Origin of the sequence: Corynebacterium casei LMG S-19264 (genome assembly GCF_000550785.1) — a bacterium.
Taxonomy (GTDB): domain Bacteria; phylum Actinomycetota; class Actinomycetes; order Mycobacteriales; family Mycobacteriaceae; genus Corynebacterium; species Corynebacterium casei.
In genome coordinates this window covers 2412700-2528042 of record NZ_CP004350.1, presented here as the reverse complement: position 1 = coordinate 2528042, position 115343 = coordinate 2412700, and the positions used below count along the sequence as shown (strand labels likewise).

General features: G+C 56.9%; 89 protein-coding genes, 4 tRNA genes and 2 pseudogenes (2 of these 95 only partly in view). 57 read left to right on the top strand and 38 right to left on the bottom strand.

Annotated features, from left to right (window positions below; genetic code table 11):
- Positions 1-2387, top strand: the 3' portion of a protein-coding gene (locus CCASEI_RS11530) for a DNA polymerase III subunit alpha (protein ID WP_009885255.1). The gene continues 982 nt to the left of window position 1, outside the view; 2387 of the gene's 3369 nt are visible here — the last part of the coding sequence; its start codon lies off the left edge, out of view; the stop codon is at positions 2385-2387.
- A gap of 217 nt (positions 2388-2604) precedes the next feature.
- Here the strand turns inward: CCASEI_RS11530 and CCASEI_RS15735 are convergent, their stop codons facing one another.
- Entirely contained in the window at positions 2605-2721 is a 117-nt protein-coding gene (locus CCASEI_RS15735; RefSeq protein WP_180957271.1) for a class III lanthipeptide, read from the bottom strand.
- Between the two features lie 24 nt (positions 2722-2745).
- Positions 2746-5349 carry a class III lanthionine synthetase LanKC gene (gene lanKC, locus CCASEI_RS11525; protein WP_009885252.1) on the bottom strand — a complete coding sequence of 868 codons (2604 nt, stop codon included), beginning with the start codon at positions 5347-5349 and terminating at the stop codon, positions 2746-2748.
- Positions 5350-5511: 162 nt separating this feature from the next.
- On the opposite strand from lanKC (CCASEI_RS11525), the gene CCASEI_RS11520 reads away from it, so the two are divergent.
- Positions 5512-6426 (top strand): AvrD family protein, encoded by a 915-nt coding sequence (locus CCASEI_RS11520; protein WP_009885251.1) that lies wholly within the window; start codon positions 5512-5514, stop codon positions 6424-6426.
- Here the strand turns inward: CCASEI_RS11520 and CCASEI_RS14520 are convergent.
- From CCASEI_RS14520 to CCASEI_RS11485, 7 genes are all read right to left on the bottom strand, one after another.
- On the bottom strand, positions 6414-7094 hold the full coding sequence (locus CCASEI_RS14520; protein ID WP_009885250.1) for a ScbR family autoregulator-binding transcription factor: 681 nt from the start codon (positions 7092-7094) through the stop codon (positions 6414-6416). The genes CCASEI_RS11520 and CCASEI_RS14520 overlap by 13 nt on opposite strands.
- Positions 7095-7108: 14 nt before the next feature.
- Positions 7109-8053, bottom strand: a complete 945-nt coding sequence (locus CCASEI_RS14515; RefSeq protein WP_009885249.1) for an NAD-dependent epimerase/dehydratase family protein — start codon at positions 8051-8053, stop codon at positions 7109-7111.
- A 73-nt stretch (positions 8054-8126) separates the two neighbouring features.
- Positions 8127-9983 (bottom strand): prolyl oligopeptidase family serine peptidase, encoded by a 1857-nt coding sequence (locus tag CCASEI_RS11505; RefSeq protein ID WP_009885248.1) that lies wholly within the window; start codon positions 9981-9983, stop codon positions 8127-8129.
- 9 nt (positions 9984-9992) lie between these two features.
- A complete protein-coding gene (locus CCASEI_RS11500; RefSeq protein WP_196776657.1) occupies positions 9993-11303 on the bottom strand; it encodes an FtsX-like permease family protein in 1311 nt (436 codons plus the stop codon).
- A gap of 76 nt (positions 11304-11379) precedes the next feature.
- A complete protein-coding gene (locus CCASEI_RS11495; protein ID WP_009885246.1) occupies positions 11380-12114 on the bottom strand; it encodes an ABC transporter ATP-binding protein in 735 nt (244 codons plus the stop codon).
- Positions 12115-12373: 259 nt separating this feature from the next.
- Entirely contained in the window at positions 12374-14905 is a 2532-nt protein-coding gene (gene lanKC / locus CCASEI_RS11490) for a class III lanthionine synthetase LanKC (protein ID WP_025388061.1), read from the bottom strand.
- A gap of 97 nt (positions 14906-15002) precedes the next feature.
- A complete protein-coding gene (locus CCASEI_RS11485) occupies positions 15003-16790 on the bottom strand; it encodes an ABC transporter ATP-binding protein (RefSeq protein ID WP_025388060.1) in 1788 nt (595 codons plus the stop codon).
- Between the two features lie 1175 nt (positions 16791-17965).
- Between CCASEI_RS11485 and CCASEI_RS11475 the strand changes: the two genes are divergently transcribed.
- The 3 genes from CCASEI_RS11475 (at position 17966) to CCASEI_RS11465 (ending at position 24125) form a co-directional block, all read left to right on the top strand.
- Positions 17966-18595, top strand: a complete 630-nt coding sequence (locus tag CCASEI_RS11475; protein ID WP_009885244.1) for a hypothetical protein — start codon at positions 17966-17968, stop codon at positions 18593-18595.
- Positions 18596-19620: 1025 nt separating this feature from the next.
- On the top strand, positions 19621-21561 hold the full coding sequence (locus tag CCASEI_RS11470; protein WP_025388058.1) for an AAA family ATPase: 1941 nt from the start codon (positions 19621-19623) through the stop codon (positions 21559-21561).
- Positions 21558-24125 carry an AAA family ATPase gene (locus tag CCASEI_RS11465; protein ID WP_025388057.1) on the top strand — a complete coding sequence of 856 codons (2568 nt, stop codon included), beginning with the start codon at positions 21558-21560 and terminating at the stop codon, positions 24123-24125. The genes CCASEI_RS11470 and CCASEI_RS11465 overlap by 4 nt, the downstream gene beginning before the upstream one ends.
- A gap of 289 nt (positions 24126-24414) precedes the next feature.
- Here CCASEI_RS11465 and CCASEI_RS11460 read toward each other — a convergent pair whose 3' ends face one another.
- The 3 genes from CCASEI_RS11460 to CCASEI_RS11450 all read right to left on the bottom strand — a co-directional run bounded on the left by CCASEI_RS11460 (position 24415) and on the right by CCASEI_RS11450 (position 30224).
- Positions 24415-27915 (bottom strand): DEAD/DEAH box helicase, encoded by a 3501-nt coding sequence (locus CCASEI_RS11460; protein WP_025388056.1) that lies wholly within the window; start codon positions 27913-27915, stop codon positions 24415-24417.
- Positions 27908-28708, bottom strand: a complete 801-nt coding sequence (locus tag CCASEI_RS11455; RefSeq protein ID WP_196776656.1) for a Hachiman antiphage defense system protein HamA — start codon at positions 28706-28708, stop codon at positions 27908-27910. The genes CCASEI_RS11460 and CCASEI_RS11455 overlap by 8 nt, the downstream gene beginning before the upstream one ends.
- A 244-nt stretch (positions 28709-28952) precedes the next feature.
- The gene (locus CCASEI_RS11450; RefSeq protein WP_025388054.1) at positions 28953-30224 is read right to left on the bottom strand and encodes an integrase catalytic domain-containing protein; all 1272 of its coding nucleotides are present in this window, start codon (positions 30222-30224) and stop codon (positions 28953-28955) included.
- A gap of 802 nt (positions 30225-31026) precedes the next feature.
- Between CCASEI_RS11450 and ctaD the strand changes: the two genes are divergently transcribed.
- The 3 genes from ctaD (at position 31027) to CCASEI_RS11430 (ending at position 34450) form a co-directional block, all read left to right on the top strand.
- A complete protein-coding gene (gene ctaD / locus CCASEI_RS11440; RefSeq protein WP_025388052.1) occupies positions 31027-32724 on the top strand; it encodes an aa3-type cytochrome oxidase subunit I in 1698 nt (565 codons plus the stop codon).
- Between the two features lie 95 nt (positions 32725-32819).
- Positions 32820-33698, top strand: a complete 879-nt coding sequence (gene serB / locus CCASEI_RS11435; RefSeq protein ID WP_025388051.1) for a phosphoserine phosphatase SerB — start codon at positions 32820-32822, stop codon at positions 33696-33698.
- The gene (locus CCASEI_RS11430) at positions 33698-34450 is read left to right on the top strand and encodes an aminoacyl-tRNA hydrolase (RefSeq protein WP_006822125.1); all 753 of its coding nucleotides are present in this window, start codon (positions 33698-33700) and stop codon (positions 34448-34450) included. Before serB ends, CCASEI_RS11430 begins: the two co-directional genes overlap by 1 nt.
- On the opposite strand, the gene CCASEI_RS11425 is transcribed toward CCASEI_RS11430, so the two are convergent.
- From CCASEI_RS11425 to CCASEI_RS11415, 3 genes are all read right to left on the bottom strand, one after another.
- Complete coding sequence (locus tag CCASEI_RS11425; protein ID WP_025388049.1) at positions 34447-36399, bottom strand: ATP-dependent DNA helicase; 1953 nt, start codon at positions 36397-36399, stop codon at positions 34447-34449. The two genes, CCASEI_RS11430 and CCASEI_RS11425, sit on opposite strands and share 4 nt — an antisense overlap.
- Before the next feature lie 157 nt (positions 36400-36556).
- Positions 36557-37930: a nicotinate phosphoribosyltransferase gene (locus CCASEI_RS11420; protein WP_025388048.1), complete on the bottom strand. Its 1374-nt coding sequence runs from the start codon at positions 37928-37930 to the stop codon at positions 36557-36559.
- Positions 37931-38026: 96 nt separating this feature from the next.
- Positions 38027-38488: a CAP domain-containing protein gene (locus CCASEI_RS11415; protein WP_225868401.1), complete on the bottom strand. Its 462-nt coding sequence runs from the start codon at positions 38486-38488 to the stop codon at positions 38027-38029.
- A gap of 127 nt (positions 38489-38615) precedes the next feature.
- On the opposite strand from CCASEI_RS11415, the gene clpS reads away from it, so the two are divergent.
- The 7 genes from clpS (at position 38616) to rdgB (ending at position 43351) form a co-directional block, all read left to right on the top strand.
- Entirely contained in the window at positions 38616-38927 is a 312-nt protein-coding gene (clpS, locus tag CCASEI_RS11410; protein ID WP_006822121.1) for an ATP-dependent Clp protease adapter ClpS, read from the top strand.
- Positions 38928-38931: 4 nt separating this feature from the next.
- The gene (locus CCASEI_RS11405; RefSeq protein WP_025388046.1) at positions 38932-39468 is read left to right on the top strand and encodes a DUF2017 domain-containing protein; all 537 of its coding nucleotides are present in this window, start codon (positions 38932-38934) and stop codon (positions 39466-39468) included.
- A gap of 190 nt (positions 39469-39658) precedes the next feature.
- On the top strand, positions 39659-40330 hold the full coding sequence (locus CCASEI_RS11400) for a rhomboid family intramembrane serine protease (protein ID WP_006822119.1): 672 nt from the start codon (positions 39659-39661) through the stop codon (positions 40328-40330).
- Complete coding sequence (gene murI, locus CCASEI_RS11395) at positions 40331-41104, top strand: glutamate racemase (protein WP_006822118.1); 774 nt, start codon at positions 40331-40333, stop codon at positions 41102-41104.
- Between the two features lie 107 nt (positions 41105-41211).
- Entirely contained in the window at positions 41212-41979 is a 768-nt protein-coding gene (locus CCASEI_RS11390) for an MBL fold metallo-hydrolase (protein ID WP_025388045.1), read from the top strand.
- A 23-nt stretch (positions 41980-42002) separates the two neighbouring features.
- The gene (gene rph, locus CCASEI_RS11385) at positions 42003-42731 is read left to right on the top strand and encodes a ribonuclease PH (RefSeq protein ID WP_006822116.1); all 729 of its coding nucleotides are present in this window, start codon (positions 42003-42005) and stop codon (positions 42729-42731) included.
- Between the two features lie 5 nt (positions 42732-42736).
- Positions 42737-43351, top strand: a complete 615-nt coding sequence (gene rdgB / locus CCASEI_RS11380; protein WP_006822115.1) for an RdgB/HAM1 family non-canonical purine NTP pyrophosphatase — start codon at positions 42737-42739, stop codon at positions 43349-43351.
- 81 nt (positions 43352-43432) lie between these two features.
- On the opposite strand, the gene CCASEI_RS11375 is transcribed toward rdgB, so the two are convergent.
- Both CCASEI_RS11375 and CCASEI_RS11370 read right to left on the bottom strand, forming a co-directional pair.
- A complete protein-coding gene (locus tag CCASEI_RS11375; protein WP_006822114.1) occupies positions 43433-43786 on the bottom strand; it encodes a DUF3817 domain-containing protein in 354 nt (117 codons plus the stop codon).
- 71 nt (positions 43787-43857) lie between these two features.
- The gene (locus CCASEI_RS11370; RefSeq protein WP_006822113.1) at positions 43858-44289 is read right to left on the bottom strand and encodes a hypothetical protein; all 432 of its coding nucleotides are present in this window, start codon (positions 44287-44289) and stop codon (positions 43858-43860) included.
- A gap of 87 nt (positions 44290-44376) precedes the next feature.
- Between CCASEI_RS11370 and CCASEI_RS11365 the strand changes: the two genes are divergently transcribed.
- From CCASEI_RS11365 to CCASEI_RS11355, 3 genes are all read left to right on the top strand, one after another.
- A tRNA-Leu gene (locus CCASEI_RS11365) sits at positions 44377-44459 on the top strand.
- A gap of 221 nt (positions 44460-44680) precedes the next feature.
- Positions 44681-45370 carry a helix-turn-helix domain-containing protein gene (locus CCASEI_RS11360; protein WP_025388044.1) on the top strand — a complete coding sequence of 230 codons (690 nt, stop codon included), beginning with the start codon at positions 44681-44683 and terminating at the stop codon, positions 45368-45370.
- Between the two features lie 201 nt (positions 45371-45571).
- Positions 45572-46660 (top strand): SPFH domain-containing protein, encoded by a 1089-nt coding sequence (locus CCASEI_RS11355; RefSeq protein WP_025388043.1) that lies wholly within the window; start codon positions 45572-45574, stop codon positions 46658-46660.
- A 136-nt stretch (positions 46661-46796) separates the two neighbouring features.
- On the opposite strand, the gene CCASEI_RS11350 is transcribed toward CCASEI_RS11355, so the two are convergent.
- The 3 genes from CCASEI_RS11350 to CCASEI_RS11340 form a co-directional block, all read right to left on the bottom strand.
- Positions 46797-47729: a NaeI family type II restriction endonuclease gene (locus CCASEI_RS11350; RefSeq protein ID WP_025388042.1), complete on the bottom strand. Its 933-nt coding sequence runs from the start codon at positions 47727-47729 to the stop codon at positions 46797-46799.
- The gene (locus CCASEI_RS11345) at positions 47730-48761 is read right to left on the bottom strand and encodes a DNA cytosine methyltransferase (RefSeq protein WP_006822110.1); all 1032 of its coding nucleotides are present in this window, start codon (positions 48759-48761) and stop codon (positions 47730-47732) included. It abuts the gene before it with no gap.
- Between the two features lie 372 nt (positions 48762-49133).
- Positions 49134-49949, bottom strand: coding sequence for an HNH endonuclease family protein (locus tag CCASEI_RS11340; RefSeq protein WP_025388041.1), 816 nt, complete (start codon positions 49947-49949; stop codon positions 49134-49136).
- Here CCASEI_RS11340 and CCASEI_RS11335 point away from each other — a divergent pair.
- The 3 genes from CCASEI_RS11335 to acpS all read left to right on the top strand — a co-directional run bounded on the left by CCASEI_RS11335 (position 49948) and on the right by acpS (position 59887).
- Positions 49948-50163, top strand: a complete 216-nt coding sequence (locus tag CCASEI_RS11335) for a hypothetical protein (RefSeq protein ID WP_155894839.1) — start codon at positions 49948-49950, stop codon at positions 50161-50163. The two genes, CCASEI_RS11340 and CCASEI_RS11335, sit on opposite strands and share 2 nt — an antisense overlap.
- Positions 50164-50360: 197 nt before the next feature.
- The gene (locus CCASEI_RS11330) at positions 50361-59411 is read left to right on the top strand and encodes a type I polyketide synthase (protein ID WP_025388040.1); all 9051 of its coding nucleotides are present in this window, start codon (positions 50361-50363) and stop codon (positions 59409-59411) included.
- An 11-nt stretch (positions 59412-59422) separates the two neighbouring features.
- Positions 59423-59887 carry a holo-ACP synthase AcpS gene (gene acpS / locus CCASEI_RS11325; protein WP_038574697.1) on the top strand — a complete coding sequence of 155 codons (465 nt, stop codon included), beginning with the start codon at positions 59423-59425 and terminating at the stop codon, positions 59885-59887.
- An 84-nt stretch (positions 59888-59971) separates the two neighbouring features.
- Here the strand turns inward: acpS and CCASEI_RS11320 are convergent, their stop codons facing one another.
- Both CCASEI_RS11320 and bcp read right to left on the bottom strand, forming a co-directional pair.
- Positions 59972-60643 (bottom strand): TetR family transcriptional regulator, encoded by a 672-nt coding sequence (locus CCASEI_RS11320; RefSeq protein WP_006822105.1) that lies wholly within the window; start codon positions 60641-60643, stop codon positions 59972-59974.
- 47 nt (positions 60644-60690) lie between these two features.
- Entirely contained in the window at positions 60691-61161 is a 471-nt protein-coding gene (gene bcp, locus CCASEI_RS11315) for a thioredoxin-dependent thiol peroxidase (protein WP_006822104.1), read from the bottom strand.
- Positions 61162-61244: 83 nt separating this feature from the next.
- Between bcp and CCASEI_RS11310 the strand changes: the two genes are divergently transcribed.
- The 5 genes from CCASEI_RS11310 (at position 61245) to CCASEI_RS11290 (ending at position 65763) form a co-directional block, all read left to right on the top strand.
- Positions 61245-61520 (top strand): DUF3618 domain-containing protein, encoded by a 276-nt coding sequence (locus CCASEI_RS11310; protein ID WP_006822103.1) that lies wholly within the window; start codon positions 61245-61247, stop codon positions 61518-61520.
- 161 nt (positions 61521-61681) lie between these two features.
- The gene (locus tag CCASEI_RS11305) at positions 61682-62962 is read left to right on the top strand and encodes a glutaminase (protein ID WP_025388038.1); all 1281 of its coding nucleotides are present in this window, start codon (positions 61682-61684) and stop codon (positions 62960-62962) included.
- 50 nt (positions 62963-63012) lie between these two features.
- The gene (locus tag CCASEI_RS11300; RefSeq protein WP_006822101.1) at positions 63013-63771 is read left to right on the top strand and encodes a GntR family transcriptional regulator; all 759 of its coding nucleotides are present in this window, start codon (positions 63013-63015) and stop codon (positions 63769-63771) included.
- A 267-nt stretch (positions 63772-64038) separates the two neighbouring features.
- Complete coding sequence (locus tag CCASEI_RS11295; protein WP_006822100.1) at positions 64039-65175, top strand: extracellular solute-binding protein; 1137 nt, start codon at positions 64039-64041, stop codon at positions 65173-65175.
- Positions 65176-65271: 96 nt separating this feature from the next.
- Positions 65272-65763: a hypothetical protein gene (locus CCASEI_RS11290; protein ID WP_174401647.1), complete on the top strand. Its 492-nt coding sequence runs from the start codon at positions 65272-65274 to the stop codon at positions 65761-65763.
- A gap of 15 nt (positions 65764-65778) precedes the next feature.
- Here the strand turns inward: CCASEI_RS11290 and CCASEI_RS11285 are convergent, their stop codons facing one another.
- Entirely contained in the window at positions 65779-67008 is a 1230-nt protein-coding gene (locus CCASEI_RS11285) for an IS110 family RNA-guided transposase (protein WP_025387190.1), read from the bottom strand.
- 391 nt (positions 67009-67399) lie between these two features.
- Positions 67400-68743, bottom strand: coding sequence for an IS256 family transposase (locus CCASEI_RS11280; RefSeq protein ID WP_025388036.1), 1344 nt, complete (start codon positions 68741-68743; stop codon positions 67400-67402).
- Positions 68744-68857: 114 nt separating this feature from the next.
- Between CCASEI_RS11280 and CCASEI_RS11275 the strand changes: the two genes are divergently transcribed.
- The 6 genes from CCASEI_RS11275 (at position 68858) to CCASEI_RS11250 (ending at position 74011) form a co-directional block, all read left to right on the top strand.
- The gene (locus CCASEI_RS11275; RefSeq protein ID WP_025388035.1) at positions 68858-70096 is read left to right on the top strand and encodes an IS256 family transposase; all 1239 of its coding nucleotides are present in this window, start codon (positions 68858-68860) and stop codon (positions 70094-70096) included.
- Between the two features lie 113 nt (positions 70097-70209).
- Positions 70210-70500, top strand: a complete 291-nt coding sequence (locus CCASEI_RS11270; protein WP_025388034.1) for a hypothetical protein — start codon at positions 70210-70212, stop codon at positions 70498-70500.
- A complete protein-coding gene (locus tag CCASEI_RS11265; RefSeq protein WP_038574692.1) occupies positions 70485-71441 on the top strand; it encodes an ABC transporter permease in 957 nt (318 codons plus the stop codon). Before CCASEI_RS11270 ends, CCASEI_RS11265 begins: the two co-directional genes overlap by 16 nt.
- Entirely contained in the window at positions 71428-72495 is a 1068-nt protein-coding gene (locus CCASEI_RS11260; protein WP_225868400.1) for an ABC transporter ATP-binding protein, read from the top strand. The genes CCASEI_RS11265 and CCASEI_RS11260 overlap by 14 nt, the downstream gene beginning before the upstream one ends.
- Complete coding sequence (locus tag CCASEI_RS14510) at positions 72492-73169, top strand: HAD family hydrolase (protein WP_081748494.1); 678 nt, start codon at positions 72492-72494, stop codon at positions 73167-73169. Before CCASEI_RS11260 ends, CCASEI_RS14510 begins: the two co-directional genes overlap by 4 nt.
- Positions 73166-74011 (top strand): endonuclease/exonuclease/phosphatase family protein, encoded by an 846-nt coding sequence (locus CCASEI_RS11250; RefSeq protein WP_025388030.1) that lies wholly within the window; start codon positions 73166-73168, stop codon positions 74009-74011. The genes CCASEI_RS14510 and CCASEI_RS11250 overlap by 4 nt, the downstream gene beginning before the upstream one ends.
- A gap of 113 nt (positions 74012-74124) precedes the next feature.
- Here the strand turns inward: CCASEI_RS11250 and CCASEI_RS11245 are convergent, their stop codons facing one another.
- On the bottom strand, positions 74125-74442 hold the full coding sequence (locus CCASEI_RS11245; protein WP_006822094.1) for a hypothetical protein: 318 nt from the start codon (positions 74440-74442) through the stop codon (positions 74125-74127).
- Positions 74443-74698: 256 nt separating this feature from the next.
- Here CCASEI_RS11245 and CCASEI_RS11240 point away from each other — a divergent pair, with 256 nt between their 5' ends.
- From CCASEI_RS11240 to CCASEI_RS11225, 5 genes and pseudogenes are all read left to right on the top strand, one after another.
- The gene (locus tag CCASEI_RS11240; RefSeq protein WP_025388029.1) at positions 74699-75805 is read left to right on the top strand and encodes an RNA-binding domain-containing protein; all 1107 of its coding nucleotides are present in this window, start codon (positions 74699-74701) and stop codon (positions 75803-75805) included.
- A gap of 47 nt (positions 75806-75852) precedes the next feature.
- Positions 75853-77196, top strand: coding sequence for an IS256 family transposase (locus tag CCASEI_RS11235; protein ID WP_025388028.1), 1344 nt, complete (start codon positions 75853-75855; stop codon positions 77194-77196).
- A gap of 59 nt (positions 77197-77255) precedes the next feature.
- Positions 77256-77372 (top strand): annotated as a pseudogene (locus tag CCASEI_RS15625) (ATP-binding protein); the annotation flags it as partial.
- A 36-nt stretch (positions 77373-77408) separates the two neighbouring features.
- Entirely contained in the window at positions 77409-77660 is a 252-nt protein-coding gene (locus CCASEI_RS15485) for a hypothetical protein (protein ID WP_225868477.1), read from the top strand.
- 696 nt (positions 77661-78356) lie between these two features.
- Positions 78357-79541: an IS1249 family transposase gene (locus CCASEI_RS11225; protein WP_038574308.1), complete on the top strand. Its 1185-nt coding sequence runs from the start codon at positions 78357-78359 to the stop codon at positions 79539-79541.
- Between the two features lie 117 nt (positions 79542-79658).
- On the opposite strand, the gene CCASEI_RS11220 is transcribed toward CCASEI_RS11225, so the two are convergent.
- Positions 79659-79731: transfer RNA gene (locus CCASEI_RS11220), tRNA-Lys, on the bottom strand.
- A 478-nt stretch (positions 79732-80209) separates the two neighbouring features.
- Here CCASEI_RS11220 and CCASEI_RS11215 point away from each other — a divergent pair.
- On the top strand, positions 80210-81439 hold the full coding sequence (locus CCASEI_RS11215) for a L,D-transpeptidase (RefSeq protein ID WP_025388026.1): 1230 nt from the start codon (positions 80210-80212) through the stop codon (positions 81437-81439).
- 53 nt (positions 81440-81492) lie between these two features.
- The gene (locus CCASEI_RS11210; protein ID WP_006821902.1) at positions 81493-82458 is read left to right on the top strand and encodes an MsnO8 family LLM class oxidoreductase; all 966 of its coding nucleotides are present in this window, start codon (positions 81493-81495) and stop codon (positions 82456-82458) included.
- 3 nt (positions 82459-82461) lie between these two features.
- Here the strand turns inward: CCASEI_RS11210 and CCASEI_RS11205 are convergent, their stop codons facing one another.
- Both CCASEI_RS11205 and CCASEI_RS14825 read right to left on the bottom strand, forming a co-directional pair.
- Positions 82462-83496, bottom strand: a complete 1035-nt coding sequence (locus CCASEI_RS11205; RefSeq protein ID WP_006821903.1) for an FUSC family protein — start codon at positions 83494-83496, stop codon at positions 82462-82464.
- The gene (locus CCASEI_RS14825; protein WP_081748493.1) at positions 83497-83709 is read right to left on the bottom strand and encodes a DUF2867 domain-containing protein; all 213 of its coding nucleotides are present in this window, start codon (positions 83707-83709) and stop codon (positions 83497-83499) included.
- A gap of 147 nt (positions 83710-83856) precedes the next feature.
- Here CCASEI_RS14825 and CCASEI_RS11200 point away from each other — a divergent pair, with 147 nt between their 5' ends.
- Positions 83857-84507 carry a lipocalin family protein gene (locus CCASEI_RS11200; RefSeq protein WP_006821906.1) on the top strand — a complete coding sequence of 217 codons (651 nt, stop codon included), beginning with the start codon at positions 83857-83859 and terminating at the stop codon, positions 84505-84507.
- A 352-nt stretch (positions 84508-84859) separates the two neighbouring features.
- Here the strand turns inward: CCASEI_RS11200 and CCASEI_RS11195 are convergent.
- A tRNA-His gene (locus CCASEI_RS11195) sits at positions 84860-84935 on the bottom strand.
- Between the two features lie 49 nt (positions 84936-84984).
- Positions 84985-85632 carry an oligoribonuclease gene (orn, locus tag CCASEI_RS11190; RefSeq protein WP_025388024.1) on the bottom strand — a complete coding sequence of 216 codons (648 nt, stop codon included), beginning with the start codon at positions 85630-85632 and terminating at the stop codon, positions 84985-84987.
- A gap of 258 nt (positions 85633-85890) precedes the next feature.
- Between orn and CCASEI_RS11185 the strand changes: the two genes are divergently transcribed.
- Positions 85891-87441: an alanine/glycine:cation symporter family protein gene (locus CCASEI_RS11185; protein WP_025388023.1), complete on the top strand. Its 1551-nt coding sequence runs from the start codon at positions 85891-85893 to the stop codon at positions 87439-87441.
- Positions 87442-87583: 142 nt separating this feature from the next.
- Here the strand turns inward: CCASEI_RS11185 and cmrA are convergent, their stop codons facing one another.
- A complete protein-coding gene (gene cmrA, locus CCASEI_RS11180) occupies positions 87584-88384 on the bottom strand; it encodes a mycolate reductase (protein WP_006821909.1) in 801 nt (266 codons plus the stop codon).
- Positions 88385-88595: 211 nt separating this feature from the next.
- On the opposite strand from cmrA, the gene CCASEI_RS11175 reads away from it, so the two are divergent.
- Positions 88596-89687, top strand: coding sequence for an alkene reductase (locus CCASEI_RS11175; protein WP_006821910.1), 1092 nt, complete (start codon positions 88596-88598; stop codon positions 89685-89687).
- 32 nt (positions 89688-89719) lie between these two features.
- Here the strand turns inward: CCASEI_RS11175 and CCASEI_RS11170 are convergent, their stop codons facing one another.
- On the bottom strand, positions 89720-90421 hold the full coding sequence (locus tag CCASEI_RS11170) for a putative N-acetylmannosamine-6-phosphate 2-epimerase (protein WP_006821911.1): 702 nt from the start codon (positions 90419-90421) through the stop codon (positions 89720-89722).
- A gap of 62 nt (positions 90422-90483) precedes the next feature.
- Positions 90484-91428, bottom strand: coding sequence for an ROK family protein (locus CCASEI_RS11165; protein ID WP_006821912.1), 945 nt, complete (start codon positions 91426-91428; stop codon positions 90484-90486).
- A gap of 105 nt (positions 91429-91533) precedes the next feature.
- Between CCASEI_RS11165 and CCASEI_RS11160 the strand changes: the two genes are divergently transcribed.
- Complete coding sequence (locus CCASEI_RS11160; RefSeq protein ID WP_025388022.1) at positions 91534-92721, top strand: N-acetylglucosamine-6-phosphate deacetylase; 1188 nt, start codon at positions 91534-91536, stop codon at positions 92719-92721.
- Between the two features lie 111 nt (positions 92722-92832).
- A complete protein-coding gene (locus CCASEI_RS11155; RefSeq protein WP_025388021.1) occupies positions 92833-93753 on the top strand; it encodes a dihydrodipicolinate synthase family protein in 921 nt (306 codons plus the stop codon).
- 82 nt (positions 93754-93835) lie between these two features.
- Here CCASEI_RS11155 and CCASEI_RS11150 read toward each other — a convergent pair whose 3' ends face one another.
- Positions 93836-94558, bottom strand: a complete 723-nt coding sequence (locus CCASEI_RS11150) for a FadR/GntR family transcriptional regulator (protein ID WP_006821915.1) — start codon at positions 94556-94558, stop codon at positions 93836-93838.
- Between the two features lie 559 nt (positions 94559-95117).
- Here CCASEI_RS11150 and CCASEI_RS11145 point away from each other — a divergent pair.
- The 5 genes from CCASEI_RS11145 (at position 95118) to CCASEI_RS11125 (ending at position 102409) form a co-directional block, all read left to right on the top strand.
- Positions 95118-96704 (top strand): ABC transporter substrate-binding protein, encoded by a 1587-nt coding sequence (locus CCASEI_RS11145; protein WP_006821916.1) that lies wholly within the window; start codon positions 95118-95120, stop codon positions 96702-96704.
- 105 nt (positions 96705-96809) lie between these two features.
- Complete coding sequence (locus CCASEI_RS11140) at positions 96810-97757, top strand: ABC transporter permease (protein ID WP_006821917.1); 948 nt, start codon at positions 96810-96812, stop codon at positions 97755-97757.
- Between the two features lie 3 nt (positions 97758-97760).
- Positions 97761-99818 carry a dipeptide/oligopeptide/nickel ABC transporter permease/ATP-binding protein gene (locus tag CCASEI_RS11135; RefSeq protein ID WP_025388018.1) on the top strand — a complete coding sequence of 686 codons (2058 nt, stop codon included), beginning with the start codon at positions 97761-97763 and terminating at the stop codon, positions 99816-99818.
- 3 nt (positions 99819-99821) lie between these two features.
- Positions 99822-100655, top strand: a complete 834-nt coding sequence (locus CCASEI_RS11130) for an ABC transporter ATP-binding protein (RefSeq protein WP_025388017.1) — start codon at positions 99822-99824, stop codon at positions 100653-100655.
- Between the two features lie 17 nt (positions 100656-100672).
- The gene (locus CCASEI_RS11125) at positions 100673-102409 is read left to right on the top strand and encodes an alpha/beta hydrolase (RefSeq protein ID WP_025388016.1); all 1737 of its coding nucleotides are present in this window, start codon (positions 100673-100675) and stop codon (positions 102407-102409) included.
- Positions 102410-102488: 79 nt separating this feature from the next.
- Here CCASEI_RS11125 and CCASEI_RS11120 read toward each other — a convergent pair.
- Positions 102489-102562: transfer RNA gene (locus tag CCASEI_RS11120), tRNA-Arg, on the bottom strand.
- A gap of 184 nt (positions 102563-102746) precedes the next feature.
- Here CCASEI_RS11120 and CCASEI_RS11115 point away from each other — a divergent pair.
- The 5 genes from CCASEI_RS11115 (at position 102747) to CCASEI_RS11095 (ending at position 108925) form a co-directional block, all read left to right on the top strand.
- On the top strand, positions 102747-104801 hold the full coding sequence (locus CCASEI_RS11115) for a bifunctional copper resistance protein CopD/cytochrome c oxidase assembly protein (RefSeq protein ID WP_025388015.1): 2055 nt from the start codon (positions 102747-102749) through the stop codon (positions 104799-104801).
- 258 nt (positions 104802-105059) lie between these two features.
- Positions 105060-105635 carry a single-stranded DNA-binding protein gene (locus tag CCASEI_RS11110; RefSeq protein ID WP_006821922.1) on the top strand — a complete coding sequence of 192 codons (576 nt, stop codon included), beginning with the start codon at positions 105060-105062 and terminating at the stop codon, positions 105633-105635.
- 194 nt (positions 105636-105829) lie between these two features.
- The gene (ettA, locus tag CCASEI_RS11105) at positions 105830-107500 is read left to right on the top strand and encodes an energy-dependent translational throttle protein EttA (RefSeq protein WP_006821923.1); all 1671 of its coding nucleotides are present in this window, start codon (positions 105830-105832) and stop codon (positions 107498-107500) included.
- 182 nt (positions 107501-107682) lie between these two features.
- Complete coding sequence (locus tag CCASEI_RS11100; protein ID WP_006821924.1) at positions 107683-108165, top strand: acyl-CoA thioesterase; 483 nt, start codon at positions 107683-107685, stop codon at positions 108163-108165.
- An 85-nt stretch (positions 108166-108250) separates the two neighbouring features.
- A complete protein-coding gene (locus CCASEI_RS11095; RefSeq protein ID WP_006821925.1) occupies positions 108251-108925 on the top strand; it encodes a hypothetical protein in 675 nt (224 codons plus the stop codon).
- 64 nt (positions 108926-108989) lie between these two features.
- On the opposite strand, the gene CCASEI_RS11090 is transcribed toward CCASEI_RS11095, so the two are convergent.
- Positions 108990-110093: an HNH endonuclease signature motif containing protein gene (locus tag CCASEI_RS11090; protein WP_006821926.1), complete on the bottom strand. Its 1104-nt coding sequence runs from the start codon at positions 110091-110093 to the stop codon at positions 108990-108992.
- 325 nt (positions 110094-110418) lie between these two features.
- Between CCASEI_RS11090 and ald the strand changes: the two are divergent.
- Positions 110419-111504: pseudogene (gene ald / locus CCASEI_RS11085) on the top strand (alanine dehydrogenase).
- Positions 111505-111595: 91 nt separating this feature from the next.
- Here the strand turns inward: ald and CCASEI_RS11080 are convergent.
- Together CCASEI_RS11080 and CCASEI_RS11075 are read right to left on the bottom strand one after the other, a co-directional pair.
- Positions 111596-111988 (bottom strand): globin, encoded by a 393-nt coding sequence (locus CCASEI_RS11080; RefSeq protein WP_006821927.1) that lies wholly within the window; start codon positions 111986-111988, stop codon positions 111596-111598.
- Positions 111989-111995: 7 nt separating this feature from the next.
- The gene (locus tag CCASEI_RS11075) at positions 111996-113045 is read right to left on the bottom strand and encodes a mechanosensitive ion channel family protein (protein ID WP_025388014.1); all 1050 of its coding nucleotides are present in this window, start codon (positions 113043-113045) and stop codon (positions 111996-111998) included.
- A gap of 423 nt (positions 113046-113468) precedes the next feature.
- On the opposite strand from CCASEI_RS11075, the gene CCASEI_RS11070 reads away from it, so the two are divergent.
- Both CCASEI_RS11070 and CCASEI_RS11065 read left to right on the top strand, forming a co-directional pair.
- Complete coding sequence (locus CCASEI_RS11070; protein ID WP_025388013.1) at positions 113469-114632, top strand: cystathionine gamma-synthase; 1164 nt, start codon at positions 113469-113471, stop codon at positions 114630-114632.
- A 78-nt stretch (positions 114633-114710) separates the two neighbouring features.
- On the top strand, positions 114711-115343 hold the 5' portion of the coding sequence (locus tag CCASEI_RS11065; protein ID WP_006821930.1) for an SDR family oxidoreductase. The gene runs 69 nt beyond the window's last position; the window shows 633 of its 702 coding nt (coding positions 1-633); it begins with the start codon at positions 114711-114713; the stop codon falls past the right edge of the window.

Here is a 115343-nt window from a genome sequence, read left to right as displayed (position 1 = left end):
CCGCGATCACCGACAGGTACCCGCACGCGTACGGCACCGGCTTGCGCCGGGTGCGGGACCGGCTCAGTGATGAGCTCGCCACCATCGGCGGGTTCGGGTTCGAGAGTTACTTCCTCACCGTCGCCGATGTCGTCGACCTCATCCGAGACATGGGGGTCCGGGTACAGGCGCGCGGGTCCGGCGCCGGCAGTCTCGTCAACCACTTGCTGCGCATCTCCGCCGTCGACCCGATCGAACACAGCCTGCTCTCCGAGAGGTTCCTCGGCAACGCCCGTTCCACGCTGCCGGATATCGATATCGACGTCGAGTCCGCGCGCCGCCACGACATCTATCGGGCCGTGTTCGACCGGTACGGCCACCACCGGGTGACGCTGCTGTCGATGCAGTCGACGTACCGTGCCCGCGGAGCTGTTCGCGACGCCGGCGCCGCCCTCGGTCTCGACCTCGCACAGATCGACCGGATCGCGAAGAACATCTGGCGCTTTAACCCGGCGGACTTCCGACAAGCACTGGAGACGAAACCAGAGCTGCGGGATGTCGCCGCCCAGGTGAAGACTGATGCGCAGCTCGATCTGCTCGTCGACCTCACTGCGCGTCTCGATCGGCTCCCGCGGCACATCTCGATGCACCCCTGTGGAGTGATCCTCGGCGACAGCGACCTCCTCTCGCTGACCGCGACCCAGCCGTCCGGGATGGGGCTGCCCATGTCGCAGTTCGACAAGGACGACATCGACGACGCCGGACTCCTCAAACTCGATATCCTCGGCGTCCGGATGCAATCGTCCATCGCTCACACCCTCACCGAGATCGCTCGCGTCAACGGAGCGACCGCCGCGGTCGAAGGCAGGCTGCCCGTCGATGCTCCGTATGTTGCCGCCGATGGTCGAGTCGACCTCGAGCAGATCCCGCACGACGACGAGCCCACGTTCGAGCTCATCAGGTCCACGCACACGCTCGGGTGCTTCCAGATCGAATCACCCGGGCAGCGGGAACTCCTCGGCAAGATGCAGCCCGATCAATATGAGGACCTCGTCGCCGATATCTCCTTGTTCCGGCCTGGCCCAATTCAGGCGAACATGGTCGCTCCGTTCATTAACGCCAAACTCGGCTACGCCCCGATCATCTACCTGCACCCCAGGTTCCGGCCGTTTCTCGCCGAGACGTACGGGGTGCTGATCTACCACGAACAGCTGATGCGGGTTCTCGCTGACTGCATGGACATCAGTCTCGCCGAAGCTGACGAGATCCGCCGTGCTCTCGCCACCGACTCCGCCGCCATCGAAGCTCGCTTCCGCGCCCGGACCGCAGGCCGCGTCGATGAGAGGGGGCGGCGGTTGTTTCGGGATCGCGAGATCGACCGCATCTGGACCAACGTGGCCGCGTTCGGATCGTTCGGGTTCTGCAAAGCACACGGGGCCAGCTTTGCGCTGCCGACCTACCAGAGCGCCTGGTTGAAGCAGCACTATCCGGTCGAGTTCCTCACCGGCATCCTCGAACACGACCCGGGCATGTACCCGCGCCGGCTCCTCGTCGCAGAGGCCCGTCGCCTCGGGATCACGCTGCTGCCAATTGACATCAACGCATCCTCCGACCAATACCGGGTGGAACAGGTCTCGCCCGGGATCAAGGCGATCCGGTTCTCCTTCCGAGACATCTCCGGCATCACCGATGTCGAGCTCACCCGAATCCTGGACGGCCAGCCGTACACCTCCATCACAGACCTCTATGAACGTGCCCGCCCGTCGCGGCCACTGATGATGCGCCTGGCCCGCATCGGCGCGTTCGACAGCCTCACCCGCGACGAACACGGGCAAGCCCACCGCGGCGGCATCATCGCTTACGTCCGCCAACTCACGGCCCGCACCCATAAGAAGGCCGTAATGCCGCAGCCGAATCAGGTTCCGCTCTTCGGTGACGAGGTGCTCGTGGACGCGGCCGTTCCCGACCCGAGCGCTGAGGAGCGCATCGCCACTGACCTCGAGGTGCTCTCCACCGAAGTCGATGGCCACGTGATGGACCTGTACCGGCCGATGCTCGAGGGCCTCGGCCTCACCCACGCATCCGAGCTGCTGGGCCTTCGCTCAGGGACGGAGGTGCTCGTCGCTGGAGTCCGAGTCGCCACTCAGACACCTCCCATGCGCAGCGGGAGGCGAACGGTGTTCATCAGCCTCGACGATGGCACCGGATGCATCGACGTAACGTTCTTCCAAGAAGCCCAACAGGAGGCGGCCTCGGGCCTCTTCACTGCGCGCATGATGACAATTCGAGGTCGCACCCGACGCACAGGGGAACGAGGAATATCCATCCAAGCCGAGGAGGCATTTGATCTCATGAAACTTTGGAGAGATTGGAACCAATCGCGATCTCGCCCCGAGATGCAAGAGTAAATTCTTACGACCCCAAGGTGTGCCGAGTCATCCGCCTACTCGGTGTCTAGGTGCCGGATCATCTTGCCGTCGGTCGCGGGCAGCGCCAGGCTGTTCACGTCGACGGCCTGCCGGAGGGCCTCGTAGCCGTCCCGGGTAGCCTCCACGCCACCCCGCGAGTGTGGCGATGCCCTCTCGAACTATTGAACGGGAGGGCATCGCCACGCCTTGTGCTTACTCAGCCGCAATTGAGGAAGCTAATCGTGCTTTCAGTGCAGCTGAAGAGACTCGACGTCGAGATCGGATGTGCGGCCATGGCATGATCCTTCAGCTCCAACTTCTGGAGTTCGAGCACATTGTTCACCTTTCTCACCTCCTCTCATTCCGTTCGCTGTGGTTGATGGCCTGGAACTGCGGTGATCAAGGTTTCACCGCACAGCACTGGGAGCCAGCTGAGACGACGAGTTCCGATGTCATTGAGGACGCAGATCAACCCGCTGGCCCCGGTCGCGAGGTCGCACGACCGGCGGAGCATGAAGTCGCCGGGAGTCGCTATGCCGCTCTTGTCGTCGATAAGGTAGAGATCGAGCTCGTCGGCGAGGATTGACGTCAGATTCTCATCGCTGTTCGTCGCGCCAGTTGCCTCCAGCCAATTGGTAGCCCACTGCAGCCCCACGAATCCGCGGAAGAGCCCGAAGTTGGCGCAGGGCCGAGTTGTAGAGGCGTGCATGATGCCTGCGACCTCGTCAGCCCAGCGTTGATCGAACGCATCCGGTTCCAGCGCTGCCATCGGCAGGAGCAGTCCGGCGCTGCCCAAGGAGAGATATGACATCAGCCGCCCGTCGGGCGCTCTGATCAAGCGCGTCTCGTGATGGGCGTCTAGTCGGTCGAGTTCCTTGTCGAGGAACGACTCCGCTGCCTCTCGATGCTTCGTTGACCCGGTTTTACGTGACAGGCAGGAGAGGAACAGCGATGGGCCAGCCCACCCGTAGAACAGTCCTGTGGGAGTCACGTCAGTCTCGTCAAGTCGAAGCGCATCCTCTTCGGTTCCCTTCGCCATGATGAGGTCCGCCGTCTGGCAAGCGGCTTCGAGGTACGCCTCGGACGAGAAGTGCTCGGAAGCGCCGAGGAGACCGAGGCCGATTCCGGACAGCCCGGAGTCCAGATCGATGCCCAGCGATTGCGAGTCGCCGTGGCGCAGGCTGTCGAAAACCACCTTGGCCCGCTCCTCGTCGCCGACTTCGGCTAGAACGCATGCAATCCCCGCTCGACCGGCAAGCAGGCCAGGCGCTGTGTCCAGCAGATCCTCGACCGCCAAGTGCTCTGCCCATTGCTGGGGAAGGCGGGAGGAGAGCCCGCTGCGCCACAGGGCCATCGCGATGCCCGCACCGCCGTAGGCCACGCTGAGGTCCCCGCCGGCCCGCGTCCACTGCCTGACATCTCCGGGCGCAAGGCGCGTCGTCGTCGGATCGCAGTGGTCGATGACCATTCCTCCGAGCTGGTCTAGGAGGCTTGCCTGACGATCAGCATTCTGGGCGTCTCGGTTCCAGGCTCGGGGTTCGGTCTCCGGAAGATCCGTGATCGAGTAGCCCTCGTGCAGTGCGGCGTCGATCACCTGCTGCAAGCAGTCGTCGGCTGTTGCACCGAGATTTGCGCGTATCCAAGCGCGCATCGCCGGCAGTTTCTCGGGGGCCATGAATTCCATGGTGGCCATGGGCAGCAGCGCCATTCGGATCACGCGCAGCAGCCCGACCCAGTCCCTGTGCCCTAACGGGTCATCGAACCTGGCGAAATACCCCGGAGTGGCGAGGGCTTTCGAGCCCGGGCTGGAAGGGTTGCCGGCCGCCTCCAGGTCAATGAAGCACACGCGAGTCTCACTCTCGTCTTCGCGGATGATGATGTTTGTCGGCTGGACATCACCGAGAGCGACGCCGCGGGAGTGGATTGAGGTGAGACCCGCGACCGCATCTGCCACGATCTCCGTGATCGATTCGACGTAGTCACAGGGGTCCAGAGACCGCTGGAACGGGTAGTTCTCAGCAATGTACCTGCCCATGTGTGTGCCCTCGACGTGCGACATCACGAGGAATCGGTGCTCCCACTCCACGAAATCGTCGATGTTCCGCGGCACGTATGCGCAGGCTCCGAGCCGGTGAAACATGCGAGCCTCGTGCCCGATTCTGTCGAATGCGTCGACGAGGGTGCCGTCCAGACCCGCCCGTGGTCGGCCCTCCTTTAGCACCACGGATTCATCGGTCCTCTGGTCGCGGCCCGAGTACACGCCACCACCGTTACTGAAGTGCAGTGCCGATTCGATGCCATAGTTGATCAATCGCCCAGAGCCTTCTTCCTGGTCGCGGAATTGCTCCTCCTCGCGGACTTTGGCGGGGACGTTCACCCAGTCGGGGACGCTGTACCCGGGAACTCTCTGGTCCTCGACCATCTGGCCGGACTCGTCGGCGATGCCGAGAAGGGTCTTCCCTTCGTGTTCGAACTCCTGCCTGACGAATGCACCGTATCGGTAATAGACGTTCGAGTCTCTCCAACGACGGTCGGTGAGTATGTACGGACCGGGTCTGAAGTTCCTTGTGGACGCCTCGAGCAAATCGAGGTAAGCAACAAACTGGTTGTCGTCCGCCGGGTACACCGTGATGAGTTTGCCGGACCCCGCTCGGTTTCCGTACTTCGAATTCGACCGCACGTAGCGTTGCCGTGTGCGGCAAACCTTGAAGGGGGTTTCCTTGTCGAACAGGACGTCCGCGACCTGCTTGATGCAGGCAGCCGCGTCGTCCACGGTCGCCGTGACATGGATCTTCCAGCCCTGCCTCGGGCCCTCATGCCCGGCCGGCGCGAAGGCCAGCCAGTCGGACGACGCTCGCGACACCCAACCTGGCGGCATCGGCACGCCGAATGCATCGTCGGGTTCGGGCAGGGGTGCATAGAACTGCGGATCCCCAAGATGGAGGTAGTAGCTCTGGTCCATTGCCCTCCTATAACCTGCGCCATTGCATGGAAGCCCTCACTGCTCGAGCCACCGAGAGGTTCAGCTAGACTAACATGGGCACCTTAGTTAATCTAGAGATTGCGGCTTCGCGTGACCTGGCCAGCACCCGCTGGCGCTGCGAATCCGCAGAGGGGAGGAGTCGTGAGCCGTGCTTCGTTCGACGACATCCTTGGTGACCCAACCAAGCGGTACCTGTCGCATCGGTACAGACTGGTCACCCACACGATCCTCGCCGGCTCTTCAGCTGTCGACAGCCTGGCTGCCTCAGAGCGCCGCAATGTGATCGGCTCGGTGGCCTATCCAGACAACTGGTCGGAAAAACCTGGTGGCTCGATGCCTCCGCATCTCTCGTCGCTGGACGGTTTGACGCTCGGCGCCATGCTCACGTGTCTCCGTTCCCGGGCGGGCGCGCCTACTGATGATCCGGCCGGCCCGCCGGTCCTGACCGCGATCCGGATCAGGGCGGGAGCGTTGCCGGAGACCGACCTCGAAGCCGTTCCGGTCAAGTGGAATGAAGCCATCGGCTCCGGCAAGCGGCTCACCAACATGCGATTCGGACGTATGTCGGTGAGCACCGGTGTCGAGGCCGCTTCTGCGCTTCCTTCGCTGACTGACGCGGCCGTCGAGAGGATCGGCGTTCAGCGATGGTCCAATCCGTCGTGCAGCGAGGCGCGAGCAACAGAGATCAAATCGGAAATCGTCGGCCTCGACCCTGCGCAGGGCACGCTCACCTCTGAGCACAAGGCGGCCGAATCGAGCAACGAGCTCGCACTCGGGTATGACGACTTTCTTCGCCTCTCCGCCCAGGCGGCCCAGATCCTCATCTACTCATTCGACGGGGTCGATCGGGACGTGTCAACTAACGTTTGGATGAGGAGCGCCGACTTCGCGCTCAATCCCTTGGCCGAATTTCACGACGGACCCGCGCGCATGCGGTCGCGCATCGCCGGTTCCAGGTCGCTCGCCCGCGGCGACACGAGGTTCCGAACGTTCGACATGGAGTTCGAGCTCGACGGCCTCTTCGCCTGTACCGCATCACTCGCCTACTCCGCCTGAGCGAATCCGCCGAACATCGAGTCGAGCTCCGCTTTGTACCGCTCCCGGTGTGCCTCGGCGATAGCAGCGTTGATGAATACTCTCCACATGGTGCTGATGTAGTCGGTCATGTCAGCTCTCTGAGTCATCGCCTGGGACATGAGGTTCCCGCCGGTGAAATGGCTAACTAGCGAAGCACTTAGCCTGTCGACCGGGATGTCCGAGTTCAGCATGCCGTCCCGGTCGAGTTTGCCTAAAAGCTGACCGACGCCATCGACCCAGGTCGCGTACGAGCGCGCGCTGGCTTCCCGCAGTGAGCCTTGGCCGAGGGCGAGATTGATGCCCGCGCGCACGACGGAGTCCGTACGCAGTTGCTCACAGATCATCTTGGAGATCGCCATTAAACGGATGAGCGGATCGGCATGGTCGGCGATCGCCGGGTCCACGCCGGCGTAGATGCGATTGTGCTGCTCCTGGATGATCGCTAGAGCGATCTGTTCCTTGCTCTTGAAGTGGAAGTACATTGACCCCTGGGACACGCCAGAGGCCTCCTTGATATCCTCGAGACTCGCCGCCGAGTACTCCTGCTCCTCGAAGACTGCGGACGCTCCTTCGATGATCTGCGACTGCGTCTTGCGCCCGCGGTCCTGGCTCGCCGTGCGGCGTGTCGTCTGTCGTGCCTTCACCATTCGATCTCCTCTTGTCAGTTCGTGATGCCGAGCCACCGGCGATACCATGCGATGTCATTGGCGGAGAGAATCTGTGCCGGCCGCGACGTCTCCGGGAACTCCGTCCACAATCTCGAACAGTCGAGTACTGACTCTTCCAGTGCCAGGGCGACCGCGCGCCGCGGGACACCAATCTTGTCGGCTGCAATCAGGACTTCGTCGACGGAGACTCGACGTGGGGCCTCGCGAAACTCTCCTGTGCCTGTGAGAACCTGTTCTACCAGGTCACCCATCGACACCGGAACCGCAGTTCCGACGTTGTAGATCTGGTGCCGAGCAGACCCCGCGGCGACAATGCCGACGACGCTTGCCAGGCTAGACCGCCCGATTACCGAGGCGTGTGCCCCGCTCGCGACGCCTTGAGCACCGCATGCCCTAATCAGAGCGCTGAGCCGACTGAGGACCCAAGTGTCGCCGGCTCCGAGAACGAATTGCGGGCGCAGTGCGATGCCGCCGGCATCGATGACGATCCGCTCTGCCTCCAGGCGGAACTGGCTCAGCATTGAACGAGGAACAGGTGGCGTTGACTCATCGACCCCCGGCGCGAAGGCCGTTCCATAGACGCCAGCCGTACTGATGTGGACTATGCGCCTGATCGAGTGCTCAGCGGCTTGCTCGCACAGCGTGCGCGTGCCCGATATGTTCGTCGTTCGCTGGAGCTCCTCGTCCTCGCCCGTGTAACTGACGGCGTGAACGAGGACATCGCTGTCCGTGAGGAGCCGGTCGAGCGCCCGAAGGTCGGCGACGCCGTCCTGCGCGACGATCTCTTCGACCCCAGGGCTTGCCTTGCTACTGTGCCTGCGCAGTGCTCGAACCCGATGTCCCACTCGGACGAGTTCGTCAACAACGGCGCTGCCGATGAAGCCCGTCGATCCCGCAACCGCAACCGTCATCGGAACCTGACCGATTGTTGCGTTCATGATCGTTGCCCTCCTGGACCGTTTCTGGCTGTCATGACTAAGTGGTGCGCCTAACTCATCATCCCATGCTCGACTAATCGATGACAGCTGTTGGAGAGCTCGGGCCGGCCAGCAGCTCACGCTTGAGCCAGGCCATGGCGACCACATTTGCCTCGGAGGCGTCGTCGGCATTGGCATGCCCTCGGTGTCCATGGTCACCAATCTGCAGCACTGTATCCGACGTCCGATCCGGTTGTCGACCACGAAGTCGGTTCGCGTAGACGTCGAGCCAAAGCCTGATCTCATTGAGAGGAGCCCGATCGTCGTGGCTTCCTGCCCGGATCCAGAGCGGAGGCGTTGCCATTCCGGTTGCGGAACTACTCTCCAGCATAGCCAGTGGCGAGATGGACTCGACTCCAGCGCGATTCTTCGTCGGGTCGCCGAACTCCATCCAGTCGCTTGCGGCCAAAGGCGCGTGTGTATCGGCGAGTATTCGCTCCGGCGTCAGGAAAGGGTGGACGAGTTGAAGGACTGAGACCAGTCCGGGCTGCCGCAGGACGGCGCTAGTGGCGATGAGTGCGCCCGCGCTCGAGGCCAGGGCGCCGATACGCCCCGCATCGGCCATGTCGAGTTGCGTAATCGTCGACAAGCACGCCTCGTAGTCCGTGATCGACTTCAGTTTCGTAGATCCCCGTGCTGCATCGTGCCAACGTGGTCCGAAGTCGCCCCCGCCCCTGACATGGCATATGGCGATGACGATCCCGGCTCGCATGAGATGCTCCAGATATGGATCGTGCATCGCGTCGAGGGAAAGACCGTAACATCCGTAGACCATGGTGAGAACAGGGGATGGGCCGGTCGTGTCGACCCGTCCGCAGAGGGTGATAGGAATCCGCACCCCATCTTCCGCCACGGCCCACTCGGTCCAGCTGATCAGCCCAGGAAGGGCGGCGGCGTTCGTCGAGGGGACTGTCTTGCGCTCGACCGACACTGTTTGCGGGGAGTGGATCATGGAAGCGACCGCGAGGTCGATCGTCCGATCGGAGATCTGAGAAATCTCAATTACCCCTGCCTCGGGTGCGCTCCAGACGGCATCGGGCCCGTCAGCCGGGAGCCAGACTGCTGCTGTGTGGTTGCGCCGCCCGCGCACGTAGAGCTCGCCGTGTTGCTCGCCCAGATCAGTCGCTACAAAGTCGGGCGGGAGCTTGATCCCATGCGCCGATTCAGCCAGGTGCATCGTTACAGTCTGCGCCCGACGGTCGAGCACGGCGAGGCCGCCGGCTACGAGAAGCGCCATGGCGTCGTCCTCTGCGGATCGAGGCACAATCTCGACCGTCTTAGTGAGTGCGTCGTCTGTCAAGAAGATCGCTGACGAACCCGATCCCCGGCTGACGATGACCGCCCGGCCTTCTCGGACTCCCGCGATGAAAACCCGACGACGCGCTTCGGGCTCGTCGAACAATGTCCTGACAGCACCAGGATTCCAGCAGACGACGCATCTCGGGCGCTGCGAGGCATCCCTGCGTACCCAGATGAAGCCCTTTCCGAACGCCCAGACACCGGAAGAGACTCGTCGTTCGGTGTGCGTCACAGACGATGCTCCGACTTTCGTCCCGGCCGTGTAAATCGATAGCGAATAGTTGTCGTCGAGAGTTCGCGAGATCAGGGCCACGGACCGGTGGTCCGCAGCAGGCGCCCACGCCGCCAGATCGGTTGCCACGACAGCTGGCAGCGGCATCTCCTGCCAGCTCCGGTCGGGCATTGGGAAGCGCGCCACCAGGCCGCCGGTATCACCAACCCGAAGGTGAGCTCTGAGGTCTTCGTCGCTGGCGCCTAGTACCTCCGCGGTCGTCGTCTCCTTGACCTCGCGTAGCTCGTCGAGCCAGGGTTGCAGCCGTCTGCGCTCGACCTCATAGGCGAGTTCAGCGATTTCCGAGCCGGATAGCGCCATGCCGGTCCCTCACGCCGACCTTAGGCCGACGGCGACGTCAGCGCGTAGCGAGGCCCGGGCGGGCCACCACTGGACGAGGAAAAGGACGAGCCAGCTGACGACGAGTCCGAGGAGAAGTGTCGTCCACGGCACCGCGACGATCGGGTAGCCGACGTAGGCGGCCGAGCTGATGGCGGTCGTCGCCACCGTGACGATAATCGGCACGGCCGCGAGCAGGATGGCGGTCAGGGAGAGGAGGAGTGCCTGCCAGGCATACCAACCAGTGATGCGCCGGCTCGGCATCCCTGCGATCCGCAGCAGGGAATGCTCTCGCTCAAGGTCGCGCGAGACCAGCGAGACGACGGCGGCGGAAGTGACGAGGAGGACGAAGGAAATCAGGGCGGCCATCACCACGGTGTCGGCGAGGTTGGTCTCCGCCGAGCTGTCGACAACCCTGACCACGGCCGCCGCAGATTCGACGGAGGTGAGGATGACGCCGACCCCGCCGATGCCCGCGGCCAGCGGGGCGACGGTGTTCGCGCTGGTGCCTGCCCTCTCGACGGCAGCCCGAGCCGCGAGTCGGCCGGTGACGTTGCCAAACGTGCCCGCAAGGTGGCCGAGCCCTGCGAGGAGCCCAGGGACGCAGAGTGGGCCGACGATGTAGGCGAAGAACACGGCCGAAATTCCGGCGTTTAGGGCGAGATTGAACATCACCGCTACGCCGGCGGAATGTGCGCCGAGCGCAGCCGCTGTCACGACCATGCCGAGGGAAAACAGCAGCAGGAGCCCCGCCAGCGGGACTCGCCACCACCACCCTTTCCTGTGACGTCCGGGGATGTCGCGGAAGACCTCGATCGCCTGCGTCCGCGAGGCTCGGTGCGCCGGTCCGAACGCCCCGAGCAGGCAGGTGGCCACGCCGAGGACAAGAGAGGCCAGCCACGCGAGGATGGACGGCGGCAAGACCGGGGCGTTGAAGCCAGGGGCGGCCATCTGGTTAAAGGCGGGCACGACGACGTAGCTCAGGCCGATCCCCGCGAGGGAGCCGGGCACTGCCCCGATGAGCGAGGCGGTGGCGACGAGCGCCCAGGTGCTGCGGCGCACGTCGCCAGGACTGGCCCCGACGAGACGCCACTGGGAGAAAGTGCGCCGGGTCGACTCCACGGTCGCGGTGCCGACGACGGTGAGCGAGAACAACGCAAGGACGGCGACGAGCATGTAGATCGTCTCGGAGACGATGGTGAATTCGGTGATCGCGTGGCCCTGCGCCTGGGTGGCGGCGACGAAGCGGTCGTCATGGGTCCAGGCGAACTGCGCGGCGCATAGGCCGACGAGCGCAGTCACGGCGGCGACAGTGGCGATGGCCGGCCACCAGCTGCCGAGGTCGGCTAGGAGAATACGGCGAGCGTACCTGTACATACTACCGGCCTCCCAAGCGCGCCATGGTGTGGAGGATATCGTCGACGCCGAGCTGTCCGGTGACGTGGGCGATCGTTCCATCGCGCATGAAGACGATCCGATCGGCCAGAGCCGCGGACTCGACGTCGTGGGTGACCATGATGACGGAGCACTCCTGGGTGGCCAGTTCGCGCAAGACCCGCAGCACGACGGCGGTGTTGGCGGTGTCAAGGGCGCCGGTAGGTTCATCAGCGAAGATCACTGACGGCCGCATGAGGATCGCCCGGCACAGGGCGGCTCGCTGCTGCTCGCCCCCGGAGAGGGTGTTTACCCTCGCCGCCCTCTTCTCGAGCAGACCGAAGCGGGAGAGGATCTCCTCGACTGCGGCTACCTCGACTCGGTGTTTGGCCAGGGCGTGAGGGAGCCGGACGTTCTCCTCGACGGTGAGGTAGCCGATGAGGTTGTACTGCTGGAAGACGAAGCTCGCGGTCTGGCGCAGGAACCGGGTGCGCCTCTCGTCGCTCATCGCGTAGAGGTCGGTACCGTTGATGGAGACCTGGCCCCGATCGGGGCGATCGAGGCCGCTGAGGCAGTAGAGCAGAGACGTCTTTCCCGCGCCGGACGGGCCGACGACGGCGGTCAGGCCGCCGCCGAGGTCGACTGAGCAGTCGCGCAGGATCGGTAGCTGCTGCGCCGAGGCGTTGCCGCTGGGGAGCTTCACAATCTGCTCGGCATGGATAGTGGGTGCGGTGTTCATGTCATGTCCGTCGCTTTCGCTCTCGGGTTGCTCAATCGCCGATGCTGCGGCGACCTGTCAGGAAGCACGAAGAGGCGGCCGAAGCACACTTCGGCCGCCATCTCCGACGCGAAACTGCGTCAGCAGTTTCCGAACGTCACGGCGCTCGGCCAACCCGGGCACGGCGGAATCACGCTGACAGTGCTCACGCGCGCTCCGTCGTGGGTTTCGGTCTCACCGGCCATGCTCTGGAATGCAAGAATCTTGTCCACGATTAAAGTCACCTCCTCTCCATTCTCGATCCGTCCGTCCCAGGTAGGAACGGAACACCTGACCAGCGGCCCTGGACTGCGGACAGCCCACCGAGCACACCTGCAGAACCGGTCAGGAAATCACAGGACAACCGGAGATTCTGGTTCCCCCGGATGAGTAGGCCCTCCCCGAAGGGGACTGCGTGCAGCTGGAGCGATCGCATGTGAGATTCGAGAACCTCTCTCGCGCCAGAGTGCATCTCCGGGTAGCGGGCAAGCATTGTGATGAAGCCCGTGAGGCCGTGGGCGAAGCCGCCCTGGCCGCACTGAAAATACGTCGAGGCAAGGCGAAGCTTGTCGAGCTCCTGCGTGAATCTCGGCGACTCGCTGATGGCGTTGAGCTCTTCAATGGCCAGGGCTACGCCTGCCGAGCCAGTGCCCAGATAAGGCAGGGTGCGCCAACCCTCGTCGAGTTCAATGGTGCCGTTGAGAGTCTCGCCGCACGCACTGAGGTCGCGCTCGATCGCTCGTCTCGCAAGATCCTTGTACTCGGGTCGCTGAGCATGGCGTCGGAAAGCAGTTGTCCAGAAGAGCGCCGGGCCGCTCCAGCCGTGGAGAAGGCCTGCCACCGGGGTCTCAACGTCGGTCTCGAGCAGTCGGCTCAGTGCGTCGGACGCGGCCTCTATCTCCTTGGCATGGACACTGTCTCGGGACAGCGCGCCTAGCCCGACTCCTGCCCAGCCCGACCAATAGGTGTGGTCCGAGGGCGGCGCAAGGTCAAGCCGCTCCACCTCGGCGGCCAGAGCGTGGAAGCCGATCTGCTCGAGGCCGTACTGGATGCCTTCTCTTCCCTTGAAGCCGCTAGAGCGGATTTGAGAAAGCCGTTCACGAATCCATCCGGTGGAGCGGCGGATCAGTCGATCCTCCAGTGGTACTCCTGAGACGGTTAAGGCCGCCAGCACTCCGACGATCCCGTATGGATAGCCGATCCTGGCTTCGTCTCCTCCCTCCTCGAACACTTCAATGTCCGAGGGAACCGGGGCAAGCGGATTCTCGAGGTCGATCGTCGAGAGGATAGCCGTCGCAAACCGTCTCTGCAACTGGTCGATCTCCAGCGGCGGCATCGTCGGCCTAGCCGATTCAGAATGAGGGAGCGCCTCGACGGTGTTCCGGAGAATTCGGGCAGCGGCTGCCTCCGGAACTCCGAGCTCCTCCTGCCCGAACGCTACTAGATCTACGATCTTCTGGTGGTTCCCTTGGTCGGCGATCGTCGCCTGCGGGAGCACGAGGTCCAGCTCGACGATGCCCAGCGACCATCTATCAGCTGCAGCTCCCGTCAGGCCTTTGGATGGCTCGTATCCGGGTGCACCGTTTGTGCTCCGCCACCGCTCGTCCATCGCATGGGCGAACTCGAGGTCGATGAAGACGGGGTGCGCACCGTTTCTCATGATGATGTTCTTTGGATGGATGTCGCCGATGAGCCAGCCCTTACGATGGAAGGCACCGATGGCGGCCTCGAGGCGCCCGATCGTTCTCTCAAGCCATTTGAGGTAATCGGGCTCCTGCAGAGTCCAGGGTCGCGGTTTGAGCACCGGCGTCCGCTTCATCCACTCGCGCTTGAGGTCGAGCCCATCGACATGCTCTTGGACCAAGAACATGTGCTCCCAGTGCCGGAAGATTCCATGCACCTGCGGGACGAATCCGGTTGATGCGAGGTCCTGCAACACTCGGTTCTCGTGTGCTAGGCGGTCAACGGCGTCGAGGCCGTCGTCGTCGACGGCAGTGTGGGGTCGTGCCTCTTTGAGGACGACATCGGTCCCGGCTCCGACAAACTCGTTGGTCAGAGCCCGAGCCAGGTAGACTCCTCCTCCGTTGGAGAAATGCAGAGCCTTGACCATTTCGAACGGGAATTCAGGCCCACCCGCCTGGTCCCTCTGCTCGCTCAGGAACGTCGGGAAGTCGAGCCAGGCGGGGGGCGTGAAGGCAGGCTCCCTGGGATCCTCGACCTCTGTACCGTCGGGAGCAATGAGCGTCGTGACGAAGGTGGTCTCCGAGTTCGACTGTACGAACGCACCGTATCGATAGAAGATTGGGCCGGTTCCCCATCGTCGATCAGAGAGAATGTAGGGCCCCTCGAGGTGTCCGATGGTCGAGTCGAGGTCGCGCAGGGTCTTCTCGAACTGTTCGACGGATTCGGGATAGACGGTGACAAACTTCCCCGACGATGCCCGGTTCGCGTACTTGCTGTTCTGCGACTTGAAGTCCGCCTCGGTCGACAGGTGCTTGAAGGGAATGTCGTGGCGATAGCAATATTCAGAGGCTGCGCGGAGGACTGCTGCGCGATTACTTCTCGTCGCTGAGAGATGGATCTTCCAACCCTGGCGCGGCAATCGCCTATCGGACGGGACGTAGACGGTCCATGGCTGACTCCTGGTGACGGTCCACTCGGTGAGTTGGACGATGTCTGAGCCCAGCGCCGGGGACGAGCCCGCATTGTCAGCTGGCTGATAGAAGGGCTTCCCCGCCTGACAGTAGTGCAGGTAGCGAGTGTCGAGCGGCATCTGTCCGTCCTCCCCTCTAGGCGTAAGAGTAAGGTGACTACCCAACTTAGCAGCCGGATCGCATCTTGGCAACCCTCCCGTTCGTGGGAGCTCTGGTTCAGTCGGGATCGCTGGTGATGAACTGCGTGCGGGCGAGGCTGAGGTAGAGTTCCGACCGCCCGAGCAGCTCGCGGTGGGTTCCGGCATCCCGGATCCGACCCTCGTCGAAGAGAATGATGCGGTCCGCGTCGGCGATCGTTGACAGGCGGTGGGCGATGACGAGAACGGTCTGGTCGTCGCCAGACCGCATCACGTCTTGGATCGCCGATTCGTTCCTACCGTCCAGGTGAGAGGTGACTTCGTCAAGGAGAAGGATCTCCGCCTGGGAGAGTATGGCCCGCGCGAAGGCCAGGCGCTGGCGCTCGCCACCGCTGAGGCGCGACCCTAGCTCGCCGACGCTCCTGTCAAGCACTTCGCGTGCCTGTTCGTGCTCGGCTAGGAGGCCAACTTTCCAGAGAGCCTGCGCACAGGTCTCGTCGTCGGCCGATGGAGCGTTGAGGCGCAGGTTGTCGCGGATTGTGCCGGACAACGCTGCTGCGTCCTGGTCGACGTAGGCGACGCGCGAGCGCACCTCGTCGCGGGACATCGATCCCATGTCGCGCCCATGGATGCGAATCGTTCCCTCCGTGACGTCGTAGAATCGCTCGATGAGCGAGAAGACCGTGGTCTTCCCGGCCCCAGAAGGCCCCACGAGCGCCGTCACAGCGCCCGGAGCAGCGGCGAAACTTACGTTGTCGAGTGTCAATGCAACGGGCTGGTTCGACGCCCGCGTCAAGGAGTATGCGAACGAGACGGTGTCGAACTCTAACGCCGGCGAGTCCAGCCGAGGGCGGACGGCCGCCGCCGCTTCCTGGTCGGGACCTGGGTCTTCGATCGGCTCTCTCTGAAGCTCAAGAATTCGCGAGAGCGCCCCGAAGGCCTCACCCAGCGTGGAAACGATGGTCGCCATCATCGTGATGGGCGTGACGATCAGCATGAGATACATGATGAATGCGGCAAGATCGCCTGTTGACACGGCTCCCACGGAGACTCGGAGCGCACCGATGCCGACGACCACAACGATCAAGAGCTGAACTGCGACGCCGGTCGTGGCTTGGATGATCGCCCGCAGATTGGCGGCTTCAAGCCCGGCTCGCCGAACGGCCGCCGCCTGTTCCTGCGCTCCCAGTCCTTCTGCCTTGGTTGCTCTCGCCGCGCGGATCGTCTTGATGGAGCCGATCGCTCGAGAGAGGTGCCCGGCGAGCGTCCCGATCGAGTCCTGCATGCTCAGACCGATGGGGCGCGCCTTCTCGCCCAGTTTGTAGACGGCGATCGCCACGACGAGCACAGCGACGAGGGCGAGCGAGAGTAGGAGAGGGTCGATCGTCGCCATCATCACCACCGAGACGATAACAGTGGCGCCCCCCACCGCCAGGTCGATAATGCCGGACGTCAGAAGCATTCGCGCCGCAGTGACGTCGGAGGTGACTCTTGAGACGATGTCGGCTCTGTCGTGTTTCTCGAGTCTAGGAATTGGTAGGTTGTAGATGAGTTCGACGAGGGCTACTCGGGTGTCGTAGGCGAACCGCTCTCCGGCTCTCTCGATGAGCAGTTCCTTCATTCCTGTCAACCCCGCGCCGACAATAAGCAGGCAAACGATGAGCATGGGCAGACCGATGGTGATTCCGCCGCTGAACTCGTCGACGACCCTGGAAACGAAAATAGGTTGGATGGTGGAGATCCCCGCGGCGCATATTCCGATTAGCAGCGCCCACCATAGCACCGCCTGGTACGGTCTCATCACGCCGAATGCTTGCCGGAATCCTGCAACTCGTTTACGGTCGGCATTGGCTTTCCTCCTGCGCATATGGCTCCTTTTTCTACGAACCGGTCCTGGCAGTTTTTTGACCGCACTCCAAGCACAGGCCAAGACTCGCGTGTTGGCCCGGCATGTGAGCATCAGAAACACGGTGCCGCTGACCCCCGTGCGTTGGCAATCGATGAGCACGGGGAGTCTCGTAACGAGGGGGACCGGATCAGTCTTGCCAGACGATCATGTGGCCACGGTGGCCAAACGGCCGCGTCTAGAACCGGCACCGACACCTCTTCATTACGGCGGCACCGTGGTTGATGGCCATGGCGAGAGACGTCACCACCCAGTTGAGGTGCCTCTATATATTCGTGGGGCCCTAACGACTGGTCACTGGTCCTGGATAGTGGCAGCTTGTATCAATAGACTCGCGCGGAGGCCGTTCAAGAAGTGGGCACCTACAATGGCTAGACGAGCGAGGTAATGCCTCGTGCGGGCGTAGGCAAATAGCTGGATCGCACCTCCCATCAGGAAGTACGATCCAGCCACGCACGCGGTTTCTAGTGATAGAACTACCTGCGAACGAGGTGCCAAAGTCCATTGTCGCCCTTGATGCATTTCAGCTTGGGAAGATCTGGCCGAACTGATTCGTAAACGACCCTGACGGCGTTGCAGCTTCCCTGATCGTGAAATGTTCTAATTACCTCCCCCCAATCAATCTCAGGTTCGACCTCTGCCGGGGCGGCCACCGATGCAGGCGCAACGTGCGCTGTAACAGACTGAGCCGCGGGCTCTGATGCAAGGGCCGTCGAGCCGCCGAAGGTCACCAATCCAAGACTCGTAAAAGCTGAGATCAGGATCGTAGCGAGCCGTCTCATGTCTCCTCCTTGAGTGTGTGCTGAGTGCGATAAGTGAGGTGCCTCACTTAATCGAAGCCTACGATCGTGTAGAGTCCACGTCAAGGCCACCGTTCAGAGCAGACTTGCACGAGCCTCGCTCGCGCCAGGCGGGCGGTGGATCGTTTGGGACTGCGAGCAACAGTTCTTAATGCGACTAATTAGAATGCGTGAAGGTCTGCTCCCTGATGGACATGCAACGTCGATGTCAACCACGAAGGTCGCAAACTACCTGCGATCAAATACTCTAGGCAGAAGCTACTTTTGGCCATCCCGTACTTACGAAGACGGAGCGCCAGGCGAGGCTGGTGCGAGTGAGATGAAGGAGCGCGAAAGATGAAATCCAGCACAATGATCCTATCGGCACCAGCTACCTACGCCGACGCAAAGCTAGTTGCCGAGCAATTTCGTGAGGATGCATCGGTGTTTGCCACGGCGGTTCTAGGGCGAAACTCTGATGGGAAACTCGAGAAGGTATCTTGCACGGCGCCTCCAATCGTCGAACAGGCAATGAGGGGCGATCAAGATCCGGGCAGCATTAGCGAAATAGTCAAATCTGGTCTTGTAGGACCTTTTGTCGAACTCATGTCGGGTCCGCTAGGGCCGATATTCGGCTGGAGTGCGGCGCCCCTTATTGCGCCAGAGAAGCTCGATTCGCAGGATTTAAGGCAAGATTTTACTCAATTGGCTGGAACTATACAGCCTAATCAGGCTCTGGTTCTTGCCGAGTCGGAGGATCCCAATTTTGACATTCGTGGCTATGACTCAAGGATCAGGATTGCAAAAATTCCAAGCAATAGTGTCCTAATAGAGTTGAGCGCCATTCTGCTCCACGCAGATAAGGCAATTGCTGTAGCTCGAGAGAGCCTCAGGGAAGATAGGAGGATCCAGAGGTCGACCGAAGATCAGGGGTTTTTACCTACCTTCCGGATGCAAATTGATTCGTTGATAGAGTTGGGTTTCTAAAGCTCGTTGTGACCGGGGCTTGAGGCGGGGGCAAGCCTGCTCCAGGGTGGTGCTCGCGATGCTAGGATTGTCCGCCGCTTCGCTCTCGCTCATTAGTGACCACAGAACGTGCCGGATTGGTGAGCGTTGGCGATCGGACGTAAGCAGGTGGCTGAGGGTGGGTCGCCAGCGTCTTGAGAGCCAATTGGGTGGCTTCAACTGGAGCCTGTTTCTTGGCACAATGACCCTCGAGCGCGTCGGCCGACAGATGTTGGTCGACGTCCCTCGTTGCCGGATTCCCAGGCGCCGTCGAGTACGTCCCGTGACACGACTTGCGCAGCATTGAGACCACCACGTTGATAGACTTCCAGCGGCTTGGCTTAGCCGCGTACGTAGCGAGAGCAGCTCGGCTGATCGTCCTCCAACGTGCCTGTGTTTAATACTGAACGCGTTGAGTGTGCCGAGCGCCGGAGGTAAACTTGGGCTGTGCGACAACAGCGTTGGAGCCGGTGACCGTTAGCTTCGATCGCGAGTGGCACATAGATGGCACGAGCGGCCATTGGAGCTGGAGGAGCCGCAGGATTCTCCGCCTCTCATCAGGGAGGACGAGGACTGGGCGTTCTGAAAGATCAGAGCTTGCCCGAGGCCCGAAAAGGCTGATGGAAGGCCCGGACCTGCGGGTTTCTGCAGGTCCGGCCTCCTTTTCGTGTCTCCGTCCGAAGGACTGAGGACAGCACCGATGAACATCATTACCCGTTCGGTATGGCACGGGGTGTCACGAGCGCACCTTCCGGTCAAGCGCGGGGTCGGCCGGTCGAGAGCCTTGCCGTGCGGATGACTTGTCAGCGATGCCCATGCGGAACGACAGCACCGAGTGCGCAGAGATGCATCGCTGAGTCGGACCTAGCCGGTAGAGTTCGTCAATGAGCCACGAGGTTCCAGAGCCGACGCTCTGGGGGCACCCATCGAGGCTAGGACCAGCTGAGCGTCGACGCCGCCGATCGAGAGGATGCGACTGACCAGCGCAACGGATCGGGGGATGCTGCATGAGGCTTGTTTCTGCACGAGTGCGTGGTGCCGGCCGGCTCCTTGATACCACGATCAAGCTAGACCAGAAGCTTGTCGCAATCGTTGGGCCAAACGAGGCAGGTAAGACGACGCTCCTCAGGTCACTTGCCTATGTGGACGCCTCCGACGCTCTCGGACCCGCACAGCGGTCGCGCGCATCGACGGGCATCGCCGACTCCACCCCGGTCGTCAGCTTGCGTTACCGCGTCAGCGACGAGGACCGTAAGGAGTTGGAGGACCTTGAACTCGAGGACACTCCAATCGAATTCTTCGTTAGTCGTCGTGCCGACGGTGATGGACCCAACTTCACTGTCAAGCCCGCACCTCGCAAGTCCGAGGCGCAGCTGAAGCAACTGGCAGCCGACCTGGGTGAATCCCTGTCAGCAATCAGCGTCTTAGAACCGCTTCCCATCGAAATGGCCGAGGAAGACGAAATACCAGAGCCCCCGGATGGTTCGCCGTTGCTCGATGAACTTCGCCTGCTGCGACAAGATCTCGATACCCACCTCGCTAACCCGCTCGGGGAGCGAGAACCGATTGACGCCTTGCGCGAACGCGCTGACAAAGACGTCGAGGTATTGAGTGCATTCGCCGAAACCGACGTTCTGCAGCGACTGCTTCTCTCACTCGGAGCGTGGGTTGATCGTGAGGACCCCACGGAGAGGACCGAGAAGGCACTCTGGAATCTCACCCCCGACGTAGTCATGTTCACTGAGGCCGACCGCACGCTGGCTTCTGCCTACACCCTTGATGACGCACTGCTTGGCGACGTGCCAACAGCGCTTGCGAACCTGGCGCGATTGGCCGGACTTGACCTGAATGCTCTAACCCAGGCCGTGCAGACCGGACAGGTATCCCGACGAGACACAATCAAGAACAAGGCGAACATCACACTCGGCAACTACTTCAAGAACGCATGGCAGCAGTCCGACCTAAAGGTCGAACTCAACGTCGAGAACAAGCTTCTCCGAATTGGCATCGTCGAAGACGGTGTACACGCATCCGTGTTCGACGAACGAAGCGCTGGGTTGCGAATGTTCGTCGCTTTGAACTCTTTCCTTGCTGCGCGAAACAGTGGACGCGCGACGATCCTCCTGATCGATGAGGCGGAAACCCGCCTTCACATCGACGCGCAGGCCGATCTCGTGCAGATGTTCGCCAAACAGGACAAAGCCGACAAGATCATCTACACCACCCACTCGCCGGGCTGTCTACCCGCCGATCTTGGTGTCGGTATCCGAGCCGTCGTGCCCGACAGCGACGAGACGAGCCACGTAGAAAACAGCTTCTGGCGACAAGAGGGCGGCGGGTTCACCTCCCTGATGTTCGCGATGGGTGCCTCGGCCGCAGCATTTACACCAGCACGCTGCGCGGTCATCGCGGAAGGCGCCACCGACATGATCCTCCTCCCGACCCTAATGCGCGCCGCCATAGGACAAGACAGTCTGCCGTATCAGGTGGCACCTGGCCTCTCAGAGATGCCGAAGGACTCGTACCCGGAGCTCGACTTCCAGGCGGCTAGGGTCGCGTTCCTCGTCGACGGCGACGGCGGGGGACAAAGGCTCGCCGAGACGATCGGTCGCGCCATACCTGGTGACCGGATTGTCGCCCTCGACGTGCACGGCATTGAGAACACCCTGGACTCGGATCTCTACCTGCACACTTTTACCGCGCTGCTCCGCGACGTCAACGCCGGAGTCACCATAGGTGAACCACCAAGCCTGCCCGATGCGACGGCAGCACCGTGGTCCACGACTCTGGAAGCCTGGGCTGCCAGTCAGGGATGGCGGGCACCGACGAAGCAGGAGATCGCGAACCACCTCATTGAACTCGACGAGGTGGCCCTCAGACCGCAGGGTATCCTCGCCCTGAAACAGGCGCATGCTGCGCTACTCACCGCTTTGGGGATCACACCGTGACACTCGCGAACGACCTGGCGACCTGGGTGGCTGAACGCACCGACTGGCAGAAGGATGCCGTCGGGCGCTTTTGCCGGAACGAGAATCTGTCTGAAGACGCCGTCAACGAGATCGCCGATCACCTGATCGCAGGGACGTATCCATCCGTCGCCGCCATCACCGCTGCCGATGTCCCTGGTACCTCCGAGAGCGGAGAGTCGATACGGCTGTCAGCCGTAGCCGACGTGGAGGGCGTGAACGCGCTCATCACGGGCCAGCGGTTGACCTTCGCCAGCAAGGGCCTGACGATCATCTACGGCGACAATGCCAGCGGGAAGTCCGGCTACGCCCGTCTCATTCGGCAGGCCGTTACTGCCCGAATCAAGGGTGATCTTCTCGGTGATGTCTTCGCAAAGAGCGTGCACGATCAGAAGGCAGTCTTCGAGTACGTGGTTGGCTCTACGGCTACGACCTGGGCGCTCACACAGGGGACCAGCCGCGATCTGTCATCGGTACGGTTCTACGACGAAGAGTGCGGCGACGCCTATGTCACCACAGCCTCAGAGATCAGCTATCGCCCATCCGCGCTTACTCTGCTCGATCGGCTCTCGGCCGCGTGCGATCAGGTGCGGCAAGCTCTCTCACAGCGCCTGAGTGACAATGCGGCGCTCCGTATGGAACTTCCGCTCCTTGGGGAAGGCACGAAGGCAAAGCAGTTTCTTGATCAGCTCAGTGCTACCACCACGCGTGAGCAGATCGACGAGGCCACGACGCTGTCCCCGGATCACGACGTATCGCTCTCCGCCAAACTGCGGGAACTCACGCGCTTGCAAGCCAGCGATCTTAATGCAGAGAAGACACGCCTCGCTCAGCTCGCAGCCCATTGGGCGACAGTCAAGAGTCATAGCGATCAACTGGCTGAGGCCGTAACGAACCAGTCGTTCGACAATGTGGCCGCGCTCGCGAAAAGTGCAATCGATCTCCGAGGGGCGGCAAAGATCGCGTCAGCGAAGAACTTCGACGCCGAGCCATTGCCTGGTGTCGGGTCGGCGACGTGGCGGGCCCTCTGGGATGCGGCACGTCGGTATTCGACGACCGAGGCGTATCACGAACACGACTTCCCAGTCACTACCGATGACGCCGTGTGTGTTCTATGCCAGCAACCGCTGAGCCCGGATGGATCAAACCGATTGGGGCGATTCGATGCCTTCATAAAGGACACCACCTCGCGTGATGCCGATGCTGCCGAGCGTCGCGTCATTCAGCGTCGCGATGAGATTGCTCGTCTCCAGTCCGCGCCGGCGGCTGTGACTACCGCCTTGAGCCAGCTGCAGGCTGGTGGCGAGGATGTCACAGCAAGCCAGACATGGATGACCGAAGCGGCAACGGTCGCCACTGAGATAGTAGCGTGGGTTGACGGCACCAGAGAGGAGCGTCCGACGACCTCTGGAGTGGCTCCGGGCACAACCATCGGCGAGAGGCGACAAACGCTGATCACCGCCAGCGCGAATATTGATTCAACAAGCTTCAACGATTCTGTCCGAGCGCTGAAATCCGAGGTTGCCGATCTCCAAGCGGCAGAGCAATTTGCGAAGGCCAAAGATAATCTTGTCAAAGAATTGGTGCGGCTCCAGGCGAGAACCAAGATTGAAGAAGCTCGCCGACTCACTGACACTACTGGGATTACCCGCAAGGCAACGGCCTTAACCACGGCTTACGTGACGAGCATCGTTCGAGACCAGTTCACTCACGAGACTGAGCAGCTTTACTTGCGCCGGGTCACACTCGCTCCCACTAAAGGTAGACGCGACGTCACGCTCCAGCATCGGCCCCGTCTACTCGGAGCCATCTTGGACGCCGATATCGACGATGTACTGAGCGAGGGTGAACAGACCGCTCTCGGGTTGGCCGGATTCCTCACCGAAGTCGAGTTTGATGAGTCGAAGTCAGCCGTTGTGCTCGACGACCCTGTGTCGTCGCTCGACGCCAGCCGCCGTTCCCGCGTGGCCCGCCGCCTCGCGGAACTGGCACGGTCGAGACAAGTCGTTGTTTTCACGCACGAGGCAACTTTCGTGAACGCCCTTAACAAGGCGGCACGGGACCTTGGGGTCGACGTCGCTGAGCGCGCAATTCTACGACAGGGCGAGCGTCCAGGGCTAACTGCTGACAAGCATCCTTGGAGCGTCAAAGACATCCCGTCGCGGATCAACCACCTGGAAGCCGAGATCGCACGACTCAAGAAGGAGCGGGGCCAGCTCGACTCCGATGAGTACACGCGGCGTGCTCAGGAGTGGGGCGGGCGGTTGTCTCAAGCATGGGAACGCGTGGTCAACCTCGATGTTGTGAACGAGCTGGTGGATCGCGGTACTAACGAGGTGCGGCCACGCATGTTCAAGATGCTCGTAGGAATCACGGAACAAGACGACAACGACTACCAATCTGGCTACGCTAAGGCATCGGAGTGGGCGCCTCGCCACGATCAGGCCCCCGAGACCAACTTCACCGCACCGGAGCCCGACGAACTCGAAGCGGAGTTGGTCCGCTTCAAAGAATGGGTCAGAAGGATTAAGGGTTATAAGAAGTGAGACTTGGAGCATCCTCGTGCGCAGGTCGACTACCTGGCTCTTCGTGATCCGCTCGTGTACTCCTACACCGTCATTCGATGCGCACCGAACGGACGGGTGAATAGACACCATGCTCACGCTGCACGCTCAGGCAGCCCCATTCCTACTCCAGAGGCACCGCCCTGCGGCCCCGGACCAGGATCCCTGTCCAGATCCGCTGGGTAGTGGTGTCAGGCAAAGCATGTGGTATCCGTTGCAATCCCATTGTCCCGTAGAAATCCGAACATGATCTGAGAATCATGCAACACAGTTACGCATGAAGGTCGGATGGGCCTCGATAGCGGAGTTCGACGCTGTTGGCGGCGTTCGTCCCGGTGACTATGAGCAACCCGCGCCTTTTCGGATTGAGTGGTTCCTCAAGCGAACCGGCTCGTCGACCGTCCGCGGCTTGGAGGATGGTCTCACCGTTCGCAAGGGACACGGCTCGATAGGGAGTCCCGCTACTCGGCTGGTGATCGGGAAGCCACGTCACCGCGGCATCCTCGACTGTGTTGATCCAGGTTCTCTCCGGTGCAGCAGCGCCACGGCTGATGAAATCGACCCAGAGATCGTGCGATGACACGGTCGGCCAGTGCGGGTCGTTCGCATGTTGCCGCACCTCCTCCGAGTTCAGCCACTGGTGAAGCTCCGACACGGTTGTGAAGGTGCCGCGTCCGGCTGCGATGGCGGCGAGGGCACCGGCTCGGGAGGAGAATCCGGCCTGCATGAGCAGCGCGGCGGATCGGTTCAGCGTCCCTGTCTCTAGCGATGCAACTGCGAGCCCGTGCTCATCGGCGAGGAACGCCCAAAGACCGTTGACAGGCTCTTCGTGGGCGGTCGCTCGGACCCGGACCGCTTCCAGCGCCCATGGAAGCCGGTAGGCCAGCGAATCCTCGATGAATTCCAGCGTGTCCGTGACCTCCTCTCCCGCAATCTGCGTGGCATCCTCGCCGCGAAGCCATGCGGCGAGGATGCCTTCCCACTGCGGAGGAAGAGTGCGGGGCGCGAAGGGGTAGATGTCGAATGCGATCCCAGCGAAGCTGGTCAGGGCGTCGATTGCGGCACCGGGGTCGCTGATTCGGATGCCCTCGTCGGCGTCGCGCAGGTGCTGCTCCAAGATGCTGGCGTGCTCATCGAGTTGGCGTCCGGTCTCGAGACCGACCCCGGCAAGGAAGTACCCTCGGCGCTGCGCCGGGGTCGACTGGCTCCAGAGGAAGCGTGCACGCGCGGTCAGGCCGGCTCGAAGCGCTGTCTGAACGGGCTCCTGCCGTCGAGCCAAGCTTCTGGTCCAAAGAGACGAGGCGAGCACGTCATCGAGAGCCCCCTCGATTCCGTCCTCCGCTATCGCGGAGTCGTTGAGCAGACTGAGGAGGGCGTTGTCGAGGCTAGCGAGCTGCGAGCGCCACGCAAATCGGGAGCGCTCGGCTTCCTCCTCGCTCTCGGCGGCGACTTCTGGGTAATCCCACGCCGCTGCGCCGGCGACGTATTCCAGCAGCGAGTCCAGGTCCCGGAGACCGTGCTTGGCCTGCATCCGGGCAAACAGGTTCGCCACCAGTTGCAGTAGGCCGCTTTCCATGTCGCGCAGAGCGGTGTCCTTGACCAACTGCCCCCAGTTCCGCCTCCCTCGGGACACGTCCTTGAAGATTGGGTGGACGACGAGGCCGACGGAGTCTACGAACGCTCTGCCGGCTCTGCCGACGATGTTGCGGAACTCAGACGCCTTGATCAGTTCTCGGTTGCGCCAGAGGCTGTGCATTACGAGCGCGCTGGCTGAGAGATTTAGTCCCTGGGCGAGGGTCGGCGAAGAGACCGTGACCTTCAGCGCCCCTCGCTGCAGCAGCCTTTCGACCTCTCGTCGGTAGGGTGCGGGCAGCGATCCGTGATGAATCGCTACGCCGAGTCTCAGACAGGCGAGGATCGGGTGATCTCGGCCGAACCATTCCTCTCCGATCGTGATGGCCGAGGCGAGGTCGCCCGGATCTCCTTCGAAGACACTTCGCAGTGCTTCCCGTGTATGAAGGTCGACGATGACTCTGGCAAATGCGTTCACCGATAATTTGAGTGGGCAAAAGATCAGGACAGTCTGCCCGTCGTCGACGAGCCGCCAGGCGGTAGCCAGCGTCAGCTCCTGCTGATTCTTGGGGAAGGGCGTCTTCCTGCGACCGATCGGTGGAACTAAGGGTTCGAGGAACCGGGGCACGAAGGGCTCCTCGTCTCCCACGATGATGCTCAGGCGGGCTCGATCGCCTTGCCAGATCACTTCGCCATAGCGAAGCTTCGTCGGCCGCCACGAGCTCGCGATGAGACCGTCGGGCTGGTCATCGGTGAGCCAGTTGACGAAGTCCTCGACTTCATCTCCGTCTGGCAGTATCGCCGAGAGGCAGATGATACGTCTGGTAGCCGCATCCCCACGGCGCAGCAGTCGTTGGATCTGAACTTCGTATCGGACCTCACGTTCATCCGCCCCGATCATGTGCCCCTCGTCGAGGACGACAAGCCCTACGCTGTCGAGGAGTGTTGGGTCGTTGCGCAGGGCGAAGTCGAGCTTCTCGGGAGTAGCGACGACGATGTCCCTCTCTCGCAGCAAATCCTCGTCGGCGCTGCTGGCCCCGATCGCGCCGTATAAGGATGAGACGGTCTTCCCCAGAGGGGTGAAAGTGCGTTGCAGGGCGGTTTCGGTCTGAGCTGACAGCGCCCGCAATGGGGTTACGAACACAACCCGCCGGCCCTCGGCTAGGCATGCGAGGATGCAAAGCTCGGCAATCCGGGTCTTGCCGGCGCTCGTCGGAAGAGACAGCACCAAGTTCTCGCTGGTATTCAGCACCCGCTCTGCTGCGGCGAGCTGCGACGGCCATAGGTCGATCTCCGAGCGTCGCCTCCGGAAGAGGGATGCGATGAACGTCGCACGCAGTTGTGCCCAGTCGCCACCACCACCGTCGGTTGGGGCGTCCGGGAGCAGGCGATGGAAACTGGCCTCCCACAGACCGCGAAGCAGGTGAATCGCAAGTCGATGGCACCACCACTGCGGAACCATGTTCAGTTCGCCGGCGGCTCCTAGACCGACCTGCAGCGTGCTGAGGGCCTCATCCAGCAGCGCTTGCTCGCCCCGTTCGAACGCAAGCAGCGCCATGCTGATCGCACCGACGAACGCGTCCGTCAGTGCGAGGTCGACGACGTCAACGACATCGGTGTCGCCGCTGTCATCAGCCTGGTCCTCATCGCTCGTCGGCTCGAGGAGCCCGCGCAACGTCTCAACCAGGTTGGCGTCTGCTGCCGCGTCCTCGTAGCGGTGGCTCAAGATGAGCGCAGCCAGGGTGTCGAGTTCTCTGCGGATGATGTGGATGAGGGATCGCTCGCCAATCGTGACTTCACCGGAATCGAGCGCTGTCTGAAGCAGCGAGTATGCACGCGCGGAGTAGCCGCCGAGGTGGTAGGCGGCTGCCGCGACGACGCGGTGGAAGCCTCGTTCGCGCGAGTTGGGTCCCCTCGCGATCACTGATTCGATGGCTGTGGCTGCGCCCTCAAAGGCGCGTTGGGCGAGGCTGCGCGATCCATTCGCCTCCACGAGGCGCAGCCCCAGGCTTAGGAGCGAGTAGCCGTAGGAGAGAAGGTCGTAGCTGAGCAGCTGGTCGAATTCGGGCGCGTCCTCTGGCAGGACACCGTCCCGCCAGATCATCGACCGGGCTTCTCCTCGCGCGAGAAGCTGTTCACGAAATCCGGGTGCAGTCGCCTGCCCGATCGCTGCCTCAATCTCATCAACTGTTTCAGGCATCAGCGATCGCCTTGGAGTACACCTTCGCGATGAACGCCTGATGCTTTGAGACCTGCAGACCGACGGCGAGACGCTTTACACGTCCCCGGTACGCTGTCGTATTTGCGCGGAGGAGGGCCCTCGGATCATTACCAGTGAAGGTAAAAAGCAGTTGGACCACCTGCCGTTGACTGATTCCAGAAATTAACTGGGCGTCGTCGATGAGCTCCGCCAACGTGTGCTCACCGAGTTCGTGGAGTCGGTCAGCGACGAAGCTGAGAGCATGAGGTGATGGTCGTCCCCGATCGCGCTTAAGTGCATCATCTGCGTCCGTGACCGTTGCAGTTCCGAGCCTTGCACGGCTCTTTGCCTCACCCTTCAATAGTTCCAGCGTTCCGTTCGTACTCGCGCGCACACCAATCAAATCATCGCCACGCATCGACATCTCGCGGTGGTCCTTCCACCGCAGCCGCTCCACCACTCGAAAGCCCAGTTCAAGCGTTGCGTACTGCGCTCCGATGATCTCTCCGAGGTCGCCCGAGCGGGTGCGCTTGCTTGTAGGAAGCTTTCCCTTCAGGTACTTGGCTGCTTTAGGTTTCCCCAGCTTGGCGAGGATCGTGGCGACGCGATCCGGATCCGTGTATTGGTTTGGGATCTGTGACGCAGCCCAGTCGACTCCCGATCCGATGGTCGCCGATGGGGCAACCATGTGCACCATCGAGTGCCGATTAAGCGGCTCGTGTGTGGAAGTCGTCCACGATGAAAGTGGTGCCATGTCATCAATGGTGCCAGAGGTCTCAGTCTCTGAACTCAATGGTTGACCTTTGGGGCGAGGGGGACGCGAGCTTGCTGCTCAGCTGGCGAAGGGGTGGCAGACGCGGCATGTGGTACTCCGAACGATGGGACGAGCAACCGACCCACCTGGGAGGGGCACTTAACTGGAGGGAGAACGTGCGACGTGCTGCCTGTGGGCCGCGCAAGTTCCCCGGAGTGCCTCATGTCAATACCCCCGGCTAATGAGGGTCGTGCCTCACACAAATTATCCCCGGGAACAACTCTCACCCCACCCGACTCGGCCTGACCCGAATACCCGAGGAATCGGGCAATGCCTGCTTGGCCTCGATCTCACGTTTCATACGCGCGGTCTTCCCGGCAGCGAGCTTGATCAGCCTCTGCTGGATCCGATCGATCTCGGCCGCGATATGGACCGGGTCAAGACCAGCCTTGTAAGCCCTGAGCTCAGCGACTTGCTTTCTGTTGAGGATCCCGGAATCCAGCAGACGCACGAACGGGGTCCGCGGGGTGTCATAAACACGTTTGCGACGACCCACCGAATCAGTGGAATACCCGGTGGGTTTCTTCGTCGGAGTGAAGTAGTTCAACCGGTCATTGACCAGTGCCCAGAGCGTCGTCATGAGTCCGAGTTCGGTTGTCGTGTCGTAGCGGTAGTAGAACCCGTACCGACGCACGAGATGGTTGTTCTTTGACTCGATCGTGGCCTGGTCATTCTTCGTATAAGGCCTGCCGCGAGTGAAGAAGATCTTCCGCTGGGCCGCCCAGTCGATGAGGTCGTGATTGATGAACTCTGAACCGTTGTCGAAGTCGAGCCCGGTCACGAGATAGGGCACCGCTTCAACGAAATGAGTGCACGCGGCAACAATGTGTACGGCAGCATTGTTCTTGACTGCTCGGGTGTAGACCCACCCGGTGTGCATATCGGTGTAATTGACCGAGCGGATGAACTCGCCCTTCAACGTCGGTCCGCAGTGGGCAACGGTATCGACTTCGAAGAATCCGGGTTCGGCTTCGACTTCATCACCGGCCTTACGAACCTGGATCGAGTTGCGCAACAGTGTGCCAGGCTTCGTTGCCGACTTCCCACGCAGGGTGTCTCTAGCCCGGGCTGGTGCCAGGTATCGGTCGATCGTGGCTGGACTCATCGACACCAGCTCGTCGCGTACGTTCGTGCTGTAGCGGCCCTGGCCAGGCACGAGGTGGTTGTGGGCTTCGAGGGAGTTGAGGAGATCGACCATAGCTTGGGCGAGGTATTTGCCGCAGATTCCACCGGCAACTGACCACACATACTGCAGGATCTTGATCGCGTCGTAGGAGTACTTACGGGCCTTAGTCTTGCGTCGATCGATCACGGCCACGGTGGCGTTGGCTCTGCCCTTGGGCTGGCGAGTCCGACGCATGAGCTGTTGGCGAGCGTGGTCGCGGTTCCAGCCAGTGATGTCGGTGACGGCATCGAGGATGGCCGACTTTTGTTGCCTGCCGGCCTTGGCATACGCGGTGGCGTATTTCTTCGTGATCTCGATTCTGGTGTTCATGGAAACGTCCTTGTCGACCATGACCCCATCGTCGTCGTGTCTATGTCCCCGGGTGAAGAGTCTGGCGGGGAAATTTATGTGAGGCACGACCCTTGGCTACGCGGGGACTATCTATGAGTCTCGTCGTTCCCGTGCGGATGGAGCCGCCCGGCGGTAAGCTGGGCATGTGCGACGGCAGCGATCTTGTCGGCGAGAGGGGCTTCGATCGCGAGTGGCACGTAGATGGCACGAGCGGCCATTGGAGTTGGAGGATCCGCAGGATTTCCGCCTCTCATCAGGGAGGACGAGGACTGGGCATCCCGAGAGAACAAGAACTGGGACTTCTAAGCTTTCTCACAGGAATTTGCTTCAAGTAAGCCAAGCGGTGACTTATCCGGTTCAGGATTAGTCACCGCTTTTCTGTATCTATAGGGCTGGATCGGGAGCGAAATATCGTTTTGATCTGCGCCGATTCATGCGGTGGGTAAGTTGGCAGGCTTTACAATACGCGCGCCATAGTTCTAAAGGATGACATCAACTGGGGGTGCAGCGACCTGCGGTTTGTTAAAGTTTCGCCCCGGAATTCAAGTCAAAACTGTGGCGTATCCCACCTAAAACGATGGAACCGTTTTGAAGGTCAAATTGCTCGCCCCGTTCGTACTGGGGGAACGGTGTCACTCTAGTAACAAAGCCCTAATCAGGTGGGGGGAGTGAAGATTATGATGAGCTGGCAATAAGGGGGAAGAATGCCTAATATAAGGCAAGTAAACCTTTAAGCACTTCAGGTTTGGTTCTGTTGTGCTTTGTATTCAGGAGGAAAACAATGACCGCTGTGGCGCCACGGCTAGACGATTACGTCCAGCCAACTCGTCCAGAGCCTTCCGGTAATAGTAAGACCGGTTCCAAGGCTTGGATGATGCTAACCACCACCGACCACAAGCAGCTGGGCATCATGTACATCATCATGTCGTTCGGCTTCTTCTTCCTCGGTGGCTTGATGGCACTGCTGATCCGCGCTGAGCTTTTCACCCCGGGTCTCCAGTTCCTTTCTAACGAGCAGTTCAACCAGTTATTCACTATGCACGGCACCGTGATGCTGCTGCTCTTCGCAACCCCAATTGTTTGGGGCTTCGCTAACTACGTGCTCCCACTTCAAATTGGCGCGCCTGACGTGGCCTTCCCGCGTCTGAACGCATTCGGTTTCTGGATCACCTCCGGCGGCGGCCTCATCATGTTGTCTGGCTTCCTGACCCCAGGCGGCGCAGCTGACTTCGGTTGGACCATGTACATGCCTTTGGCTGACAGCGTTCACACCCCAGGCGTTGGCGCAGACATGTGGATCATCGGTGTCGGCGCAACCGGTATCGGTACCGTTCTTTCCGCTATCAACATGCTGACCACCATTTTGACCATGCGTGCACCAGGCATGACCATGTTCCGTCTGCCAGTATTCGTCTGGGGCATTTTCGTTACCGCGATCCTTGCGCTGATGATCTTCCCGCTGCTGCTTGCTGCTGCACTGGGTGTTCTCTACGACCGCAAGCTTGGCGGCCACATCTTTGACTCCGCTAATGGCGGCGCAATTCTGTGGCAGCACCTGTTCTGGTTCTTCGGTCACCCTGAGGTGTACGTCATTGCACTGCCGTTCTTCGGCATCGTCTCTGAGGTTGTTCCAGTCTTCTCCCGTAAGCCAATCTTCGGCTACACCGGCATGGTCTTCGCACTTCTGGCAATTGGTGCACTGTCCATGGCCGTGTGGGCACACCACATGTTCGTTACCGGCGCAGTTCTGCTTCCGTTCTTCTCGTTCATGACATTCCTGATTGCAGTGCCTACCGGTATGAAGTTCTTCAACTGGGTCGGCACTATGTGGAAGGGGCACATAACTTGGGACACCCCGATGATCTGGGCGATGGGCTTCATGGCGACATTCCTGTTCGGCGGTATGACCGGCGTCATGTTGGCTGCTCCAGCATTAGACTTCCACCTAGCTGAGTCTTACTTCCTGATTGCGCACTTCCACTACACCCTTTTCGGTACTGTTGTGTTCTCAGCATTCGCTGGTCTGTACTTCTGGTTCCCTAAGATGACCGGTCGTATGCTGGATGAGCGCCTGGGCAAGATTCACTTCTGGTTGACCTTCATTGGCTTCCACGGCACCTTCCTGATTCAGCACTGGGTCGGTAACATGGGTATGCCACGTCGTTACGCGGACTACCTGGAATCTGACGGCTTCACCGTCTTCAACCAGATCTCCACCGTCTTCTCCTTCGTCTTGGGTGCATCCGTCATCCCACTGATTTGGAACGTATTCAAGTCCTCCCGTTACGGTGAGATCGTTACCGTTGATGACCCATGGGGCTACGGCAACTCTCTCGAGTGGGCAACCACTTGCCCTCCTCCACGCCACAACTTCGATTCCATGCCACGCATCCGTTCTGAGCGTCCAGCCTTCGAGCTGCACTACCCTCACATGGTTAAGCGTCTGCGTGCAGAGGCACACGCTGGTGTAAATCACTAGAAGTGGATAGAAATAGTGCTTAAGCACTAATCATCCTCCTGACATAGAGCCACCTCCCGAGTAATCGGAAGGTGGCTTTGTCGTATCATGGCAACGTGACTTCCACTCATTTGTTAATCATTGTTGGCCCAACGCTCCCGCAAAATCTGGTTGCAGACTTGGAGGAACTAGGTGTTGTTGTAAACGAACAGCGCCCAGTCCCAACTGAGCATCTAGATGGCGTGGAGCTTTCCGTGCGCTATGAAGGATCTGCGGAGGAGCTCTCAAACCTCGCGGCTTCTCATGGCGTTGATATCGCCTTGCTGCCAGTGGGGGATTCTCCATCGCGCGGGCTGATTTGTTTGGATTGTGACTCCACGCTTATTACCGGTGAGGTCATTGAGATGCTTGCGGCGCACGCGGGTAAGGAAGCGGAAGTAGCTGAGGTTACTGACCGTGCGATGCGAGGCGAGCTTGATTTTGAGGAGTCCTTGCGCGAGCGTGTTGCTACTTTGGCGGGCTTGGATAAGTCCGTGATTGATTCGGTCTCGCAAGCGATTGAGCTGACCACAGGTGTCAAGGAAGCACTGGCTACATTGAAGGAGCAGGGCTACCGCGTAGCGGTGGTCTCAGGTGGCTTCATTCAGGTACTCGAGCAGCTCGCGCGCGAACTAGAACTTGATTACGTTCGTGCCAACACCCTGGAGATTGAAGACGGTCGCCTCACCGGCCGGGTTGCCGGCAAAGTAGTGGACCGCAAGGCCAAAGAAGAGTTCCTGCGTGAGTTCGCCGCAGACTCAGGCCTGGATATGGCACAGACGGTTGCTGTGGGCGATGGCGCCAATGACATCGACATGGTCACCGCAGCAGGTTTGGGCATCGCTTTTAACGCCAAGCCAGCATTGCGTGCGCATGCCGATGTTTCTATCAACTTGCCCACCTTGGCGGGGCTAGTACAGATTCTGGGAGCAACCACCCCTGGAGATATTCAGTAATGGGACTGGAAGACATCTCGCCGGAGTTTGAGCTGGCGCATAAGCGCCTGGTCGATGCTTGCACCGGGCGCTCTTGGCGTGACATCGATGAAGACCCGGAACATCCGGAAACCATTCAGGCAATGCAGATAGCCCTGAACATGCCGAAGCAAAACCCACCTGCGCGCACGGAGCTGCTGGAATCGGCAGCGCGTGCCGTCGTCGGAGTATGCCTCGATGAACGCGCCGGCGAAGAAGGAGCTTTCGCACAGGACTTGAGCCAGTGGTACGGGCACCGCATCCGCAAGGTCGCACGCCGAGCCCGCAACAAGGCCTGGGAGGACGTACAAGGCCTTCCAGGGGCAACGGTGAACAACCAAGCGCGTGCGTTTACTCCATCCGCTGTAAAAGACGTCCATCCGGCGATTGCGAAGCTGCAGATCGGGCACACAGATATTGCTTACGATGATCCGGGCGAGCCACGTGCCGGTGTGCCAACCGTCTACGTGGACCGGACTTTGGAGATGTCAGCAGGTAAGGCCGCTGCGCAAGTCGGGCACGGTTCCATGCTTTATGCCGCCGCATTGTCTGCGGAGCAGGCATGGCAATGGGCGCAGCAGGGCTTTGACTTAAGCGTGTGTGAAGTTGACCGCGAGCTCTTTAATAAAGCGCTCGCCGTGCCAGGCGCAGTGGTTATCCGCGACGCCGGCTACACCGAAGTCGCACCTGATTCGGCGACCGTGGTGACGCTGCCAGTACCTCTGGACGGCTAGGACGCCACCAGACGCTTGAGCGCCCCGCGCACCACCTTGGGGTCGGTGGTGGTCCAGAAACGTGGCATGGAGTTCTTCAGGAAGCTGCCATAGCGTTTCGTTTCCAAGCGGTTGTCTAGCACTGCGACGACGCCGCGGTCGGTGGTGGCGCGCAAAAGGCGACCGGCACCCTGCGCCATGAGTAGCGCTGCGTGGGTGGCGGAGACCTCCATGAAGCCGCTGCGCCCGGCAGCGTTGGCGGCATCGGTGCGTGCCTGCAGCAATGGTTGGTCCGGACGCGGGAACGGAATGCGGTCAATAAGTACCAATGAACACGCAGGACCAGGCACGTCTACGCCCTGCCACAAGGTGAGAGTGCCAAACAGACAAGAGTTCTCATGCTTGGAGAACTTTTCCACTAAAGCACCTGTGGTGTCTTGACCTTGGACAAAGATTTCAAAAGGTACTTGCATGCGCAGCTTTTCCGCGGCCTGCTCAGCAGCGCGACGAGAAGAAAATAGACCTAAGGTCCGCCCACCAGCTGCCATGATGAGGTCTTTCATCTCGGCGAGGGTTTCATCGGCAAGCCCATCGCGTCCTGGCGCTGGAAGATGCGATGCCACATATAGAATGCCTGACTTGGCCGGGTTGAATGGCGTGCCAGCATCCATGGAATCCCAGGTGCCCTTCGGCATGCCCCACTGCGCGGCCATGACATCAAAGCGCCCACCTAGTGCCAACGTCGCGGATGTGAGCACCACGGTGTTTTCACCAAACAGGTTATCGCGCAGCAAATCCGCCACCGACAGCGGTGCCACCGCTAGGGAAGTGTCATCCACCCACACCACGTCATCTTGCTCCGCGGCATCATCGGTGTCGAATACTTCCAGGATGCGGTGGATGGTCTCCGCCATCTCAGAAAGGTGATTGGTCAAATTCTGCCGCTCGGCGAACTTCTCCGGATCATTAGCGGCTTCACCCTCACTAGGACGGGATACGGCAGTCTTACAGTCGATGATCGCGGTGGCCAGGCCATCCAACTGGTTCTTGGAAGGCTCGTCCATATCCACCCAACGGCCGGACTCATAGGTGCCGATGAAAATCGCGAAATCATCCGCTAATTCGCCCAGGCGCACGTCCTTGCCCTCAGCGCCCAGGGATTTGGCGCGGTTAGCGGCCATCTTGATGGCGCGGGCATTAATTTCTGCCGTGGAAACCGAGGTGATGCGGGCATCCAGTTCATGTGCCTCGTCCACAATCACCACGTCATGTTCGGGCAGGATGTCGGTCTCGGCGGCGGCATCGATAGCCAAAAGCGCGTGGTTGGTCACCACGATGTCTACCTGTGCAGCCTTCTGCTTGGCCAGCTCCGCGAAACAATCCTCACCCTGTGGGCAGCGCGACGCCCCCAGGCACTCCCGTGAGGTGACAGAAACCTGCCGCCACGCCAGATCCGGCACGCCCGGGCTCAGATCATCACGGTCGCCGGTTTCGGTCTCATCTGCCCACTCAAAAACGCGCTTGACATGCTTGCCCGTCCAAGAAACCTCTTCATCTTCCAACAACGTCTCATCTGGCTCGAACCCTGCCTGCGCCACCTTATTCAGGCACACATAGTTGTTGCGGCCCTTCATAATGGCGAAGGTGGGTTTGCGCTCCATAATGGGCTCCAGCGCGTCCACCAGACGCGGAAGGTCACGCTCTACCAGCTGGCGCTGCAAAGCAATCGTCGCGGTAGAGACGATGATGGTGGATCCAGTGTTATGCGCATGCCGGATAGCAGGCACCAAATAGGCCAAAGACTTGCCGGTACCGGTGCCGGCCTGAACAGCCAAGTGGCGGTCGGACTCCAAGGCTTTGGTGACGGCCTGAGCCATAGCGTGCTGGCCGTCGCGGCGGGCACCTCCCAAGGCAGCCACGGCTTGATCAAGCAAAGTATCCGTCGTCTGATTGAGGGGTTCTTCGTTCACCTCACCGAGTCTAAGCCATGTATGGGGCTACTCCCGAACCGCCTGTGAGCATCGTTAGAACAACGATGCTCACAGGAATAGAACAGCGATGCCCGCGATAATAGGACAACGATGCACACAGTAAGCGGACGGCGATGCCCGCCCCGAAAGGAGTGCTTTATTCGAAGCCGACGTAGCGGGTGTGTACCGCCGGTTCGTCGCGGGTCAGCGCCAGGCCTTCCCACGGCAGGGTCTTGATGTTTTGCGCCAGGTACTCGCGGGATTCATCGAGAGTTGGCTGGCCCTCTACAATCTCACCGTCTCGAATCAAAGGAACGGTGAGCATCTTGGAGGTCAAGTGTCCGGTATCCGGTTCGTTTTCGTGGAATGGGAAGATGATTTCTTCTATCGCCACGCCCGAGGAACGGTAGGAGCGGATAGCGCGCTTGGCGCCGCCCACAGACTTTTTCGACTCGGAGCGCTTGGCCACTGGATGGCCGTCAACTTCGACAATCTTGTACACCATGCTTGCGGTTGGAGCGCCAGAGCCGGTGACCACGGAAGTGCCCACGCCGTAGACATCCACCGGGTCGCCGCGTAGACCAGCGATGGCAAATTCGTCCAGGTCGGAAGAGACCACAATCTTGGTGTTGTGTGCGCCCAAGTCATCGAGTTGCTTGCGCACTCGGCGGGTAATCGCCCCCAAGTTGCCGGAGTCAATGCGTACACCGCCGAGCTCAATGCCGGCTACTTCAATGGCGTTGTTGACGCCTTGGGTGATGTCGAAGGTGTCCACCAACAAGGTTGTACCCACGCCGTGTGCTTCAATCTGAGACTTGAAGGCAGCCTTTTCATTCGCGCTGCCATCATCGTTGACGTGCGCCAAGGTCCAGGAGTGCGCCGCGGTGCCAGAAGCCGGAATGCCGAAGCGGGCGGCAGCTTCCAGGTTGGAGGTGGATTGGAAACCCGCCAGGTAGGCCGCACGCGCAGCGGTCACAGCGGCTTGCTCGTGGGTGCGGCGCGAGCCCATTTCAATAATCGGACGGCCATCAGCGGAGACCACCATGCGCGATGCCGCCGATGCCACAGCCGAATCCGAGTTCATGATGGACAAAATGACGGTTTCTAGCAAAATAGCTTCGCCGAAGGTGCCGCGCACGGTCAGCAGCGGAGAATTAGGGAAGTACAGCTCGCCCTCACGGTAGCCATCAATCTGGCCGGAGAAGCGGTAATTGCGCAGGTAGTCCCGGGTGGCATCATCTAAGAACGTCAACGTTGCGAGTTGTTCTTCCGTGAAGCGGAAGTTCATCACCGCATCCAGCACGCGCGGAATTCCGGCCACGACACCGTAACGGCGCTCATTGGACAGCCGGCGTGCAAAGACTTCGCAGACTACCGGGCGTTCAGCCGTGCCGTCAGCGAGCGCTGCCTGCAACATGGTCAGCTCATACATGTCTGTGAGCAACGCCGTGGATTGTGGTTGATTCGTCTTAGGGTTCACAGCGAACAAGTCTAGCGCGCGACATGGCTTTTCTGTGCCATTCAGCTCCATTCAGGCTAAGCAGTCAGCCATGTCTAGCCTATGCAGTGCTTTTCGATGCCCCATCAGCGCCCCAAAGACTGCATTTAAATGGGCACTCGATATTTCTTATTCGAATTGCAGTACCAGCCACACCTTGTCATCGGATGCGGAATAAGCAACACCGACGGCCATATGCAGGTTTGTTGGTTCCATCATGACTGCCAAGTGAGATTCCGAGGTGCGAAGACGCTCAATAAATTCGTAGCCGCTGGCCTCATTAAGCTGCAGGTGTGCTTGCAGCATGCTGATGTTTTCATCGACATTGTCTTCTTTCCCCGTAACAGCATTGAGCTCAGCCTTTTGCTGGGCTGCTTCCTGACGGTCCGGGTATTCGAAGATCATGCTGAGGTTTTGCTTAGTGCGCATGTCATTGATGGCGTCGTAGACTTCAGTCTGGATGGTGTCCAGCTGCGCCTGAACGTGCGCTGGTGGCGCGGTTGTGGCCAGGAGAGTGAGCACCAACGTGATGGTGGTGATTCCGATGCGAGCAAGGTCTGCAGGGTTCTTGCCCGAGAAAATCTCATTCATTAAACGGGCAATAGGCTGTGGCAGTTGCATGGTCTTATGCTCTCTTTGGCTCGCATGTGAAAATCGTTTTGCCTAACTCTAGTCAAAATCTGCTACTAAAGAAATAAAATTAGTTAAGCTGGTTGGCATGTACGTGCAATTAAGTTCACCCATGGCTTCCCCGGAGCTAGATGAGGCAATTGACGTCTCGGTAGCTTCGGAAGAGAATCTGCCGTGGATGTGCGTTGTTTGGGACGATCCCGTAAACCTGATGAGCTACGTGTCCTATGTATTTCAAACCGTGTTGGGCTATGACAAAAAGCGCGCCAATGAGTTGATGATGCAGGTGCACACTGAGGGTAAAGCCGCAGTAAGCTCCGGTGAGCGTGACAAAGTAGAAGCCGACGTGAAAAAGCTGCAAGTAGCAGGGCTTTGGGCAACAATGCAGCAGGCAGGTTAATTAGATGCAACCTTGGAGAAGGAAAAAGGCTCTATTGCGCGGAGCGAAGTTTCAAACCGTGCTGGAGCCTATGGAACGTGAGGTTCTAGGAAATCTCACCTCCACCGTCAGTGAAGCCATCATCCAACGCGCACAATCAGCGCCAAAGGATGAGCTGGCAGAAATGATGGATATGCCCACCGGGCATAAAGAGGCCCCGAAAGATCCATCGCTGGCGCGACTTTTCCCAGACTTCTTTGCGGAAGGTGAAGAAGAATATGACGGTGATGCCGGGCTGATGCGCAGTCTGCACGAAAATGACATCGCCAAAGAAAAGCTGCGCAACCTTCAAGTCATCAACCATGCGCTTGGCCCAGTGGGTGGAGCAGAGGTCGCCATCGAAGAAGCGGACGCCCATGCTTTTCTAGCCGGCTTAAATGATCTGCGTCTGTATTTGGCTAGCGGTGACATCTTCAGCGAAGAAGATGAACAAAACCGCGACACCTTGGTGGAGTGGCTCGGCTACTGCCAAGACTCCCTCCTCGAAGCCCTCATTGGCTAATTGCCCGTGCGGGTGTGTTTGGCAGTTGTAGGCATTTGGCGTTTGCAAGCAGCAACGCCGCGTTGCGTTGCTGAAGCTGTGAAGCTACCGAAAGAACCCCGGATATAGCCGTTGAATTGTGCGCCTATGTGCATAGGCGACGTCTTCTTTGCGGCAGAGCTTGCTTGGCTGGGTTAAACTTGTCTGCACTATGACCTACCCAGCACCCATCCCGCAGCCCTCCGGAAAGTCATCGCGCAATAGTGGTATTTCAGCGAATTACACCAAGCGTGGACGTATTGCCACGGGGCTGACTTTCGCATTCGGGTACGTCGCGGTGCTGTGGATTGTGCACCTGGTTAACACGTTTATCTTCGGGAGCCGGCTGACATACTTCGGTATTCACCCGCTGGATTTCAACGGTCTGCTGGGCATCATTACTTCGCCGTTTCTGCACTCGAACTTTGAGCACCTGATTTCAAACTCAATCTCAGGTGCCATTTTCTGTTTCCTCGTAGGCCTTTCCGGGCGTAAAGCCTGGTGGGAAGTTACCTTGCTGGTCGTACTCATCGCCGGCATTGGTACATGGCTGCTGGGCGGCCCGGGTACCAACCACATCGGTGCATCGGGAGTTGTCTATGGCTGGTGGGCTTACCTGCTCATCCGCGGTATCTTCAACCGTTCCCTGAGCCAGATTGCACTGGGCATTGTCCTGGGCATTTTCTACTCCGGCATGATCTTCGGTGTGCTGCCCATCTATGAAGGCGTGTCCTGGCAGGCGCACCTCTTCGGCGCCGCTGGCGGTGTCGTGGCAGGTAGCGTGATTACCTCCGATGACACCAAAGCGCAGATCGCACGGCGCAAGCAAAAGGCGGTTAGATAAGTGGACAGTCTAGCTCCCATCGGTATCTTTGATTCAGGTGTCGGTGGTTTAACAGTCGCGCGCACCATCATGGAGCAGCTGCCACAAGAATCCATCATCTACGTCGGTGATACCGCGCATGCGCCATACGGCCCGCGGGAGTTGGAAGACGTGCAGAATCTTTCCCGCGCCATCGCCGATGACTTGGTGGAGCGCGGCTGCAAGATGTTGGTCATCGCATGCAACACAGCAACCGCAGCCTTCTTGGAAGAAGCGAGGGAGCGCTATGACATCCCGATTGTGGAGGTCATCCGCCCGGCGGTACGCCGTGCGCTGGCCACCACGCGTAACCACAAAGTCGGTGTCATTGGCACTGAGGGAACCATCAATTCCCAGGCCTATCAACACCTGTTCGCGCAGACGGACACCGTGGAAGCGCACGCCGTGGCTTGCCCGGACTTCGTGCCTTTCGTCGAACGCGGGATTACCTCCGGCCGGCAGATTCTCGGCGTGGCGGAAGCCTACTTGGCGCCGCTGCAGGCAGCAGGCGTGGATACCTTGGTGCTGGGCTGCACGCATTACCCGTTGCTGACCGGCATTATTCAGCTGGCCATGGGCGATAATGTCACCCTGGTGTCCTCGGCAGAAGAGACTGCGAAGGACGTGCTGCGCATCTTGACCGAACGTGATGAACTAGCACCTGTTGATAATGCGCCCACAAGACTTTTTGAATCCACCGGTGATGCAGAAACTTTCTCACGCCTTGCACAGCGCTTTTTAGGCCCTCAGCTGTAATTTTCACAGCCGGTGAGCATCCCCACATAAGGCTATGGTTAGTGTCTTTAACCGTGAATTCGCCTGTTATTAAAGAATTTTCGGCGAATTCGTGACAACATAGCCTCATGAAGTTGACCATTCTAGGATGCTCGGGCAGCGTGCCCAGTCCTAATAACCCTGCGTCGGGTTACTTGGTTTCTTTCCCAGACGCACCGTCCATCATTATGGACTTGGGCCCTGGTACTTTTGCTGCTTTGCAAGAAATCCAAGACCCCTGTGATGCCCATCTGACTTTCAGTCACCTGCATGCGGATCACTGCACTGATTTCCCTTCGTTGATGGTGTGGCGTCGTTTCCACCCGGAAGCCCCCGCAGCATCGCGAAATTTCATATTTGGTCCGAAGGATTCCCCGGTTCACCTGGGTCGCATGAGCGCGGATCACGTGGATGAAGTAGATGACTTCTCTGATTCCTTTGCGTTCTCTTCCTGGGAGAACGGTAAGCGTGAGCTCATTGATGATGTGTACATGACGCCGTTTCACGCCATTCACCCGATTGAGGCGTATAGCCTGCGCATGGAGCACGCCAAGACCGGCAAGGTTATTTGTTACACGGGGGATACGGCTTATACCGAGGACTTGGTGCCGGCAGCACAGAACGCGGATGTATTCCTCGCCGAAGCAGCTTGGGGTTGCGAGACCGAGGGCCGCCCACAGGGCATGCACATGTCGGGCAACCAGGCAGGGCGTTTAGCAAAGCTTGCCGATGTCAAAAAGTTGGTCCTCGTCCACCTGCAGCCTTGGAGTGATCCGCAGTCCACGTTGGATGCAGCACGCACTGAGTTCGATGGGGAAATTGTGTTGGGCGCGCCGGGCATGGAGTTTGAACTTTAAGCTGGCGCGGTACCCTTGAGGACATGACTGATTTTCAACGTGCTGATGGTCGTGACCTAGACCAGCTGCGAAGTGTCCGTATTACCCGCAATTTCACCACTAATCCTGCCGGCTCCGTTCTGGTTGAGTTCGGCAACACCCGCGTGATGTGCACTGCTTCTGTTCAGCAGGGCGTTCCACGTTTTAAGAAGGATTCCGGTGAGGGCTGGTTGACTGCGGAATACGCAATGCTGCCGTCCGCAACGCATGACCGCATGCCACGTGAATCCATGAAGGGCAAGGTCAAGGGTCGTACCCATGAGATTTCTCGTCTGGTGGGCCGTTCCTTGCGCGCGGCTATTGATTTGAGCCAGCTGGGGGAGAACACCATCCAGATTGACTGCGATGTGCTCCAGGCTGATGGTGGCACCCGCACCGCGTCGATCACGGGTGCATATGTTGCGCTTGCCGATGCCATTGCGGTTCTCAAAGACCAAGGCGTTGTACCGGGCGAGCCACTGTTGGATCCAATCGCCGCGGTATCAGTGGGCATCGTCGAGGGCAATGTCTGCTTGGACCTGCCTTATGAGGAAGACTCCCGCGCTGAGGTCGACCTGAACGTTGTGATGCAGGAGTCCGGAAACTTCGTGGAAGTCCAGGGCACCGGCGAGAACGGCTTGTTTGGCCGTGACGAATTGAACTCCATGCTGGATGTTGCGCAAAAGGGCTGCTATGAGCTGATTGCTGCGCAGCGTGCCGCGCTTGGAATCTAGGGCTTATGAAACTTCTTGTTGCATCGAATAACGCGAAGAAGCTGATTGAGCTGGAAAAGATTCTGGCTGATGCTGGCATCGATTCGGTTGAGCTGGTTCCGCTGCGCGATGTTGAGCCTTATGAAGAGCCCGTCGAAGACGGCCGCACCTTCGCCGACAATGCATTGTTGAAGGCACATGCTGGCGCGCGGGAAACTGGCCTTGCCTGCATCGCCGATGACTCCGGCATTGCTGTGGAAGAACTCAACGGCATGCCCGGTGTGCTCTCCGCGCGCTGGTCCGGCACTCACGGAAATGATGCCGCGAACAACGAGTTGTTGCTCGCACAGATGGCGCATGTGCCAGAACAACGCCGCCAGGCGGCGTTTGTCTCCGTTTGCGCGCTGGTTACTCCTGCCGGTCAAGAACACGTTGCCGAGGGCCGTTGGCCTGGAACCCTGCTCACCGCACCACGCGGCGAGGCTGGCTTTGGCTATGACCCACTGTTCCAACCTGAAGGCGAGACCCGCAGCTCCGCGGAGCTGACCCCAGAGGAAAAGAACTCGGCTTCACACCGTGGACGCGCACTGGCACAACTGGTGCCAGTGATTGAAAAGCTGGCTGCTGGAAACGCTAGCTAAATCACGCTTTCACACAAAAGTAGAAAGAGGAGGGGCGTGCAGTCAGTGCTGCACGCCCCTCCTCTTTCGGGATGACAAAGCCTATGAAAGCTGGAACATCTGCTTTACTTCGTTGCGGCGCTTGATCTCCATCCAGAAGGAGAAGAACGGGATAACACCCGCAAGGGCAGTGGTGAACCACTTGCCAACGGACCAGCGCGCCTTAGGCGCTAGGTTCAAAATGGACAGAAGATAGACCATGTACGCGAGGCCGTGAGCCTGTGCCACCAGAGTTGCCCAGTCCGGCATTTCCATACCGACGATGTATTCCAAGATCATGCGGATCACCAGGATGACCAGGAAGATACCGGTGATGGTGGCTGCGACGGTGAAAAATGTCAGTGCGGTGGAAACGCGCTTCTGGCGTTCTGGGTGAACCTGCTGCTGGGAGGTCATGGAAGAAGAATCCTTTAAGTTTCTGCGTGCTATTGGGAAAGAATTTCAGCCGAACTTTGACTGACTGATTCTTAAAAATCCGCGTGAGGGTCGGAAGAATGTGGCTCAGATGAGTTCTGCCCGCGTCTTTGTCGGTTCATGGCGTTGAATTCCTCAACGCTGATCTGCTTGCGCTGTGGCAGGAAGTCCTCGTCGATTTCAGTTACCTGATCATCGGTTTCTTGCGGCGCTTGGTACATGTAGTCATCACTGCCGACTTTGGCAGCTTCATTTTCTGCTTCGATACGCTCATTTTCGTACTTCATTGCGGTGCGGTAGGCGTAGATGACAAAAGCTGCGAACAATGGCCACTGAAAGGCATAACCAAGGTTCTGGAAAGTGCCAGAACCCGACTGGAAGCGGGACCATTGCCACCATGCGAGACCGATAAATGCGACAACAAAAACCGCGATGAGCACGATATGCCACCACCGTGTTTTAATTTTATTCCGCTTTTCACTCACATAGCCCACCTTACCTATCCATTTCGGAAAGCCCTATTTCCCCAATTATTAATTTTGACACGTTCTGTTGTAATATCAGTTGCGCAAGCGCCCGTGGCGGAATTGGCAGACGCGCTAGATTTAGGTTCTAGTGTCCAGAGGGCGTGTGAGTTCAAGTCTCACCGGGCGCACAGCATAAAGGCTGTACTTGGATAACCAAGTACAGCCTTTAAACATTTCCGCGATGTATTGCGATACTCCGTCCGAGTTCGTTCGCGCGCTGTGAATATAGGCATTGAATCTTTCAGTAACTCGGCATATGGTCAGGGACACCTAACCTTGTTCTCATTGATGGCATTCCGGGCGGGGTTTCAACCAGCGCATGAGGCGAGCGCTGAACAGGGGAGGCGTGATGCTGGACTATAATGAGCTATTTGAACCTCAAAGCGAAGATGCGTTGCGGGTGACTGTGCTGGCGGCGTCTGTTTCGGAAAGAGTTCACCAGGAACACCACATTCTCTTTTGGCAGGTGCGCGGTGGAAGCCATTTCAATATCAATGGCGAAGCAATACGTTTAATGGCTGGACAAGCTTTGTGGGTCCCAGTGGGAACGAGTCATGAGTTTCGCGTGGGGGACAAGTCTGTCTTGATCCCACTATTTTTCGAAGCGGAAGATGATTCCTATCCGTTGTTGGAGTTAACTGTGATCCGGGTAAGTCGCAGGTTACAGTCATTAATGCTGTCATATATGCAATGGCAAAGTTCCATCTTGCGGCCGACCGATGACGGCGGAGCAGAGATTCTTCAGCTCCTAGAGCACGCTTCAGCTATTGCGAAGAATCCTCCAGTGGCAGAGCAGAGCGAGCCCAGCGATGACGAAGTTTCACTTCCATCAGAAGCCTGTATCACCTTCGGGCAGTGGCGGATGCGTAACCGGATAGAAACCGCGGCCCTGTTGCTGCAGAGAAATGGCAGCATCAAAGAGGTTGCCAGCAGCGTGGGCTATCTGGATGTCGGATCCCTCGGGCGCTCTTTCAAAAACCACTTCGGTGTATCTCCTGAAGAATACGCAGAGCACTATGCGGCGCAGCGTGGCGCCTAAGACTGAAGCAAACTGGGACTTTGTGAGGCTTGCGTGAGGGTAGCTGTGTAATTGTTAACAGTTGGGGGAGAAAACGGGTGATGCGCATGTTGTAGTTTTGTGCAACGATGGAAACGAAACACTTTTTCATATTGTTCAGTACATAGTGTGATGTCTCGGTTTTAAAGGATGCATCCACGTCTATAACGGTCGGTGATAATTTTGGTAGCCCTCATAGTCCTCGCAGTATTCCTCCTCATAGTTTTGTTCACCATTTTTGATGGCTACTTTATTGTTCGTACGCGTGAGGCGGCCATCGTCGAGCGCCTCGGCAAGTTCAATAAGGTTGCTCATGCAGGTTTCCACTTCAAGCTGCCTTATATCGATCGTGTTCGTGACAAGATCTCTTTGCAGATCCACCAGCTCGACGTCATGGTTGAGACCAAGACCAAAGACAACGTCTTCGTTCAGATTCCAGTAGCTGTTCAGTATGAAACCGTTGAAGGCCGTGAGCGTGAAGCGTTTTACCGCCTGTCTGACCATGAGCAGCAGATTATTGCTTATGTCCAGGACAATGTTCGCTCTTCTGTTGCGAACATGAACTTGGATGATTCCTTCTCTTCCAAGGACACAATCGCACAAAACGTTGGTCTGTCCCTGCGTGACAACATGGCGGAGTACGGCTGGAACTTCGTGAACACCCTGGTTACCGATATTCGCCCGGATGCCCGCGTTCGTGAATCCATGAACTCCATTAACGCTGCTCAGCGTGAGCGTGAGGCAGCAGTTGCTCAGGCTGAGGCTGAAAAGATTCGTGTCATTAAGGAAGCAGAAGGTTCCGCTGAGGCTCGTAAGCTGCAAGGTCGCGGTGTTGCAGAACAGCGTAAGGAAATCGTTGAAGGTATCGCCGCACAGTACGAGATGCTGCGTGCTGCCGGTATTGAAGAATCCCCAGAGGCTCTGATGCTGGTTTCCCAGTATTTGGATGCAATGGTGGATGTTTCCTCGAACTCCAACTCCAACGTGCTGTTCATGCCTTCAAACCCAGGCGGCATGGGAGACATCTTTGACGGCATGCGCGACGTGCTGATGTCCACCCACACGCTGCAGGAAAATGGTGGCTCGCCCAATTCATCAAATAACAAGACACGTCAGATTTCGCAGGCGCAGCCGCAGCGCAACCCGGCGCAGCAGCCAGCGCCGCAGCGCCAGCAACAACCGCAGCCACGCCAGAAGCAGCCTGAGCAGGTTCAGTCCGCTCGCGACTACTTCAAGGAAATGCGTGACCAGCTCCGCGGAGAGGGGCAGTAGGCGCTAAAGTTCAATAGAGAATGCACTGAAGCCCACGATTATTCGGGAGCTTCAGTGCATTTTTTGTGGATCCCGTAAGTGTGCTCATTATTTTCTAGTGCGTGACTGGGATTTAGCGACTTTTATATCTTGACAATTATTTGTGAGTAATTTCAGGGGCCATAACTGGGGGATCATCACTCTCGGCAATTCGCCAGTGCTTTCCCTCTTCAAATATTGTTGGCCCAGTATATCCATTTTCAGCAGGATATAGTCTGACAGAAACTGTGTCTCCTTTGTCTGGAACAGGCAGATTCAATTTTCGTGCGATATTACGGTGCCGCTCGTATTGGCTAAGAATTACGATGCCTTCAGGTCGAAGTTTGGTCCGAGAACCTCCGTTAGAGCGGACTCTCTTCATGTAATCTTTCTGCATTGCAACCGTGGCGACAATGCCTCTAGGGATTCTTTGCTTTTGAGCCACTCGGAAAAGCATATCAAGTCGCGCAGCACCTGATTCCGGTTCAAGTACCTTATCCCGTAATTCGGGTTCAAGTTGCAGAAGTGTGTTTGGAGGGAAGGGATGTTCCGTGAATAGCCAACTAATAGCTTGTCGGCCTTTTGCGGAAATCGTGCGCTTACGATCCCGGTTTCCTCCAGCAGTGAGAATCTCGTCACGAATCATTGCGAATCCGACGTGAAAGGTGGCTGATTGATCATCCGCATGACAGAGCATGGCGTGGTTGCCAAGTGCCTCCATGGGTATCATCCACCCGAAACGGTGCTTCGAGTATTTGCAGTCTAAATCATGGCCAGCCGCGTCAAAGTCCATAACCTCTCCGTCTGTGAGAATGTCATCAAATTCTCTCCGGATGAGAATCTCTACGAGGGAACCCATGTGAGCGGATTCTGTTTTAGTGAGTTGTCCGATTGAGTAGCGACCGGTGTTCTGGCCATCATAAGCCATGTCAAATGCTCCGCGAAACACGCGTCCGAGTCTCTCGCCATCGGGGTCTGCTTCACGGAATAGCTCGGTGATTTCGAGCGAAATGGAATCAATACCCGGCTTCGAGTCGAATCTTGAAGTCATTTACACCACCAAGGTCCTGTGGCTCAGTGAAGATGCAGGAATTGTGTTTTTCACTCGCCGTTTTTCAAGAGCGTGTTTGATTGATAGCCCAAGTACTCTTGCTACTGGCGGTGGAAATGCGTTGCCAACCTGGCGCCACTGTGCAGTCTTCCCTCCGGCCCACATCCAATTTTCGGGGAATCCCTGAATTACCCCACCCATCTGTACCGTCAACCGGGGTAGGACATCGGTCAGATCTGTTGGGAAGTCAGCTGGTGGCGCTGATTCCGCAATCGAGGTTCCCTTAACTCCAAGTTTGCGCCATGCCTCTTTCGCACGAGTCGGTCCTACGTCAGCTCCACCATGTTTCTTTGAGCCGCCCACGAGCGTTGGTGCTACAGTGTTTGCCTTTTTAGCCCAGGTTGTTGCTCCGGGCCAGCCTTCTGCGCCCATTAGATGCTCAAGTGCTTCACCCACAGTGAGATGTTCGCTGAAAGATTGAGGCCATTCAAAGAAATCATCATATTCAGCCTTGAGCGCGACCAAAACAAAACGTGGACGGAGCTGGGGAACTCCGAAGTCAGCTGCCTGGATGTGCTTCCAATGAGTTGCGTAGCCTAATGCGTTCAGTTGGCTAAGAATTTGCTTTCGGTAGTCGTCGAACCGCTTTTGTCCGAGTCCTTTAACATTTTCTAGCAGTACCGCCCGAGGGTTGATTTCCTTAATAAGACGCAGAGCTTCAGGAAAGAGGTCACGGTCGTCGTCTGCCCCTAGTTGCTTTCCTGCGATCGAGAAAGGCGGGCACGGGACGCCTCCAGAGAATAGATCAATTTCGTCGCGGAAAGGTGACCCGTCAATACTATGAACGTCAGCTTCGTGAATTATGGACTCATTGGTAATTCCCATGGTTACACGGTTTAACCGAAGCGTTTCAGCAGCCCAGTTATCAATCTCGACTAGGGCTTGATGAGCGAAACCAGCTTGTTCAAGGCCCAGAGCCTGGCCACCTGCGCCTGCACAGATCTCGAAGGAAGTTAGTTTCGTCGGCGTCATTTAAGTTGATCTCCTAGCTTAAGAATGCAGTTATTAAAGCATCCAACAATACTGCAATAAAATCTGCTGTTCTTCGCATGATAGCGAACTATCTAGACAATAGACTTTATCCCTTGACACTGATGTTCGAATGATCGGGATAGAGCACTTTTCGCTCGAATGGAATAGGAATAGAAAATCGCAAATCACCCATGGATGATACTTATGGGGAAGCGAAGGGCGGACTTAGGTGTGTGGATATAGCAGATAGCCAATTCTTAGCGGCGAAAGATCTGTAAGGCTAGTAGAGGGTGGCTAATCTGTGCGGTTCCAGTTTCAGGTTCGAAGAGTAGTGAATCGTGAATGATGCCCGAACTATTCGGAAAGCTCAATCTAATTCGTACAGGTCTCGAGCTGTGTGTGAAGCGCTTCCTTTTCAGCGGCGGTGACCCACAGGCCGTATTCGGACTTTACATCGATGATGTCACGGGCGTATTCGCAGCGGTGCCCGCGCTGGGGTGGGAGCCAAGTTGCGGCGTCGCCCGCGCCCTTCTGCGAATTGAGTCGACCCTTGACGGCGCGAAGGTTACGCGGGTCGTTGGCAAAGTTGCGGCGGGTTTCTTCGTCCCACTGCTGGGCGCCTTTTTGCCAGGCATCGGAAAGTGCCACGATGTGGTCGATTTGAACCTCGGACGAGGTGGACTGGCCGCGAACAAAGTCAATGGTCTCACCGCTATATGGATCATGAAGTGTTCCCGTGAGGACAACGCAGCCGTAGGTGCCTTCTTTGATTTCCGTGTTCACAAGGTCGCGGCGCAGGATGTCATTGCGGGTATCGCAACCGTTGTGGCCAAACTCCACGGTGACGTCGTCGCTCCACGCCTGGCCGAAAAGCTCCCGCTCGTAGCCAGTCTTCGGTGCGCGTCCGGCAACGCGGAGGTCTTCTAAAGCTTCGGTGTAAAGGTCAGATGTGCCTGGTTGAGAAGTTGAAGCTTCCTGGGTGGCTGGCGGAGCTAGGGTATCAGGTGAGTCTGTAGTCGGCTCAGAGGAGGCAGTGGTGGCTGAGGGGGATTCTGTGAATGTTTCAACGGAGGTGGGCTGGGCATCGCGGGAATCGGCGTCGTTATAAAAGGCGACGCCAATGATGATTGCGAGAAGAATAAGAATTTGAACCGCAAAGGTTGCTACGCGCTTGATGCCTTTAGTCATGATGGATGATGATTCTAGACTGGGCATCGGACAAACCGAGAAAGGCTGTGAGATGAGCATTGATTACATGTTCGATGACTATCTGGAAGATGCCGGATTGGATCGGTCGGCGGAAGTGGTGCCGGATCATGCGTGCCAGGTCTTTGATGGTGAAGTGGCAAAAGATGTTGATTCGGTGAAGGAATCTTCCGAGTTTGGGCCAAGTATTGAGTAATGCATGTCGAACGCGGCATGGGCGAAAAGGTGATGGTTTCCTCATGATTTTGTGGCATGCTAGTAAACCAGCTGAAATTTTGGCCTGCCGTTTTCGTTTTGTAGATTTTGGATTCCTTAAGGAGTCCGTTGATTTTTCATAGCGCTTAAAACCCCCGCCATTGGTCAAAACCGATATCACTAGGAGTTAAACGAATCGTGACTATTGACATCTCTAACCACCGCTTGGTGAACCGACTAGAGACCGAGAACTTTGCCTTGAGCTTTTCCGGGCAGGGCTTTAGCTGGTTGCCAACGTTGCGCAACGTTATCGCCGGTGGCAATGGTGCCCAGGTGACGTCCGCGGTGGATGGAGCCAAGAAGCTGTTGGGGCCAGTCGCTGATGAACTGGCAGCTGCTCTTCCACACGGTTTTGATCCAATGTCATGGGCTGCAAACGCTGAGGATCCAGCGTGGGATCTGTCTGATTCTTCTATCTCTACCCCGGGTATCGTTGTGGCGCAGTATGGCCTGTTGGGGTCGTTGAAGACCCAGGGCTTGGATGTTGCTGCTGCCGTGGCGCACATTGGCCACTCCCAGGGTGCTTTGGCTACTTATATCTCTTCCGAGCGCGCACAGGCAGCGGAAGTTATTGCGCTGGCACAGCTGATTGGCGTTGCTATTTCTAAGACCGCGCGCGCCACTGGTCTTATCCGCACCGCAGCGGGTTCGCCGATGGTGTCCATCGCGGGTGTTAGCCGTGAGCAGCTGGATAAGGTCATTGCCAAGACTGGCGTGGGCAGCGTTGTTGGTCTGCAAAATAGCCGCAACACCTTCGTCATCGTGGGTACTCCGGAAGATAACAATAAGGTTGTTGAGGTTCTGGAGAAGCTGGCGGAGAAAGACGCCAAGACTATTGAGAACAAGGAGCGCGGCGGTAAGCCTTTCGCGCCGCGCATCAATGCTTTGGCTGTGCAGTCGGGCTACCATCACCCAGCCATGCAGGCAGCAGTGGAGATGGTCACCGCGTGGGCGCAGCAGATTGGGCTGGATGAGTCGCTCGCACACGATGGTGCGCAGGCTGTTTTGACCTCCATCGTGGATTGGCCGCAGGAGGTGCGGCAGGCGGTCAATGCCGGCGCGCAGTGGGTTTTGGAATGCGGCCCAGGCAAGGGCATGGCGGCGCTGACCAAGACCGTTGTGGCAGGCCAGGGCATCGGCGTGCAGGTTGTCTCCACGGATGAAGGCCAAGCAGAGCTTTTCGATGCCGGCCAGGCCCCGCAACTTCCATTGAACTTCGCGCAGTTTGCACCAAAGACTTTTGAAGATAATGGCGTTACCCGTTTGTCCACCCGTTTTACTGAGCGCACTGGCTATTCCCCAGTAATCCTGGCGGGCATGACCCCATCGACTGTAGATCCAGCGATTGTGGCAGCAGCAGCGAATGCGGGTTTCTGGGCAGAACTCGCCGGCGGTGGACAGGTCACCGAAGCCATTTTGAATGATTCCTTAGAGCGCCTGGAAGACATGCTGAACCCGGGCATCAACGCCCAGTTCAATGCCATGTACCTGTCGCCAAAGCAGTGGCGTACCCAGATTGAAGGACGTCGTCTTATCCCACGCGCGCGTGCCAATGGTGCTTCCATCAATGGTGTGGTGTGCTCCGCGGGTATCCCGCCACATGAGGAAGCTTTGGCGCTGGTACGCCAGCTGCACGAAGACAACATTCCATGGGTTGCGTTCAAGCCGGGTGCGGTTCGTCAGGTCAAGAAGATCCTGGACATCGCGGATGATCTGCCAGAGTCCACCATCATCATGCAGGTTGAGGGCGGCAAGGCAGGCGGTCACCATTCGTGGGAAGACCTTGATGACCTGCTGATTGAGACCTACGCATATATTCGTGAACGCGATAATGTGGTGCTCATGGCCGCTGGCGGTATCGGCGCTCCCGAGCGCGGCGCGCAGTACCTGACCGGTGAGTGGTCCAAGGTTTATGGACTGCCAGCTATGCCTGTCGATGCCATCATGATCGGCACCGCTGCTATGGCAACCCTGGAATCCACGGCTTCTGAATCTGTGAAGCAGGCGCTGGTTTCTACCCAGGGTCTAGAAGATATCCCTGGTGGCGGCTGGGTTCCAGCCGGTGGCGCACGCGACGGCATTGCTTCGGGTCGCTCCCAGCTGGGCGCGGATATCCACGAGATTGATAACACCTTCGCCAAGGCAGGTCGTCTGCTAGATGAGGTTGCGGGTGACGCAGAGGCGGTGGCCGCACGACGTGAGGAAATCATCGCGGCGATTGCTGGTACCGCCAAGCCATACTTCGGTGACCTGGAGTCGATGACCTATGCCGAGTGGCTGTCTCGTTACCTTGAGGTCTCTTACATGGGCTCCTGGGTGGATGCGTCCTGGGCACGTCGCTTTGAGCAGATGATTGCGCGCACCGAAGCGCGTTTGACTGAGGTTGACCACGGCGAGTTCGAAGCACAGGTGGTTGTTGATGCTGCCAAGCCAGAGCGCGGTATTACAGACCTGGTTGCGGCATACCCAGCTGCAGAAAAGCACACCGTTATTGCATCTGATGTTGCGTGGTTTATTGATCTCTTGCGCGGCAAGGGCAAGCCACCAGCATTCGTCCCAGTCATCGACTCTGATGTTCGCCGTTGGTGGCGCCAGGACTCGTTGTGGCAAGCGCACGATGAGCGCTACACCGCTGAACAGGTGGGCATCATCCCAGGTACCACCGCTGTAGCGGGCATTACCAAGGCAAACGAGCCAGTAGCTGAGCTCCTGGCACGCTTTGAATCCGCAGCCGTTAACGTCGTGCTGGCATCTGAGAACGCTGAGGACGCAGAGCCAGCCAACATCGCCGGCACAGCACTTGAGCGCGTTTTGGCCGCGAAGTCCGTGGAGTGGGCAGGACGCCAGCGTCCGAACCCAGTTGCTCAGGTTTCTGAGTCCTGGACTCTGGACGCCGATGGTACCTCGGCACGCGCGGCAGGTGCCGAGCTTGTCACCATCGATGCCGAAACCGTCGAGCTCACCGTCGCTTTGACCGGATCCGTTGCCGGTGCACAGCTAACCCTTCGCATCACCGTGCCAGTAGATGCACCACTGTCTTCCACCCCAATCATCACCGCGGAAGCTGCCGAAGAATCCATGGCTGCCCTCGCCGGTGTTGCAGCGGGAGGCACCCTGCCAGAGGTCACCGATGGCAAGGCCATCTGGAAGAGTTCCCTGAACCCAGCTGCCCTGGCTGATTATGCCGGTGCGACCACCGGTTATATTCCAAGCGCGGATGCCAACTCCGCTATTGCACCAGACGTTATCGTCGGCCGCGCCTGGCCAGCAGTATTCGCCGTCATCGCGAACGCTGTTGTTCCTGGCACCGATTCCGCACGCGTGGTCGAAGGCCTGCTGAACCTGGTACACCTTGAGCACAACCTGCGCCTGCACCAGGCACTGCCAACTGAGGCCGTAGAGCTGACTGTCACCGCCACCGGCGGCGAAGTCCGCGATACCCAGGTTGGTCGTGTTGTTGAGGTCACCGTATCGATCGACATTGACGGCGCAGCTGAGCTCAAAGATGCGCAGCTAGCAACCCTGCAGGAGCGTTTCGCGATTGTCGGACGCACCGGCGAGCAGGACCTGGAACCGGTCAACTCCACCGAGCACATCACCGATACCCCGGCTTCCTTCCGCCACCAGATGACCGTGACCGCCCCGGCATCCATGCACCCATTCGCAGTGGTCACCGGGGACCGCAACCCAATCCACGTCTCCGGCGCCGCCGCGCGCCTGGCTGGCCTGGACAACGGCGTTATCGTCCACGGCATGTGGACTTCCGCGATTGCGCAGCTTGTAGCCGGCTTCGATGGCGTTGCCGTTGCTGAATGGTCCGCGAATATGCTCAGCCCCGTACTGCCCGGCGCGAAGGTCGACTTCATCGTCGAGCGCACCGGCATCGATTCCCGCCCAGGCGCCGGCGAAGTTCGCACTGTTACTGCCAGTGTGGATGGCGACGTTGTCTTGCAGGCAACCGCCACCATGGCCGCACCACGTACCTTCTACGGTTTCCCTGGCCAGGGCATTCAGACCCCAGGCATGGGCATGGATTCTTATGCATCCTCGGCCGCCGCGCGTGACGTGTGGGAGCGTGCCGATGCCCACACCCGTTCCAAGCTTGGTTTCTCCATCCTGGAAATCGTGCGTAACAACCCCGACCGTGTCGTGGTTGACGGTGAGGAATTCACCCACCCGGATGGTGCTCTGTTCCTGACCCAGTTCACCCAGGTCGCCATGGCAACTTTGGGCTGTGCGCAGATTGCTGAGTTGGCTGAGGCCGGCGTGAAGTCGCAGGATACTTTCTTCGCAGGCCACTCCGTGGGTGAGTACAACGCCCTGGCAGCCTATGCGCAGGTTCTGTCACTCGAAGCCGTGGTAGAAATCGTCTACGCCCGTGGTCTGACCATGCACCGCCTGGTCGACCGCGATGCCCACGGCAACTCCAACTACGGCCTGGCGGCACTTCGTCCGAACAAGATCGGTATTCGTGCCGACGATGTCTTCGGCTACGTTGCCAAGGTATCTGAAGCCAGCGGCGAATTCCTCGAAATCGTTAACTACAACATTGCCGGTGTGCAGTACGCCGTCGCCGGTACCCGCGCAGGTCTCGCTGCATTGGCTGCCGATGCCTCCTCCCGCGCGCCGGGCCAGCGTGCCTTCATCATGATTCCGGGCATTGACGTGCCATTCCACTCCTCGCATCTGTTGGGCGGTGTGGACAACTTCCGCACGCACCTGGATTCACTGATTCCGCAGCAGGTTGACCTGGATATCCTGCGTGGCCGCTACATCCCGAACCTGGTGGCTCGTCCATTCGAGCTCACCCGCGAGTTCGTTGAAGCCATGGCGGAGGTCGTCGATTCCACCTACGTCAACGATATCCTCGCTGACTTCGACAAGGCCTCGGAAAACCCAGTTAATCTGGGCCGCACCTTGCTCATTGAGCTGCTCGCATGGCAATTCGCATCACCAGTTCGTTGGATTGAAACCCAGGACTTGCTGCTCTCCGATACCACCGAGACCGCCGGCGCTGGCACGCCTGGTTTGGGCGTGGAGCGCTTCGTCGAAATCGGCGTTGGTTCTTCCCCAACCCTGGCGAACATGCTGGGCCAGACCTTGCGCTTGCCGCAGTATGCCGGCAACCCAATTGAGGTGCTCAACGTTGAGCGCGACCGCGCGACCGTATTCGCCGAAGACGCCATTGTGCGCCCACAACCTGAAACCTCCAATGAAGTCGTCGAAGAAGCAGCTACCGCTACCGCGCAGGAAGTTGCCGCAGCAAACGCCGCACCAGCCGCTGCAGCACCCGCACCAGTTGCGGCAGCGCCTGCTGCGACTGCTCCAGCGGGCGGCGGAAGCACCCCGGATGACAAGGCCTTTAGTGCAGCCGATGCCACTGAGATGCTCATCGCTATCTGGACCAAGGTACGTCCAGACCAGATGGGTGCAGCAGATACCATCGAGCTGCTCGTCGAGGGAGTGTCTTCTCGCCGTAACCAGCTGCTTTTGGACCTCGGTGTGGAATTCGGCCTCGGTGCCATCGAAGGTGCAGCAGATGCCGAAATTGCTGCCCTAAAGGACCAGGTCGCTGGCATGGCGAAGGGCTACAAGGCATTTGGCCCAGTCCTGTCCGTGCAGGTTTCTGATTCCCTGCGCCGTATTACCGGCCCAGCTGGTAAGAAGCCTGCTTATATTGCGCAGCGCGTAACCGAGACCTGGGGTCTTGGTACAGGTTGGGTCGACCGCGTGACCGCTGAACTCGTGCTCGGTGCGCGTGAGGGCGCATCGATTCGCGGCGGCGACTTGGCGCTGCTGTCACCTGCAAACCCAGGCTCCACTGCTGAGCTTGACGCACTGATTGATGCTGCTGTCGATTCCGCTGGTGCGAAGGTCGGCATTGTCATCTCGAAGCCATCGGCAGGCGGTGGCGCAAATGTCGGGGTAGTGGACTCTGCTGCTTTGGATGCCTACTCGGAGAAGATGAACTCTGCGCTGGCAAACACCGCTCGCACCCTGCTTGCCCAGCTGGGACAGCAGGCACCGGTCACCGAATTTGCCGAGGCCGATGACAACCAGGCGATTGTTGACCTGGTAGCTGCCGAGCTCGGCGCGGACTGGCCACGCCTGGTCGCCCCAAGCTTTGATGCGGACAAGACCGTGCAGCTTGATGACCGTTGGGCTTCTGCGCGTGAAGACCTCGTGCGTTTGGCTCACGGCGAGCTGGATTCTCTCGACATCACCGGCGCCGGTGAAGAAGCAGCCGCCATGGCGGAATACCTGGGCTTGGAGGCACAGGCAGCACAGGCACGCGTTGCAGCTTCCACCTTGGAACACGACGGCGAAGTAGCTGTTGTCACCGGTGGCTCCCCAGGTTCCATCGCCTCGGAAGTTGTGGCGAACCTGCTGCGCGAAGGCGCAACAGTTATTGCCACCACCTCGCGTCTAGGCCATGACCGCCTGGAGTTCTACAAGAACCTCTACCGTACTTCCGCGCGCGGCAACGCCCAGCTGTGGGTGGTTCCAGCGAACCTGAACTCCTTCGCTGACCTGGATGCAGTCATTGATTGGATTGGAAATGAGCAAACCGCTACCGTTGGTGGTTCGTCCAAGCTGGTCAAGCCGGCTATGGTTCCAAACCTGATCTTCCCATTTGCGGCACCTCGCGTGCAGGGTACCCTGGCTGATGCTGGCGCACCAGCAGAAGCACAGATGCGCCTTTTGCTGTGGAGCGTTGAGAAACTCATCGCGGGACTTAGCCAGCTCGGCACCGGAACGCACGTGGGCCAGCGCTTGCACGTTGTTCTTCCGGGCAGCCCGAACCGCGGCCGCTTCGGTGGCGACGGCGCCTACGGCGAATCCAAGGCGGCACTCGACGCCCTGGTAACCCGCTGGCACGCTGAGCCAGTCTGGGGCGACCGCACTTCTATTGTTCACGCACACATCGGTTGGGTCCGCGGTACTGGCCTTATGGGTGGTAACGACCCATTGGTTGACGCAGTCGAAGCCAAGGGTGTTCGCACCTACTCCAATGAAGAGATGGCGCAGAAGTTAGTCGGCGAGGGGGCATCGGTAAGCAAGCGCGAAGAAGCTCGCACCGCACCTGTGACCTTGGACTTTACTGGCGGCCTGGGCCAGGCTGACATCAACCTGCCTGAGCTCGCACGTTCTTTGACTGCACAACCTGTAGCCGAAGAAGCTACTGAGGCTCCAGTCTTGCGCGCACTGCCGAATATCCGTGAGCGCATTGCGTGGACTACCCCAGACTTTGCTGGTGTGAACCAGAAACTTGATGACATGGTGGTCATTGTTGGTGCCGGCGAAATCGGCCCAGTGGGTTCCTCCCGCACCCGCTTTGAAGTGGAAATGACCGGCGATTTGAGCGCTGCTGGTGTGATCGAACTGGCATGGACCACCGGTCTGATTGCCTGGGACGATGCTGCCGGCGCGTGGTTTGATGCCGACGGCGAGGAAATCGCTGAAGAAGACATCTACTCCCGTTTCCACGACGAGGTCTTGGCGAATGTTGGCGTGCGCAAATACCACGATGACTACGGCCCGAACATGCCAATGGTGGACAACCTCGCACCTGAGCTGACCACCATCTACCTTGAGCGCGACATGACCTTTGCCGTGCAGGATGAAGAGACCGCACGTACTTTTGTTGCCGATGTGGAAGGCGCGACCGCGCACTTCGACGGTGAGGAATGGCAGGTCACCCGTCCAGCTGGTTCTGAGGTCCGTGTGCCACGTCGCGTTGCCATGACTCGCTTTGTCGGCGGTCAGGTACCGCAGGGCTTCAACCCTGGCGTCTACGGCATCCCGGCCGACATGATTGACAACCTCGACCGCGTAGCCTTGTGGAACCTGGTCTGTTCTGTCGATGCCTTCTTGGCAGCCGGCTTTAGCCCAGCTGAACTACTCAGCCATGTGCACCCAGCGCGCGTGAGCTCCACGCAGGGCACCGGCATGGGCGGCATGCAGTCCATGCGCTCGCTGTATCTGGATAAGCTGCTGGCGCAGCCTCGTCCAAACGACATTTTGCAAGAAGCACTGCCAAACGTTGTGGCAGCGCACGTCATGCAGTCCTATGTCGGCGGCTACGGCCAGATGGTGCACCCAGTTGCTGCGTGTGCAACCGCTGCTGTCTCCGTGGAAGAGGGAATGGACAAGCTGCGTCTGCGCAAGGCAGACTTCGTGGTTGCCGGCGGTATTGATGACCTGTCCATTGAGGGCATCACCGGTTTCGGCGATATGGCCGCAACAGCTGATTCTTCCGAAATGGAAGACAAGGGCATTGACCACAAGTACTTCTCCCGCGCGAACGACCGCCGCCGTGGTGGCTTCATAGAATCCGAAGGTGGCGGCACCATCTTGATGGCGCGCGGTAGCCTCGCTGCGGAACTCGGCTTGCCGGTGCTTGGCGTCGTGGGCTTCGCGGAGTCCTTTGCTGATGGTGCGCACACCTCCATCCCGGCTCCTGGCCTGGGTGCGTTGTCCGCTGCCCGTGGTGGCGCGGATTCCCGCCTGGCACAAGGTCTGGATGAGCTCGGCGTGGGTGTTAATGAAATCGCTGTGATTTCTAAGCATGACACTTCCACCAACGCCAATGACCCGAACGAGTCTGACCTGCATGAGCGTATTGCTGCCTCCATGGGCCGCGATAAGGGCAACCCGCTGTTCATCATCTCGCAGAAGACTCTGACCGGTCACGCCAAGGGCGGTGCTGCCGCATTCCAGCTGGTTGGCCTGACCCAGGTGCTGCGCAATGGTGTGCTGCCTCCAAACCGCTCCTTGGACTGTGTGGATCCGGTTCTGCGACGTCATTCGCACCTGACCTGGCTGCGCGAGCAGCTGGATCTACGCGCGACTCCACCAAAGGCTGGTCTGGTGACTTCCCTGGGCTTTGGTCACGTTTCCGCGTTGGTTGCTGTGGTTCACCCGGGTGCGTTCTTGCAGGCACTGCGCGCTGAGCGTGGTGAGCAAGCAGCTAAGCAGTGGCAGGAAGCATCCTCTGCCCGTGAGGCAGCAGGTTTGCAGCGTCTGACTTCTGCCATCTCCGGTGGTGCTGCGCTGTACGAGCGTCCCGTTGACCGCAACCTTGGCGGTTCCGGTGACGCGGTGAAGGAACGCGAAGCCGCAATCCTTCTGGACCACGATGCACGCCTGCACGGCAACCTGCTAGAACCAGGCGCGGACAGCAAGTAGGGACTCTATCGATGGCGAAACGTGAAGCAGTGACCGTGGGAGTGGACTTGGTCCACATCCCCGGCTTTGCCGAGCAACTAGCGCGGCCTGGCTCCACCTTTGACCAAGTATTCTCACCGCTGGAACGCCGTCATGCCCAGCAGCGCCGCGACGTGTCCGGTGTGACGTCGAATACTAGCCTTGCGGGTTCACGCACTGAGCACCTTGCCGGCCGATGGGCTGCCAAGGAAGCCTTTATCAAAGCCTGGTCACAAGCCATCTACGGCAAACCGCCCGTGATTGAACCGGACCTGGTGAACTTTGCTGAGATTGAAGTCTTGCCTGATCGCTGGGGCAGAATAGCGCTGCAGCTCAAAGGCGAAGTAGCTGCGAAACTTCAAGAATCCATCGGCGAGGTAGAGCTGAGCCTGACCATCAGCCACGACGGTGACTACGCCACCGCGCAGTGCCTGATGCGCTACCAACTACCGGAATAGACGTCCGAAATAGCCGCTGCAGGTAGACAATAACGCCGCATGATGAGCACTGTAAAAGTGCAAATCATGCGGCGTTGTTTCGGCTTATTCCAACCCGCCCGTGAGGTGCTCGACCGGAAGGTGTGCGCCCTGGGCAACGCTGAACAAGTATGCAATCAACATGCGCTTGATTTCTGCAATCACAGCATCAATGGACTCTGGATCATCACTGCGGATGGCGTAGTTCAGTAAAGACACCACCGTGTGGACTAAGAAACCGGCCAACTCCATGCGCTGTTCTTCAGACATGCCTTGGGCCAAAGGCCGCAAGATTTCTGACAGCGGCTCCAACATTTCCCGCTCAGTGGCCGCGGCCGTATAACGGGTTGCTGGCGTGGACTGGACAGCATGCCACACGGCGCGACGCGACGGATCTTCCCGCCACATACGCGCTAGGTGGTCAATAAACTCATCCAACAAATCCGGCCACTGGAGTGCTGGAACTTGCTGGGAGAACTTATTGAGTTCTTCAACGTTGGCTGCTGTATCTTCCCGGTCTAGCTCGCAAATCAGAACATATTTATTGGCGAAGAACTGATACAACGTACCAATTGGAACTTCAGCGCGGCGCGATACTTCATCAAAAGTAAAGGACTCAAAGCCAAGGTCCACCAGTACGTCACGAGCCGCCTTCAAAATGCGCTCAAAGCGCAGCCGACTACGCGCCTGTGCGGGGCGCCGCCGGGGTACAAGCAACTCTGGGTTCTTATCGGTCATCTGTGAAAAATGCAGACTCTTCTTAGTCTCGGTGGAAAGAGAAACTCCTAATCGAGTTCCTTGATGATACGGGCAACGTGGCCGGTGGCCTTCACGTTGTACTTAGCAACGCTGACCTTGCCGTCTGGTTCAACCACGAAGGTGGAGCGGATAACGCCCTGAACCTTCTTGCCGTAGTTATTCTTCTCACCGAATGCGCCATAAGCGGTCAGCGTTTCCTTCTCCGGGTCAGAAAGGAGAGGGAAGTTGAGGTCATGGTCCTCACGGAACTTCGCCAAAGCCTCTGGCTGATCCGGGGAGATACCAAGAACTACAACCTCAGAATCATTGAGCTGCTCCATCGCATCACGGAAGTCACAGGCTTCAGTGGTGCAACCTGGGGTGTTTGCGCGTGGGTAGAAGTAAACTACAACGCGCTTTCCTGCGTAATCTGACAAGGAGACAGTGTTTCCTGCGTCATCTTTCAAAGAGAATGCGGGTGCGGTGTCTCCAACTTCTAATCTGTTCTGCTCAGTCATGCCTTTTACTCTATCGTAAAGTAAGTCGCGCTAGACTAGGTGCGAACCTTATATCCAATGTAACTTTTCAGGAGACTATTAACGTGGCACGCAATATTGATGACATTCAGCGAGACATCGAGCGCACCCGTCGCCAGCTCGCAAGCACTTTGGATGAGCTCGCAGATCGCTCCAAGCCAGAGAACTTGGCCAATGATGCCAAGGCAGCTGCAACTGAAAAGCTTTCACAGCAAAATGTTCAGATTGCCCTGGCGTCTGTCGCCGCACTCGTTGTTGGTGCGATTGCGTTTAGCGTTGTGCGCTCCCGTCGTCGCAGCAACGACCTCAAGGAAGTACAGCGTCTGCTGTCCCAGCGCTAAAACTGCGCGCTAGTTTTCCTTAGCGTTAGATTTTCAACTTTATAAATTCCGGGTCCCACACCCACGTGGGTGCCCGGAATTTGGCGATCTTAGATTGAGGCTTTAGATTCAAGCGCTGAGTTTTAGTCCGTACACAATGACGATTAGCTAGGCTGGTGCAGGTGCAAACACCTATTCCTTTTTATCTTGATGAAATCTTGGAGAAAGTTCGCTACCAAGACGGCGGCGCAGTCGCGGATTACATTCCGCAACTAGCAGCCGCCAACCCGTCCTATCTTGGTGCTGCTCTGTGCACTACCACGGGCCACCTTTATAGCGCTGGTGATGATGAGGAAGAATTCACCATGCAGTCCATTTCCAAGCCTTTCGTGTATGCCTTGGCGTTGCAGGAACTGGGTTTGGACGAGGTCCGCTCCGTAGTGGGCATGGAACCATCCGGTGAAGCCTTTAATGAGCTTTCGCTCAACCGCGATGACCACCGCCCGGTCAATCCGATGATTAATGCTGGTGCGATGACGGTGACGCAGCTGATTAACGGCGTGGACTCCGGTGTTGATGAGCGCGTTGAGCGTATCCGTCAGTACATGTCACGGTTGGCTGGCCGTGAGTTGTTTGTTGATGAAGACACTTGCGATTCTGAGCTTGACCACGCGGAACGTAACTTGTCCCTGGCGCACATGCTGCGCAATTACGACATCATCCAAGACGACGCCCATGATGCCGTGTTGACCTATACCCGGCAGTGCTCCATCAAGGTCAACGTCAAAGACCTTGCGGTTATCTCCGCGACCTTGGCTAATGGTGGTCTGCAGCCTGTCACCGGTGAACGAATCCTTGACGCGGATGTCTGCCGCCTGACCCAGGCCGTGATGAGCTCAGCTGGCATGTATGACGGTGCTGGCCGATGGATGGCGGAAGTGGGCATTCCTGCTAAATCTGGTGTATCCGGTGGTTTGCTTGGAACTCTTCCTGGCCAACTGGGTATTGCGACGTTCTCCCCACGCCTAAACGCCGAAGGTAACTCCGTGCGTGGTGTGGAGGCATTCAAACGTCTGAGCCGCGAGATGGGTCTGCACTTGATGTCCACTGACCAGCGCTACGGCATCGCCCCAATCCGTGAAGTTGAAACCATCGACGACACCGCGATTGTGCGCCTGCAGGGTGTCATGAACTTCTCCGCCGCGGAGTCCATCCTCTTCCGCTTGGAGGACTACGAAATCACCGCCGAGCAAGTTCTCCTCGACTTCAGTCAAGTCACCTCCGTCAACCGCATTGCTCGCGTCATGCTCAAAGAAGGCCTGCGCCGCATGCGCGATGCAGGTTTCCAGATTGGTGTGATTGACCCAGATGAACTGGTTAAGGACCGCACCATGCGCGACGGCACACAAGTGCGCCGCGACGACACCGAGGACTACATGATTGACGGGGAAGAGTTCTGGTAATTCTTAGGTAGTTGTATTCCAGCGGTCAATCAGTCACAAGAAAGGTCACAATGCCTCGGTATCTAGAGATTGCGGAGATTATTCGCGGTGAGATTGATGCTGGTACGTGGGGCTTGGGGGAGTACTTGCCGCCGGAGTCGAAGCTGGCGCAGCGCTTTGAGGTAGCACCAGGAACGGTGCGTCAGGCGCTGAAAGAACTTGTTGCTGAGGGCACATTAAGTGCGCGGCGCGGAGCTAAGAAGATTGTTATGAGAGAGCCCCGGCAGACGAAAGATGTGCCGGAGTTTCGCAGCTTTGCACAGTGGGCTTTGAGCGAAAAACGTAAGCCTTCTGGTCTCGTGATTGAGTCTGAATGGGTGGAGGCATCTGAGGTGGACCTGCGAAAGCTGAATCTTAGCCGCGGAGAGAAAGTATTTCGGGTACTGCGCCTGCGTACCATAGATGACCAGCCAGTAATGGTGGAGCGTACGCACTACCCGCCAGCAGTTGGGGTGCAGGTAGAAACATTGCCTGCCGATGCAACCTCAGTGACCAATGAGCTGAAAGTACGTTTTGGCATTGAGTTCGTGGCCGCAGAGAACTCCTTCACTACTGCAGCTGCAGGCGATGTTGACCAGCGCCTACTGAAAGTCGCCGAAGGGTATCCATTGCTGTGCCATCTGCGGACATCGCGTGACCGCTTCGGAACGCCGCTGGAATGGTCAGAGGATAGGTACCGGGCAGGGGTTGTTGCGCTTTCTGTTCCTACGGTTCAAGGAGATAACCTCTTGAACTGGGACAGGGTGGATAACCTCGACTGGATGAATTAGCTAGAAGAGTTGACTCGCTGAGTAAATGAAATAGGGAGAGGGGGAAAGGTGCGAGGCAGACTGGGCGTCGCACCTTTCATTATGCGCATTGCATGTTGGGGTTGATTTGTTTGCTGGTGAGAGCTGTTTCCAATCATTTCGCCGAGATTCATCAGGTGTGTTTGCAGGGTTCACCGAATGTTCACTAATGAGTGTTTCTATATAAAAGTAAGAAAGTTCACTAGTGAGGTTTTGGGAATTGCATAGAGTTCCCAACCGGATTGGAAAATGATGAAAACCCTACGACGTCTAATTGCTCTCCCAATTGCTCTAACTTCCGCACTCGCATTGGCTGCTTGTGGCGCTGAAAGTTCTGCGGACACCGAATCCTGGCGTGACGCCACCAGCGCTGAAGATGGCGGCGGCATGGATGCACTGATTGAAGCTGCGCAAGCCGAAGGTGCATTTAACTCCATGGGTCTGTACGAAGACTGGGCTAACTACGGTGGAATCTTGGCTGCATTCAGCGAAAAGTACGACATTGAAATCAACAATGACGTGTCCACCGGCGCATCCCAAGACCTCATCAACGCAGTGAAGAACCGCCAAGGCCAAGATGACTCTTTGGACTACCTAGACACCGGTATGTCTTTTGCTGATTCCGCAGACAATGAAGGCCTCCTCGCGCAGTACGAGCCAGAGGTTGCTGGTGAAATTCCAGCCGAGATGAAATCTGAAAATAACACCTGGTACAACCACCTTGGCGGCAACATGGCCATTGGCTGTGACGCTGCAGCAATCGATAACTGTCCGGAGTCCTTTGCAGATCTGAAGAACCCCGAATACGCGGGCAAGATTGCGCTGACTGGTGACCCAACCAGCAGTGAGTCCGCTTTTATGGCTGTCTACGCAGCGGCATTGGCCAACGATGGCTCATTGGATGATGTTCAGCCAGGTATTGACTTCTTCGCAGAACTATCTGAGGCAGGCAACCTAGTTGCGGTTACCGGCAATGAAGGCACCATGGAAACTGGTGAAACCCCAATCCTTATCAACTGGGATTACCTGATGGCACCGATGGCAGAAAACTTGTCCGGTGCAGGCGTTGACCTGCAGATCATTGCACCAGAAGAAGGCACCGTATCTTCTTACTATGCAGCATCCCTCAACGCGGATGCACCACACCCAGCAACCGCTCGTTTGTTCATGGAGTTCCTCATGTCGGATGAGGGCCAGAACTTGCTGTTGGAAGGCTACGTTCGTCCAGTTCGTCTGCAGGAAATGGTTGATGCGGGAACGGTGAATCAGGAAGCACTTGACCGTCTGCCAGAATCCATCCTGCAGGAAGCCCCACAGCCTGACCTGGAACAGCGTGCAACGCAGCAGGCAGTAGTTGTTGAACAGTGGGCAGAAGCGGTCGCCTAAACCATGACTGCTTCTCCCTCTGTTAATGACCGACAGCGGCGGATGAGTTCAGCGTCCACAACAGCGGTGGCAACTTTGCTGCCGTTGGGACTAGTAATGTTCTTCTTTTTCGTGGTGCCACTGGTCGGCATGGCTGTTACCTCGGTTCAAGCTCCTAGTGGTGGCGTCACACTTGAACATTATGAATCGCTCGCTTCTGGGCGCCGTTGGCTGGCATTGAGAAACTCACTTTTCATCTCATCAGTCTCCTCACTGGTCGCAGCAATCCTGGGAACCATCATCGCGTGGGCCATCTCCCATATCGATTCAAAAATTCTCCATGCAGTAACTGGAGTGATGTCCAGTGTGCTGGCGAACTCTGGCGGCGCAGCATTAGCCTTTTCCTTCATCGTCTTGTTCGGTAATGCTGGTTACCTTATTTCTTTCATCACCGGCATGGATCCTGGTTTTACCTTGTATAGCTCCAAAGGTTTGGTGTTGATGTATCAGTACTTCCTCATCCCAACTATGGTGTTGTTGCTTTTACCGTCGATGCAAGCGCTGCGCAAAGAATGGAAAGAAGCGAATACTTCACTCGGTGGGTCGTGATGCTCCTATAGTGTGTCAAGCGGTTTTCAGGAATTTTTCGTAGGCCGACGCTAATTCCGTTAACGGACGTTTTCCAGTCTCGATGTCACTGATCCTCGCCGGGGCGCACCCTAAATGTTGCGCTACGTACACCTGGGTGAGCTGCTTCGCGATGCGCAGTTCTTTCAGCTCATCTCGCCGAAGATCCCTCGGTTGGGGCGTACTGCGCTTGGTACAGATCACGCGGTAGACCTCTCTGATGATGGCTCGCTTGAGGCAGCGAATAATTTCCTTTTTCGACAACCCTTCTGCGGTGCGCCTAGCGACGTAGGCTTTGGTGCGTTGGTCATAGCGCATCCTCACAAGAGCAATCCGATACAACGCCGAGTTCGCACGCCGGTCACCACCACGATTAAGCCGGTGCCGGTTGGTTCGCCCAGAGCTTGCCGGCAATGGAGCCACCCCACACAAGTTCGCCAGCGCTGCTTCCGAGTGAATGCGCTCAGGATTATCTCCGATGCTGATCAACAGATCAGCGGAAACAAGAGCCCCACATCCTACGATATTGCTGACATGAGGATTGATCATTGACACCAGAGCAGCGATCCGGGCTTCCAACTCATCACACTGCACTCGCAACGCGCGGTAGGTCGTGGCCAGAATCTTCAGGCTGGTCAGCACACCATTTCGCGGATCGCTAAGATCCGGCGATGGACGGCAGTACACCAATGCGTTGACAAGGGTGTGGTTAGTCATAGTTCCGTAGCGGGCGCGGATATCATTAGGGGCTGTGACCAGCATCGACTTTATCGTCGTGATGAGTGTCGTGGTGGTGGACACCAGCTGTTTCCGGGTGATCTGTAACGCTCGTAACGACTCCACCGGGCCTGTGGAATCTTTAGGCGTGCTCAGTCCTTCCCCTGACAGGACCTGTCGCGCGGCGGCAAGGGCATCCACCGGATCTGACTTCCCGTCCCGGCGTCGGATGCTGCGCTTCGGGCGCAGGACTTCAACTACCGTGTAGCCACGGTCTATCAGGTGCCGGGTTAATCCGGCACCGAAAGAGTTGGTTCCTTCTACTCCGACGGTGCCGACACCGTGCTTGTTAAGAAACTCGGTGAGGTGTGTGTAGCCGGCCCTGGTGGTGGGAAAGGTTTCGGTGGCCAGATGCCGGCCGGTTGCAGTCACCGTGGCAACGGTGTGGGTGTCGGTGTGGGTGTCGACCCCAGCAACGGGTTTTGCAGAGAAATCGATGTCTGTGGTCATGGCTGTCAGCGCTTTCGTATAGGGAAATGGTGAAGGTAGCCGCTGATCCGAGGGTTCGGGCAGACAAGACACTGATGGGACTAGTACCATGACACCTGCCAGGGTGGTCACGGTGAGAGGTCACGCTCCTATAAAGTCATGACCGAATCACCGGATCGCGGTGCGGGGCGAGAACCAGCCCGGAAGACAGATCGCAACGAAGGCACACAATCAGATTGTGACCAGTCCGCTAGTGGGTCATTCCGAGTGGTTCTTGTCCCGCACTCTCTATTATCAGTGTCCGCTAGCGTGGTGTATCTGTAACTATCGGTGATAGCCCTTATGAATGAATGAGGCGACCACCGTAGAGCGTGTCAAGTATTTTGTGTGTGGGGCTTTCGGGGTTAGTGATTTATAGGTAGTTGGTGAATCGTTCGGGGTAGGCCACGGCCATTTGGTTGATGGCTTGTTTCCAGTTGGTGACCTTTCTGCCTTCGATGAGTCTTCCGCTGGTAGCAGCAGCTTTCTTGCCCTGTTTTGCGCGTTTAGCCGCGCGTTTATCCTCAATATTGCAGATCATCAACCACAGCGTCTTAATCGCGGAATCATCATTGGTAAATTGCACGCGGTTACGGGTAGCTTTACGCAGCTCGTTATTCATCGACTCAATCGAGTTTGTCGTATAGATGACCTTTCTGGCCATCGGCGGGAACTGCAGAAACGGCACGAAACGCTCCCACGCATCCGTCCAGACCTTGACTGATTGGGGATATTTCTGGCCCAGTTCTGAGTCGGCGAATTCATCCAACGCTGCACGTGCGGTTGCCTCGTCAGGCGCGGTATACACCTTCTTCAACGCCGCAGATACGGTCTTACGATCGCCATAGGCCACCCACCGGTTTGCTGCACGAATCAAATGCACCACACAGGTCTGCACCATCGAATCCGGCCACGTTGCTTCCACCGCTTCCGGCAGGCCTTCCAAACCATCGCAGCAGACAATAAACACGTCCTGGACTCCACGGCTTGCCAGGTTCGCGCACACATGAGCCCAGAAGGAGGCGCCTTCTTCTTTCGCCAACCAGATACCCAGGATGTGTTTGATCCCGTCCATATCCACGCCGATAGCCAAAAAGGCGGACTTGTTAACTACTCGTCCACCGTCGCGAACTTTGATACGCAGCGCATCGAGGAATATTACCGGGTAGAACTCGTCTAGCTGACGGTTTTGCCAGATCATGACTTCATCTAGCACCGCATCAGTCACTGCGGAAATCGTTTCATGCGAGATATCAACCCTCATGACCGTGGCCATATGATGCTGGATATCGCGCACTGTCATGCCACCGGCATACAAACTGATGATCATGTCATCGACATCGGTTAACCTGCGTGAGCCTTTCGGCACCATCGTGGGCAAGAACGTGCCCTGCCGATCACGTGGAACGGTGACATCGACCGGGCCGTAGTTCGAATCAACCTTTTTGACATAGGAGCCGTTGCGATAATTATCGCCACCACCGGCCGCTTTGGCCTCACGATCGCCTTTGGAATAACCCAGGTGGGCATCCATTTCGGCTTCCAAGCCACGGGTGACCGAAGCTTGCAGTAATCCCCGGACTAGGTCGTTGGCGTCCGTTGCTGTGGTTCCCAGCTCATCAATGAGCTTGGCTATCTCCGGGTTCGCCAGCAGTTTCTGCTCGATCGCTTTAATCTTCGCGGAATCTTCCGGATCTCGTTTCGCCACAGAATCCATTATGGTTTATCTCCTTCATGTAAGGGAAACCCCTCACACACAAACCATTAGACACTCTCCCACCGTAGTACCTTTCGAATCAACTCCTACATCTCCTCGAAAGGGATAACCACGATGGCCGCTGCCCCTTATTCTATAGACCCGACTACCTACTTAGACGAATTGCTCGCTCAAGCATCCCCAGATCTCATGCGCGAGATGCTTCAAGGTTTCATTAACCAAATCCTCTCGACCCAAGCTGACCAAGTCTGCGGCGCCGATTACGCCACCACGTCTGAGTCTCGCACCAATGTCCGCAACGGCTACCGCCACCGCGACCTAGATACTCGCGTGGGTACCATCGATGTTGCAGTACCTAAGCTACGCACTGGATCGTTCTTCCCGGACTGGCTCCTGGAACGACGAACCCGGGCCGAACGAGCACTCACCACCGTGATAGCCACCTGCTACTTGAAGGGCGTATCCACTCGCAGGATGAACGATCTTGTCGCTAGTCTAGGTATCAATAATCTCTCAAAATCCCAGGTCTCTGAGATGGCGAAAGATCTTGATTGCATGGTCGAAGATTTTCGCACCAGGCCACTAGATACCGGCCCATACTTGTATGTCTCATGTGACGCGTTAACCATGAAAGTCCGTGAAGGCGGACGAGTGGTTAAAACCTCCGTACTCCTTGCTACCGGGGTTAATGCTGAAGGCTACCGCGAGCTACTAGGCATGCAGGTCGCTACATCGGAATCAGCATCGTCATGGACCGGGTTCTTCCGTGACTTAAAAGCCCGCGGGCTTAATGAGGTCTATTTGGTAACCAGTGATGCTCACTTAGGTATCCAGCACGCGATCAGTGACGTGTTACCGAATGCGTCCTGGCAACGATGCCGTACCCATTTCGCGAAGAACCTCTCAGCGATGGTGCCCAAGACTCAATGGCCGACGTTATCGGCGATGTTTCACACGATATTCCAACAACCAGACTCGGAATCGGTGTGGTCCCAAGCCAAAGAGGTCGTGGCATTTTGCGAGCAGAAGTTCCCACACGTGGCCGACTACCTAGAAGAAGCCCTCGACGAACTATTGGCGTTTACCAATACGCCGAAATCAGTGTGGAAGAAGGTCTGGTCGAATAACCCCACTGAACGGCTCAATCGAGAAATCCGGCGCCGCACAGATGTTGTTGGAATCTTCCCTAATCGTGACGCTGTTGTGCGCCTTGTTGGTGCTGTGTTGGCAGAACAACATGATGACTGGATTCAGCAAAACCGCTACATGTCACTGACAAGCCTTGAGCAAACCAAAGCAATGATCACCGCCAACGTCATCGACGCCGACACCACCACCAAGGAAGTCGCATGAACCAGTCACAGTACCAAGCCCGTGCTGGTCCCTGAGGCCATCACACTGCTTGTTTCAACGAAAGGCAGAAACACCACTCCGTCGGACTTGACCCACTCGGTGGGTCACAGTGGATGTTCTGGCGCAAAGTTGGAATCCCTATTCTGTCCCCGGCGATAATCGGTGGGTTTGTGCTGCTGTTTGGTTCAGCTTTTGCCACGCATGCATCGGCAGCAGTGCTGCTGGGCAGTGGAGCTTTCCCACTCATCACGTTGCAGATTGCTAATGAACTAGGTGGATCGGCGTCGGTGGGCGGACAAAATGCAGCCATGGCCATGGGCTTAATCACCGCTGTGGTCGCGATAGTGGTTCTCATCGTGTTCAACCTGCTTCAAGGAAGGAGCCAAAAATGGCTTCAGCGATAGACCAGAAAACTCAGGTGAGCAAGACCATCTCCTGGGCACCAGTGATTGCCATTGCGGTGTTTATCCTGGCACCGCAACTGGGCCTAGCCGCCTATGCGTTCTGGAAAGGTGATGCTGGATTCACCCTAGAAGGCTTCAGCTCACTATTCGAAAGCAGCGCCTTCTTCGACGCGTTAATTCTCAGCCTAAGCATCGCAATTGTCACCATCTTCGTTCTGATTCTGGTGTTGGTCCCTGCCGTGGTGGCAGTGCAGCTATGGGCGCCAAAGTTGCAAGGAATCCTGAACGTGCTGTGCACACTTCCACTGGTCATTCCTTCAATTGCCCTGGTTGCTGGCTTGATATCTATTCTCAGCACCTTGTCTTCTCAAGGCCGCGGCACTTTCAGCAACTCACTGTCGCAGGCACTGCAGTCGGACACTTTGCCGATCACGCTCATCGGAACCTATGTGGTGTTGTGCTTGCCGTTTACTTACCGCTCGATCAACGCGGCACTGATCTCGATCCCGTTGCGTACTTACTATGAGGCATCGTTTAGCTTGGGCGCAGGAACGTGGAAAACCTTGATGAAGATTGTTCTGCCAAACATCCGTGGCTCTATCGTCTTTTCTGCCTTCTTCACCTTTGCCTTGTCGCTAGGGGAGTACACGGTTGCTGCCACCATGAGCTATCAAACGCTGCCGGTATATATGGCAACCCTGGCCAACAGTGACTTCCGCGCATCGGTTGCCTTGTCGCTGCTGTCCAACATCATCACCTGGGCGCTATTGGCATTCGCAATGTACTACTCCGACCGCCGAGTCAAGAAGTCATCCAAGCCGTCGCAATCGGCCATGGACCAGGACGCCGAGGGCGAGGGCCTTGACAACAATCAACTGCCGGTGAGTTCACTAACAGTTACCCCACATGAGAACACGAAGGAAACAAATGCTCACGTCTAGGACAGAGCCAGTTGATGTTGAACTCATCAACATAGATAAGGCTTATTCACACAACGGCCCGCTGGTGCTGGAGAACTTCAGCATTCATATTCCTGCAGGTGATTTGGTGACAGTGCTGGGGCCATCCGGCTGCGGCAAGACCACAACTTTGCGTTTGTTGGCGGGCTTTGAATCTCCAACCGGCGGCGATATTCGCGTCGGCGGAGAATCGATAGTCAAGACCCCAGCTTCAAAGCGCAACATGGGCATGGTCTTTCAAAGCTATAGCCTGTTTCCCAACCTGTCAGTTACTGACAATATTGAATACGGCATGGAAATCCGCAGGGTAGACCCTGCAGCACGTTCCAAGCGCAGTGCTGAGCTGCTAGAAATGGTGGGCTTGCAGGGCTTTGGGGACCGCTATCCACACCAGCTTTCGGGCGGTCAGCAGCAGCGAATTGCGTTGGCACGTGCTTTGGCTATCCAGCCACGCGTATTGCTTCTCGATGAACCTCTGTCTGCACTCGATGCCGCAGTCCGAGGTAATCTGCGCGATGAGATCCGCCGTGTGCAGCAAGAACTGGGCACCACAACCTTGTTCATCACCCATGACCAGTCAGAAGCATTGGTCATCGCGGATCACGTTGCGGTGATGAACCAGGGAAAGATCGAGCAGTACACCAACCCTTATGAGCTTTATAGTCACCCGGCGACGCCGTTTGTCGCGCGTTTTATCGGAACCATCAACGAGTTCGCCGTTCCCGGTGGCTGGAATGAATCGATGCCGATTCCACTCGAGCGCCACGCAGCTGAGGGCACGGACACCATCTTTGTGAGTCCGGAGAATTTGCAGATTGAAGCAGTCGAGCAGTCCCCGGCATTCGTGTACAACCAGCGTTATATGGGTGAGCGCACCTCGGTCATCATTGAACATCCTGATGCCATTGGTGGTACCTGGACTGTTTCGTTGAGCAGCCAAGAAGCATCTTCGTTCCCAGTCGGTACTCCTGTTAGTTTGTCCTTGGCAGGTGAGGTGGCAATGCGTGAGTCTGCACGCGAGGCCACGCGTGTATGACAACAGTAGGAAAATATAAAGCAGCAATTTTTGATTGTGACGGAACACTAGTTGATTCCGAGTCCATTTGGATGACAATGATCCAGGAAGTGCTCCTCCAGCATCACCTGGAGCCACACCCGGAATTCGTCGAAGAGTTTCGCGGCATCACATCAACCAAGGCTGCACAAAAGATTGCCCTGCACACCGGCAAAAGCACCGATGAGGTGAAAGATGCTTTGGATGTGGAGTACTCGGCACGATTGCGCTCCGGAAGCGTGCCAATGGCGAATGCATCAACGTTTCTGCACGCCTTGCACGGTGCGGTACCCATCGCTGTGGCCTCCAACGGCCGGCGTGAAGATGTTGAAGCTCTGCTGTCGACCACGGGGCTCATTGGCTTTATCGATGTAATTGTCACCATTGAAGATGTTACGCAGGGAAAGCCTGCCCCGGATCTCTTTGAACTGGCATGTAAGCGGCTTGCAGTTCAACCAGCCCACAGCGTGGTCTTTGAGGATTCGCTCATCGGAGTCGGCGCTGCAAAAGCAGCGAAGTGCAATGTCATCGGTATGACTACTGACCCAGTGGTAGAAGCAGAAGCCGGAAATATCGCGCCGGGCTTTGATTGTCTTGACGTGAAGATTACTGGTCAAGAATTCTATGTTCAGATTAAAGACAGGATTTTGAAATGAGAACACTAACTATCCAGACTTTTAACCTGTGGTTTGGTGGCGCGTGCGTTGTTGACGGACGGCAGAAGATTGCCGATGTCCTGCGCAAGTATCCCAGCGACATCGTGGCGTTGCAGGAAACCTTTCATGAGCTAGGCCGTGAAGCTACTCGCGAACTTGAACTCAACCACGTGCAGCAGGGCTTTGACACCGCGCTGGTCTCTCACATGGACTTGGAATACATTGACACTGATTCGGAGCTTAATGCCACGGCTGCTTGGATCACGGTTGAAGGCCAACGGATTTTGTTGTGGTCAGTGCACCTGCACCACATGGACTACGGACCTTATGCGGCGCTGAAAGGTGTTGCGCATGAAGAAGTACTCGGCGCTGAGTTTGAGCTGCGCCGCCTTGAGCAGATTCAGTCAATCCTCTCGATGACTGAACAGTTCATTGGTGAGAAATCCATCCCTGTCATTATCGCGGGTGATTTCAACAGCCCCGCAACTGTTGACTGGAATCTGCGCGAAGACCGACCGTCAGTTAACTGGCCCGCCATTGATGTCATGCATGAGGCAAGCTTTGTTGACTGCTTCCGGGAAATCTATCCCGATCCGACAACCGCGCCGGGGGACTCCTGGTCGCAAATTGAGCCACTAGAAAACGAGCCCCGCGACCGCATTGATTTCATCTTTGCTCGCGGACTCAAGCCCGTGGCGGCACGAATGATTGGTGGTTCCCCTCATCCGCTCAATGATGAAAGCTACGTGGATTTCGGTGGTCCATGCGAGCTCATCCCAAACCAGAAGGATAACGCTTACCCCTCAGATCACATGATCTTCGAAGTGCAGCTGCAAGTCTGATCTGAGCTGCGAAGCACTTTTCAGGGAAGCGCTGAAATACAGGAGACTACATGTAGGTATTGCGTCCTCCACCAGGCGATTGGCGGAGGACGCAATACCTATCTTTTTGTGGGCTAGTTATCGTCTTCGGCCGCTCGTCCGCCTTCATCTTCCCAGCGTTTGAGTTGACGGGCTTTGGAGGCGTTGTGACGTTTGCGCACGCCATGTCCAAGGTTTTCTTCCTCGGCGATGAAAACTACGCCGTAGCTCTCGAGGGTCTTTTGGAGGCGAGTTTTCTCGTCGAGGGTTAGGCTTCCCACGCGCTTTTCATAGTCTCTTACTTGCTGTCTGGTCAGGCCAGCTTCTTCGGAGATGACGAGGGAATTGATTTGGGCGAGAGCCCGTCCAGCACGGGCGAGGCCGGGGGTTAAGTCCTGAGGAAGTACACGCATGATCTCATCCTTTCTAGATGTGAATCAACATTGCGATTGGTGTGATTAGAATCTCCATCTACCATTGAGTCTACCCTCTAGCGGCACCTTCTGACAGGCTTTAACCTAACCCCCAGCAGTCCCGACGTCGGACGGGTGGGGGAAATGGAAGCGACCATCGCTGCTGTAATGCTACGACGAACTTTCGGTTGGCTACTTGAGTAAAGCGTTGCCTAAGTCTGAAAGGAGCATCTGCCTATGTAGGTATCCTCTGACTATGGATGAATACAGTGATGACCACTTTCAGATTTCAAAGAATGTTGAGTCTTTAGTAAATCGACTGAGGAACAAGCCACATGAGGGTACTTGGTTTGAATTCAAAAGCAATATGGATGACCCAAAGAAAATAGGGGAATATATCTCCGGACTCTCGAACGCAGCGGCATTGGCAGGGGAGGACTATGGGTTCTTGGTCTGGGGAGTTGAGGACGACGCTCATGAAATTGTAGGGACACGATTCGACCATCATACGGTTAAGGTGTCTAACCAGTCTCTTGAGCCATGGTTGGCGTCAAGATTAAAGCCGGTCCCCTCTTTCAATTTCTTTTATACGGAAATAGATGGATTACCCGTAGCAGTATTGCGGATTTCTGCCGCGGTATTAAATGCGGTCGCTTTTGACAATATTGCGTATGTGAGATTGGGGAGTCATCTCAAAAAACTCCATGATCACCCTGCTGAGGAATCGCGACTATACAAGCAGCTAGATGGAACACCTTTTGAATACAAGAGTGCATTGGTAGGGCTCACAGAAAGCGATGCGCTAAATCTCTTAGACGTTCCGTCTTATTACCGCTTGCAGAACATGTCAGTGCAAACCGAGTTCGATGTGATTTTAGACCATTTTTTAAATGACAGACTTATTATTTCTACGTCTGATGGAGCATGCGCCATAACTAACCTTGGTGCTCTCCTGTACGCAAAGAATCTCGCGAAATTCAGTCATCTTGCAAGAAAGTCTGTTCGCGTAATTAAGTACAAGGGTCGCAACAAAATCTATGCTGAGAAAGAACAGCAAGGGGTCTACGGCTATGCGACGGGGTTTGAAGGCTTGATGAATTACATCTCAGGACTGTTGCCTTCAAATGAGCATATTGAATCAGCTTTGCGTGTTGAAGTTTCTGCGTATCCAATGGTGGTACTCAGGGAGCTTGTGGCGAATGCTTTGATCCATCAGGACTTCTCTATTTCAGGGACTGGGCCGCTAGTTGAGATATATGAAGACCGCATAGAAATTTCGAATCCGGGTGCGCCGTTGATTGACCCCAACAGATTCGTTGATGCGCCTCCACGGTCTAGGAATGAAAAGTTGGAGAGTGTCTAATGGTTTGTGTGTGAGGGGTTTCCCTTACATGAAGGAGATAAACCATAATGGATTCTGTGGCGAAACGAGATCCGGAAGATTCCGCGAAGATTAAAGCGATCGAGCAGAAACTGCTGGCGAACCCGGAGATAGCCAAGCTCATTGATGAGCTGGGAACCACAGCAACGGACGCCAACGACCTAGTCCGGGGATTACTGCAAGCTTCGGTCACCCGTGGCTTGGAAGCCGAAATGGATGCCCACCTGGGTTATTCCAAAGGCGATCGTGAGGCCAAAGCGGCCGGTGGTGGCGATAATTATCGCAACGGCTCCTATGTCAAAAAGGTTGATTCGAACTACGGCCCGGTCGATGTCACCGTTCCACGTGATCGGCAGGGCACGTTCTTGCCCACGATGGTGCCGAAAGGCTCACGCAGGTTAACCGATGTCGATGACATGATCATCAGTTTGTATGCCGGTGGCATGACAGTGCGCGATATCCAGCATCATATGGCCACGGTCATGAGGGTTGATATCTCGCATGAAACGATTTCCGCAGTGACTGATGCGGTGCTAGATGAAGTCATGATCTGGCAAAACCGTCAGCTAGACGAGTTCTACCCGGTAATATTCCTCGATGCGCTGCGTATCAAAGTTCGCGACGGTGGACGAGTAGTTAACAAGTCCGCCTTTTTGGCTATCGGCGTGGATATGGACGGGATCAAACACATCCTGGGTATCTGGTTGGCGAAAGAAGAAGGCGCCTCCTTCTGGGCTCATGTGTGCGCGAACCTGGCAAGCCGTGGAGTCCAGGACGTGTTTATTGTCTGCTGCGATGGTTTGAAAGGCCTGCCGGAAGCGGTGGAAGCAACGTGGCCGGATTCGATGGTGCAGACCTGTGTGGTGCATTTGATTCGTGCAGCAAACCGGTGGGTGGCCTATGGCGATCGTAAGACCGTATCTGCGGCGTTGAAGAAGGTGTATACCGCGCCTGAAGAGGCAACCGCACGTGCAGCGTTGGATGAATTCGCCGACTCAGAACTGGGCCAGAAATATCCCCAATCAGTCAAGGTCTGGACGGATGCGTGGGAGCGTTTCGTGCCGTTTCTGCAGTTCCCGCCGATGGCCAGAAAGGTCATCTATACGACAAACTCGATTGAGTCGATGAATAACGAGCTGCGTAAAGCTACCCGTAACCGCGTGCAATTTACCAATGATGATTCCGCGATTAAGACGCTGTGGTTGATGATCTGCAATATTGAGGATAAACGCGCGGCTAAACGCGCAAAACAGGGCAAGAAAGCTGCTGCTACCAGCGGAAGACTCATCGAAGGCAGAAAGGTCACCAACTGGAAACAAGCCATCAACCAAATGGCCGTGGCCTACCCCGAACGATTCACCAACTACCTATAAATCACTAACCCCGAAAGCCCCACACACAAAATACTTGACACGCTCAAAAGTTGGCGTATATGATGAGGCGTTCCCACATCTGTGAAGAGAGGGGCAGTGGGTGGGACCGAATCGCTGAGTCTATTGAATTTCATCAATTGCCAGCACCATCAATCAGAAGTGCTGAGAGCAATACCATTGTGACATTAAGTTCGCCTAAACCACTTTCAGAAATGGATGATGATGAGAAGGTTCGGGCCGTATATCTTCACTCTTGTCTTCAGGCGGTTAGCAACCAGGATACGAACAATAAATCCATTCGCAACCGATTTGGTTTAACGGATAAGGAATCACAAAAGGCAAGTAGTCTCATTAAGTTGGCATTAGATGCAAAGAAGATTGTGCCTAAGGATCCAGACGCAGGAAGAAAGCTGATGAAGTACCTCCCATATTGGGCTGGGCATTCTGCGCTTTCATTTATGTAATCTGCTGCGCTTGGAGAAGTGCTATTTGACGTGCATTTTTCTTTTTCAAATGTATTTTCCGAATGCTCCCACCTGGACATCGGATACCATTTTGACATGGTCGCTGAGGGTTAAGTAAAGAAAAGTGTGTCTGAGTTGGCCTTCTTTTACCAGTTCATCACCTGTTTTTAGCCGGTTTATAGTTCCTCAGGAGCTATAAACCGGCATTTTCACGTCAATGCCACGACGGAGATTTCAATATGGTACGAACAGCAGCGACACCGCCCCGGCACACACTTAGGAGCATAAGGCCTGTACAACAGCCAGTTAGCTTCGCTTACAGGGACCGAAGAATCAAATGGAAAGCTCCTCGAGAGCACTTCTTTGCCGTGGGGTGCGCATCTCAATACAATGCCCTTGCGCGGCCTTAAAACTCAGCGATAGCTCGTCTACCAGTAAGTACGTGCCGTCATAGCGAGAGCAGTCGAATTCTTGCCCGACACACCGACAGACACACTTTTCTTTACTTAACCCGTCGCTGACGCGCAGCAGTGGGGGGCTATGTGACAAAAGTGGTGTCTAGATCCGGCAATCTCCGCAGCTCTCAATAGCTAAATCAATACTCTGCAAGGTCAAAAAGCTTGCACACACGAGTTTTTCGGTCAATCCCGAAGTTTCTACCGCACCTGTGCTAACAGGTGCGGTTTTGTATTTCTCATGCCCGAAATACGACCACGATGCCCACTATGCACTGGGGAAATGAAGAAAAATGGGAAAAGAAACGCACGCACCCGATGGCGCTGTAAAAACACCACCTGCGGAATATCCGAACAAACCCACCGACCAGACATCACTGCCAAGCGCCACTTCACCTACTTCCACAACCACGTCACCGGCATCTACCCAATCACCGAATGCGCCAGGCTGATGAAAGTATCCACCCGCACCGTATACCGATACTTCGAACCACTATGGCTTATCGAAATACCCAACAACCCTGACAAACACCGCATCCACGACCAAATCTTTATCGACGGCACCTACACCGCAGCTGGATGCCTACTCATAGCCTCAACCTCCGACCACGTCTTGTGCTGGCACTGGTGCAAACACGAAACCACCCACGCCTACACACAGCTACTCTCTAAACTCGCAGCACCCTTATGCGTGGTACTCGACGGTGGACAAGGTGCTCAAGCCGCCATCAAAAAGCTCTGGCCTAACACCTTGATCCAACGCTGCCTCATCCACGCCCAACGAGTTGTTCGCCGCTACGTCACCTCCCGGCCACGGACCGAAGCCGGACGCGAAATCTATAATCTCGCCTTAGAACTAACAAGCAGAGAAACCGTGCAACAAGCCCGAAAATGGGCCGTCGACCTCCACAAATATGGAATCAAACACCACGATTTCCTCAACGAGAAAACCCCCTTGCCCCCAGAAATAAACCGCACCGGCAAACGCTATGAATTCACCCACCGCAGAGTCCGCAGCGCCTATAACTCGCTGACTAACCTGCACAAAAAGGGACACCTATTTATCTACCTCACCCCACCAAAACAAGCGATAGACAAAAAATCTTGGGCATCAAATACCAACAGACTAGAAGGCGGCATCAACTCGCAACTGAAATTCATCGCTCGCTGCCACCGCGGGCGCGGCGGGGAACGGCAAAGAAAAATGCTCGAATGGTGGCTCTACAACAAAACACCACTGCCTGGCGACCCACACAAGATCGCCAGACAGCAGAACTGGGGAAAAGACCAACTCGCCAAAGTCCACGTCTTAACCCACACCGAGAACCACACCAACCACGAAACCGGAAGGCCAGCCCTCTACGACAATGCTATCCCAACCGAATACAACCACTCAGTAGGAATCAGAAAAGGAACCATCCGCTAAACATCCCACCCCGACACGCCGCCAGACACCACTTTTGGCATATAGGCCGCAGTGGGGTTGGACAAAACCAAGAAGACCAGGGAAGAAACTTTGAAAGCTTCTCACCTGGTCTTGTTGTGCGCCATCAGGGTTTCGAACCCCGGACCCACTGATTAAGAGTCAGTTGCTCTACCAACTGAGCTAATGGCGCATTGTTGTTTCTGGCTGGACCGCTAAAGCTTGGCTCTGGCGTTTCCTTGGCCTGTGCAACGAGAATTAACTTTAACATCAGATTGCGTTAAACAAAAAATCTGCAGGTAGACAACAATTCTACGCCATTTTGAGTGCAAGATTCTAGGTCTTGAATCTAAGTATTTCTCATAGCTCCGCACGGTGCCTTGGGAGTCGCTATTAATCATCGTTGGCCTCAATTCAGTGGTGAGCTAGTTGAGCATCAGGCGAGTCGCATGGCGAGGGAAACCGTGGATCCGATTGGTCGTGTTGGGCGAAAAATCGGGGAGTGGTTCGGGGCCAAAATAGTATTGATTTTGAAGTGTTGTGCTGCGGCGTTCCCGGTTGGTATTAATTCGGTAACGAAGTGCGTGTTGGGTGGGTTCTAGCTAGTGTTTTAGCTGCTTTGTGGATAGATTGAAAGGGTTGTTTGGTGTGAGAGGGTTAGGTCTTTTCAGTTGTTCGGTCTACGTAAAATAAATACTCGCCGCTTTAGCCGCTCGGTTGTAGCAGTTGCAGTCGTCGCAGCGCTGGGGTTGGCTGGCTGCACCATTGACCGCGGCACGGATGAATCTGATCCGCAGGCGGTTGATGCGGCTTCTTCCGACGGCAATGGCCAGGTGCAGGACGCGGAGGCTGAGGAAGAGAAACTCGCGCCGGAAATCTCTGTAGAAGATGGCATGGATGACCACAACCCTTATGAGCCGGTCACCGTGACTTCTCTTGGGGAGGGGCTCGATGAAGTCACCATGACCAATGCAGAAGGCTATGTCGTCTTAGAAGAGCTTTCGGAAGACGGCATGGAATGGTCTTCGGCAGAGACTCTTGGTTTCAACCGCACTTATACAGTCGAAGCTAAAGATGAGAACGGTGAATCCACCTCCATTACTTTTAAGACCCCAGAGATGGTGAACACCACCGCGGCGTCCCTGTCCCCACTGCCAGATTCAGAGGTGGGCGTTGGCCAGACTATCGGTGTGCGTTTCGGGGTTGCTATCCCGGACCGTGAGGCAGCCCAGGAAGCTATCAGTGTGACTACCGCGCCAGAGGTAGAGGGCGCGTTCTACTGGCTCAATGACTACGAGGTGCGCTGGCGCCCGAAAGAGTACTGGGCACCAGGTACTGAGGTAGCTGTTGAAGTTGATATCCAGGGCGTTGACCTGGGCAATGGTGTGTTCGGTAGTGAGAATAATGAAACCAACTTCACCATCGGTGACCGGGTGACAGCAATCGTGGATGATGCCACGAAGCTGATGACCGTGTACAAAAATGGTGAGGTCCTGCGCGCCATCCCAGTGTCCTTGGGCAAAGACGGTGGACGTTGGGCAACACCGAACGGTCGCTACATCATTGGTGATCGCCATGAGTCCCTGTTGATGAACTCTGAGACCTTCGGCTATTCCATTGAAGATGGTGGCTACAAGACCATGGTCAATTACGCCACCCAGATGTCTTACTCTGGCATCTACGTGCACGGCGCACCGTGGTCAGAGTGGGCGCAAGGAAACACCAACACGTCCCACGGCTGTATCAACGTCACGGAAGAAGCAGCCCAGTGGTTTATGAATAACACCAAGCGTGGCGATATCGTCCTGGTGAAAAACACCACGGCGGGCACTTTGCCGGTCTATGACGGCTTGGGGGACTGGAATATGTCCTGGGAAGAATGGTCAGCCGGAAACGCTTAAGCTGGTAGCGAACTTTTTACCGGGTTTACAAGCGCATGAGTACAGTCGTACTTATGCGCTTTTCTGTTCTTGACCGGGCAGCCGGCACCCGCAATGAGATCCCAGATGAGACATTGCGAGGCGTGGCAAACCATGCGCAGCACGTGGAGAAGCTTGGCTTTTCACGCTTCTTGCTAGCAGAGCACCACGGTGTGCCGGGGATTCCAGGTTCGCAGCCGGCGCAGCTGGCAACCTATGTTGCGGCCAATACCAGCACCATCCGAGTGGGCACAGGTGGGATTATGGTGCCGAACCATCCGCAGTATCTCATCGCGGAGCAGATTGGTTTGTTGCAGTCGCTGTTCCCAGATCGCATTGATATCGGGTTAGGTTCGTCGGTGGGCTTTACCAAGCCGGTTCGCCAGGCACTGCGGCAGGGCGAGCCGAAAGAGCTCAAGGCACGGTTGGAGGATGACATAGAGGAGCTGTTGGGGTACCTCGCCGGCACGGGTGCGGTGAGTTCGTACCCGGCAGATAATGCGCGCACACCCATCTATATGCTCGCTGGGTTCCGCTCAGCGCTCACGGCGGCAAGGCTGGGCATTGGAGTGATTACGGGTGGGCCTTTGTCCACGCAGGCAGATGCTATTAAGGCCTATCGGGAGAACTTCCAGCCTTCCCAGGTCTTGGATAGCCCGCACGTGATTGCGTCGATGAATATCGCCGCAGCAGATACCACGGAGGCTGCACGGAACTTGCTGTTGCCAGAGGCTTATTCGCAAGTGCTTTCGCGATCCACGGGCGTGTTTGAGCAGCTCAGGACGGCCTCGGAGTTGGACATTGATTCCTTGACCTCGCAGCAAAAGAAGCGCATTGATGAATCGCTGGCCAATGCTATCTACGGCACAGCGGCAGAGGTGGGAGTATTGCTTGCCGATGCCACCGCGCAGCTCGGAGTTGATGAATTCCTCGTCACAGGCGACATTCCACACCGCGAGGGTCGCAGCCGCAGCGAAGAACTGCTGGCTGGCATCATGTAGTTCTTAAGTACGCTGCTCTTCTGTCGCAGTTGACATCTGATCGATGAGTACGGAAATATTGCGAGTGGAAGAAATAAGCGCACCATAAAGTGGCCAGCTTGTTTCAGAAAGCTGATTTTCTGCCACCATTTCTGGCGCCAGTCGGTCCAATTGGTCAACAGAGGGTTCGACATCTGCATTGGGATCACTGATTCGCATAGCAATCGTTTTGAGGATCGCTGACCAGCGCTCACGGAAACGCTGTTCTCTGGGTGATTCTGAAGAACTTGTAGTTTCCAACGTGCGTGTGAGGTTACGAAGGTGTGCGACGGTCTCATCGAGTCCGGTTAAAACCTGTTCGTATTTCTCACTGCTGCTTCCTTGGAATAGTAGACGTGGATTTCGTCGTCTGCTGTTTCTTGCAAACTGAACGGTTGACCAGGACTGGTCCAAATCATTACGTAATTGCTGGATAGCTTTTGAAGATTCCAGTGCTTTGTCGCGGTCCCATTCTTCCTTGAAATCATCGCTGATTTCGGCCATTATCTCGCCCATACGAATCCGGAGGGATTCCACGGTTTGTGCGGCTTGTTTTTCTCGAAGGGGAGGAACGATAAGTAGGTTGACCCCGACACCAATGACCACTCCGATGCTGATTTCTAACATGCGGTCGAGCAATGCCGGGCCATCTTCGGTAAACCCAGTGGAAAGAAGAAATACCGCGGTGGTGGCAATAGTCGCACCTTCTTGCCGTAGCCCTGGGATCCGTGAGCCCAGCATTCCCAGTACTAATGCCAATGCATAGCTCCATACCTCGACACCTATATATGTTCCAATCGCAGAGGAGAGAAGGACTCCTAACCCCGATGCAATGACCGTTTGAAACCCACTGGTGATAGAACCAGAGACGGTCGGTTGCAATACAAGGAATGCGATCCATGGTGCCAAGAAGGGCATCTGTGAATCTAAAAGGTTTACACAAATCCACCAGGTGCCTGTGGTGGCAATGGCCGTCTTGAAGACTTGCAGGGCATCCAGAGCTAAATCGGTTCTTCGCATCTATTTCCTACCGTCGTGTGCAGATTTTTCTGCGGTGTTGAGAATGCTGCGCATCATTGCGGGAAAAATGAATGCATGGAATGGTGCCATTGACCGCCAGTATATTCTTCCTGATAAGCCAGTTGGTGAATAGGAAGCTCGCTGGGTATAAGTGCAACTATTGTCGTTGGCTTGGACATCGAATGTTAGCCACGCTTCACCATCAATTTTCATTTCACGAGCATAGTTTCCCTAGAGCTTCTTTGGGGATCCACTTTCTGGGAGAAGTAACTTTCCCAAGCCATTTCAGCGTTGCAGATATTGCTATAACCTGAAAACTACAGTTCAAACCCGGGCTGGCCGACACTCCTTGGAGGAAACATGAGGCGCAGAATCGTTACAGTACTAGCTGCATTGGCAGTAGGAATAGGCGGGTTGACACCTGCGGTTGCTGCCGCAGACGTGTTTGATGGCGGCCGATTAGGTGGTGCATCTTCCCAGCTTGTTCCTCAGGGATCATCGACCTCAGGCAATGAACTCCCAGAGACCTCTGAACCGGTAGACCTTGAGCGCTATCAGGGAACCTGGTACCAAGTAGCTGCCGTTCCTCAGCCTTTTAGCTTGCAGTGTGCGCATGACACTAAAGCTGAATACAAGGTTATTGGTGACACCAAGATTTCGGTCAAGAACTCCTGTGGGACCCTAGTTGGCCCAGATTCCAGTATTGAAGGCACCGCTTCAGTTCGTTCCGATGCTTCACTGAGGGTTAATTTCTCAGGCATTCCATACCAGGACCCAAATGGTCCTGTGAACTACCGGGTAACCTACCTGGATTCTGACTACTCCTTGGCGATTGTGGGAGACCCGCAGCGTCGATCCGGATTTGTACTGTCACGTACTCCGAACCTGGATGCCAACAAATGGTCCCAAGTTCGCGAAATTGTTGAGCAGCGCGGATGGTGGTCGTGCTCATTCCTCACTGTACCTATGGCCAAAGGTCGAGGTGAAGTAGTGCCGCTGTGTACTCAGTAGAATCGTTGAGTCCATGGGGCTGAACACTTGTTGCTCACGAATACCACTCTATTGGATTTGCCCCTTCCAAATTCATTGACGGCAAAAATCGAAAGTGCTGGTGATTATCACTGCGAGCAATACGCCACTAGGTCCCCGCAATGCGCGTTGATAAAAGCGATTCAAGCGGCGCTCGGCCACCATTCAGCAGCATTTACGACTGACCGGCACGGGCACCCATTCTCAGATGACTATGAGACGTTTACGGCTAAAATGCCCGCCCTGTTTTCATAAGGCTGTGATCAATAGGTGACCACGAAAAGGGTCAGGACACCGATTTCTTGTGGAAACGTGCCCTGACCCTTTATTTCTTTGGGGTGGCTGACGGGGCTCGAACCCGCGACACCCAGGATCACAACCTGGTGCTCTACCAGCTGAACTACAGCCACCATTGCCGCTCTAAAGCAGCGTATTAAAGATTAACCCACTAATGCGAATTTACAAAAACGCCTGGTAAGAAGCGTTTGACTTCTTCGCTGCTTCGGTTGCTTCAGTGGAGGTTGGGCCTTCATCTGAGCGGAATACGGAGCGGCGGTAGTAGTCCAATTCGCGGATGGATTCCACGATGTCGGCGAGTGCGCGGTGGGCCATGCCCTTCTCGGGTTGGTTGAAGTATGCGCGTGGGTGCCAGCGGCGTGCAAGTTCCTTGATGGTGGAGACATCCACCATGCGGTAATGCAGGGCTGCGTCCAGGCGAGGCATGTATTCGCGGATGAAGGTGCGGTCAGTGGCAATGGAGTTGCCTGCTAGCGGTGCTGGGTGTTCCGGATCGCAATGTTCTTCAATAAGGGAGAGTACTGCTGATTCGGCATCGGCTAGCGATGTTGTTGCGGCCTTGATCTCCTCGGTGAGCCCCGATGAGTTGTGCATATTGGTGACGAAATCATCCATTTCTGCCAGCTCTTTCTCAGTGGCGTGAACGACAATGTCGAGCCCTTCGCCGACGATATTGAGATCGGCATCCGTGATGATCGCGGCGATTTCCACAATGACATGGCGCTTTGGATCGAGGCCTGTCATTTCAAGGTCAATCCATACGAGGCGGTCATGTTTCGCGGGAGTGTGCGTAGAAGACATAGCAATCATCTTAACCCCTGCTGTTTCTTGGAATTTCCAGCCCCCGGATAGGGGTGGTTAATAAAACGTTGACAAGGGCGAAACTTTGCCTGATAATGCAGGTGGACACTAATTCTATAGATCGATAGAAACAGTGACCAAAATAATTTTACAATAAAAGTGGTGATTAACTTCACTTTCGCGAGGGAATTAGGGCAGAATTCTCCTCATCTGACACGAACCTTCGCGTTGGGTGTGTGCGAATAATCTCAAACAAAAGGAGCCCACATGGCAGCCTTCTTAGATTGGCTAAACGGCGTTATCTGGTCACCAGCATTGGTTTTCCTGTGCCTGGCGGCCGGCGTCTACTTCACCATTGTCACCAAGTTCATCCAGATTCGCGGCATTCCAGACATGCTCAAGCAGCTTGTCCGCGGCGAAAAGTCTGAAAACGGCGTGTCTTCCTTCGAATCCCTGATGATGTCCCTGGCCGGACGCGTTGGTGTTGGCAACATCGCTGGTGTTGCCACCGCAATTGCTTTCGGCGGCCCAGGCGCTGTCTTCTGGATGTGGACCGTGGCACTGCTCGGCTCCGCAACCTCATTCGTCGAATGTACTCTTGCTCAGATTTACAAAGAGCAGGACAAGGACACCGGTGAGTACCGTGGTGGCCCTGCGTACTACATCGAAAAGGCATACGCGCACACCAAGGCTGCTCCATTCATGCTTATCTACGGCATTGTCTTCGCAGTCGCAATGATTCTGGCAACCGCTTACTTCCTGCCAGGCATCCAGGCAAACGGCGTTTCCAACGCTGTTGAAAATGCATGGGGTGTATCTACCACCATCACCGGTGTCGTTCTGGCTGTTGTTCTGGCTGTCATCGTTATCGGTGGCGTGAAGCGAATTGCATCCTTCGCGTCCATGGTTGTTCCGTTCATGGCGGTTATCTACATCATCATCGCCATCATCATCCTGTTCATCAATTACCAGGACATTCCTGAGGTATTCAGTCTCATCTTCACCTCTGCATTTAACCTCAACGCTGGTTTCGCCGGCATGCTTGGTGTTGCAATCATGTGGGGCGTTCGTCGTGGTATCTACTCCAACGAATCTGGCCAGGGTACCGGCCCACAGCACGCTGCTGCGGCTGAGGTTTCCCACCCAGCAAAGCAGGGCTTTGTTCAGGCATTCGCTGTCTACGTTGACACCCTGTTCGTGTGCTCCGCAACCGCATTCATCATCATCTCCACCGACATGTACCGCGTGTTCGAGGGCGGATCCGAAGACGGGGCCGTAGTATACGAAGGTCCATTACTTCCGTCCGACACCGCTGTTGGTCCTGGCTTCGTCCAGGGGGGCATGGATGTTCACTTCTCCGGCTTCGGTCCAAGCTTCGTGGCGCTGGCAATTATGTTCTTCGCCTTCACCACGGTTCTGGCCTACTACTACATGGCTGAGACCAACCTGGCGTACTTCAACCGCTGGATTCCAAACTCCACCGTTCGTCGCGGCATCATCTGGGGACTGCGTGTTCTGGTTATTATCTCCGTTATTGTTGGCGCAACCTCTGCTTCTGGTGCTGCTTGGGCACTGGGCGACATCGGCGTGGGTGCGACCGCATGGCTTAACATCATCGGTATTCTGTTCCTCCAGGTCCCAGCTCTCAAGGCTATGAAGGACTACTACGAGCAGAAGAAGGCTGGCAAGGATCCACAGTTCGATCCAGAAGCTCTTGGTATCAAGAACGCTACCTTCTGGGAGCAGCGCAAGCTGCAAAAGCCAGAGCTGTACGGCAACGCTCCAGCTAACCCAACCACCGCTCCAGTTAATGAGTAGCTAGTAAGCTGGGTGACTAGCAAACCCGCTGAAACCAGAAGGCTCGTTATGAACGTTGATTCATAACGAGCCTTTTGCATGCTTTCACTTTCTGGTGAAAACTCTCCGCCTAATCTCGTGAAAAGCGAGCGCGCGAAGCTTTTCACCCCATCTTGGAATAGAACTTCCCAATCAGTGGTGCGGTGACTGGGGTGGGCAGGATTTGGGAAAGCGTGTTCATGGCTTTGGAGAGTGGGCCCGGCACGACGCGGCGTTGATTCTTGGCCATGGCGTTGAGGGTTTCTTCAGAGCAGGATTCGTAGGTGGTCCAAAGGAAGTCGGGAACGACTTTGTCCACGATGGACTGCTCGGATTCGGGTATGACTGCGGCGCGCACGGGGCCGGGTGCTAGCAGGGTGCAGGTGACGCCGGTCTTTTTAAGTTCGTAGTGCAGGGCTTCGGTAAATGCGTTGACGCCGGCCTTGGTGAAGACATAGGTGGCGTTATAAGGAATTGGGACGTTGCCGGCGGCGGAGCCAACGTTACAAATAGCGCCGGAGTGTCGGGGCAGCATCTGCTCCAGCGCGGCTCGGGTCAAGCGGTGTACGGCCGTGGCGTTGAGCTGGAACTGGTTGGTTTCATACTCCCAGTCCTGCTCCATGAAACTGCCGAAGCTGGCGATGCCGGCGGAATTAATAATGACGTGGATCCTGGTCTTAGCCATCTTAGAAATGACCTCGTCCACATCTTCCTTCTTGGACAGGTCCGCTGGCCAGCTTAAGGCGTCGATGCCGTGGTTGCCCACGAGCTCGTCGGCAAGCGACTGCAAAACCTCTTGTCTGCGGGCAACGAGAATGACATTGTGGCCCAGCTTGGCAAGATCGCGCGCCATAGCTTCACCGATTCCCTGGCTAGCGCCCGTGATGAGAGCGTAGGAATCTTTAGCGGGGGAGGGAAGTGCCATGGTGGGTGGAAATCCTTTCACTTCAGGCAATGAGAATTTAAAGCTAACTCCGCGTTTGTTTGTAGGTTCCAAATCTACTTCACCATTACGGCGGAGGAGTTGGTGAAACGCCCTGTGAGCAAGGAGACTACGGAGGAATTAGTTTCTTCTGGAATATAGCGCAGGGGGCGTGGGTTGAAGCGGGTGTACTAATTTCAGCCAGGAGGAAATAATGACCAAGCTTTTTGAACCCGTGCAGATTGGAAAGCACACGTTGGCGAACCGCGTCACCATGGCGCCGTTGACCCGCCAGCGCGCTGGCGAAGATGGAACGCCCACGAAGCTGCACGTGGAGTACTACTCCCAGCGTGCCACCGCTGGTCTGGTAGTCACCGAAGGTGTCTTTCCGGCCTACAGCAGCCGTTCCTTCCCAGGCCAGGCAGGACTTGCGACCGATGGACACACTGAAGCCTGGAAGCCTGTTGCTGAGGCCGTCCATGCCCGCGGCGGCGTAATCTTTGCCCAGGTTATGCACGGTGGGCGCACCTCCCACCCGGACCTTTTGCGCGATGCGCCAGTCAAGGCGCCAAGCGCACTGCCAACCGGCGGTGACGTGCGTGGCTTTAGCGGCAAGACCGAAGGCGTAGTGCCGGAAGCACTGACCCCGGAAGAGATTCCTGGAATCGTGGACGAATTCCGCGAGGCCGCGCGCCGGGCAGTGGACGCTGGTCTGGACGGCGTGGAAATCCACGGCGCTAACAGCTATCTGCTGCATGAGTTCCTGGCGCCGAACTCCAACATCCGTGAGGACCAGTACGGCGGTAGCCCAGAAAACCGCGCACGACTTGTGGCAGAAGTAATTCGCGCAGTGGCCGAGGAGATCGGTGCTGAGCGCACCGCATTACGCATTTCCCCACAGCACAACATTCAGGGCATTGCTGAAACTGATGTGCAGGAGACCATCGCTACCTACCAAGCGCTGTTTGAGGCAGTCTCTGACCTGAAGCTGGCGTACATCTCAGTTTTAGCCAATGACCCTGAAGGCGAAGTCGTAACTGAACTACGCCGCCAAATCCAGCAGGACCACGGCTGGCCGTTGCTGCTTAACTCCGGTTTCGCCGTGGTGACCCAGCTGGATGAAGCTAAGTACATCGTGGATAACCTGGGCGCTGACGCTGCTGTGGTGGGCCGCATGCTCATTGCTAACCCTGACTTGGTTGAGCGCTGGGAAACCGGTGCTGAGCTCAACGAGCCTGACATGGACACCTTCTACGTCGGCGGCGCCAAGGGCTACACCGACTACCCAGCGATGGTGCGCGTTTAAGCAACCAACTGGCTAGACCTGGATAGATCTGGTTAGCGTGACTGGATTGCGGCCTTAAATTGGGCGGTTATCCAGCCTGGATCAGTAATAGCGGTGCCGATGATAATGGCGTTGGCTCCCAAATTCAGGCCACGCTGCGCATCCGCTGGTGATGCGAAACGGCCCTCGCCGATGAGGAATACGTCAGGGCCAATCAACTCACGTGCCTGCGCAAGGCACTCAAAATCAGGACCGTCCGTCTTCGGGCGGTCCTCGGTGTATCCAGCCAAGGTGGTGGACACGATGTCCGCGCCGGCATCGGCCGCAGACTTTGCTTGCTCGGGGGTCGCGCAATCTGCCATGAACATCAGTCCTTCTTCATGAGCGACCTCAATGAGCTCAGCCACGGTGCAGCCATCTGGGCGCTCACGGAACGTGGCATCCGCGCAGACAACAGCAGCGCCAGCTTTCGCTACCGCGCGCACAGATTCCTTGGTGGGAGTGATATACACACCCGTGGTGCCTTCTTTGGTCAGGCCAAATACTGGCACGTCAACGGCATTGCTGATGGACGCGATATCTTCCACGCCGCCGTAGCCACCACAGCGAATAGCCGGCGACCCGCCATCCACACAAGCACGCGCGATAGCGGTGAGCGCGTGAGTATCGCGCAATGCATGTCCGTCTGGTGCCTGGGCAGAGACAATAACCTGTCCCTCAATCAGTGGGCGAAGTTCTTCGAAAGTAATCTGCATGGCTTCTCTTCCTTATTGTTTCTTATAGTTTCTGGTTCTCTATGGCCGACTGTTGCAAAGATTCAATCCAGGTTCGTCGTGGCAAGTACGCCCGCACCGATTAGCGGGGCATTGTCACCCAGATTCGCCCGGACTACCGGGGTGGACTGATTCGGGGCAAGTGCTCCCACCGTGAGGCCTTCCCGGATAGGGGTGAGAACTCTTTCCCCGAGCGCGGCCATGCCACCGCCGATGATCAGTGCATCAACATCAAAAGCAGTCACAATCGCGCCTAGGGTTCGCCCCAGTCCGGTCAGGTTGCCCTGAAGAATCTTGGTGAAGTGTTCATCGTTTGCCGCGACATCTTCCAAGCGAATATCCGTTGGCTGCAAATCGCGCCACGTAATCTCGCCGACGTTTGGGACATGGCCCGCAGCGACATCGTTGTAGTAGATGGTCAGGCCCGAACCGGAGGCGATGGTCTCAGCCCGCTGGGCGTAGCCGAAGACATCAGCGGCGACAAGTTCCGAAAATTCACCGGCCGTTGCGCGCGGGGAATCCAGCAGCGTGCGTCGATCAATCACGGCACCGCCTAGGCCCGTGCCGATGGAGATAAACAGCACCCGGGAAAAACCATCGTGCCCGCCGTGGGTGTATTCGCCCAGCCCCAGTGCACGGACGTCATTGGTGGCAATACCGGGAAGACCCGTTGCCTGCTGTACCAATGCGTATAAGTCTGTGCCTTGCCAACCAGCCATGGTGGGCCCGGCATAGGTGACTAAACCCGTTGCGGTATCCACCACACCGGGGGCACCGATACCCACGCGCACTGGTTGTAATCCCTCCGCCGCAGCAGATTCTAACGCCGTGCGCAGTGCCAGCTGTACTTGCTGCTGTGCAGTGGAATCAGCGGGCTGCGTGGGAATGCGGCCCGAGGCGAGAACTGTGGTCGGGGATGAGTCGGGGATGAGACCATAGGCAATCTTTGTGCCGCCGATATCAAGTGCGATTGTGCAAAAGCTAGGCATGGAGTCTCCACTTTGCTACTATGAGCTACATTACTTATAAGACATCATACAGGTTGGCGGCGGGCGTGAAGCGCGTTGGCTAAAAAAGATGAGGATAAACAGGCTATGACGGTGCAACCACCAAGCTCGACACCGGCAGAATTGTTCACCGGTGACATCTCCGGCTTGTTCTATGACGGTGAGACAACCCCGCGTCCAGCCACGGTGACAGTGCGCGATGGCGTTATTGCCAACATTGCGGACGACGGTGACAAAGGTTCTGCAGAGTCCTGGGATGGTCCGGTTATTGTGCCAGGCTTCATTGACCTGCATAATCACGGTGGTGCTGGCGGAGGATTTCCAACCGGCACGGTAGGCGAATGCACTGATGCAGCTTTGTATCACCGGGAGCGTGGCAGCACTACCTTGTGGGCATCGATGGTGTCCGCGCCGGGCGCGGAGCTCGTTGCGCAGGCAGAGCTTTTGGCTGGGCTTGCAGAGCAAGGGCTTATCGATGGCATCCACATGGAAGGCCCTTTCATTTCCGCCTGCCGGTGTGGTGCACAGAATCCGGTCAACATCATCGATGGTGACCCGCACATGTTTGCTGAGGTTATCGCGGCTGGCCGGGGATATTTAAAGTCCATTACTTTCGCGCCGGAGACGGCGAACTCGGATGAGATTTTTAAACTATGCGCGGAACACGGCATTGTTGCCTCCCTGGGGCATACCGATGCTGACTTCGCCACTATGGCCGACGGGATTGAGCGCGGGCGCGCGATTGGTGCGACGGTGACCGCGACGCACTTGTTCAACGCCATGCCGCAGATTCACCACCGTGACCCCGGTGCTGCCGCTGCCTTGATTAGCGCCGGTGCCCACCGCGACATTGGACTAGAAGTCATTGCTGATGGCGTGCACTTGGACGATGGCACGGTTGACATGGTCCTTAACGCGGCACCACATAATGCATTTGCGATTACTGATGCGATGGCCGCGGCCGGCAAGCCCGATGGCGAATACGTTCTTGGTGCCTTGGGAGTAACCGTTGTGGGTGGCGTTGCGCGTTTGACCGATGGTGGTGCCATCGCCGGTGGTACCAGTACTTTGGCGGAGCAATTTGCCAGACGCGTCAACCGTGGCGCTTCCATTGAGCAGGCCAGCGCGTTTGTCACCGGCAACGCAGCGAAGATCGCCGGCAAGACCGGCACGCTACGTGTCGGTGACCAAGCTGACCTGGTTGTCTTTGCCAAGTGTGGTGATGCGACTCCTGAAGTGTCCATCGTTGCCGGGCGGGCAATGCACCCTCGGTGATTTAACCGCTGGCTGATTCAGCTGCCGAATTGCAGGCAGGCTGGCTACTTCCAGAATGCTCTATTTCCTTTCTACTCATTTCTGATTTAAATACTCAAAGGAGTTATCCCCATGACCATTGCAAACCTTTCCGGTGTTGTCCCACCAGTCATTGTTCCGCTCAACGAGGACCGCACCTTCGACCGCGCATCCTACGAAGTACACGTGGAGCGTCTTATTGCTTCTGGTGTGCATGGCCTTTTCATCTTGGGATCCTCAGGTGAGGTTGCGTTTTCCACCCGTGAGCGTCGTCAGGAAATTCTTGAAGCAACCATGAGTATTGTCAATGGCCGCCTGCCGGTCATCGCTGGTGTTGTGGATATGCAGACCGAACGCGTGCTGGAGCATGTTCGTGATGCTGAAGCAGCCGGTGTCGACGCTTTGGTTGCCACTGCGCCTTTCTATGCGCTTGGAGGCATGGAAGTTGTCGAAGCACACTTCCGCGCAATCGCTGCCGCAACCGACTTGCCGCTGTTTGCCTATGACATCCCAGTCTGTGTCAATGTGAAGCTCCCGGTTGATTTGCTGATGAAGCTTGGTACCGAAGGCGTAATTGCTGGTGTTAAGGACTCTTCCGGTGATGACGTGTCATTCCGCTGGTTGGCTCAGGCAAATGAAGATGCTGGCCACCCACTGCGTCTGTTCACTGGCCACGAAGTTGTAGTTGATGGCGCTTACCTGTCCAGCGCTGATGGCAGCGTGCCAGGCCTCGGTAACGTTGACCCAGATGCTTATGTTCGCCAGTGGGATGCATTCCAGCGCGGCGATTGGAATGGCGTTCGCGCTGAGCAAGATCGCCTCGCGCGTCTGATGCACATTGTGACCGTCACCAGCGGCGTCTCCGGCTTTGGTGCTGGTATCGGTGGATTCAAGACCGCTTTGCAGCTGCTCAACGTTATTAAGACCAATCAGATGCCGCTGCCAGTTGCACGCATAGAAGGCGACAACGTCGAAGCAGTCCGCTCTGTTCTGGAGTCTGTAAAACTGCTCTAGAAAGAACTTTCCCAAAGCAAAGCCCGCACTGAAGCAATGCTCAGTGCGGGCCGTTTATGTCTACGTAGTGCTAGATTCTGCCCTAAGCCAGGGAGCTTAGCAGTGGGGCATAATGTTCATCGATGGCCACGAGGTACGTGTCCAAATCGCCCTTCTCGGCGGCGGTGAGCATCTTGCGGTGCGCACGCGCAGTGTCATCTAATTTGTCAGTGCCGACTTCGGCGCTGCGCAATGCTTGCATGTGAATGCTCCACAAGGTGGTTCCAAGCTGCGAAAGCAAAGCTGAGGTGTGGGTGTAAAGCTGCTGGTGGAAGGCGTTATCTTCTTCCAAGAAAGGCTCGCCGCCCTCAGCTTTGTTCTCCATTGTGGTCACCAACGCGCGCAGCGCGGGATTGGTGGTGCCGGTCAGTGCTTTGACGATTGCCGGGGCGGAGCCAATATCAAGCATCTTGCGAACTTCCACCACATCACGCAGGGTGTTGAGACTGCTAGGTTCCAAAGAAGCACGCAGCAAGATGGTCTCCGCTAGGGGAGCAAGGGACATATCGCCCACAAAGCTGCCCTTGCCGCGTTCTACGCGCACAATATCCAGTGCCTGGAGCTGGCCAACAGCCTCACGCACAGCGGAGCGGGAAACCTGCAGCTCCTGGCACAGTTGATGCTCAGAAGGTAGAGGATCGCCGGGCTTTAAATTGTGGTTGACAATGTAGCTTTTGATGGCCTGGATGGCGCTCTCAGTGCGGTTAAGCGGCGGAAGAGGGGCAAAGCTATTTGCCAGTGAGCCCGCGGAGTTAGGTTGAGTCATTATGCCTTCAATCTCTGGCGGATAAGAACTGCTCGATGTACTTGACTTTGAACACTGATGTCAGACAAGTGCGGTTTAGCTGTTGAAATTGAAATTATAGCAGGCGATACGGGGTCCCGCCAAGCTTTGCCGATAATTAATTTTAACTAGGGTGAGCTGCAGGTTTATTGGGTGAACCTGCTGAAGATTTGAAAGTGAATTCGCACCGCTTTTGGAATTTGTGGGGGTGGTTGTTGGGGGTACTCTTGCGGGTTGGTGGCGAGTGGAAAATGTGGAACTTGTCTGAAGGGTGGGGTGCGGTTGTGGTGTGTTTGACCTGTGTGAACGGCGGGATTGTGGACGTGTCCCGTGCTGCTCCTGGATAGTTTTGGAGATTTAGCACCACAATCGCTAACAGTGTGAGCCAAGCAACCTATAAGATGTCTGATAAGCGATTCGTTAGGGATCTTCTCGGACCCAATTTACTAACGGCCCGCAGCGTACAGATTTATGTAAGCGTTCCTGCGCTCATATTCCTGTTTCCATATTCCTCCCCCTCAAGAGAGACAAGGTATTCAAGATGGCACACCTAAACCGCCGCGCGAAGGCTTTGACCGCAGTGTTGGCCACTGCCGCACTCTTCATCACGGCATGCGGAAGCTCTAATGACACTTCTGATGCAGCAGGTGGTGCAGTCGGCGCCACCGGTGGCGATGGCGCTGGCACCATCATTTCCGGTGTTGCATACGCGACCACCAACTATCACCCTTCCTCCACCTCATCCGCTTTGGCGATGGGCACCAACTGGCACGTGGTTGAAGGTCTATATGAGCAGGACCTTTCGGATTACTCCGTATACAAGGCTCTGGCAGCAGAAGATGAGCCAACTGAAATCTCAGACACTGAGTACGAGATTTCCATCCGTGAGGGCGCAAAGTTCTCCGATGGCTCTGACGTAACTTCCGCCGACGTGGTTTCCTCCTTCGACCGCGCAATGGCTGAGGGCAACATCTACGCTGCGATGGTGGACTTCATTGACACCGTTGAAGCTAAGGATGACACCACTGTCACCTTGAAGCTGCAGTACCCATTCGAGCTGCTCAAAGAGCGCCTCTCCGTGGTCAAGATTGTTCCGGAATCCGCTTCCGATGATGAGCTGACCTCCATGCCAATCGGCTCGGGCCCATACAAGTATGAGTCCATTACTGACGCTCAGGTAGTTGCGGTTCCAAATGAGAACTACAACGGTGAGAAGGAAGCCACCAACGGCAAGTTGGTCTGGGACGTTCTGGTGGATGACACCGCACGTACCAACGCTGGTCAGTCCGGTGCGGCTGACATCATCGAAAACGTCTCCGCAGACAACGCCTCCCTTCTGGAAGGCGCTGGCATGACCGTTGAGGAAAAGGACGGCTTCAATCTGCCATTCCTGCTCTTCAACACGGAGAAAGAACCGTTCAATGATGAGCGCGTCCGCCAGGCATTCCACCGCGCTATCAACAAGCAGCAACTGGTGGACAACAACATGTCCGGCAAGGCAGTGGAGGCAACCTCCTTCTTGCCTGAAAGCCACCCAAACTACAGCGAGGCCGAAACTGACCTGAGCTACGACCCAGAGGCAGCACAGGCTCTGCTGGAAGAAGCCGGTGCGGAAGATATCTCCGTTACCTTGCTGACCACTGATCACACCTGGATTGAGCAGCTATCGCCACAGATCAAGAATGACCTGGAGGCAGTGGGCATCACCGTCAACATTCAGTCCCAGGCTTCGGCATCGCTCTACTCCGACTACCTCGATGTTGAAGACCCATCCTTCGACGTAGCACTGGCACCTGGTGACCCATCGGTTTTCGGCCAGGACCCGGCTCTGCTGATGAACTGGTGGTACGGCGATAACGTGTGGACCCAGCAGCGTTCCTTCTGGCAGGAATCTGACCAGGAAGCATTCGATGAGCTGCAAAACGTCATCACCGAAGGCGTGAAGAAGCCATCTGCTGAGGCACAAGAGAACTGGGATACCGCTCAGAACATCATTGCTGAGAATGCGGTTATCTACCCACTGTTCCACCGCACCCTGCTGACTGCATACAACCCAGAAAAGATTGAAGGCTTCAAGGCAATCTCCACCACTGGCTTGCAGTTGCTGGACGCGACCTCGAACGAATAATCAGGCAAAGCGCAGTCCTCGCTTTACACCGTTGATCTTAAGGGGCTAGGCGCAAATAGGCCTAGCCCTTTAATTCGATCTTAGGAAGAAGAACTCGGAAAGCTTATGAACAATCTCATCCGGCTCGTCGGTAGGCGCCTCTTGCTGCTGCCGATTATGGTGTTGGGGGTGACATTCCTGGTATTTGTGCTGATGTCACTGTCACCAATTGACCCTGCCTATGCTGCGCTCGGTGAATCTGCCACACCGGAGGCGCTCGCGCAGTATCGCGAAAACAACGGTCTTAATGATCCGTGGTACGTCCAGTTCGGTTCCTATATCGCCGGCATGGTCCAAGGCGACCTCGGCGTCTACGGCCAAGCAGGACTGTCGGTGGCCGACAAAGTCTTCGCTGCACTGCCAATTACCTTGCAGCTGACCTTCTTCGGTTTGATCATTGCAATTCTGATTTCCTTCCCACTGGGCATCATCGCGGCACTGTTCCGCAACCGCTGGCCAGACCAGGTCATCCGATTCTTCTCCGTGATCTTCATTGCAACCCCATCCTTCTGGTTGGCAATCTTGCTGGTCATGGCATTCATCGGCAAGCTGCCTGTCGCCGGTGGCCTCCCGCAGTTGAGCGAAGACCCCCTCGGCTGGTTTGAGCGCATGCTGCTTCCAGCTATCTCCCTAGGGGTGCCAGTGATTGGTCAGATGACCCGCATTGTTCGTACCTCCATGGTCGAAGAGCTGGACTCTGACTATGTCCGAACCGCTATCGGTGCGGGTATTCCGCGCAGCGTGGTTGTCTCCCGCAACGTTTTGCGCAACGCGCTAATTACCCCAGTCACCGTGCTGGGTCTGCGCGTTGGCTACCTGATTGGTGGCGCGGTGGTCATTGAGATCATCTTCAACTTGCAGGGCATGGGGCGTGTGCTTATTGATGGCATCACCAACTCCTGGGTCAGTGTTGTCCAAGGCTCCGCACTGGTTGTGGCGATTTCCTTCATCCTGGTCAACATCATCGTTGACGTGCTCTACGTACTGATTAACCCTCGAATTCGGGCGGTGTAAAACATGACTTCTAAGAAGCAAAAACTCCAAGCCATGGAAGATAACGCGGGCAAGGTTCGCTTCCGCCGGTGGAACGCCATGAGCTTCGGCTCAAAGCTATCGATCATCGTCCTTGGCATCATTGCCCTCAGCGCGATTTTCGCGCCGCTGCTGGCGCCGCATGATCCGCAAGCGATCACCATGAAGGGGCTTGAGCCTTCCGGTGAAAACCTCTTTGGTACTGACCACCTGGGCCGTGACGTATTATCTCGCCTACTCTACGGGGGCCGCTACTCACTGCTGGTTGGTTTGGCTTCTACCGGTATTGCGCTCGCGATTGCTGTCATTTTGGGTTCCATCGCAGCCGTTTCGCGCAAAGGCATGGATGAGCTCATCATGCGCATCATGGACGTCATCATGTCCGTTCCAGCCATCGCGCTGGCAGCGGTAACCGTGGTGGTCTTCAGGGACCCATCCAACCCCGAGTCTCTCATCTGGGTGATTATTGGTTCCATCGCCTTTGTTTACATCCCGCAGCTCACTCGTATTGTTCGCGCAAACGTGCTGAGTGAATACGGCAAGGATTACGTCAACGCTGTTGTTGTTGCTGGCGCTCGTGCGCCATGGATTCTGGCCCGCCACGTCATGCGCAACTGCGCTGCACCAGTCCTGGTGTTTGCAACTTTGTTGGTGGCGGACGCCATCATCTTGGAAGCTTCCCTAACCTTCATCGGTGCGGGCCTGCAAGAGCCTATCGCTACGTGGGGCAACATCTTGTCCGCTGCCCAGCCGGGAGTTCTGCGCGGCGAATGGTGGCAGGCACTGTTCCCAGGCGTGATGATCATGGTGACCGTGTTGTGTCTGAACATTGTTTCTGAAGGCATTACTGATGCCATGGTGGCTGCGCCAACCGGCCCAGCCAAGACCAAGCCTTCTAAGAACGGTGAGCGCGAAGAAGACAAGTTGCTCGCTGACTCCGTCGCTGCGCATGAAGCACAGAAAGAGAGCCTGGATAAGCGCATTGCTGATTTGCAGCGTGTAGAAGGGCTTCGTGATGACCGCCAGGCACCACCGAATGATTCCCCGGTGCTTTTGGAAGTCAAAAACCTCTGCATCAAGTTCCCCCGCCATGGTGATGTCAACGTGGTGGATAACGTCAGTTTCACCGTGCGCAAGGGCGAAACCATGGCGCTGGTGGGCGAGTCTGGCTGTGGTAAATCCATCACCGCTTTCGCCATCATGGGTCTGATTGACCCGAAGGCCGAAGTTACCGGCGAGGCCCTCTACGAAGGCCGTGACTTGTTGTCCATGCCGAAGAAGGAACGCCAGGCGCTGCTTGGACACGAGCTGGCCATGGTCTACCAGGACGCGTTGAGCTCTTTGAACCCGGGCATGCTGATCAAGGCGCAGATGAAGCAGCTGACCTCCCGCGGCGGCACCCGCAGCGCAGAGGAACTGATGCAGCTAGTCGGCCTGGATTCAAAGCGCACCTTGGACTCTTACCCGCATGAGCTTTCTGGTGGTCAGCGTCAGCGTGTGCTCATCGCGATGGCGCTAACCCGTGACCCCAAGCTGGTTATCGCGGATGAGCCAACCACTGCGTTGGACGTCACGGTGCAGAAGCAGGTTATTGAACTGCTCAATGACTTGCGTGACAAGCTCGGATTTGCCATGGTCTTTGTATCCCATGACCTGGCTTTGGTGGCAGAAGTCGCCCACAAGGTCACTGTCATGTACGCCGGCCAGGTGGTAGAGCAAGCACAAACCGTGGAGCTTTTGACCAACCCGGTCCACGAATACACCCGTGGCCTGCTCGGTGCGGTGCTGTCCATTGAGGCTTCATCCGGACGCCTGCACCAGATCCCTGGCGTGGTGCCTTCACCACGTGACTTCCCAGCAGGTGACCGCTTCGCGCCACGTTCCTCCCACGCCGGCTACGGCGAGGACATCACCCCGGTACGCACGAAGGTTGGCCCACCTGAGACCGGCCACACCTATGCAGCCATTCCAGACCGCGAAACCGGGGTCATTTCTCCTGGCACGCCAGTGGAAGAAACCGGCTCAACCAAGGAAGGAGCGTAAATCATGGATCAGACCAATCCAACCGCGGCAGGCCCCATCATTGAGCTGCGCGATATCGAAGTGCGCTTTAGAGCCCGCAACAGTGGCTTGTTCAAGCCGAAGTACGTCCACGCTGTCCAGGGGCTCTCTCTTGCCGTTAATCCTGGTGAAACCATCGGCATCGTGGGTGAGTCGGGCTGCGGCAAGTCCACCACCGCGAATGTCATGTGTGGGCTGCAAGTCCCAACCGCGGGGCAAGTATTCTTCCGCGGGCAGGAAGTGTCCAAGCGTTCTGCCGCGGACCGCCGCCGGATTGGCCGCGTGGTATCCGTTATTTTCCAGGACCCGTCCACCGCATTGAATGCGCGCATGAGCGTGCATGACCAGCTCATTGACCCGCTGGAGATGCACAAGGTGGGCACCAAAGCTGAGCGCGAAGACCGCGTGGAAGAACTCATCTCGCGCGTGGGTCTGCCAACCTCCGCGTTGGAAGCCATGCCCGGTCAGCTATCTGGTGGTCAGCGTCAACGCGTGGCCATCGCCCGCGCTTTGACGCTGAGCCCAGATGTCATTATCGCGGATGAGCCAACCTCAGCGCTGGACGTCTCCGTTCGCGCGCAGATTCTGAACCTGCTCATGGATCTGAAGAATGACCTGGGGCTTTCCATGGTGTTTATCTCCCACGACATTCAAACCGTGCGCTATATTTCAGACCGCTTGGTGGTCATGAACGGCGGCAAGGTTGTGGAAGAAGGCCCAGCAGATGACCTGCTGAGCAATCCGCGGGATGAATACACCCGCACGCTGTTGGGGGCGGCACCATCATTGCTGCACCCAGCCAGCGTGGAGTTGGAGTAGGAACAGCGGGCGCGGTCATGAGCTTTCAGGTTTCAGGTGGCACAGCTATTCGCGGGACTATCATTGCCACGCATGGAGTGGGAGATAGCGCTGCCAGCTTGGCGGATATTGCCACCCACTTTGGTGATGAGTTCCGGATTTACCTGGTTGACCTGTTGGGCCATGGCCACGCGCCGCGGTTAACAGATGAGCAGCTGGAGGATCCCTTTGCTGCGGTTGCCGCGTATTTTGCGCAGGACCTCGAGCAGATCATCACCGCCGCGCCCGGCGGATTGCCGGTGGTGCTCATGGGGCATTCCTTTGGCGGTTCGGTGGCTGCCTATGTTGCGCAGCACAATCCGCAACTTGTTGATGCCCTAGTGTTTGAAGACCCCGCCATCCTCACCGCCGCACAGGCACAGGTTTACCGCGAGGATGCAGCAAACTTGGCCGCTCGCATGCGTAAGCAGGGAAGCGATCCGGCAGCCGCTATAACTGAATTAAGACCTGATTATCCGGCGTGGTCTACTGCCGAGTACACCGGATGGGCACAAGCAAAAGCACTTGTTGATTACCGTCTTGTAGAAACCGGGGTGGTCGGTACAGCAGCGTCGCACATGGATGAGGAAGATATTCTGCCTCACCTCACCATGCCGACGCTGCTGGTTACCGGCGACGGAGCAGATGTGCTTTTCGATGTCCCACGGCTCAACCAAGCACTTTCCTCACCGAAGGTAGAAGGCGCGATTATTCGTGGGGCTTCGCACACGGTGCGCCGTGATCAGCCAGAGGCGTTTTTCGCTACTGTCGATGCCTTCTTAGACCGCGTCCTTCCCCACACACCTAGCACCCCAGGCGTAAGCGCCTTTATCCGCGAGGAATACAAGCTGCTCACCGAAGCGCTGCCCCCGCAGGATACGTGGGACATTCCGATTATGCGCGAGTCTGCCCGCACACGTAATCAGCCCTATGGTTTTCTCCCTGGTATCAGCGCCACCGAGTTCGCCATCAAAGCTGGTGATGTGACGGTGCGCCAGGTAGCCCGCGATGAGTTACAGCGTGGAGAGATTGCTCCTGAACTGGTGTTCTTTAGTGTGCACGGTGGTGGCTATGTTGGTGGCAAGCCAGAATATGACGATGTTCGCCACGAAGCGCTCGTGCAAGAGTTTCATCCCGTGGTTGTTGTCTCCCCGGAATATCGCCTTGCCCCGGAACACCCTTACCCGGCTGCGGTGATTGACACCGTCGCCGCACTGGTGGACACCGTTGAGCGCTTCCCAGATTCACCGATTATCACCTATGGCGATTCCGCTGGTGCAGGCCTTTTGGCTCAAGTATTCGCACGTCTCGAAGACTTTGCCCCAGAGAAGTCTGCAAAAATTAGGAAGCAAGTGAATTCTTTCATCGCCGTGGAACCTTGCCTGGATCCGGCCATGAACACGGCGTCTTGGGAAACCTACGCGGCCGGTCCCGCGTGGTTCCACCGCTCCTCAAAGATCTCCTGGGCAGGCTATCTGTCAGACAGCAAGCCTTCTTTCGCCGAGCTCATTCCCGCCGATAAAGTACTCGTGCCGCCGACCCTGGTGGTGGTCAACCCAGCCGATCCGCTGCGCGATGAAGGAATCGACTGGGCACGCCGTCTCATTGACAACGGCGTCAATACGGAGTTGCACTTGTTCTCCGGCACAGTCCACGGACTGGCCACCATCCCCGGAACTGCTTCGTGGAACTCCCTGCTGGAGCTCATCGCATCCTTTAACCGTGAACTAGCTTAGAGCCCGACCGGTGCCCAAAAACGATCAGAACACGCATCTAAGCCTGTTGAATAGGCCTAAAAACGTGCTCTGAACTGTGTGCCCCCAGCAGGGTTCGAACCTGCGACACACGGGGTAGAAGCCCGTTGCTCTAATCCGCTGAGCTATGGAGGCTAAAATTAATGCCCGTGATTTTAGAATAAGCTCTCAAAATCATAGGGGATTAACAGTTGGAGATTTTAGCCTATGGTCACTCAAATCTTGAACTAGCGGGTGTCATTCAGGGTGTCTGAAAGGTGTGACCGAGTCGTAGGCATTCATTTATGTGCCCTGACGCGGCGGAAGTAGACTAAGGGCCATGTCGATGACCTCGCAGCAATCGCCGGCACCCCCCGCCGTACCACCAAAAAGTAATGTTCGTTCCACCTGGCCCATTTATGTGGGCGCGGCGATCATTGCCGGTCTTGTCGGCGGCTTTATTTCGCTCTTCTTCCTCGCAGATTCCCTCGCGGCATTGGGTATTCCTGACCCCGGGCGGCTGACCACCTTCGGCCTTCCGTTCTTCCGCGCCATTGCGTGGATTCTCATGGCGTTGTCAGTCGGGTCATTTCTAACCTCAGCCTTCTTTATCAATCCGGTTGTTCCGGACAAAGATAATGCGCGGCTGAATGAGGCGACGTTGACGGTTGATGGGTTCATCGCAAGGCGAACTGGCTCCTTTGCCGCCTTCTGTGTTGCACTGGTTGCGCTGGTTGAAGCCCCACTGGTTATGTCGGATGTTTCTGGTACCCCGCTGACGCAGGTGCTCAACGTTCAAATGATGTCCATGGCACTGGACCAAGTGGCTACTGCCCAGGTCTGGGTGGTGACCGCCGTGATGGCTGCTGCTGTCGGCGTGCTGGGGCTGGTGAGCAATAAATGGACCATGCAGCCGGTGCTGTTTGTGCTGTCTGTTCTCATGGTGGTGCCGCTGGGCATGGAAGGTCACTCGGCCTCCGGCGGCGACCATGACTACGGCACCAACTCATTCTTGTGGCACCTGCTGTTTATGGTGCTGTGGATTGGCGGCATTTTGGGGCTCATCGCCCACGGACGTCGGCTTGGCCCGGATATGACCATGGCGGTGCGCCGCTATTCCACCCTCGCGCTGGTTGCTGCCGGTGCCATGACCATCTCGGGCCTGGTCAACGCTGCTATTCGTATTGAATTCTCCGATTGGTTCACCACCCGCTACGGCCTGATTATCGTGGCGAAAACCGCGCTGACCCTGCTGCTGGTCTTCTTCGGCTTTATCCACCGCCAAATCACCATCCCGCAACTGGGGAAGAAACCACAGCTGTTTCTGCGCGTTGCCATCATCGAAGTCGCTGTCATGGCCACCACCGCTGGTGTGGCCATCACCATGGGCCGCACCCCGCCGCCACCGCCGCGCGACCCGAACCTGAACTCCATGCAGATTGTCATGGGCTTTGAACTCAGCGAAGCACCATCCTGGGGCAACATGCTCACCCAATTCCGCTTCGAGGTCATGTTTGGCACTATCGGACTGATTCTCGCCGCGCTTTACGCCTACGCGCTGTGGCATGTTCGCCGCCGCGGCCTCGCGTGGTCTGGATGGCGCACCACATGGTGGATGCTGGGCTCGCTGGGGCTGACAGTCTTCATGTCCACCGGCACCGGCATGTACATCCCAGCGACCTATTCCATGCACATGCTCGGCCACATGGTGCTGTCCATGGTCATCCCACTTATGCTGGTGCTGGGCGCGCCGCTGACATTGATTATGGAAGCCTTCGAATCCGGACGCCCCGGCAAACCCACCATCCATGACTGGGCCGTGGCGCTGACCAAGTCCAAGATTCTGGGCTTTATCACCAACCCAATTGTCAACGTGCTGCAGTTCCTGTTCTTCTTCTACGTGCTGTACTTGTCCTTCGGCCTGTACCAACTAGCAATCTCAGAACACGCCGGCCACGTGCTCATGAACTTCGCATTCCTTATCTCCGGCTACATCTACTTCTGGGAAGTGGTGGGACCAGACCCAATTCCGAAGCGCTCCAAGACCCTAATCCGCCTGGGCATTTTGTTTGCCTCCATGCCGATTCACCTGTTCATGGGTGTTTACCTCATGCAGCTCAATGAGATTTTGGGGCTGGAGTACTACCTCTCTCTGGAAATCCCTTGGGACCATGACCTCATGCAGGACCAAAAGGTCGGCGGTGGCATCGCCTGGGGCTTCGGGCAATTCCCGCTGGTCATTGTCTTTGGCAAGCTCTTTGTTGAGTGGCTGCGCGAAGACCGTGCTGAATCCAAGTTCTATGACGCCAAGGCAGAGGTCGATGGTGACGTGGATATGGAGGAATATAACAAGATGCTGGCGGAGCTTAGCCGGAGGAACAACCGCGGCAACTAGCTCGGCGATGGGCTTGGCGATGCGCCGAGCGATTAGCCGAGCGATTAGCCGAGCGATTAGCCGAGCGATTAGCCGGGCGACTAGGGGTTTTACATTAGCCTGTGGATAACTAGGTCCTTTTAGTGACGGGTCAACATAGTTATCCACAGGTTTTCAAGTTTTCTGTTTTCTTTTCTTGACGATGCCTACAAGATGAGTTTTAGAGCAACCGCTCGAAAAAATAAGCTCAAATCTCAAGAAACAGAAAGAAGACACATCATGTCTCAATACACCGTAACCATCACCGGCAACCTCACCGACGATCCATTCGTAACCAAGTTCAGCGGGGACAAGGTCAACACCCGTTTGCGCATTGCTTCCTCGCGCCGAACCCGCTTTACCAACGCCAAGGGCGATTTTGAATGGCGCGATAGCGACACCGTTTACATGAACGTGGAACTTTGGGGTCAGCTTGCGATCAACGCTTCGAAGTCTTTGAAGAAGGGCATGCCTGTTATCGCGCTGGGATCTGTGTGCACTGATACCTGGACGGATAATGAAACTCAGAAGCAGCGCGAGCGCACCTACCTGCGCGGTTTGCAGGTGGGCATTGATATGAACCGCTACATTCTTGCCTCCCAGCGCATGGATGCCACGCACACTCCGGAAGGTATTGTGCTCAACGCGGGCTCGGAAGCGCTGCACATTAATAAGGACTACACCGTGAACAATGACGAAGTCATTGATGAAACCGACCTCGAGCCCGTGGAGCCAGTCTCCCTAGACGCGGTGCGAGAAAACTCTGACCGGGAATCGGAACTGGCAACCGAGGAGGACGCCGTGGCGAACTTTTAGGACAGTGAATTTCATTGGTGCTTAGTACTTAAGCTCCCAATAATTTAGAGTGGGAAGTACGAATTTCAGAATAAGAAATTAGTCATCGCCACATCGTGCGCCTGCCGCTGGCTAAAACTGGTGGCAGGCGTTCATTTATTGTGCCAGTCGGGTACGCTTTGTGGTGATTAAAACTCGAAATACAAGGGAGTGACATGGGCGAGTTCATCTACACGATGAAGAACGTGCGTAAAGCCATTGGCGACAAGGTCATTTTGGACAATGTCACCATGGCGTTCTACCCAGGCGCAAAGATTGGTGTCGTTGGACCCAACGGCGCGGGTAAGTCTTCGATTCTGAAGATTATGGCTGGTCTGGACCAGCCTTCCAACGGTGAAGCATTCCTGGATCCAGGTGCGACCGTGGGCATCCTGCAGCAGGAACCACCGCTGAATGAAGAAAAGACGGTGCGCGAAAACGTCGAAGAAGGTCTTGGAGACATCTTCGAAAAGAAGCAGCGCTTCGAGGCAATCGCCGAAGAAATGGCAACCAACTACACCGATGAGCTCATGGATGAAATGGGCAAGCTGCAGGAAGAACTCGACGCAGCTGACGCGTGGGAAGTTGATTCCAAGATTGAGCAGGCAATGGAAGCTCTTCGTTGCCCGCCTTCCGATGCATCGGTAACCCAGCTCTCCGGTGGTGAGCGTCGCCGAGTAGCACTTGCAAAGCTGCTGCTGAGTGAGCCTGACCTACTGCTGCTCGATGAGCCTACTAACCACCTGGATGCTGAGTCCGTGGAGTGGCTGGAAAAGCACCTGGAAAACTACCCAGGCGCTGTCCTGGCCGTGACACACGACCGCTACTTCCTGGACCACGTTGCGGGCTGGATCTGTGAGGTCGACCGCGGCAAGCTCTACCCATACGAAGGCAACTACTCCACCTACTTGGAGAAGAAGGCTGAGCGTCTGGAGATTGCCGGCAAGAAGGATGCGAAGCTGCGCAAGCGTCTGAAGGATGAGCTCGCGTGGGTTCGTTCCGGTGCTAAGGCACGTCAGGCAAAGAACAAGGCTCGTCTGGAACGCTACGAAGAAATGGCGGCTGAGGCGGAACAGTACAAGAAGTTGGACTTCGAAGAAATCCAGATTCCTACTCCGCCACGTCTGGGCAACAAGGTTGTTGAAGCCAAGAACCTGACCAAGGGCTTTGATGGCCGTACCTTGATCAAGGACCTGTCTTTCACCCTGCCTCGTAACGGCATCGTCGGCGTGATTGGCCCGAACGGTGTGGGTAAGACCACCCTGTTCAAGACCATCGTTGGCTTGGAAGACGCTGACTCCGGCGCGGTTGAGGTTGGCGATACCGTCCGGCTGTCCTACGTTGACCAGAACCGTGCGAACATCGACCCGGATGCGACCGTGTGGGAAGTTGTTTCTGATGGCCTGGATTACATCCACGTTGGTCAGAACGAAATGCCATCGCGTGCATACCTGTCCGCGTTCGGTTTCAAGGGCCCAGACCAACAGAAGCCATCCAAGGTTCTCTCCGGCGGTGAGCGTAACCGCCTGAACTTGGCGCTGACGCTGAAAGAGGGCGGAAACCTGATTCTGCTCGATGAGCCTACCAACGACTTGGACGTCGAAACCCTGGGTTCCTTGGAAAACGCGCTTGAGAAGTTCCCTGGCTGTGCCGTGGTTATTTCTCACGACCGCTGGTTCCTGGACCGCACCTGTACCCACATTCTTGCGTGGGAAGGCAACGTTGAAGAAGGCCAGTGGTACTGGTTCGAGGGCAACTTCGGTGACTACGAGAAGAACAAGATTGAGCGTCTCGGTGAAGATGCCGCTCGTCCTTCCCGCGTGACCCACCGCAAGCTGACGCGTTAATGTGGCGTGGGTGGGGATTAGTTCACCACCACGTTAAACATCGATAGACTTGAAGCGATAGTGCACGGTAAATGTGTACTATCGCCTCTTGTTTAATATGAACTATTCATTTTATGATTTGCCCTGGTTGGCAGCTGTATGTGCTGGGCCGGGGATATAAACCCAAGGAGTATTGCCGCCTCATGGCTTCAGATTCCATCCACTCACACCGCATTCCAGTCCGCTGGTCTGACTTCGACCGCTATGGCCACATCATGAATGCCAATTATGTTGAAATCGCCCAGGAAGCACGTTTGGCGTTTGCTGAGGATAAGTTCTTTTCACAAGATATCGAGTTTGCTGCTTTCGTGCGCCACCTCGATTTGGACTTCCGCAAGCCAATTGAGCCTGAAGGCAACACCGAGTTGCTTATCGAGTCTCAGGTGGTTGAGGTTGGCAACACCTCCTTTGTGACCCGCCAGGAAATCAAGGATAAGCATGGTCGCACCGCATGCGTTGTGGAGTGCGTGCAGGTTGCGGTTGACTTGGATACCCAAACGCCACGTTCTTTGACTGATATGGAGCGCGATATTCTGCTCAACATCGGCGTTGAAAATGGCAAGAATGATGCTGCGGCGGGAGCCAATTCGGACCTTGGCTTGGGTGAGATCGGCTACGACGACTAGTTGAAAAACTAGCTCGTTGCCCTAACCGGGCTAGAGTCGTGAGGGAGAGAAACAATTCCCTAACTCAAGAATCAGGAGACGCACCATGGACGAAATACTGATGCTGTACGGCGGCGGCGCGGGAATGGTTTCATTCCTTGCACGTGTGACGGGCATTGATGCATCAGCCATGGTGCGTCTTCGGCAATTAACGGATGGCTCCGATGGCCAACCACCGGTGGTGGATGTTTTCGCCACCACGCCATTTGAGGTGGTTGCCTCGCGTCGCATCCAGGGAACCGTCAGCCGCGATGGTGCGGTAGTCGGCGCCGACACCATGCTTGAGGCCCTCAACGCCACGGAATTTGCCGCTGCCACCCCAGATGCGCCGATTGAGCTGAACCTGGGCCGCCCGCGCGATCCATCTTGGCCGGGTGCACTGCCGCCAGCGTCTGGTTTCAAGCTCATTGATAACTTGCCGGTCGAGGTTGCACGCAGTCTTGTCGATGAAGGCCAAAAGCTTGCCCGCCAGTTCTCCGGCCCGATGGGGCCGCCGCAAAGCTTGATGAATCAGACCGTGGTCACCGCTGAGTCCGGTGATGTCAGCGCAGAGATTCCCATGCGCATGATTTTCGCCTGCACGAACTTAGGCCTCATTCCTAATTTCGCGGCGCCGATGAACGTGCCACGCCACCTGCGCATCTCGGGCCTTAGTCGCTGGGTGCGTATCGATGCCCCCTTCGGCACCGTCTATCACTCCAATCGCTTGTCCCTGTTTTAGGCACGCCTTTTAGCCCGGGAACCCTTGTCAGATCCCGGGTGTAGTGTGATGCTTTGACGTGGTCTTAAATCAGGTCCATCGCTCCCATCGTGCTCAAGTCATGCGTGTTGCCCAGCAGTTTTCTACCTGGGGTAACAAGCTTGACCTGTCCGCGGTGGCGTATCATCCGCCCTCGACTTTTCTCGCGGCGCCTTGCCCGGGCGCCGTCGTCGTTGACACCGTTGTGATAGGCGCACAGCGTGGTGAGATTCGAAGGATTCGTCTGCCCACCATTCTTATGCGCAACTAGGTGGTGTACCTGGCATCTATCGGCTGGTACTTTGCAGTCCGGCCACGGGCACACAAGATTCTCCGCCATGGCTAGAATCCGTTGCTTGCCTGACGCGAACCGAGCTTCGTACAAGTTCACTGGCCCGGCGGTGGGATGGAAGAGTCCGGCGTAAATCTTGTCGCCAAGGGCACCAGAAACCGCAAGGTTAACGATCTCAGCACCAGTCATAGTCGTGCCGTCGGAGGCGCCGATGATGGATTCGTCGCCTTCGCCGCGAATAATCGTTGCGGATTGATCCAAACCGATGGCAATAACAGTGCGGTATTCGGGTTTGAGCACACCACCGCCACCATCGATATGTTTCCAAAACGCTTCTAACAGTGCCTTCGACCTCGGCTCTGATGAGGTCTCTATGGCATCAAGGGTCTTCTCAAAGTCGGTGATGCGGCGCTGGGTATCGGTGATGCTCATCGTGACCATGCCGTTCTTTGGGCGGCTTATACGCATACCCGGCTCTTTCGGCTTGTCGCCGACAATCTCATCGACGCGCTGGTTGCCCAGGGCGTTGACTTCTTCATAAGTGCCCTCGTGCGCTATGAGTTCGGCACGTAGCTTCCACGCGGCACCGCGCTTTTTCTTTAACTTCTGAGCGTGACTATCAATCATTTGTAGACGTTCCATACTCAACCCGCGCTCTTCGGCGAGTGCTACGGACTCGCGCTGAAGGCGTGGTGAGTCGGTGGAGCCGAAGAAGACGTCCGCTAATTTGGAGTACTTTCTCGCCGTCTTTAACGCCATGTCATCGGCGGCCATGTCATAAACGGATAGTTCCGCCATGTCTCTTAAAACGCTCACCGCCTGGGTGGCGTGTTGTATGAATGCTTTGTAATTTTTCATAACTTCGACGCTAAACCCAAAGCGCAACCCCACACCAGGGCAAACATGAAAAGCTGTGGATAACTACGTTGACGCGTCACTCAACAGGCCAAGTTATCCACAGATGGAGCAATTTCGCCCAAAAGTGCGTTCGGCCGGGGTACAGGCGTGCGCATTTTGAACCAATTCCCTTGTGGATCGTGCAGTGCGCGGATATTGATTGCCCGACGAGGATGTGCAAAGCTTCTGGATGAATCACCGATGGGGCTGCTTTTACGAGCGTAGGCCGGATTTTATCTTCTAATAGGCAACAAAACCAGTATCTTCGCTCGCAGAAAGGCACACCATGCGCATTGGTATTCCCGCAGAAATCATGAACAGTGAAAGCCGCGTGGCCGCCACTCCGGCGTCCGTGAGCACCCTTGTTCAGGATGGTCATGAAGTCTTTATTCAGGCGGGGGCCGGCGTGGGCGCCAGCTTCTAGGATGAGGAATTCAAGCAGGCGGGTGCCACGGTGCTGGATTCTGCGAAAGAGGTCTGGGAAACCGCGCAGCTGGTGCTGAAGGTCAAGGAGCCACTCGAGGAAGAATACGGGTATCTGCACGAGGCTTTGGTGCTGTTTACGTACCTGCACTTGGCAGCATCAAAGCCGCTGACCCAGGCCCTGATTGATTCCGGTTGTACTTCCTTGGCGTATGAAACCGTGACCGATAGGAATGGTGGTTTGCCGCTGCTGACGCCAATGTCGCAGGTGGCTGGGCGTTTGGCTGTCATTGAGGGTGCACACCACTTGATGTCCACGCAAGGCGGATGCGGTGTGCTGCTGCCTGGTGTTCCCGGCGCCAAGCCTGCCCGCGTGGTGGTTATTGGCGGTGGCCAGGTGGGGGCATCGGCAGTAGCCATGGGAACTGGGCTGCGAGCAGAGGTGACCGTATTGGATTTGGAGCCGCAGATTTTGCAGCGTTTTGATGACCAGTACCAAGGCCGCGTTCGCACCCAGATTTCTGACCCGGTGACTTTGCATGAAGAGCTCCTGGAAGCAGACCTGGTCATTGGCGCTGTGCTCATCCCGGGCGCTGCTGCGCCGAAGCTGGTGACAGAAGCGATGGTCAAGGGCATGAAGCCGGGTGCCGTGTTTGTCGATGTTGCCATCGACCAAGGTGGTTGCTTTGAGAACTCCACCAAGACCACTCATGATGACCCGACTTACAAGGTCCACGACACCCTGTTTTACTGTGTGGCTAACATGCCAGGCGCGGTAGCGAATATGTCCACCCGCGCGCTGACGACCGCGACGTTGCGCTATGTCCGCGATATTGCATCGGAAGGCGTTGATGGCGCTTTCGAGCGCTTTGCCGGATTGCGTGATGGCCTAATGACCCGCGGCGGCAAGTTGCTGTCCGATCCTGTCCGTGAAGCGCTGGATCTCTAGTGGTGTAAGAAAACAGCAAGATGCCCGAGCCAGCACCTGATGTGCGGGGCTCGGGCATCGTTGTACCTAGCGCCTTCCTCGAGGAAACTGATTAAGGCGCTTTGTTGATGAGCATGCCAGCTAGCTGGTTCATGTGCTGCCAAATCATTTGACGGTATGGCATCGGAAGGGTTTCTTCATCGATGTCATCGAGAGAATTCTTCATCAACTTCAACCAGCGGTCATGGGCTGCCATATCAATCGGGTAATTCATGTGGCGCATGCGCATGCGCGGTGAACCGCGATTTTCATTAAACAGCGCCGGCCCGCCCCAATACTGGGCGAGGAACCAGAGGAGGCGATCCTCAGCACCGGCGAAGTCTTGGTCCGGGTACATCGGACCCAAGATGTCGTCTTCCGGTACCTGTTTATAAAATCCCGACACTATCTTTCGAAAGGTCGGCATTCCGCCAATCGCCTCATAGACGCTGTTATTCGCAGACATGAGTTACTTACTCGTCCTTCTTCAACTGTGGGGCAGTGATACCAATACCATACGGGTAGGGGGTAGCAATGCCAGCATCGTTCATGGAATTGAGAACGCGTGCCTGCAGAATACGCTGGACATCCCACTGGGAGCCAGGCAGTGTCTTCACGGAAACACGGAAGGATAGGTAGTCCGGCTGGAAGTCGGTAACGCCGTTGACTACTGGTTCATCCAGAATCAAACCGGCAACTTCTGGCGTCTTCGCGGCAGCCTTCACGCTGCTTTCAATGACCTCATAGGCCTTTTCGGTGTCATTAGACAGACCAACTGGGACCTGGACGCGGGCGACAGAGAATTCGTCGGAGTGGTTAGCAACCTGAAGGATTTCACCGTTGCGGACGTACCAGAGTGCGCCATCAATATCGCGCACGGTGGTGATACGCAGGGTGATTTCTTCCACGTCACCGAAGATGCCGTTGCCCAAGTCGATGGTGTCACCAATGCCGTACTGGTCTTCCAGCAGCATGAAGATACCGGACAGGAAGTCCTTGACCAGTGATTGCGCGCCGAAACCAAGAGCAACACCAAGAACACCAGCAGAGGCAATCAGCGGAGCGATGTTAACACCGACCTGGTCAAGGCTGGCTAGGAATGCCCAACCCCACACCACGATGGCTGCCGCAGAGCGGGCGACATTCGCCAGAGTTTTAATGCGCGAGATTCGCCGGTTCTCGTGCGATTTGTCAATCGCTTCGAGTTGCTTTTCTTGCTTCTCTTTTTGCTTCTTGTTTTTCCCTCCCGGCCGAGCAAGCTTGGCGATGGGGGAGGTACGGATGGTCTTCTTCTCGATGGAAGATTGAGCTAATTTACCGATCAGGCGTCGCACGAGCCAGTGCAGAATCAGCGCAACAATAATGATGAGGGCGATAGCAATTGGACGGTTAATCAACCATTCTTGGGTTTGAGGATCAGACCACCAGCTGGAGACACTATCAACGGCTTCACTTGGAGAAGTCGAAGCCGCAGCCAGCGTCGCTATATCTGCAAGTGATGAGAAATTAGTCAGGGTAATCACAAACTTTCGCTTTAATCTAACAGGCCTTAAACCTAGGGCTGGCCTGGTGTTTCTAAGTCTGCACGGCTTAGACAGGGTGGTCTAAACGTGCCGTTTATCGTACCTGCCCAATAGTAATAAATCAGTCTGATTCTTTCCTGTGTAGAAAGTCGCGAGACTATAAAGTTTCATCTAGTTTGAGGAAAGAAAGCACAGCTCAACGCAATAAAGTCGCAGGTATGCGGCCTGCTTTGTTGTGGGTTGTGGGTCGTTGGCGCGCGGGGAGATAAACCGGCGCGCCTTCGACCGTGGCAAATCAAAAGATGAGCAGGTCTTGTGAAGTGAATAATATTCGGGGATTCGTCATGCAAAATGAACAGCTTGGTCTATAGTGGGCACTGTTTGTATTAGAAGGCCGAATTAAATCATTGGAGGATTGTGCACATGTCTGGAAAAACCAAGCGCGAACTTGCTAGTGGGTTTAACTCCCGCGCTATCCACGCAGGGTGGGAACCAGATGAGCACATGGGCTCCATCAACGTCCCGATCTATGCGTCGACAACTTTCGCGCAGAATGGTCTTGCGGATCTGCGCGGTGGCTTTGAGTATGGCCGCGTGGCCAACCCAACCGTGCGCTCTTTGGAGCACACCTTGGCGGCATTAGAGGACGCTAAGTATGCCCGCGTATTTGCTTCCGGTATGGCAGCGACGGATGCTTTGATTCGTATCCTGGTACGCCCCGGCGACCACGTTATCTTGGGCAATGACGCTTATGGCGGCACCTACCGCCTGCTTAATAATGACTACGGCGAGTGGGGCTTGGAGCTGTCCATCGTTGACACCTCTGATTTGGATGCAGTTGCTGCGGCAATTCGTCCGAATACGAAGCTGATCTGGCTGGAAACCCCAACCAACCCGGCGTTGACCGTGACCGATATTGAAGGTGTTGTTGCCATCAAGCAGCACGCACAGGTTGTTGTAGACAGCACCTTTGCAACTCCGTACCTGCAAAACCCGCTGTCTTTGGGTGCGGATTATGTTCTGCATTCAACCACCAAGTACTTGGGCGGACACTCGGACGTCCTAGGCGGCGCAGTAGTGACTAATGATGAGCAGGTGGATGAGCGCCTGCTGTACTTCCAGGGCTGCGTTGGCGCAGTTTCTTCGCCTTTCGATGCTTATCTCACCGCGCGCGGCATTAAGACCTTGGCTGTGCGTATGGAGCGCCATTGCACTAACGCGCAGCAGGTAGCGGAGTATCTGCAGTCACGTCCAGAGGTTAAGCAGGTGCTGTACCCAGGTCTGCCGGATCATCCAGGCCATGAGCTGGCAGCGAAGCAGATGCGAGGCTTCGGCGGCATGATGTCCGTGCGCTTCCACAAAGAAGACCACGCACGCCAGGTCTGTTTGAACACTCGCCTGGTGTGTTTGGCGGAATCCCTCGGTGGTGTGGAATCGCTCATTGAGCACCCAGAGAAGATGACGCACGTATCGGCGGAAGGCTCCGAGCTGGTTCCACCGACTGACTTGGTTCGTATTTCCATCGGTATTGAGGATGTTGAAGACCTTCTCGCCGACTTCGAGCAAGCACTCGACGACTTGGATTAAATCCTTTAAGTTGCCAGAAGCTGCGATAGCTATGTGGTCTATCGCAGCTTTTGCCTTTTCCTAGATAGGGTAGAGGCCATGACTGAAGTACAAGAATCTAAGATTGCTGTTGTTACAGGCGCTACCGGCGGCATGGGTGTGGAGATTGTTGCCAATTTGGTAGCTGACCACCATGTTTATGCTTTGGGCCGCGATAAAGCGAAGCTTGAAGAACTCGTGGCCGCGCACGGCGAGGCAGTTACCGCTGTCGAAGTTGATTTGGTTAATGAGCTGGAATCGATGGAATCAGTTCTGCCGGCGCTTGAACGCGTCGATGTGCTGGTTAACGCAGCTGCGATTGCGAATGCTTTCTCCGTTGAAACGGCGCGGGTAGAAGATTGGCGTTCGCACATGGACCTTAACGTGCATGTTCCAGCTGAACTGACCCGCGTGCTGCTACCAGGACTGCGGGCGGCAGAAGGCACCGCAATCTTTATCAACTCTGGCGCCGGCCGTGGTGGATTCGGGGACAACGTCGTTTACGCCGCAACAAAGCACGCGCTTTATGCGCTTGCTGATGGCCTCCGGAAGTCTGAACACGACATTCGTGTGAGCACCATCGCGCCGGGGCCAACGGACACCGCGATGTTCCAAGGGCTCAATGGTAACTACGATAAGAGCCACGTGATTGCCCCAGTGGAAGTAGCTAAAGCTATCCGCGCCGTGATTGAT

What these genes read in the sequence shown, in the direction of transcription:
- CCASEI_RS11405 (WP_025388046.1), top strand. Translation starts at nt 38,932, where the DNA reads ATGCAACCTTGGAGAAGGAAAAAGGCTCTATTGCGCGGAGCGAAGTTT.
- CCASEI_RS11240 (WP_025388029.1), top strand. Translation starts at nt 74,699, where the DNA reads ATGGATGAATACAGTGATGACCACTTTCAGATTTCAAAGAATGTTGAG.
- CCASEI_RS11470 (WP_025388058.1), top strand. Translation starts at nt 19,621, where the DNA reads ATGAGGCTTGTTTCTGCACGAGTGCGTGGTGCCGGCCGGCTCCTTGAT.
- CCASEI_RS11150 (WP_006821915.1), bottom strand. Translation starts at nt 94,558, where the DNA reads ATGACTCAACCTAACTCCGCGGGCTCACTGGCAAATAGCTTTGCCCCT.
- CCASEI_RS11090 (WP_006821926.1), bottom strand. Translation starts at nt 110,093, where the DNA reads ATGAAAAATTACAAAGCATTCATACAACACGCCACCCAGGCGGTGAGC.
- ettA (WP_006821923.1), top strand. Translation starts at nt 105,830, where the DNA reads ATGGGCGAGTTCATCTACACGATGAAGAACGTGCGTAAAGCCATTGGC.
- CCASEI_RS11200 (WP_006821906.1), top strand. Translation starts at nt 83,857, where the DNA reads ATGAGGCGCAGAATCGTTACAGTACTAGCTGCATTGGCAGTAGGAATA.
- CCASEI_RS11235 (WP_025388028.1), top strand. Translation starts at nt 75,853, where the DNA reads ATGGATTCTGTGGCGAAACGAGATCCGGAAGATTCCGCGAAGATTAAA.
- CCASEI_RS11245 (WP_006822094.1), bottom strand. Translation starts at nt 74,442, where the DNA reads ATGCGTGTACTTCCTCAGGACTTAACCCCCGGCCTCGCCCGTGCTGGA.
- CCASEI_RS11360 (WP_025388044.1), top strand. Translation starts at nt 44,681, where the DNA reads ATGCTGGACTATAATGAGCTATTTGAACCTCAAAGCGAAGATGCGTTG.
- CCASEI_RS11400 (WP_006822119.1), top strand. Translation starts at nt 39,659, where the DNA reads ATGACCTACCCAGCACCCATCCCGCAGCCCTCCGGAAAGTCATCGCGC.
- CCASEI_RS11450 (WP_025388054.1), bottom strand. Translation starts at nt 30,224, where the DNA reads ATGAACACCAGAATCGAGATCACGAAGAAATACGCCACCGCGTATGCC.
- CCASEI_RS11175 (WP_006821910.1), top strand. Translation starts at nt 88,596, where the DNA reads ATGACCAAGCTTTTTGAACCCGTGCAGATTGGAAAGCACACGTTGGCG.
- rph (WP_006822116.1), top strand. Translation starts at nt 42,003, where the DNA reads ATGACTGATTTTCAACGTGCTGATGGTCGTGACCTAGACCAGCTGCGA.
- bcp (WP_006822104.1), bottom strand. Translation starts at nt 61,161, where the DNA reads ATGACTGAGCAGAACAGATTAGAAGTTGGAGACACCGCACCCGCATTC.
- CCASEI_RS11080 (WP_006821927.1), bottom strand. Translation starts at nt 111,988, where the DNA reads ATGTCTGCGAATAACAGCGTCTATGAGGCGATTGGCGGAATGCCGACC.
- CCASEI_RS11390 (WP_025388045.1), top strand. Translation starts at nt 41,212, where the DNA reads ATGAAGTTGACCATTCTAGGATGCTCGGGCAGCGTGCCCAGTCCTAAT.
- CCASEI_RS11320 (WP_006822105.1), bottom strand. Translation starts at nt 60,643, where the DNA reads ATGACCGATAAGAACCCAGAGTTGCTTGTACCCCGGCGGCGCCCCGCA.
- CCASEI_RS11250 (WP_025388030.1), top strand. Translation starts at nt 73,166, where the DNA reads ATGAGAACACTAACTATCCAGACTTTTAACCTGTGGTTTGGTGGCGCG.
- CCASEI_RS11140 (WP_006821917.1), top strand. Translation starts at nt 96,810, where the DNA reads ATGAACAATCTCATCCGGCTCGTCGGTAGGCGCCTCTTGCTGCTGCCG.
- CCASEI_RS11475 (WP_009885244.1), top strand. Translation starts at nt 17,966, where the DNA reads ATGAAATCCAGCACAATGATCCTATCGGCACCAGCTACCTACGCCGAC.
- CCASEI_RS14520 (WP_009885250.1), bottom strand. Translation starts at nt 7,094, where the DNA reads ATGGTGAAGGCACGACAGACGACACGCCGCACGGCGAGCCAGGACCGC.
- CCASEI_RS11165 (WP_006821912.1), bottom strand. Translation starts at nt 91,428, where the DNA reads ATGCCTAGCTTTTGCACAATCGCACTTGATATCGGCGGCACAAAGATT.
- CCASEI_RS11205 (WP_006821903.1), bottom strand. Translation starts at nt 83,496, where the DNA reads ATGCGAAGAACCGATTTAGCTCTGGATGCCCTGCAAGTCTTCAAGACG.
- clpS (WP_006822121.1), top strand. Translation starts at nt 38,616, where the DNA reads ATGTACGTGCAATTAAGTTCACCCATGGCTTCCCCGGAGCTAGATGAG.
- CCASEI_RS11300 (WP_006822101.1), top strand. Translation starts at nt 63,013, where the DNA reads ATGCCTCGGTATCTAGAGATTGCGGAGATTATTCGCGGTGAGATTGAT.
- CCASEI_RS11280 (WP_025388036.1), bottom strand. Translation starts at nt 68,743, where the DNA reads ATGGATTCTGTGGCGAAACGAGATCCGGAAGATTCCGCGAAGATTAAA.
- CCASEI_RS11415 (WP_225868401.1), bottom strand. Translation starts at nt 38,488, where the DNA reads ATGAATGAGATTTTCTCGGGCAAGAACCCTGCAGACCTTGCTCGCATC.
- CCASEI_RS11210 (WP_006821902.1), top strand. Translation starts at nt 81,493, where the DNA reads ATGCGCTTTTCTGTTCTTGACCGGGCAGCCGGCACCCGCAATGAGATC.
- cmrA (WP_006821909.1), bottom strand. Translation starts at nt 88,384, where the DNA reads ATGGCACTTCCCTCCCCCGCTAAAGATTCCTACGCTCTCATCACGGGC.
- CCASEI_RS11350 (WP_025388042.1), bottom strand. Translation starts at nt 47,729, where the DNA reads ATGACTTCAAGATTCGACTCGAAGCCGGGTATTGATTCCATTTCGCTC.
- rdgB (WP_006822115.1), top strand. Translation starts at nt 42,737, where the DNA reads ATGAAACTTCTTGTTGCATCGAATAACGCGAAGAAGCTGATTGAGCTG.
- CCASEI_RS11485 (WP_025388060.1), bottom strand. Translation starts at nt 16,790, where the DNA reads ATGCGCAGGAGGAAAGCCAATGCCGACCGTAAACGAGTTGCAGGATTC.
- CCASEI_RS11495 (WP_009885246.1), bottom strand. Translation starts at nt 12,114, where the DNA reads ATGAACACCGCACCCACTATCCATGCCGAGCAGATTGTGAAGCTCCCC.
- CCASEI_RS11270 (WP_025388034.1), top strand. Translation starts at nt 70,210, where the DNA reads ATGTTCTGGCGCAAAGTTGGAATCCCTATTCTGTCCCCGGCGATAATC.
- CCASEI_RS11155 (WP_025388021.1), top strand. Translation starts at nt 92,833, where the DNA reads ATGACCATTGCAAACCTTTCCGGTGTTGTCCCACCAGTCATTGTTCCG.
- CCASEI_RS15485 (WP_225868477.1), top strand. Translation starts at nt 77,409, where the DNA reads ATGGATGATGATGAGAAGGTTCGGGCCGTATATCTTCACTCTTGTCTT.
- CCASEI_RS11345 (WP_006822110.1), bottom strand. Translation starts at nt 48,761, where the DNA reads ATGACGCCGACGAAACTAACTTCCTTCGAGATCTGTGCAGGCGCAGGT.
- acpS (WP_038574697.1), top strand. Translation starts at nt 59,423, where the DNA reads ATGGCGAAACGTGAAGCAGTGACCGTGGGAGTGGACTTGGTCCACATC.
- CCASEI_RS11275 (WP_025388035.1), top strand. Translation starts at nt 68,858, where the DNA reads ATGGCCGCTGCCCCTTATTCTATAGACCCGACTACCTACTTAGACGAA.
- CCASEI_RS11505 (WP_009885248.1), bottom strand. Translation starts at nt 9,983, where the DNA reads ATGGCGCTATCCGGCTCGGAAATCGCTGAACTCGCCTATGAGGTCGAG.
- CCASEI_RS11135 (WP_025388018.1), top strand. Translation starts at nt 97,761, where the DNA reads ATGACTTCTAAGAAGCAAAAACTCCAAGCCATGGAAGATAACGCGGGC.
- CCASEI_RS14510 (WP_081748494.1), top strand. Translation starts at nt 72,492, where the DNA reads ATGACAACAGTAGGAAAATATAAAGCAGCAATTTTTGATTGTGACGGA.
- CCASEI_RS11070 (WP_025388013.1), top strand. Translation starts at nt 113,469, where the DNA reads ATGTCTGGAAAAACCAAGCGCGAACTTGCTAGTGGGTTTAACTCCCGC.
- CCASEI_RS11265 (WP_038574692.1), top strand. Translation starts at nt 70,485, where the DNA reads ATGGCTTCAGCGATAGACCAGAAAACTCAGGTGAGCAAGACCATCTCC.
- CCASEI_RS14825 (WP_081748493.1), bottom strand. Translation starts at nt 83,709, where the DNA reads ATGAAAATTGATGGTGAAGCGTGGCTAACATTCGATGTCCAAGCCAAC.
- CCASEI_RS11420 (WP_025388048.1), bottom strand. Translation starts at nt 37,930, where the DNA reads ATGGAGCTGAATGGCACAGAAAAGCCATGTCGCGCGCTAGACTTGTTC.
- CCASEI_RS11225 (WP_038574308.1), top strand. Translation starts at nt 78,357, where the DNA reads ATGCCCGAAATACGACCACGATGCCCACTATGCACTGGGGAAATGAAG.
- CCASEI_RS14515 (WP_009885249.1), bottom strand. Translation starts at nt 8,053, where the DNA reads ATGAACGCAACAATCGGTCAGGTTCCGATGACGGTTGCGGTTGCGGGA.
- CCASEI_RS11145 (WP_006821916.1), top strand. Translation starts at nt 95,118, where the DNA reads ATGGCACACCTAAACCGCCGCGCGAAGGCTTTGACCGCAGTGTTGGCC.
- CCASEI_RS11290 (WP_174401647.1), top strand. Translation starts at nt 65,272, where the DNA reads ATGTTCTTCTTTTTCGTGGTGCCACTGGTCGGCATGGCTGTTACCTCG.
- CCASEI_RS11185 (WP_025388023.1), top strand. Translation starts at nt 85,891, where the DNA reads ATGGCAGCCTTCTTAGATTGGCTAAACGGCGTTATCTGGTCACCAGCA.
- CCASEI_RS11170 (WP_006821911.1), bottom strand. Translation starts at nt 90,421, where the DNA reads ATGCAGATTACTTTCGAAGAACTTCGCCCACTGATTGAGGGACAGGTT.
- CCASEI_RS11285 (WP_025387190.1), bottom strand. Translation starts at nt 67,008, where the DNA reads ATGACCACAGACATCGATTTCTCTGCAAAACCCGTTGCTGGGGTCGAC.
- CCASEI_RS11340 (WP_025388041.1), bottom strand. Translation starts at nt 49,949, where the DNA reads ATGACTAAAGGCATCAAGCGCGTAGCAACCTTTGCGGTTCAAATTCTT.
- orn (WP_025388024.1), bottom strand. Translation starts at nt 85,632, where the DNA reads ATGATTGCTATGTCTTCTACGCACACTCCCGCGAAACATGACCGCCTC.
- CCASEI_RS11260 (WP_225868400.1), top strand. Translation starts at nt 71,428, where the DNA reads ATGCTCACGTCTAGGACAGAGCCAGTTGATGTTGAACTCATCAACATA.
- CCASEI_RS11160 (WP_025388022.1), top strand. Translation starts at nt 91,534, where the DNA reads ATGACGGTGCAACCACCAAGCTCGACACCGGCAGAATTGTTCACCGGT.
- lanKC (WP_025388061.1), bottom strand. Translation starts at nt 14,905, where the DNA reads ATGCCGCTCGACACTCGCTACCTGCACTACTGTCAGGCGGGGAAGCCC.
- CCASEI_RS11460 (WP_025388056.1), bottom strand. Translation starts at nt 27,915, where the DNA reads ATGCCTGAAACAGTTGATGAGATTGAGGCAGCGATCGGGCAGGCGACT.
- ctaD (WP_025388052.1), top strand. Translation starts at nt 31,027, where the DNA reads ATGACCGCTGTGGCGCCACGGCTAGACGATTACGTCCAGCCAACTCGT.
- CCASEI_RS11130 (WP_025388017.1), top strand. Translation starts at nt 99,822, where the DNA reads ATGGATCAGACCAATCCAACCGCGGCAGGCCCCATCATTGAGCTGCGC.
- CCASEI_RS11110 (WP_006821922.1), top strand. Translation starts at nt 105,060, where the DNA reads ATGTCTCAATACACCGTAACCATCACCGGCAACCTCACCGACGATCCA.
- CCASEI_RS11430 (WP_006822125.1), top strand. Translation starts at nt 33,698, where the DNA reads ATGGGACTGGAAGACATCTCGCCGGAGTTTGAGCTGGCGCATAAGCGC.
- lanKC (WP_009885252.1), bottom strand. Translation starts at nt 5,349, where the DNA reads ATGGACCAGAGCTACTACCTCCATCTTGGGGATCCGCAGTTCTATGCA.
- CCASEI_RS11095 (WP_006821925.1), top strand. Translation starts at nt 108,251, where the DNA reads ATGGACGAAATACTGATGCTGTACGGCGGCGGCGCGGGAATGGTTTCA.
- CCASEI_RS11100 (WP_006821924.1), top strand. Translation starts at nt 107,683, where the DNA reads ATGGCTTCAGATTCCATCCACTCACACCGCATTCCAGTCCGCTGGTCT.
- CCASEI_RS11335 (WP_155894839.1), top strand. Translation starts at nt 49,948, where the DNA reads ATGATGGATGATGATTCTAGACTGGGCATCGGACAAACCGAGAAAGGC.
- CCASEI_RS11125 (WP_025388016.1), top strand. Translation starts at nt 100,673, where the DNA reads ATGAGCTTTCAGGTTTCAGGTGGCACAGCTATTCGCGGGACTATCATT.
- CCASEI_RS11295 (WP_006822100.1), top strand. Translation starts at nt 64,039, where the DNA reads ATGATGAAAACCCTACGACGTCTAATTGCTCTCCCAATTGCTCTAACT.
- CCASEI_RS11115 (WP_025388015.1), top strand. Translation starts at nt 102,747, where the DNA reads ATGTCGATGACCTCGCAGCAATCGCCGGCACCCCCCGCCGTACCACCA.
- CCASEI_RS11375 (WP_006822114.1), bottom strand. Translation starts at nt 43,786, where the DNA reads ATGACCTCCCAGCAGCAGGTTCACCCAGAACGCCAGAAGCGCGTTTCC.